This window comes from Pseudomonas sp. GXZC (assembly GCF_026967615.1).
GTDB classification, from domain to species: Bacteria; Pseudomonadota; Gammaproteobacteria; order Pseudomonadales; family Pseudomonadaceae; genus Aquipseudomonas; species Aquipseudomonas azotoformans_A.
This window is the reverse complement of the sequence record NZ_CP114115.1, coordinates 1,717,234-1,831,864: the sequence shown is the minus strand read 5'-3', so window position 1 is coordinate 1,831,864 and position 114,631 is coordinate 1,717,234. Positions and strand designations below refer to the sequence as shown.

Annotated in this window: 109 protein-coding genes (2 of these 109 running past the window's edge); 58 read left to right on the top strand and 51 right to left on the bottom strand. The window is 61.1% G+C overall.

The features are described from left to right. The 8 genes from OZ428_RS08680 to OZ428_RS08645 form a co-directional block, all read right to left on the bottom strand. Positions 1–449, bottom strand: the start of a protein-coding gene (locus OZ428_RS08680; protein ID WP_269133125.1) for a phospholipase D-like domain-containing protein. 709 nt of this gene lie to the left of the window's left edge; the window shows 449 of its 1,158 coding nt (coding positions 1–449); the start codon lies at positions 447–449; the stop codon falls past the left edge of the window. A gap of 1 nt (position 450) precedes the next feature. Then, entirely contained in the window at positions 451–1,041 is a 591-nt protein-coding gene (locus OZ428_RS08675) for a YceI family protein (RefSeq protein WP_133074362.1), read from the bottom strand. 279 nt (positions 1,042–1,320) lie between these two features. Next, on the bottom strand, positions 1,321–2,079 hold the full coding sequence (locus tag OZ428_RS08670; RefSeq protein WP_269133124.1) for an IclR family transcriptional regulator: 759 nt from the start codon (positions 2,077–2,079) through the stop codon (positions 1,321–1,323). A gap of 64 nt (positions 2,080–2,143) precedes the next feature. After that, a complete protein-coding gene (locus tag OZ428_RS08665; RefSeq protein ID WP_269133123.1) occupies positions 2,144–3,586 on the bottom strand; it encodes an amidase in 1,443 nt (480 codons plus the stop codon). Beyond that, complete coding sequence (locus OZ428_RS08660) at positions 3,583–4,893, bottom strand: citrate-proton symporter (protein WP_269133122.1); 1,311 nt, start codon at positions 4,891–4,893, stop codon at positions 3,583–3,585. The genes OZ428_RS08665 and OZ428_RS08660 overlap by 4 nt, the downstream gene beginning before the upstream one ends. A 59-nt stretch (positions 4,894–4,952) precedes the next feature. Then, complete coding sequence (locus OZ428_RS08655; RefSeq protein WP_269133121.1) at positions 4,953–6,128, bottom strand: M20 aminoacylase family protein; 1,176 nt, start codon at positions 6,126–6,128, stop codon at positions 4,953–4,955. 81 nt (positions 6,129–6,209) lie between these two features. Further along, entirely contained in the window at positions 6,210–6,551 is a 342-nt protein-coding gene (locus OZ428_RS08650; RefSeq protein WP_269133120.1) for an amidase, read from the bottom strand. Then, a complete protein-coding gene (locus OZ428_RS08645) occupies positions 6,548–7,621 on the bottom strand; it encodes a serine hydrolase domain-containing protein (RefSeq protein ID WP_269133119.1) in 1,074 nt (357 codons plus the stop codon). The genes OZ428_RS08650 and OZ428_RS08645 overlap by 4 nt, the downstream gene beginning before the upstream one ends. A 187-nt stretch (positions 7,622–7,808) precedes the next feature. Between OZ428_RS08645 and olsB the strand changes: the two genes are divergently transcribed. Then, the gene (olsB, locus tag OZ428_RS08640) at positions 7,809–8,564 is read left to right on the top strand and encodes an L-ornithine N(alpha)-acyltransferase (RefSeq protein ID WP_003172415.1); all 756 of its coding nucleotides are present in this window, start codon (positions 7,809–7,811) and stop codon (positions 8,562–8,564) included. Next, positions 8,564–9,358, top strand: a complete 795-nt coding sequence (locus OZ428_RS08635; RefSeq protein WP_269133118.1) for a lysophospholipid acyltransferase family protein — start codon at positions 8,564–8,566, stop codon at positions 9,356–9,358. Before olsB ends, OZ428_RS08635 begins: the two co-directional genes overlap by 1 nt. On the opposite strand, the gene OZ428_RS08630 is transcribed toward OZ428_RS08635, so the two are convergent. Beyond that, positions 9,355–9,927 (bottom strand): acyl carrier protein phosphodiesterase, encoded by a 573-nt coding sequence (locus tag OZ428_RS08630; protein ID WP_033902713.1) that lies wholly within the window; start codon positions 9,925–9,927, stop codon positions 9,355–9,357. The genes OZ428_RS08635 and OZ428_RS08630 overlap by 4 nt on opposite strands. A gap of 154 nt (positions 9,928–10,081) precedes the next feature. Between OZ428_RS08630 and OZ428_RS08625 the strand changes: the two genes are divergently transcribed. Genes OZ428_RS08625 through OZ428_RS08615 form a run of 3 tightly spaced genes read left to right on the top strand, consistent with a single transcriptional unit; the run spans position 10,082 to position 12,673 of the window. Beyond that, a complete protein-coding gene (locus OZ428_RS08625; protein ID WP_016975101.1) occupies positions 10,082–10,408 on the top strand; it encodes an ArsR/SmtB family transcription factor in 327 nt (108 codons plus the stop codon). Positions 10,409–10,421: 13 nt separating this feature from the next. Beyond that, positions 10,422–11,588, top strand: a complete 1,167-nt coding sequence (locus OZ428_RS08620) for an MFS transporter (protein ID WP_133074373.1) — start codon at positions 10,422–10,424, stop codon at positions 11,586–11,588. 29 nt (positions 11,589–11,617) lie between these two features. Next, the gene (locus OZ428_RS08615) at positions 11,618–12,673 is read left to right on the top strand and encodes an alkene reductase (protein WP_269133117.1); all 1,056 of its coding nucleotides are present in this window, start codon (positions 11,618–11,620) and stop codon (positions 12,671–12,673) included. A gap of 234 nt (positions 12,674–12,907) precedes the next feature. Here the strand turns inward: OZ428_RS08615 and OZ428_RS08610 are convergent, their stop codons facing one another. Beyond that, positions 12,908–13,540, bottom strand: a complete 633-nt coding sequence (locus OZ428_RS08610; RefSeq protein ID WP_033902716.1) for a TetR family transcriptional regulator — start codon at positions 13,538–13,540, stop codon at positions 12,908–12,910. A 286-nt stretch (positions 13,541–13,826) separates the two neighbouring features. Between OZ428_RS08610 and OZ428_RS08605 the strand changes: the two genes are divergently transcribed. The 6 genes from OZ428_RS08605 to OZ428_RS08580 all read left to right on the top strand — a co-directional run bounded on the left by OZ428_RS08605 (position 13,827) and on the right by OZ428_RS08580 (position 23,628). Further along, positions 13,827–14,975 (top strand): efflux RND transporter periplasmic adaptor subunit, encoded by a 1,149-nt coding sequence (locus tag OZ428_RS08605; RefSeq protein WP_033902717.1) that lies wholly within the window; start codon positions 13,827–13,829, stop codon positions 14,973–14,975. A gap of 3 nt (positions 14,976–14,978) precedes the next feature. Continuing rightward, entirely contained in the window at positions 14,979–18,140 is a 3,162-nt protein-coding gene (locus OZ428_RS08600) for an efflux RND transporter permease subunit (protein ID WP_038849800.1), read from the top strand. Continuing rightward, complete coding sequence (gene adeC, locus OZ428_RS08595; protein WP_033902719.1) at positions 18,137–19,594, top strand: AdeC/AdeK/OprM family multidrug efflux complex outer membrane factor; 1,458 nt, start codon at positions 18,137–18,139, stop codon at positions 19,592–19,594. Before OZ428_RS08600 ends, adeC begins: the two co-directional genes overlap by 4 nt. Positions 19,595–19,767: 173 nt before the next feature. Further along, a complete protein-coding gene (locus OZ428_RS08590; RefSeq protein WP_133074375.1) occupies positions 19,768–21,018 on the top strand; it encodes an OprD family porin in 1,251 nt (416 codons plus the stop codon). Between the two features lie 90 nt (positions 21,019–21,108). Next, positions 21,109–22,611, top strand: a complete 1,503-nt coding sequence (locus OZ428_RS08585; RefSeq protein ID WP_269133116.1) for a M91 family zinc metallopeptidase — start codon at positions 21,109–21,111, stop codon at positions 22,609–22,611. Between the two features lie 117 nt (positions 22,612–22,728). Further along, positions 22,729–23,628, top strand: coding sequence for a polysaccharide deacetylase family protein (locus OZ428_RS08580; protein WP_269133115.1), 900 nt, complete (start codon positions 22,729–22,731; stop codon positions 23,626–23,628). A 3-nt stretch (positions 23,629–23,631) separates the two neighbouring features. Here OZ428_RS08580 and pcaC read toward each other — a convergent pair whose 3' ends face one another. From pcaC to pcaR, 11 genes are all read right to left on the bottom strand, one after another. After that, positions 23,632–24,024, bottom strand: coding sequence for a 4-carboxymuconolactone decarboxylase (gene pcaC, locus OZ428_RS08575; RefSeq protein WP_133074378.1), 393 nt, complete (start codon positions 24,022–24,024; stop codon positions 23,632–23,634). A gap of 10 nt (positions 24,025–24,034) precedes the next feature. After that, a complete protein-coding gene (pcaD, locus tag OZ428_RS08570; protein WP_269133114.1) occupies positions 24,035–24,826 on the bottom strand; it encodes a 3-oxoadipate enol-lactonase in 792 nt (263 codons plus the stop codon). Between the two features lie 10 nt (positions 24,827–24,836). Continuing rightward, complete coding sequence (locus tag OZ428_RS08565) at positions 24,837–26,192, bottom strand: 3-carboxy-cis,cis-muconate cycloisomerase (protein WP_269133113.1); 1,356 nt, start codon at positions 26,190–26,192, stop codon at positions 24,837–24,839. Between the two features lie 10 nt (positions 26,193–26,202). Continuing rightward, the gene (locus OZ428_RS08560; RefSeq protein WP_269133112.1) at positions 26,203–27,498 is read right to left on the bottom strand and encodes an MFS family transporter; all 1,296 of its coding nucleotides are present in this window, start codon (positions 27,496–27,498) and stop codon (positions 26,203–26,205) included. Between the two features lie 107 nt (positions 27,499–27,605). Continuing rightward, positions 27,606–28,172, bottom strand: coding sequence for a protocatechuate 3,4-dioxygenase subunit alpha (pcaG, locus tag OZ428_RS08555; protein WP_269133111.1), 567 nt, complete (start codon positions 28,170–28,172; stop codon positions 27,606–27,608). Position 28,173: 1 nt separating this feature from the next. Further along, complete coding sequence (gene pcaH / locus OZ428_RS08550) at positions 28,174–28,878, bottom strand: protocatechuate 3,4-dioxygenase subunit beta (RefSeq protein WP_017137233.1); 705 nt, start codon at positions 28,876–28,878, stop codon at positions 28,174–28,176. Positions 28,879–28,895: 17 nt separating this feature from the next. Then, positions 28,896–30,098, bottom strand: coding sequence for a 3-oxoadipyl-CoA thiolase (pcaF, locus tag OZ428_RS08545; RefSeq protein WP_269134164.1), 1,203 nt, complete (start codon positions 30,096–30,098; stop codon positions 28,896–28,898). Then, positions 30,095–30,874 (bottom strand): CoA-transferase subunit beta, encoded by a 780-nt coding sequence (locus OZ428_RS08540; protein ID WP_028619270.1) that lies wholly within the window; start codon positions 30,872–30,874, stop codon positions 30,095–30,097. The genes pcaF and OZ428_RS08540 overlap by 4 nt, the downstream gene beginning before the upstream one ends. Beyond that, on the bottom strand, positions 30,874–31,731 hold the full coding sequence (locus OZ428_RS08535) for a CoA transferase subunit A (RefSeq protein WP_133074383.1): 858 nt from the start codon (positions 31,729–31,731) through the stop codon (positions 30,874–30,876). The genes OZ428_RS08540 and OZ428_RS08535 overlap by 1 nt, the downstream gene beginning before the upstream one ends. 148 nt (positions 31,732–31,879) lie before the next feature. Continuing rightward, positions 31,880–33,220: an MFS transporter gene (locus OZ428_RS08530; RefSeq protein ID WP_061435600.1), complete on the bottom strand. Its 1,341-nt coding sequence runs from the start codon at positions 33,218–33,220 to the stop codon at positions 31,880–31,882. Positions 33,221–33,365: 145 nt separating this feature from the next. Then, a complete protein-coding gene (gene pcaR, locus OZ428_RS08525) occupies positions 33,366–34,208 on the bottom strand; it encodes a pca regulon transcriptional regulator PcaR (RefSeq protein ID WP_028619267.1) in 843 nt (280 codons plus the stop codon). 556 nt (positions 34,209–34,764) lie between these two features. On the opposite strand from pcaR, the gene OZ428_RS08520 reads away from it, so the two are divergent. Together OZ428_RS08520 and OZ428_RS08515 are read left to right on the top strand one after the other, a co-directional pair. Next, complete coding sequence (locus OZ428_RS08520; RefSeq protein ID WP_003189295.1) at positions 34,765–34,965, top strand: hypothetical protein; 201 nt, start codon at positions 34,765–34,767, stop codon at positions 34,963–34,965. Positions 34,966–35,279: 314 nt separating this feature from the next. Beyond that, entirely contained in the window at positions 35,280–36,755 is a 1,476-nt protein-coding gene (locus tag OZ428_RS08515; protein ID WP_028619266.1) for an inorganic phosphate transporter, read from the top strand. A gap of 152 nt (positions 36,756–36,907) precedes the next feature. Here OZ428_RS08515 and ccoM read toward each other — a convergent pair whose 3' ends face one another. Both ccoM and OZ428_RS08510 read right to left on the bottom strand, forming a co-directional pair. Beyond that, positions 36,908–37,024 (bottom strand): cytochrome c oxidase subunit CcoM, encoded by a 117-nt coding sequence (gene ccoM / locus OZ428_RS34500; RefSeq protein WP_003172387.1) that lies wholly within the window; start codon positions 37,022–37,024, stop codon positions 36,908–36,910. Between the two features lie 143 nt (positions 37,025–37,167). Further along, complete coding sequence (locus OZ428_RS08510; protein WP_017137225.1) at positions 37,168–37,329, bottom strand: hypothetical protein; 162 nt, start codon at positions 37,327–37,329, stop codon at positions 37,168–37,170. 131 nt (positions 37,330–37,460) lie between these two features. Between OZ428_RS08510 and OZ428_RS08505 the strand changes: the two genes are divergently transcribed. From OZ428_RS08505 to OZ428_RS08495, 3 genes are all read left to right on the top strand, one after another. After that, on the top strand, positions 37,461–38,327 hold the full coding sequence (locus tag OZ428_RS08505; RefSeq protein WP_269133110.1) for a LysR substrate-binding domain-containing protein: 867 nt from the start codon (positions 37,461–37,463) through the stop codon (positions 38,325–38,327). A gap of 90 nt (positions 38,328–38,417) precedes the next feature. Next, positions 38,418–38,888 (top strand): RidA family protein, encoded by a 471-nt coding sequence (locus OZ428_RS08500; RefSeq protein WP_033902731.1) that lies wholly within the window; start codon positions 38,418–38,420, stop codon positions 38,886–38,888. After that, positions 38,885–40,066, top strand: coding sequence for an aminotransferase class V-fold PLP-dependent enzyme (locus tag OZ428_RS08495; RefSeq protein WP_269133109.1), 1,182 nt, complete (start codon positions 38,885–38,887; stop codon positions 40,064–40,066). The genes OZ428_RS08500 and OZ428_RS08495 overlap by 4 nt, the downstream gene beginning before the upstream one ends. Here the strand turns inward: OZ428_RS08495 and OZ428_RS08490 are convergent. Continuing rightward, positions 40,063–40,404 (bottom strand): aspartate-semialdehyde dehydrogenase, encoded by a 342-nt coding sequence (locus OZ428_RS08490; RefSeq protein ID WP_269133108.1) that lies wholly within the window; start codon positions 40,402–40,404, stop codon positions 40,063–40,065. The two genes, OZ428_RS08495 and OZ428_RS08490, sit on opposite strands and share 4 nt — an antisense overlap. A 219-nt stretch (positions 40,405–40,623) precedes the next feature. Here OZ428_RS08490 and rapA point away from each other — a divergent pair, with 219 nt between their 5' ends. Beyond that, positions 40,624–43,470 carry an RNA polymerase-associated protein RapA gene (gene rapA, locus OZ428_RS08485; protein ID WP_133074387.1) on the top strand — a complete coding sequence of 949 codons (2,847 nt, stop codon included), beginning with the start codon at positions 40,624–40,626 and terminating at the stop codon, positions 43,468–43,470. 191 nt (positions 43,471–43,661) lie between these two features. On the opposite strand, the gene OZ428_RS08480 is transcribed toward rapA, so the two are convergent. Further along, positions 43,662–45,008, bottom strand: a complete 1,347-nt coding sequence (locus OZ428_RS08480) for a spinster family MFS transporter (protein WP_269133107.1) — start codon at positions 45,006–45,008, stop codon at positions 43,662–43,664. A 251-nt stretch (positions 45,009–45,259) separates the two neighbouring features. On the opposite strand from OZ428_RS08480, the gene OZ428_RS08475 reads away from it, so the two are divergent. From OZ428_RS08475 to OZ428_RS08465, 3 genes are all read left to right on the top strand, one after another. After that, the gene (locus tag OZ428_RS08475) at positions 45,260–45,625 is read left to right on the top strand and encodes a YkgJ family cysteine cluster protein (RefSeq protein WP_269133106.1); all 366 of its coding nucleotides are present in this window, start codon (positions 45,260–45,262) and stop codon (positions 45,623–45,625) included. Between the two features lie 139 nt (positions 45,626–45,764). After that, positions 45,765–48,029, top strand: a complete 2,265-nt coding sequence (locus OZ428_RS08470) for a putative bifunctional diguanylate cyclase/phosphodiesterase (protein WP_269133105.1) — start codon at positions 45,765–45,767, stop codon at positions 48,027–48,029. Positions 48,030–48,233: 204 nt separating this feature from the next. Further along, entirely contained in the window at positions 48,234–50,411 is a 2,178-nt protein-coding gene (locus tag OZ428_RS08465) for a hypothetical protein (RefSeq protein WP_033902739.1), read from the top strand. A 39-nt stretch (positions 50,412–50,450) separates the two neighbouring features. Here OZ428_RS08465 and OZ428_RS08460 read toward each other — a convergent pair whose 3' ends face one another. Together OZ428_RS08460 and OZ428_RS08455 are read right to left on the bottom strand one after the other, a co-directional pair. Then, positions 50,451–51,539 (bottom strand): hypothetical protein, encoded by a 1,089-nt coding sequence (locus tag OZ428_RS08460; RefSeq protein ID WP_133074391.1) that lies wholly within the window; start codon positions 51,537–51,539, stop codon positions 50,451–50,453. 252 nt (positions 51,540–51,791) lie between these two features. After that, a complete protein-coding gene (locus tag OZ428_RS08455; RefSeq protein WP_133074392.1) occupies positions 51,792–52,103 on the bottom strand; it encodes a DUF2288 domain-containing protein in 312 nt (103 codons plus the stop codon). Between the two features lie 340 nt (positions 52,104–52,443). Between OZ428_RS08455 and OZ428_RS08450 the strand changes: the two genes are divergently transcribed. The 9 genes from OZ428_RS08450 to OZ428_RS08405 all read left to right on the top strand — a co-directional run bounded on the left by OZ428_RS08450 (position 52,444) and on the right by OZ428_RS08405 (position 60,052). Then, entirely contained in the window at positions 52,444–53,571 is a 1,128-nt protein-coding gene (locus OZ428_RS08450; protein ID WP_016975069.1) for a branched-chain amino acid ABC transporter substrate-binding protein, read from the top strand. Between the two features lie 226 nt (positions 53,572–53,797). Continuing rightward, complete coding sequence (livH, locus tag OZ428_RS08445) at positions 53,798–54,721, top strand: high-affinity branched-chain amino acid ABC transporter permease LivH (RefSeq protein WP_028619257.1); 924 nt, start codon at positions 53,798–53,800, stop codon at positions 54,719–54,721. Continuing rightward, positions 54,718–55,971, top strand: a complete 1,254-nt coding sequence (locus OZ428_RS08440; RefSeq protein ID WP_016975068.1) for a high-affinity branched-chain amino acid ABC transporter permease LivM — start codon at positions 54,718–54,720, stop codon at positions 55,969–55,971. The genes livH and OZ428_RS08440 overlap by 4 nt, the downstream gene beginning before the upstream one ends. Beyond that, positions 55,968–56,735 (top strand): high-affinity branched-chain amino acid ABC transporter ATP-binding protein LivG, encoded by a 768-nt coding sequence (livG, locus tag OZ428_RS08435; protein WP_016975067.1) that lies wholly within the window; start codon positions 55,968–55,970, stop codon positions 56,733–56,735. Before OZ428_RS08440 ends, livG begins: the two co-directional genes overlap by 4 nt. 1 nt (position 56,736) lies before the next feature. Next, positions 56,737–57,438, top strand: a complete 702-nt coding sequence (locus tag OZ428_RS08430) for an ABC transporter ATP-binding protein (RefSeq protein WP_133074393.1) — start codon at positions 56,737–56,739, stop codon at positions 57,436–57,438. 160 nt (positions 57,439–57,598) lie between these two features. Further along, on the top strand, positions 57,599–57,895 hold the full coding sequence (locus OZ428_RS08420; RefSeq protein WP_012722651.1) for a BufA1 family periplasmic bufferin-type metallophore: 297 nt from the start codon (positions 57,599–57,601) through the stop codon (positions 57,893–57,895). 23 nt (positions 57,896–57,918) lie between these two features. Then, a complete protein-coding gene (bufB, locus tag OZ428_RS08415) occupies positions 57,919–58,797 on the top strand; it encodes an MNIO family bufferin maturase (protein WP_269133104.1) in 879 nt (292 codons plus the stop codon). Continuing rightward, the gene (locus tag OZ428_RS08410) at positions 58,794–59,570 is read left to right on the top strand and encodes an HvfC/BufC N-terminal domain-containing protein (protein WP_269133103.1); all 777 of its coding nucleotides are present in this window, start codon (positions 58,794–58,796) and stop codon (positions 59,568–59,570) included. The genes bufB and OZ428_RS08410 overlap by 4 nt, the downstream gene beginning before the upstream one ends. Further along, entirely contained in the window at positions 59,567–60,052 is a 486-nt protein-coding gene (locus tag OZ428_RS08405; RefSeq protein WP_269133102.1) for a DoxX family protein, read from the top strand. The genes OZ428_RS08410 and OZ428_RS08405 overlap by 4 nt, the downstream gene beginning before the upstream one ends. Here OZ428_RS08405 and OZ428_RS08400 read toward each other — a convergent pair. Beyond that, on the bottom strand, positions 60,049–60,957 hold the full coding sequence (locus OZ428_RS08400; protein ID WP_038849741.1) for a LysR family transcriptional regulator: 909 nt from the start codon (positions 60,955–60,957) through the stop codon (positions 60,049–60,051). The genes OZ428_RS08405 and OZ428_RS08400 overlap by 4 nt on opposite strands. Positions 60,958–61,061: 104 nt before the next feature. On the opposite strand from OZ428_RS08400, the gene OZ428_RS08395 reads away from it, so the two are divergent. From OZ428_RS08395 to OZ428_RS08385, 3 genes are all read left to right on the top strand, one after another. Then, complete coding sequence (locus tag OZ428_RS08395; protein ID WP_269133101.1) at positions 61,062–61,661, top strand: short chain dehydrogenase; 600 nt, start codon at positions 61,062–61,064, stop codon at positions 61,659–61,661. Between the two features lie 96 nt (positions 61,662–61,757). Next, positions 61,758–62,429, top strand: a complete 672-nt coding sequence (locus OZ428_RS08390) for a COG3650 family protein (protein WP_033902841.1) — start codon at positions 61,758–61,760, stop codon at positions 62,427–62,429. A 106-nt stretch (positions 62,430–62,535) separates the two neighbouring features. Then, positions 62,536–64,149, top strand: coding sequence for an NAD(P)/FAD-dependent oxidoreductase (locus OZ428_RS08385; RefSeq protein ID WP_133074398.1), 1,614 nt, complete (start codon positions 62,536–62,538; stop codon positions 64,147–64,149). Positions 64,150–64,192: 43 nt separating this feature from the next. Here OZ428_RS08385 and OZ428_RS08380 read toward each other — a convergent pair whose 3' ends face one another. Continuing rightward, a complete protein-coding gene (locus OZ428_RS08380; protein WP_133074399.1) occupies positions 64,193–65,287 on the bottom strand; it encodes a PLP-dependent cysteine synthase family protein in 1,095 nt (364 codons plus the stop codon). A 216-nt stretch (positions 65,288–65,503) separates the two neighbouring features. Here OZ428_RS08380 and nhaA point away from each other — a divergent pair, with 216 nt between their 5' ends. Continuing rightward, complete coding sequence (nhaA, locus tag OZ428_RS08375; protein WP_269133100.1) at positions 65,504–66,679, top strand: Na+/H+ antiporter NhaA; 1,176 nt, start codon at positions 65,504–65,506, stop codon at positions 66,677–66,679. 418 nt (positions 66,680–67,097) lie between these two features. Here the strand turns inward: nhaA and OZ428_RS08370 are convergent, their stop codons facing one another. From OZ428_RS08370 to dinG, 6 genes are all read right to left on the bottom strand, one after another. Next, the gene (locus tag OZ428_RS08370) at positions 67,098–67,562 is read right to left on the bottom strand and encodes a glycine zipper 2TM domain-containing protein (RefSeq protein WP_003189251.1); all 465 of its coding nucleotides are present in this window, start codon (positions 67,560–67,562) and stop codon (positions 67,098–67,100) included. 269 nt (positions 67,563–67,831) lie between these two features. Beyond that, positions 67,832–68,479: a pyridoxamine 5'-phosphate oxidase gene (gene pdxH, locus OZ428_RS08365; RefSeq protein ID WP_061435584.1), complete on the bottom strand. Its 648-nt coding sequence runs from the start codon at positions 68,477–68,479 to the stop codon at positions 67,832–67,834. Between the two features lie 27 nt (positions 68,480–68,506). Then, entirely contained in the window at positions 68,507–69,658 is a 1,152-nt protein-coding gene (locus OZ428_RS08360) for an OmpA family protein (RefSeq protein ID WP_269133099.1), read from the bottom strand. Positions 69,659–69,801: 143 nt separating this feature from the next. Further along, positions 69,802–70,947 (bottom strand): serine hydrolase domain-containing protein, encoded by a 1,146-nt coding sequence (locus OZ428_RS08355; protein WP_269133098.1) that lies wholly within the window; start codon positions 70,945–70,947, stop codon positions 69,802–69,804. Between the two features lie 82 nt (positions 70,948–71,029). Continuing rightward, complete coding sequence (locus OZ428_RS08350; protein ID WP_269133097.1) at positions 71,030–73,327, bottom strand: beta-galactosidase; 2,298 nt, start codon at positions 73,325–73,327, stop codon at positions 71,030–71,032. Between the two features lie 89 nt (positions 73,328–73,416). Beyond that, positions 73,417–75,561 (bottom strand): ATP-dependent DNA helicase DinG, encoded by a 2,145-nt coding sequence (dinG, locus tag OZ428_RS08345; protein WP_038849724.1) that lies wholly within the window; start codon positions 75,559–75,561, stop codon positions 73,417–73,419. A 99-nt stretch (positions 75,562–75,660) separates the two neighbouring features. On the opposite strand from dinG, the gene OZ428_RS08340 reads away from it, so the two are divergent. Continuing rightward, on the top strand, positions 75,661–76,125 hold the full coding sequence (locus OZ428_RS08340; protein ID WP_038849723.1) for a CopD family protein: 465 nt from the start codon (positions 75,661–75,663) through the stop codon (positions 76,123–76,125). Between the two features lie 57 nt (positions 76,126–76,182). Here the strand turns inward: OZ428_RS08340 and OZ428_RS08335 are convergent, their stop codons facing one another. Beyond that, positions 76,183–76,941 (bottom strand): hypothetical protein, encoded by a 759-nt coding sequence (locus tag OZ428_RS08335; RefSeq protein ID WP_061435578.1) that lies wholly within the window; start codon positions 76,939–76,941, stop codon positions 76,183–76,185. 160 nt (positions 76,942–77,101) lie between these two features. Next, positions 77,102–77,797 carry an OmpA family protein gene (locus OZ428_RS08330; protein ID WP_033902754.1) on the bottom strand — a complete coding sequence of 232 codons (696 nt, stop codon included), beginning with the start codon at positions 77,795–77,797 and terminating at the stop codon, positions 77,102–77,104. Between the two features lie 190 nt (positions 77,798–77,987). Between OZ428_RS08330 and OZ428_RS08325 the strand changes: the two genes are divergently transcribed. The 4 genes from OZ428_RS08325 to OZ428_RS08310 are packed head-to-tail and all read left to right on the top strand — an operon-like array spanning position 77,988 to position 79,659. After that, positions 77,988–78,485, top strand: a complete 498-nt coding sequence (locus OZ428_RS08325) for a DUF6231 family protein (protein ID WP_269133095.1) — start codon at positions 77,988–77,990, stop codon at positions 78,483–78,485. A gap of 4 nt (positions 78,486–78,489) precedes the next feature. Next, entirely contained in the window at positions 78,490–78,960 is a 471-nt protein-coding gene (locus OZ428_RS08320; protein ID WP_033902756.1) for a YchJ family protein, read from the top strand. 19 nt (positions 78,961–78,979) lie between these two features. Continuing rightward, on the top strand, positions 78,980–79,462 hold the full coding sequence (locus OZ428_RS08315) for an LEA type 2 family protein (RefSeq protein WP_016975046.1): 483 nt from the start codon (positions 78,980–78,982) through the stop codon (positions 79,460–79,462). After that, positions 79,459–79,659: an SEC-C metal-binding domain-containing protein gene (locus OZ428_RS08310; RefSeq protein ID WP_003189235.1), complete on the top strand. Its 201-nt coding sequence runs from the start codon at positions 79,459–79,461 to the stop codon at positions 79,657–79,659. Before OZ428_RS08315 ends, OZ428_RS08310 begins: the two co-directional genes overlap by 4 nt. A 24-nt stretch (positions 79,660–79,683) precedes the next feature. On the opposite strand, the gene OZ428_RS08305 is transcribed toward OZ428_RS08310, so the two are convergent. Both OZ428_RS08305 and OZ428_RS08300 read right to left on the bottom strand, forming a co-directional pair. After that, entirely contained in the window at positions 79,684–81,078 is a 1,395-nt protein-coding gene (locus OZ428_RS08305; protein WP_269133094.1) for an ATP-binding protein, read from the bottom strand. Beyond that, positions 81,075–81,785, bottom strand: coding sequence for a response regulator (locus tag OZ428_RS08300; RefSeq protein ID WP_269133093.1), 711 nt, complete (start codon positions 81,783–81,785; stop codon positions 81,075–81,077). The genes OZ428_RS08305 and OZ428_RS08300 overlap by 4 nt, the downstream gene beginning before the upstream one ends. 198 nt (positions 81,786–81,983) lie before the next feature. Here OZ428_RS08300 and OZ428_RS08295 point away from each other — a divergent pair, with 198 nt between their 5' ends. The 14 genes from OZ428_RS08295 to OZ428_RS08230 all read left to right on the top strand — a co-directional run bounded on the left by OZ428_RS08295 (position 81,984) and on the right by OZ428_RS08230 (position 98,590). Beyond that, positions 81,984–84,365: a TonB-dependent receptor gene (locus tag OZ428_RS08295; RefSeq protein ID WP_269133092.1), complete on the top strand. Its 2,382-nt coding sequence runs from the start codon at positions 81,984–81,986 to the stop codon at positions 84,363–84,365. Between the two features lie 3 nt (positions 84,366–84,368). Further along, entirely contained in the window at positions 84,369–85,049 is a 681-nt protein-coding gene (locus OZ428_RS08290) for a Fe2+-dependent dioxygenase (RefSeq protein WP_269133091.1), read from the top strand. 28 nt (positions 85,050–85,077) lie between these two features. Then, positions 85,078–86,190, top strand: a complete 1,113-nt coding sequence (locus OZ428_RS08285; protein ID WP_269133090.1) for an ABC transporter substrate-binding protein — start codon at positions 85,078–85,080, stop codon at positions 86,188–86,190. Then, on the top strand, positions 86,187–87,245 hold the full coding sequence (locus OZ428_RS08280; protein WP_033902762.1) for a FecCD family ABC transporter permease: 1,059 nt from the start codon (positions 86,187–86,189) through the stop codon (positions 87,243–87,245). The genes OZ428_RS08285 and OZ428_RS08280 overlap by 4 nt, the downstream gene beginning before the upstream one ends. Then, the gene (locus OZ428_RS08275; RefSeq protein WP_269133089.1) at positions 87,242–88,027 is read left to right on the top strand and encodes an ABC transporter ATP-binding protein; all 786 of its coding nucleotides are present in this window, start codon (positions 87,242–87,244) and stop codon (positions 88,025–88,027) included. The genes OZ428_RS08280 and OZ428_RS08275 overlap by 4 nt, the downstream gene beginning before the upstream one ends. Before the next feature lie 105 nt (positions 88,028–88,132). Beyond that, a complete protein-coding gene (locus OZ428_RS08270; RefSeq protein WP_269133088.1) occupies positions 88,133–88,777 on the top strand; it encodes a glutathione S-transferase N-terminal domain-containing protein in 645 nt (214 codons plus the stop codon). A 102-nt stretch (positions 88,778–88,879) separates the two neighbouring features. After that, positions 88,880–91,321: a penicillin acylase family protein gene (locus OZ428_RS08265; RefSeq protein WP_269133087.1), complete on the top strand. Its 2,442-nt coding sequence runs from the start codon at positions 88,880–88,882 to the stop codon at positions 91,319–91,321. Positions 91,322–91,587: 266 nt separating this feature from the next. After that, positions 91,588–92,592 (top strand): ligase-associated DNA damage response exonuclease, encoded by a 1,005-nt coding sequence (locus OZ428_RS08260; RefSeq protein ID WP_269133086.1) that lies wholly within the window; start codon positions 91,588–91,590, stop codon positions 92,590–92,592. Beyond that, positions 92,589–94,223, top strand: a complete 1,635-nt coding sequence (locus OZ428_RS08255; protein WP_269133085.1) for an ATP-dependent DNA ligase — start codon at positions 92,589–92,591, stop codon at positions 94,221–94,223. Before OZ428_RS08260 ends, OZ428_RS08255 begins: the two co-directional genes overlap by 4 nt. 188 nt (positions 94,224–94,411) lie before the next feature. After that, positions 94,412–95,191, top strand: coding sequence for a transporter substrate-binding domain-containing protein (locus tag OZ428_RS08250; protein ID WP_269133084.1), 780 nt, complete (start codon positions 94,412–94,414; stop codon positions 95,189–95,191). Between the two features lie 57 nt (positions 95,192–95,248). Further along, positions 95,249–95,977: an ABC transporter permease gene (locus OZ428_RS08245; protein ID WP_010212412.1), complete on the top strand. Its 729-nt coding sequence runs from the start codon at positions 95,249–95,251 to the stop codon at positions 95,975–95,977. Next, entirely contained in the window at positions 95,974–96,684 is a 711-nt protein-coding gene (locus OZ428_RS08240) for an ABC transporter permease (protein ID WP_028619222.1), read from the top strand. Before OZ428_RS08245 ends, OZ428_RS08240 begins: the two co-directional genes overlap by 4 nt. A gap of 9 nt (positions 96,685–96,693) precedes the next feature. Continuing rightward, positions 96,694–97,812 carry a succinylglutamate desuccinylase/aspartoacylase family protein gene (locus OZ428_RS08235; protein ID WP_269133083.1) on the top strand — a complete coding sequence of 373 codons (1,119 nt, stop codon included), beginning with the start codon at positions 96,694–96,696 and terminating at the stop codon, positions 97,810–97,812. A 13-nt stretch (positions 97,813–97,825) separates the two neighbouring features. Continuing rightward, positions 97,826–98,590, top strand: coding sequence for an ABC transporter ATP-binding protein (locus OZ428_RS08230; RefSeq protein ID WP_061435558.1), 765 nt, complete (start codon positions 97,826–97,828; stop codon positions 98,588–98,590). Here the strand turns inward: OZ428_RS08230 and OZ428_RS08225 are convergent. Both OZ428_RS08225 and OZ428_RS08220 read right to left on the bottom strand, forming a co-directional pair. Continuing rightward, positions 98,583–99,785, bottom strand: coding sequence for a sensor histidine kinase (locus tag OZ428_RS08225; protein ID WP_269133082.1), 1,203 nt, complete (start codon positions 99,783–99,785; stop codon positions 98,583–98,585). The genes OZ428_RS08230 and OZ428_RS08225 overlap by 8 nt on opposite strands. After that, on the bottom strand, positions 99,769–100,446 hold the full coding sequence (locus OZ428_RS08220) for a response regulator transcription factor (RefSeq protein WP_269133081.1): 678 nt from the start codon (positions 100,444–100,446) through the stop codon (positions 99,769–99,771). Before OZ428_RS08220 ends, OZ428_RS08225 begins: the two co-directional genes overlap by 17 nt. 125 nt (positions 100,447–100,571) lie before the next feature. Here OZ428_RS08220 and OZ428_RS34615 point away from each other — a divergent pair, with 125 nt between their 5' ends. The 5 genes from OZ428_RS34615 (at position 100,572) to pdeM (ending at position 106,479) form a co-directional block, all read left to right on the top strand. After that, a complete protein-coding gene (locus OZ428_RS34615) occupies positions 100,572–100,958 on the top strand; it encodes a GtrA family protein (RefSeq protein ID WP_442964818.1) in 387 nt (128 codons plus the stop codon). After that, entirely contained in the window at positions 100,930–101,865 is a 936-nt protein-coding gene (locus tag OZ428_RS08215; RefSeq protein ID WP_269133080.1) for a glycosyltransferase family 2 protein, read from the top strand. The genes OZ428_RS34615 and OZ428_RS08215 overlap by 29 nt, the downstream gene beginning before the upstream one ends. Positions 101,866–101,888: 23 nt before the next feature. Next, positions 101,889–103,283, top strand: coding sequence for an ArnT family glycosyltransferase (locus tag OZ428_RS08210; protein WP_133074421.1), 1,395 nt, complete (start codon positions 101,889–101,891; stop codon positions 103,281–103,283). A gap of 65 nt (positions 103,284–103,348) precedes the next feature. Continuing rightward, positions 103,349–105,829 (top strand): ligase-associated DNA damage response DEXH box helicase, encoded by a 2,481-nt coding sequence (locus OZ428_RS08205; protein ID WP_269133079.1) that lies wholly within the window; start codon positions 103,349–103,351, stop codon positions 105,827–105,829. Next, positions 105,829–106,479 carry a ligase-associated DNA damage response endonuclease PdeM gene (gene pdeM / locus OZ428_RS08200; RefSeq protein WP_269133078.1) on the top strand — a complete coding sequence of 217 codons (651 nt, stop codon included), beginning with the start codon at positions 105,829–105,831 and terminating at the stop codon, positions 106,477–106,479. The genes OZ428_RS08205 and pdeM overlap by 1 nt, the downstream gene beginning before the upstream one ends. Before the next feature lie 3 nt (positions 106,480–106,482). Here the strand turns inward: pdeM and OZ428_RS08195 are convergent, their stop codons facing one another. Then, positions 106,483–106,680 (bottom strand): hypothetical protein, encoded by a 198-nt coding sequence (locus OZ428_RS08195; RefSeq protein ID WP_016976883.1) that lies wholly within the window; start codon positions 106,678–106,680, stop codon positions 106,483–106,485. 108 nt (positions 106,681–106,788) lie between these two features. Beyond that, positions 106,789–107,355 (bottom strand): dCTP deaminase, encoded by a 567-nt coding sequence (dcd, locus tag OZ428_RS08190; protein WP_010212421.1) that lies wholly within the window; start codon positions 107,353–107,355, stop codon positions 106,789–106,791. A gap of 389 nt (positions 107,356–107,744) precedes the next feature. Here dcd and OZ428_RS08185 point away from each other — a divergent pair, with 389 nt between their 5' ends. Then, on the top strand, positions 107,745–107,954 hold the full coding sequence (locus OZ428_RS08185; protein ID WP_002554837.1) for a cold-shock protein: 210 nt from the start codon (positions 107,745–107,747) through the stop codon (positions 107,952–107,954). A 203-nt stretch (positions 107,955–108,157) separates the two neighbouring features. Here the strand turns inward: OZ428_RS08185 and rpoS are convergent, their stop codons facing one another. The 8 genes from rpoS to OZ428_RS08145 all read right to left on the bottom strand — a co-directional run. Beyond that, the gene (gene rpoS, locus OZ428_RS08180; protein ID WP_016976882.1) at positions 108,158–109,162 is read right to left on the bottom strand and encodes an RNA polymerase sigma factor RpoS; all 1,005 of its coding nucleotides are present in this window, start codon (positions 109,160–109,162) and stop codon (positions 108,158–108,160) included. A gap of 106 nt (positions 109,163–109,268) precedes the next feature. Beyond that, positions 109,269–110,105 carry a peptidoglycan DD-metalloendopeptidase family protein gene (locus OZ428_RS08175; RefSeq protein ID WP_133074425.1) on the bottom strand — a complete coding sequence of 279 codons (837 nt, stop codon included), beginning with the start codon at positions 110,103–110,105 and terminating at the stop codon, positions 109,269–109,271. A gap of 209 nt (positions 110,106–110,314) precedes the next feature. Continuing rightward, a complete protein-coding gene (locus tag OZ428_RS08170) occupies positions 110,315–110,950 on the bottom strand; it encodes a protein-L-isoaspartate(D-aspartate) O-methyltransferase (protein WP_010212427.1) in 636 nt (211 codons plus the stop codon). Between the two features lie 41 nt (positions 110,951–110,991). Beyond that, complete coding sequence (surE, locus tag OZ428_RS08165) at positions 110,992–111,741, bottom strand: 5'/3'-nucleotidase SurE (protein WP_061435552.1); 750 nt, start codon at positions 111,739–111,741, stop codon at positions 110,992–110,994. Continuing rightward, complete coding sequence (truD, locus tag OZ428_RS08160; protein ID WP_033902777.1) at positions 111,729–112,787, bottom strand: tRNA pseudouridine(13) synthase TruD; 1,059 nt, start codon at positions 112,785–112,787, stop codon at positions 111,729–111,731. Before truD ends, surE begins: the two co-directional genes overlap by 13 nt. Then, positions 112,784–113,257: a 2-C-methyl-D-erythritol 2,4-cyclodiphosphate synthase gene (gene ispF, locus OZ428_RS08155; protein ID WP_012722614.1), complete on the bottom strand. Its 474-nt coding sequence runs from the start codon at positions 113,255–113,257 to the stop codon at positions 112,784–112,786. Before ispF ends, truD begins: the two co-directional genes overlap by 4 nt. A gap of 54 nt (positions 113,258–113,311) precedes the next feature. After that, positions 113,312–114,157: an S-formylglutathione hydrolase gene (gene fghA, locus OZ428_RS08150; RefSeq protein ID WP_133074426.1), complete on the bottom strand. Its 846-nt coding sequence runs from the start codon at positions 114,155–114,157 to the stop codon at positions 113,312–113,314. Between the two features lie 8 nt (positions 114,158–114,165). Then, a protein-coding gene (locus tag OZ428_RS08145; protein WP_010212435.1) for an S-(hydroxymethyl)glutathione dehydrogenase/class III alcohol dehydrogenase crosses the window boundary here: on the bottom strand, positions 114,166–114,631 show its end. It continues 647 nt past the right edge of the window; the window shows 466 of its 1,113 coding nt (coding positions 648–1,113); its start codon lies off the right edge, out of view; the stop codon is at positions 114,166–114,168.

The following is a 114,631-nucleotide window of genomic DNA, read 5'->3' as shown; positions in this document are numbered from 1 at the left end:
ATGACTTCATGCCAGTCGGCGCTGTCACTGCCCGGCGTCCAGAACTCGTCGGTCACGCCGGTGCCGCCGACAAAGGCGATGCTCTGGTCGATCAATAACAGTTTGCGATGATCGCGGTACAGATTGCGCATCCAACGGCGCCAGCTCAGGCGATTGTAAAAACGCAGTTCTACACCCGCGTCGGTCAAGCGTTTACGCAGCCCGAGGGTAAACGCCAGGCTACCGTAATCATCGAACAGGCAGCGCACCTGCACGCCGCGTTCGGCGGCGAGCACCAACGCCTGCACCATGGCTTCGGCGCAGGCGCCGGCTTCCACCAGGTACAACTCCAGCTCGACTTGCTGCTCGGCGCGGGCAATGTCCACCAGCATCTGCGGGAAGAAATTCGGCCCGTCGATCAGCAATTCGAAACGGTTGGCGCTGCGCCAGGGGAACACCGCGCCGCTCATGTCAGCGCGCCGTGAAGATCAGCACCGCACCCACCGGCACCGACAGACTGATCGACTTGAGCCCCGCCGCCTTGCGCAACGCCGCCACACCCGGCGCCAGGTCAAAGTCCTCGGCATGCATCACCAGCGGTTCCAGGGTCACCACCTGGAAGCGTCGGTCGTCCAAGCGCGTGGCCAACAGCTCGGCGTTGTAGGTTTGGGTCTTGCCGTGCAGGGTCACGGACAACGGCAGGCGCAATTCCAATTGCGCGCCCGGGGCCAAATCGTTGATCGGCTGCAGGTTGATCTGCGCGTTGATCAACGCATCGGGAAAGGTCTTGATCTCGAACAACTGGTTGCGCATGCGCTCGTCGCGCAGCGGGATGCCGCTGTTGACCGACTCCAGCTCCACCTCCAGCTGCGCCGCGCCCTTGCTGTCGACCTTGCCGTGCAACACCAGGAAGCGCTGCACTTCAGCGATTTCGGTGTTCTTGGTGGTGACGAAGGACAGACGCGAGGACTCGTTATCCAGGTACCAGTCGGCATGGGCAGGCACAGCGGCGGCGGCCAACAGGGCGAAGGCCAGGGGTTTGATCACAGAAGCGTTGAACATTGAAGACTCATGGGGCGAAAAACCTGAACGAACCTTAACCGTCCGTTGGAGAGGAAGCAAAGTCTGCAGTTAACAGCTTGTTAAGCTGAACAGGCTTTCTGTAGTGAACCGGTCTCCTGTGGTGAGCGGGCTTTTCTGTGGTGAGCGGGCTTGCCCCGCGCTGGGGCGCGGAGCGGCCCCAAACCCAGGCGCCGCATTTTGTCTGAAAAATGCGGCGGTTTTATTGGGGTGGCTGCGCCACCCAGCGCGGGGCAAGCCCGCTCACCACAACATACCCGCTCACCACAGAAGCCTCTGCACTTCGCGCACCGTCTCTTCCAGGCTGGCCATGTGCAGGTTCAGCACCCGCTCCACCGGCGCCTGATGCATCGGCCAATGCAACGCCATGCTGCCGACCAGGCGACCGTTGGCGCGCACCGGCAGGGCCACGGCGCGAATCAGAAACGGCAGGCGCACCGGATACTCCCAATACCCCTCGGTGCGCTGGCCGAAGCCCTGGTGCTGGGTTTGCTCGCAGGCCTGGTATTGCTCGTCCGCCGCCACCTGGTCGCGACCGGCCAACCGTTGCACCTCTTCGGCCGGCAATTGGGTCAGGCAGGCTTTGCCCATCGCCGAATGAAACAGGCTGGCGTGCTGGCCGACGATCTGGCAATTGTTGGGGTATAGCTTGCGCAACACGCTGGGGATCGCGCTTTCCATGACTTCCAGGCGCTCGCCATCAAAACAGGACAAATCCACCACCAGCCCGGTGCGCTCGCTGAGTTCCAGCAGCCACGGCGCCGCGCTCTCTACCACCTGGCGTTTGAAGCGTTGCTGGGTGTCACCAAACAGGCGTTGGGCGCGCAGGCGGTAACGGCGATCACTCAGGCCACGATAGACCCAGCCCTGCTCCTGCAACGTCAGCAACATGCGCGACACCGTGGCCTTGGGCAGACGTGTGAGGTAGTGCAACTCCTCCAGCCCCAGGGCCTGGTGCTCGCCCAGCAACTCGACGATTGCCAGTGCGCGCTCGACCGAGCGTACGGTGCCTGTCTCCATGTTCGATCTCCCTGTTGCCGATGGATGATCATTGTTCACAGCAAGATACAGGCCCGGTCGCGGATCAATCCGTCGACGCCAGGCACGTCGGCGGCCGACGCTGCACCCATTGCGTCAGTTGCTCATAAGCATAGGCCAATTGCAGTACCGCGCGATCCGCCTGGGCCGGGCCGATGATCTGCACGCCCATGGGCAGGCCCTGGGGGTTGAACCCCACCGGCACGCTCATGCTCGGTAGCCCGGCCAGGGTCGGGCCGATCACCACCTCCATCCAGCGGTGATAGGTGTCCATTTCACGCCCGCCAACAAGGCGCGGCCAGGGCTGTTGTGCATCGAAAGGGAACACTTGGGCAGTCGGCAACAGCAGGAAATCGTAACGCTCGAACAGCTGGGCGAGCGCGCGATACCACTCGCTGCGATCCACCGACGCCTGGTACACCTGCTGGGCCGTCAAACCCAGGCCACCCTCCACTTCCCATTGCGCTTCGGGCTTGAGCAGTGCGCGTTTCTGCGGGTTGGCGTAGGCCGCGCCGAGGTTGCCGTGCACCAGCCAGTGGCGATGCACCAACCAGCTGCGCCACAGCCGCGCCATGGAAAAGTCCGGCTGGCAGCTTTCCACCGTGCAGCCCAACGCAGTGAAATCGCCGAGGGCCGATTCGCACAGGCTCAGCACGCCGTCGTCCATCGGCAGATAGCCGTTGTAATCCCCCAGCCAGCCCAAGCGTGCGCCCTTGAAATCACGCTGCAAGGGCTGACCGAACACTGCCGGGTCCTCCTTGGACGACAACGGCACCCGTGGGTCGTAACCCGCCTGGATACTCAACAATCGCGCCACATCCGTGACGCTGCGGCCCATCGGGCCTTCGGTGCCCAATTGCTGCACGAACAGTTCCGGTGTCGGTCCGTAAGGCACTCGGCCTTGGGACGGACGCAAGCCAAACACGTTGTTGAACGCCGCCGGGTTGCGCAGCGAGCCCATCATGTCGCTGCCGTCGGCCACCGGCAGCATACGCAAGGCCAGGGCCACCGCCGCCCCGCCGCTGCTGCCGCCCGCGACAAGACTGGGGTCGTAGGCATTGCCGGTGGTGCCAAACAGCGTGTTGTAGGTCTGCGAACCTAGGCCGAACTCCGGCACGTTGGTCTTGCCGATGATGATCGCGCCACTGCCCCGCACGCGCGCCACGCTGATGGCGTCTTCGCTGGGCACGTGCTCGGCGAACAGCGGTGAACCCAAGGTGGTGCGCAAGCCTTGGGTCGCCGCGAGGTCCTTGATCGCCTGGGGCATACCGTGCATCCAGCCGCGTGACTGGCCTTGGTCCAACTCGCGATCACGTACCCGCGCCTCGGCCAACACGTCATCGGCATCGCGCAGCGACACCAGCGCATTCACGCTCGGGTTGAAGCGCTGGATCTGCGCCAGGTACGCCTGCATCACCTCTTCGCACGACACCTGCCGCGCATGGATCGCCCGCGACAGTTCAGTGGCATCCCAATCAACAATACTCAAGGCTTCACCTCTTTGGAAAACGGCTGCGGTTGCTTGGCCCGCGGCGCCTCATGCATGCAGTAAGTGCCCAGCAGCGTCAGCACGCAAGCGAACAATACATAGAAGGAGGGCGCGACGGGCGTGCCCAGCACTTGGGTCAGCCAAGTGACAATCAACGGCGCGAAACCGCCGAACACCATGACCGCCACGTTATAGGCGACCGATACACCGGTCGAGCGAACTTCGATGGGAAACTGCTCAGCCAATGCCGTCGGTGCCGGCCCGAAAAAGCCGCCGATGGCGGTGCACAGCAGCACCTGCATCACCAGCAGCCGCTCGATGGACGGTGCAGCAGCGACCCACACATACAGCGGATAGACCATCACAAAAAACGCCAAGGTGAACGCCATCAACACCGGCCGCCGCCCCAGGCGATCCGAAAGCAGCCCTGACAGTGGAATCACTACGGTCATCAGTGCCACCGCAAACATCTGCACCATCAGCACTTGATCCAGCGGCAGACCGAGGCTTTTGTGGGCAAAGGTCGGCATGTTCACCAGCACCACATAGAACGACACCGTCGCGCCACAGGCCAGGCCCATGGACACGAGGATGCTGCGCCGATGCTCGCGCACCACCTGCATCAGGCTCGGCGCCGGGCCGGTTGCCTGTTTGCGTGCCTCGATGAATTCTTCCGGGTCTTCCATGTGCCGGCGAATCCACAGGCCCACCGGACCAATCAGCAAACCGAACACGAACGGCAAGCGCCAGCCCCACAGGTCGAGGGTTTGCGGCGAAAAGAAATGCGTGACCGCCGCCACCATCGCCGCGCCACCGAACACGGCCAGGCATTGCCCCACCAATTGCCAGGAGCCATATAAGCCCTTGCGATGGGCCGGCGCGCTTTCCACCAGGAACGCCGTGGCACTCGCGTATTCACCGCCGGTGGCAAACCCTTGAAGCATGCGCGCCACCACGATCAACAACGGCGCGCCCATGCCGATGGCGGCGTAGTTGGGCGCGAAGGCGATCAGCGCGATGGACACGGTCATCAGCCGGATAATCAACTGCATCGCGGCCTTGCGGCCTTTGCGGTCGGAATAGATCCCCAGCAGAATGCCCCCCACCGGGCGCATGAAAAAGCCCACGCCGAAAGTGGCCAAGGCCATCAACAGCGAGGCGTACTCGTCATCTGAAGGAAAAAACTGCCGGGCGATAATGCTCGCCAGAAAGCCGTAAACGATGAAGTCATACCATTCCAGCGCATTGCCGATCACGGCCGCCACCACTTGGCGGGTGCGGGACACACCTGGTTTTGCAGTCTGCATGAGGAACACTCCATTCAACCGATCGAGGGAAAGGGTCCAGCGGCAGAAAAAGAAGGTCGTCAGGCAGGCTTGAGCCAGCTCTCGGCCAGCGCGCCCCAATAGGCGGCGCCAGTCAGCAGGATGTCGTCGTTGAAGTCATAGGCGGGGTTATGCACCATCGGCCGCGACACGCCGTTGCCGATGAACAGGTAGCTGCCGGGGCAGCGTTGCAGCATCCAGGCGAAGTCTTCGCTGCCCATCAGCGTGCGGGTGTTACCGTCCACCGCGTCGGCGCCGAGCAAGGCGACGCCGACCTGGCGGGCGAATTCGGTTTCTTCGGCGTGATTGACCAACACCGGATAGGCCGGGCGGTGTTCGATCTGCACCGTGCAGCCAAAGCTGGCGGCCTGGGTCTGGATGATGGCGAACACGCGCTCCAGCATCTGCTCACGCACCTTGGGATTGAGCGCGCGCAGGCTTAGACGCAACAGCGCCTGTTGGGGAATCACATTGGCTGCCTGGCCCGCTTGCAGCGCGCCGACCGTGACCACGGCGGCTTCCTGGGTGTCGATATTGCGCGCCACCACCGTCTGCAACGCCATGACCATGCTCGCTGCCGCCACCAGCGGGTCCACCGTCAAATGCGGCATGGAGCCGTGGCCGCCAACGCCTTCGAGGGTCACGGTGAGCAAGTCCTGCGAGGCCATCATCGGCCCGACGCGCAAGCCCAGATGCCCCGCCGGCAGCCCCGGCATGTTGTGCATGCCAAACAAGCCATCGCAGGGAAAACGCCCCAGCAAACCGTCGGCCAGCATGGCTTCGGCGCCGCCCTGGCCTTCTTCGGCGGGTTGGAAAATCAGGTTCAAAGTGCCATCAAATTTCCGCGTCGCCGCCAGGTAGCGCGCGGCGCCGAGCAGCATGGTGGTGTGGCCGTCATGCCCGCAGGCGTGCATGCAACCGGCGTGTTGGCTGGTGTAGGACGCGCCGGTGTTTTCGATGATGGGTAACGCATCCATGTCGGCACGAATGCCCAGGGTGCGGGGGCTGCTGCCATTGCGCAGCACGCCCACCACGCCGGTCTTGCCGATGCCGGTGTGCACTTCGTAGCCCCAGTCCTGCAGCGATTTGGCAACGAGCGCACTGGTGCGATTCTCTTCAAAGCCGAGTTCAGGATGGGCGTGGATGTCTTGGCGCACGGCGTGCAAATCGCCGGCAACGTCGCTGAGCCAATCCAGGATGTGCTGGTGTGGGCGCATGGTGATTCTCCTCACAGGCGGGTGTTCCCGTTCTTGTTTGCTGCACATCGCCAGCTAACCGCGATGTGGGCGCAAGGACAATCAAAGGTGGTTCCACCCTGTGGAACCTTGGGGTAATAGGCGACACCCCTGTCGCTCGCCCAACCACCTCGCCGTGTGCGTACGCCCCAAACCGCTGGCCGTCACCTCACTGCGCTCCGGGTTATCCCCGAACGCACTCGTCGGCACGTACTGCTTCACGTACCCCCGGCAATACTCCGCCGGGTTGTTCGCCACATAGCGGCACGAGCAGTACTCCTTCGCGGTGTAGGCCGCGATGATGTCGGGGAAGGCTTGCAGGTTGACGCGCTCGTGCCAGAACCAACCCAATAAGGCGAGCAATAACAGCAAAAACACACTGGTAAACGGCCGACGGCGGATCATGGTTGCACCGCCGCGAGCACGCGTTTGAGCAGTTCGTTATGCCGGTAGCTGCCGTCGCGGTCGTCGCCGTAGCGCACGATGACCAGGTGTTCGTCAGGCATCACGTACAGCGCCTGGCCCCAGTGACCGAGGGCGGCGAAGGTGTCGGCGGGGGCGTCGGGCCAAGGTCTTGACGCGCCTTTATTGAGCCACCAATGACCACCGGGGACGGCTTCGTCCTGACCGGCTTTGTACTTGTCGAAGGGCTGTCGATTAAAGGCGACCCAGTCTTTCGGCAGGAGTTGTTGATCGCCCCAGCGACCCTCCCGCGCCATCAGCAGGCCAACACGCGCCAGGTCGCGAGCGGTGAGGTAGGCATAAGAGGACGCGACGAAGGTTTCATCGGCGTCGGTTTCCCAGGTGGCATTACGAATGCCCAAGGGTTTGAACAGTGCATCCCACGGGTAACTCATATAAGCCTTGTGCCCGAGCATGCCTTTAAGGGTGGCGGACAGGATATTGGTGTCGCCGCTGGAATAACGGAACACCTGGCCCGGTGCAGTGGCAGCCTCGGTGTCGGCAGCAAAGTCGGCCATATCGCCGCGGCCACGGGTGTAGAGCATCGCCACCACCGAGGATTTCAGCGGCGCGTATTCGTAGTCTTCCTGCCAGTCGAGGCCCGAGGCCCAGTGCAGCAGGTCGGCCATGGTCACGGTTGGGTGCTGTTTCATCGGCGGGTAGAAACGCGCGGCGGGGTCGGTCAGTTTGAAGCGGTTTTCGCCGTAGGCCACGCCCAATACGGTCGCCATGATGCTTTTGCTGACAGACCAGGTGAGGTGCGGGGTGCTGGCGGTGGTCGGCGCGGCGTAACGCTCATAGACAACAACTCCATCGCGGATTACCAACAGCGCGTCGGTGCGAATGCCTTGGCGGGTGGTGTCGTCCCGCGCCGGGAAGGCGTAGGCCTCCAGGGCATCAACAGCGGGACCAGAAAGCGGTGTGCCCTTGGCCCAGTCTTTATCGGGCCAGGTTTCAGCGTGAGCGGCAACGGTGACGAACAGCAGGGCAACACACAACAGGCCTCTGACCATGGACGCAAACTCAAGGGGGGCATTCAAGCCCGCGAGCCTAGCCGAGGCTGATGACAGATTTGCGACACAGAGGGCTGTCATCCAAGCGTCACCATAACTTCATGGAGATGACACCGGGCCTCCATAGCCTGAGTTTGGACAACAAAGTCGACCGGCCGAAATCGTGGCCGGCACTCGGAGACTCGCCATGACTCAGATCGCCCGCATCAGCGACACCGGCAATGAACGCCGTCTGCAAGCCGAACGCCTGGTTGGCGCGCAGGCGTTGCAGGAAGCCCAGGCCCTGCGGTTCAACGTGTTCAGCGGCGAGTTCAACGCCAAGCTGAAAGGCGCGGAACTGGGCCTGGACATGGATGACTATGATGTTCACTGCAGCCACATCGGCGTGCGGGACTTGAACAGCGGTCGACTCGTCGCCACTACCCGCCTGCTGGACCACCAGGCCGCCAGCACCCTGGGTCGGTTCTACAGTGAAGAAGAATTCAGCCTGCATGGCTTGCTCCATCTGCAAGGCCCGATCCTGGAAATCGGCCGCACCTGCGTCGACCCGGCCTATCGCAACGGCGGCACCATCGCCGTGTTGTGGGGCGAGTTGGCCGAGGTGCTCAACCAGGGCGGCTACAGCTACCTGATGGGGTGCGCGAGCATCCCGATGCACGACGGCGGCATCCAGGCCCACGCGATCATGCAGCGCCTGCGCGAACGCTACCTGTGCAACGAACACCTGCGTGCCGAACCGAAAAAACCACTGCCGGCGCTGGACCTGCCGTCCAACGTGATCGCCGAGATGCCGCCATTGCTCAAGGCGTACATGCGCCTGGGTGCGAAGATCTGCGGCGAGCCGTGCTGGGATGAAGATTTCCAGGTGGCCGACGTGTTCATCCTGCTCAAACGCGATGAGCTGTGCCCGCGTTACGCCCGCCACTTCAAGGCTGCAATGTGATGAGCCGCCTGCGGGTTTACGGGCGCATTGCCCGCGTGCTGGTGGTGGTGGCGTTGGGCTTGAGCATGGCCAGTGTGTTTGGGCTGTTCGAGCGTTTGGGCATCGCAAACTCGATGATACGGCGCCAGCGTTGGTCGCGGTTTTTCATGGCGCGGCTGACCAACGCCCTGCCCTTTCGCGTGACGGTGCACGGCGAATTGCCAACGCAGCCGATGCTGTGGGTGAGCAATCATGTGTCCTGGACCGATATTCCGCTGCTGGGTGCCGTGGCGCCGATGTCATTCCTGTCCAAGGCCGAAGTGCGCACCTGGCCGGTAGCGGGCTGGTTGGCGGCCAAGGCTGGCAGCTTGTTTATCCGCCGCGGTTCGGGCGACAGCCAATTGATCCGCAAGCAGATGACGCGCCACCTGGAGCAACAGCACCCGCTGTTGATGTTCCCGGAAGGCACCACCACCGACGGGCGCAGCCTGCGCACCTTCCACGGGCGCTTGCTGGCCAGTGCGATCGATGCGGATGTGTCGCTGCAACCGGTGGCGATCCGTTACCTGCGTGACGGCCAAGTCGACCCGCTGGCGCCTTTTATTGGCGATGATGATTTGTTGTCGCACCTGATGCGTTTGTTTGCCAACGACCAGGGCGATGTGGAAATCCACGTGCTCAAGCCGATAGCCTGCGCCGGACAGGAACGCGCGGCGCTGGCGTATCAGGCGCAGCAGGCGGTGCAGAAGGCGTTGTTTGGTGAAGTGGTGCAGCCGGCCGAGCCGCGTCGCGCTGGAGAGTTGGTCGCTGCTTAACGATGTTCGGCGGCGAATGCCTGCAATTGGGGGTAGAACCGCCGGAAATCTTCACTCAAAGGCTCGTACAACGTCCGCAACTCCTGCATGGCATGGCCCAGTTCCTCGGGCTGTGTCAGGCGCCGGGAGATCCCGCGCAACACCTGCTCCATCACCGCAAACTCGCGGTACGAGCCCAACCAATCATCCGCCGCCATGTACGGCGCAATCTGCGCCAGCCGCCCCGGCAATTGCGGCTCGGCCGCCAGCACGCGGTACACCTGCGACGTGAAACGCTCCAGGGGCTGGTCGGCATACAAGGTCCAGTCCCGCGCCAGGCAGTGGTCGAAAAACACATCGAGAACGATCCCGGCATAGCGCCTGCGGGTCAGGCTGAAGCGTGACAACGCCTCCCCCACCAGCGGGTGGCTGTCGGTAAAGCGGTCGATGGAACGATGCAGCTGGATCGCCGATTCGATTTGCGGGCTGAACTGGCCCTGCAGGCGGCCTTTGACGAAGTCGCCATAGAGGCTGCCCAGCAGTTGCGCAGGAAGTTGGCCGCCCAGGTGCAGATGTGCGAGATAATTCATGGCGTGCAGTCTACCACTGCCCTCAACGTATCGTTATAACCCGATATACCGAATGAGCCTAGGCTCAGACCAAAATCATATTGGTCTATCGGGATAGACCGATATAAAGTTCGCCTCATCGCGATATAACGCTGTACGACACCGAGCACCTGCCATGTCCATTGACCTCGACGAAATAATAAAAGCCCTGGCACACCCAGTACGACGAGACATCCTCACCTGGCTGAAAGACCCGAAAGTGCAATTCCCCGAACAACTGCACAACCACGAATACGGCATCTGCGCCGGGCAGATCGACCAGCGCTGCGGCTTGTCCCAGTCGACCGTGTCAGCCCACCTAGCCACCCTGCAACGCGCCGGGTTGATCAGCAGCCAGAAAGCCGGCCAGTGGCACTTTTTCAAACGCAACGAGGACACCATCCAGGCCTTCCTCGCCGCGCTCACCACCGAACTCAGCGCGCACGACAGCGCCGCGTTGTAACAAGGAAACGCTAATGCCCCTCTCGCTACTCATACTGGCCCTCAGCGCCTTCGCCATCGGCACCACCGAGTTCGTCATCATGGGCTTGCTGCCCGATGTGGCGGCGGACCTGGGTGTGTCGATTCCTGGCGCCGGCTGGCTGGTGACCGGCTACGCCCTGGGCGTGGCCATCGGTGCGCCGTTCATGGCACTGGCCACCGCCAAGCTGCCACGCAAGGCGGCACTGGTAGCGTTGATGGGTATCTTCATTATCGGCAACCTGCTCTGCGCCCTGGCCAGTGACTACAACGTGCTGATGTTTGCCCGTGTCGTCACCGCGCTGTGCCACGGAGCATTCTTTGGGATTGGTTCAGTCGTAGCCGCCAACCTGGTGCCGGCCAACAAGCGGGCTTCGGCCGTGGCCTTGATGTTCACCGGCCTGACCCTCGCCAATGTGCTGGGCGTGCCGTTGGGCACGGCTCTCGGCCAGGAAGCCGGCTGGCGTTCGACCTTTTGGGCGGTGACGGCGATTGGGGTGGTGGCGTTGATCGGCCTGATCCGCTTCCTGCCGGCCAAGCGCGATGAAGAGAAACTCGACATGCGCGCCGAACTGGCCGCCCTCAAAGGCGCCGGCATCTGGCTGTCGTTGAGCATGACCGCGCTGTTTGCCGCGTCCATGTTCACCCTCTTCACCTATGTCGCACCGTTGCTGGGCGATGTCACCGGCGTGTCGCCCAAAGGCGTGACCTGGACGCTGTTGCTGATCGGCCTGGGCCTCACCGTGGGCAACATCATCGGCGGCAAGCTGGCCGACAAGCGTCTGGCGGCCACCCTGATCGGCGTGTTCATCAGCATGGCGGTGGTCTCCACCGCACTGACCTGGACCAGCGTCGCCGTGATCCCGACCGAAATCACCCTGTTCCTGTGGGCCACCGCGTCGTTCGCCGCCGTGCCTGCGTTGCAGATCAACGTGGTGACCTTCGGCAAGGCCGCACCGAACTTGGTGTCCACCCTAAACATCGGTGCTTTCAACATCGGCAATGCCCTCGGCGCCTGGGTCGGCGGCAGCGTGATTGCGCACGGTTTCGGCCTGACCAGCGTGCCCTTGGCCGCAGCGGCCCTGGCGATCCTCGCGCTGTTGGTGACCCTGATTACTTTCCGTCAGACCGGCGATGCCGACCTGGCCCCTGCGACTAACTGATCCACTTCAAAGACAAAGGTGCTTTCCCCATGACGACTATTTTCGATCCGATCAAACTGGGCGACCTGGAACTGTCGAACCGCATCATCATGGCGCCGCTGACCCGCTGCCGTGCCGACGCCGGTCGCGTGCCCAACGCGCTGATGGCCGAGTACTACGTGCAACGCGCCTCCGCCGGGCTGATCCTCAGCGAAGCCACGTCCGTGACGCCACTGGGCGTGGGCTACCCGGACACGCCGGGTATCTGGTCCAACGACCAGGTGCGCGGCTGGGCCAACGTCACCAAGGCCATCCATGGCGCAGGCGGCAAGATCTTCCTGCAACTGTGGCACGTGGGGCGTATTTCCCATGAGTCGTACCTCAACGGCGAAAGCCCGGTGGCCCCGAGCGCCATCCAGCCTAAAGGCCACGTCAGCCTGGTGCGCCCACTGGCCGACTACCCAACGCCACGCGCCCTGGAAACCGCAGAAATCGCTGACATCGTCGACGCCTACCGCACCGGTGCCGAGAACGCCAAGGCCGCTGGTTTCGACGGCGTGGAAATCCACGGTGCCAATGGCTACCTGCTTGACCAGTTCCTGCAGAGCAGCACCAATAAACGCACTGACCAGTACGGCGGCTCCCTGGAAAACCGTGCACGCCTGCTGCTGGAAGTGACTGACGCAGCCATCGAAGTCTGGGGCGCTGGCCGTGTGGGGGTGCACCTGGCACCACGCGCCGACTCTCACGACATGGGCGACGACAACCTGGCGGAAACCTTCACCTACGTCGCCAGCGAACTGGGCAAACGTGGCATTGCCTTCATCTGCTCCCGTGAAAAAGAAGCCGGCGACAGCCTCGGCCCACAACTGAAGAAAGCGTTCGGCGGCGTGTACATCGCCAACGAACGCTTCACCAAGGACAGCGCCAACGCCTGGCTGGCCGATGGTAAAGCCGACGCCGTGGCCTGGGGTGTGCCGTTCATTGCCAACCCGGACCTGCCGGCTCGCTTGAAAGCCGACGCACCATTGAACGAAGCACGCCCAGATACTTTCTACAGCAAGGGCCCGGTGGGTTACATCGACTACCCGACACTGGCGATCTGACGTAACAAGCTGAAACGAAAAAGCCCCGGTTCGCAGGAACCGGGGCTTTTTCATGGAGGCCAGGAAACATTCCTTCACAGCCCTGCAACAAAATCGCTACAAAATACTTAGGCGGCTACCTATCAACTGCCCGCCAGCCCGTATATAAAGTCACCCCACCGATCAGGCGGAAGGACGATTGACTGTCCTTGGGCTTTACTGTTGACACAACCTGATGCAATTACGCATTTTGTCTTAATTGCGCAGGCTGGGGCTCCAGCGCAGCATGTCCAACCCGGCATCCACCCAGCGCTCGGCGTCCTGATGCAGTTGGAAGCTGTCGGGAACCAGCAGCCACTGGCCGATCAGCCCGTTGATGTAGGCGTGGATGCACACCGCGCCACGGGTGGTATCGAGGTTTTCCGGCAGTTGCCCGCGATGGACCGCGTTACGCAAGGTCAGGCCGATGCGCAGGTTGCATTCCAGGCTGTGGGTCTGACGCTGGCGACGCATGTCGCACATTTCATCGGTGAATTCGCACTTATGGAACAAGATCTCGTTGATGCGCCGGGTTTTCGGGTCCAGGGCCACTTGATGAAACAAATGAATCAGCAGCTTGCGCATACAGCCCAGCGGGTCGAGTTCATCCTCACTTTCACTCGCCCTGGCCAACTCGTCCAGCGGCTCATGCAGCGTGTCGAGCAGCGCCTGCAGCAAATCGGATTTATTACTGAAATGCCAATAGATGGCACCCCGCGTCACACCGGCCAGCGCGGCGATGTCCGCCAGCGTGGTCCGCGCGACGCCGCGCTCATAGAAGGCTTGCTCGGCGGCTTGAAGAATCTGGCTGCGCGTTTCCTGAGCTTCCTCTTTGGTGCGACGAACCATGGCAGTACAACCTCAATCAGGGCACTTGAGACTATCGTTAACGCAGAATTAACCGTCGGTAACGATCATCCGAATATTTGTGGGACGACACCGTCATGGGTGGCGAACGTAATGAAATCGAGGCTTTGGGCGTTGCTTTGTCAACATTCCGCGCAGCCTGTCAAGAGTTTACAAACAACCATGAACGTAAGTATATTGCGTAGCAAGCTACTTATCCAGTCAGCGCTTGTTTTTTACCCTTCCACACTTCTTGTGCGCACCCTGCGCGCCTGACCCGAGGATCTTCATGCAACTTAAGCCAGCTGTTACCGCTCTGGTCACTGCCGTCGCCCTGGCATCGCTGCTCAGCGGATGTAAAAAGGAAGAAGCGGCTCCGCCCGCTCAAACCCCTCAGGTCGGCGTGGTCACCATTCAACCGCAAGCCTATACCCTGACGTCCGAGCTGCCAGGCCGCACCACCGCCTACCGCATCGCGGAAGTTCGCCCACAGGTCAACGGCATCATTCTCAAGCGCCTGTTCAAGGAAGGCGGCGACGTGAAGGAAGGGCAACAGCTCTACCAGATCGACCCGTCGGTGTATGACGCCACCCTGAAAAGCGCACAAGCCAGCCTGACCCAGACCAAGTCCATCTCCGACCGCTACAAGCAGTTGGTCGATGAACAAGCCGTCAGCCGCCAGGAATACGACACCGCCGTCGCCAACCGCATGACTGCGGAAGCAAACGTTCAAACGGCCCAGATCAACGTGCGCTACACCAAAGTATTCGCACCGATCTCCGGGCGTATCGGCCGTTCTTCGGTGACCGAAGGCGCGCTGGTCAGCAATGGCCAGACCGATGCCATGGCCGTGATCCAGCAACTGGACCCGATCTACGTCGACGTCACGCAGTCTTCGGCTGAAATGCTGAAACTGCGCCGCGACCTGGAAAGCGGCCAGCTGGAAAAAGCCGGCGCCAACGCCGCCAAGGTCAAGCTGACCCTGGAAGACGGTAGCGCCTATGGCCAGGACGGCAAACTGGAATTCTCCGAAGTGTCGGTTGACCAGACCACCGGTTCCGTGACCCTGCGCGCCGTGTTCCCCAACCCTGACCACACCCTGCTGCCGGGCATGTTCGTACACGCCCAGTTACAAGCTGGCGTGAACAGCAAAGCCATCCTGGCACCACAACAAGGCGTGACCCGCGATATCAAAGGTATCCCGACTGCCATGGTGGTGAACAAGGACAACAAGGTAGAACAGCGTCAACTGGTGGCCAACCGCACTGCCGGCGCCTACTGGCTGGTGGAAAAAGGCCTGAACGCCGGTGACCGTGTGATCACCGAAGGCCTGCAATTCATCAAGCCGGGCATCGAAGTCAAGGTCAAGGACGCCGACAACGCCAAGCCTGCCGGTTCTGCTCCAGCTCCTGCTGCCGCTGCTGGCCAGGGGGAGTAACCCATGTCGAAATTTTTTATCGACCGTCCCATTTTCGCCTGGGTAATTGCCCTGGTGATCATGCTGGTCGGGGCACTGTCGATCCTGAAGTTGCCCATCAACCAATACCCGGCCATCGCGCCCACCGCCATCGACATCCAGGTGACCTACCCAGGCGCGTCCGCACAAACCGTGCAGGACACCGTGGTGCAGGTCATCGAGCAACAGCTCAACGGTATCGACAACCTGCGTTATGTCGCCTCGGACAGTAACTCCGACGGCAGCATGACCATCACCGCGACGTTCAACCAGGGTACCAACCCGGACATCGCCCAGGTCCAGGTGCAGAACAAGCTGAACCTGGCGACCCCATTGCTGCCGCAAGAAGTGCAGCAGCAGGGTATCCGCGTGACCAAGTCGGTGAAGAACTTCCTGATGGTGATCGGTCTGGTGTCGGAAGACGGCAGCATGACCAAGGACGACCTGTCCAACTACATCGTGTCCAACATCCAGGACCCGATCTCGCGTACCGCGGGTGTAGGTGACTTCCAGGTGTTCGGTTCGCAGTACGCCATGCGGATCTGGCTCGACCCGGCCAAGCTGAACAACTACCAGTTGACCCCGGTCGACGTCAGCACCGCCATCGCGGCCCAGAACGTCCAGGTGGCCACCGGCCAATTGGGCGGCCTGCCTGCCCTGCCCGGCACCCAACTGAACGCGACCATCATCGGCAAGACCCGCCTGCAGACTGCCGAGCAGTTCGGCAAGATCCTGATGAAGGTGAACGCCGACGGCTCGCAGGTTCGCCTGCGTGACATCGCACGTATCGAACTGGGCGGCCAGAACTACAGCATCAGTGCGCAGTTCAACGGCAAGCCAGCTTCCGGTATGGCGATCAAGCTCGCATCGGGCGCCAACGCCCTGGACACCGCCAAGGCCATCCGCGCCACCGTGGCGTCGCTGGAACCGTTCTTCCCGCCTGGCATGAAGGCAGTGGTGCCGTATGACACCACGCCGGTGGTGACCGAATCGATCTCCGGCGTGGTGCATACCCTGGTCGAAGCGATCGTGCTGGTGTTCCTCGTAATGTTCCTGTTCCTGCAGAACTTCCGCGCCACCATCATCACCACCATGACGGTGCCGGTGGTATTGCTGGGTACCTTCGGGATCCTGGCCGCGTTCGGCTTCACCATCAACACCCTGACCATGTTCGGCATGATCCTGGCCATCGGCTTGCTGGTGGACGATGCCATCGTGGTGGTAGAAAACGTCGAGCGGGTGATGGCCGAGGAACACCTGTCGCCTAAAGAAGCGACGGTGAAATCCATGGGCCAGATCCAGGGCGCCCTGGTCGGTATTGCCCTGGTACTGTCGGCGGTACTGTTGCCGATGGCGTTCTTCGGTGGCTCCACCGGTGTGATCTACAAACAGTTCTCCATCACCATCGTTTCGGCCATGGCGTTGTCGGTACTGGTTGCCCTCATCTTTACCCCGGCCTTGTGCGCCACCATGCTCAAGCCGATCGACCCTGAGAAACACGGCCAACCCAAGCGTGGTTTCTTCGGCTGGTTCAACCGCACCTTCGACCGTGGCGTACTGAGCTACGAGCGCGGCGTGGGCAACATGATCAAGCACAAGTTTCCAGCATTCTTCGTGTACCTGATCATCTTCGTCGGCATGATCTGGCTGTTCACCCGCATCCCGAGCGCGTTCCTGCCGGAAGAAGACCAGGGCGTGATCTTTGCCCAGGTGCAGACCCCGGTCGGTTCTTCGGCTGAGCGTACGCAAAAAGTCATCGACGACATGCGTGCCTTCCTGCTGAACGACAAGGAAGGCGAGCCGGGCGAAGGCAAGGCCGTGAAATCGGTGTTTACCGTAAACGGCTTCAACTTCGCTGGCCGTGGCCAGAGTTCGGGCCTGGCGTTCGTGATGCTCAAGCCATGGGATGAACGCGATTCGTCCATGTCGGTATTCGAAGTGGCCAAGCGTGCCCAGGGTTACTTCTTCGGCGCCTTCAAGGACGCCATGGTATTTGCCATCGTGCCGCCTTCGGTGCTGGAGTTGGGTAACGCCACCGGTTTCGACGTGTTCCTGCAAGACCAGGGCGGTGTCGGCCACGAAAAACTGATGGAAGCGCGCAACCAATTCCTGGGTGCCGCCGCACAAAGCAAGATCCTGGCGGGTGTGCGCCCTAACGGCGTGAACGATGAGCCGCAGTACGAGCTCACCGTCGACGACGAGAAGGCCAGCGCCCAGGGCATCACCTTGTCGAGCATCAACCAGACCCTGGCGATTGCCCTGGGTGGCAGCTACGTCAACGACTTCATCGACCGTGGTCGAGTGAAGAAGGTGTACGTGCAAGGCGAAGCCGCTGGCCGGATGTCCCCGGAAGACCTGGACAAGTGGTACGTGCGCAGTGACTCCGGGAAGATGGTGCCGATGTCGGCCATTTCCTCGGGCAAGTGGATCTACGGTTCGCCGAAGCTCTCGCGGTACAACGGTGTAGCGGCGATGGAAATCCTCGGTACTCCGGCACCGGGCTACAGTACCGGTGATGCGATGGCCGAAGTCGAGCGTATCGCCAAGCAATTGCCGGCGGGCGTGGGCTATGCCTGGACGGGCCTGTCGTACGAAGAACGCTTGTCCGGCTCCCAGGCGCCGGCGCTGTACGCCCTGTCGCTGCTGGTGGTGTTCCTGTGCCTCGCGGCCCTGTACGAAAGCTGGTCGATCCCGATCGCGGTGGTACTCGTAGTGCCGCTGGGTGTGGTGGGTGCGTTGATCGCCACCAGCATGCGCGGGCTGTCCAACGACGTGTTCTTCCAGGTGGGCTTGTTGGTGACGGTGGGTCTGGCGGCGAAGAACGCCATCCTGATCGTGGAGTTCGCCAAAGAGCTTCACGAACAGGGCAAAGGCATCGTCGAGGCGGCCATTGAGGCGTCCCGCATGCGTCTGCGCCCGATCATCATGACCTCCATGGCGTTCATCCTCGGCGTACTGCCGCTGGCGATTTCCTCGGGCGCAGGCTCAGGTAGCCAGCACGCCATCGGTACCGGTGTAATTGGCGGTATGATCACGGCCACTGTGCTGGCGATCTTCTGGGTGCCGTTGTTCTTCGCAACCGTATCCGCCGCTGGCGAACGTAAAAAGACTGACACAACTGAAACCCCTAAAGAGGCTGGCCAATGAGCAAGTCGCTACTTTCCCTAGCGGTCACGGCATTCGTGCTCAGTGGCTGCTCGCTGATACCTGACTATCAGCGCCCCGAAGCGCCGGTGGCCGCACAGTTCCCGCAGGGGCCGGCGTATTCGTCGGCCCAGGCGCCGAGCCAGGCCGCTGCCGAGCAGGGCTGGAAGCAGTTTTTCCATGACCCTGCCCTGCAACAGCTGATCCAGACCGCGCTGGTGAACAACCGCGACCTGCGTGTCGCGGCCCTGAACATCGACGCCTACGCCGCGCAGTACCAGATCCAGCGCGCCGACCTGTTCCCGGCCGTGTCGGCCACGGGCAGCGGCAGCCGTTCGCGTACCCCGGCCCGCCTGTCGCAGACCGGCGAATCGACCATCAGCAGCCAATACTCGGCCGGTCTCGGGATCAGTTCCTATGAACTGGACCTGTTCGGTCGCGTACGCAGCCTGAGTGAAGAAGCCCTGCAAAAGTACTTCGCCACTGAAGAAGCACGGCGCAGTACCCAGATCAGCCTGGTGGCCAGTGTGGCCAATGCCTACCTGACCTGGCAGGCCGACAAGGAACTGCTCAAGCTGACCAAGGACACCTTGGGTGCTTTCGAAGAAAGCTACCGATTGACCTCGCGCAGCAACGAAGTCGGCGTGGCCTCGGCCCTCGACCTGAGCCAGTCGCGCACCTCGGTGGAAAACGCCCGGGTCGCCCTGGCGCGTTATACCCGCCAGGTGGCCCAGGACGAAAACAGCCTGACCCTGCTGCTGGGCACCGGCCTGCCGGCGAATATCGCCAGCAAGCCGCTGTCGGATGACCTGCTCAGCGAAGTGCCGGCCGGCTTGCCGTCCGACCTGCTGCAACGTCGTCCCGATATCGTCCAGGCCGAGTACAACCTCAAGGCCGCCAACGCCAACATCGGCGCAGCCCGTGCTGCGTTCTTCCCGAGCATCACCCTGACCGCCAGCGCCGGCACCGCGAGCCCGAACCTGGGCGGCTTGTTCAAGGGTGGTTCGGGCACCTGGTCGTTCGCTCCGCAGATCAACATCCCGATCTTCAACGCCGGCAGTCTGCGCGCCAGCCTGGACTACTCGAAGATCCAGAAAGAGATCAACGTGGCGAACTACGAGAAGGCCATTCAGACCGGCTTCCAGGAAGTCTCCGACGGCCTCGCCGCACGTGAGACCTACAAGCAGCAACTGGATGCCCAACGTGGCTTCGTCGCGGCCAACCAGGATTACTACCGCCTGGCCGAGCGTCGCTACCGCATTGGTGTCGACAGCAACCTGACGTTCCTCGATGCCCAGCGCCAACTGTTCAGTGCCCAGCAATCGCTGATCACCGACCGCCTGGCGCAGCTGACCAGCGAGGTCAACCTGTACAAGGCCCTCGGCGGCGGTTGGAACGAGCAGACCGCGAAGAACGAGCCGTTGAAAGAAGAAGCACCGGCGCTGAAGTTGTTCTGATAGCACCTGCATCAACAAAGCCCACCTCTTGGTGGGCTTTGTGTTTTCTGGGGCTGAGCAACTTGCGTTCGATCATCGCCCACAACCCGCTCTCCCCCACTTTCATCGCCCCCGCACCGCCCCGCACCATGGCCGCCACCTGCATAAACCCAATAACAACAGGTCCTTTCGCCATGAGCACTTTCCACCCGCGCCGGCTTTTGCTGGCAACCGCTGTCGCCAGTCTTGCGTTGCCCGTCGTCGCTGAAGAACACGGTTTTCTCGAAGACGCCAGCGCCAACCTGAACCTGCGCAACTTCTTCTTCAACCGCAACTACACCAACCCCACCAAGGCCCAGGGCGGCGCGCAGGAGTGGACGCAGAGCTTCATCCTCGACGCCAAGTCCGGCTTTACCCAGGGCACCGTGGGTTTCGGCGTGGATGTGTTGGGGCTGTATTCGTTGAAGCTGGATGGCGGTCGCGGCACCGGGGGCACCCAACTGTTGCCGTTGGATCACGATGGCCGCCCTGCGGATGAATTCGGGCGTCTCGGGGTGGCGTTCAAGGCGCGTATTTCCAAGACCGAAGTGAAGGTCGGCGAGTGGATGCCGGTGCTGCCGATCCTGCGCTCAGATGACGGCCGCTCCCTGCCGCAAACCCTGCGCGGCGGGCAGATCACCTCGAAAGAAATCGACGGCCTGACCCTCTACGGCGGCCAGTTCCGCGCCAACAGCCCGCGTGACGACAGCAGCATGACTGACATGTCCATGTTCGGTAAAACCGCGTTCACCTCGGACCGCTTCAACTTCCAGGGCGCCGAATACGCGTTCAACGACAAGCGCACCCAGATCGGCCTGTGGAATGCGCAACTCAAGGACATCTATAGCCAGCAGTTCGTCAATTTGATCCACAGCCAGCCCATCGGCGACTGGACCCTGGGCGCCAACCTCGGTTTTTTCTACGGTAAGGACGATGGCAGCGCCCGCGCCGGCGACCTGGACAACAAGACCTGGTCCGGCCTGTTCTCCGCCAAGTACGGCGGCAACACCTTCTACGTCGGCCTGCAAAAACTCACCGGCAACAGCGCCTGGATGCGCGTCAACGGCACCAGCGGCGGCACTTTGGCTAACGATAGTTACAACTCAAGCTACGACAACGCCCAGGAGAAATCCTGGCAGGTACGCCACGACTACAACTTCGCCGCCCTCGGCGTGCCCGGCCTGACCCTGATGAACCGCTACATCAGCGGCAGCAATGTGCACACCGGCACGATTACCGACGGCAAGGAATGGGGTCGCGAAAGCGAACTGGGCTACACCGTGCAAAGCGGCAGCCTGAAAAACCTCACGGTGCGCCTGCGCAACTCCAGCATGCGCCGCGACTACAGCAACAATGAGTTCGATGAGAACCGGTTGATCGTCAGTTACCCGATCAGTTTGCTGTAAGACCTCATTACAACATCGCAGGAACGTTTTGCCACAGGCGGACACTTCCAGAAGGTAGGCATACCGCCCGACTCTTCGAAAGGATCTCAAATGGAAGTGTCCAAAAGTCTTGAAAACGAGCACCGCCCTCCTCTTAAAGGCGAGCACCACTCGCCGCAAGCCCCGGTAGTCTCGGTTGAGAACAATCGCTACGTACCCGTCGTCGCCCCTCAACTGCAGTTCACACCGGAGAATCAGATCCAGGTCTACGTACAACCGGTCCTGGATGACGGCACCTTGAAAGCCAGCTGCCAATCGGTCTGGGAAGAAGATGTGACTTACAGTCTGAAGAACACCCTGGTCCTCGAAACCGGTGACAAGGCCGACCAGATTCACGTCAGCCAGACACGCGCAGGACAGTTGGATGTTCGGGTCAACGGTCAGTTGTATCGTTTCGACAGTGAGGATAAAGACGGCAAGCCCCTGACCTTTCACTTCAAAACCCATGACGGCGAGGACAACATCCGCATCGACGCCAATGTGACTCAGCCTGTCGTCGTGGAGGCCGGCGACGGCAATGACCGCGTGCAGGCCGGCGGCGGTTACACCCGTGTGTTCGGCGGCAAAGGCGATGATGTGCTGCGTCTCGGCAGTGGCCTGGGCTATGCCGAGGGCGGCGACGGTAACGACACACTCATGGGCGGTACTGGCGACAACATCCTGTATGGCAACAATGGCGATGACCGTCTCTACGCGGGCGCTGGCCCCAAGCACAAAACCAGCTACCTGGATGGCGGCAATGGCAATGATCGACTCTACGCAGGTAACGGGCATACGGTCCTGCACGGCGGTGCCGGGGACGATCGCTTGATCGGCCACGACCGCACCACCTTTTACACCGGCGACGGCCGCGACACGGTGATCGCCAATCGCCCTGGCGACCTGATCTACGGTAAACCCGACGATACAATCAGCCACCTCAACGGTTCGACGTTTACCGCCGTGTCGGCCGCCTCCGAACCTCAAACAGGATTTGTGATCAAGGGTTCGGCCGAGTTTATCCAACGGGTCGAGGACGACCTGGCCCTGCTGCGCCGGTCTCCCATCGGACAACAGATGCTGGCCGCGATGAGCGCCATCGCCCAGCGCAACGGCGCACCAGTGACCATCGTCGAAGACTTGGTCGACCTTGGCAGCGGCTATGTGTATGGCAGCCAGGAGCTCAAGGCCTTGTTTGGCTTTGAACGCGCACCTATTGTCGGTGACGATCCCAAATGGGGCTTCATGGTCGACGGTGTGCCGGGGTCGCAGGCTGACCGGGCTGAAATCAGCTATAACCGCTCCTCAGTGGACACCGTCGCTGGCGTGACCTACGCCTCCATCACGACGCTTTACCACGAAATGGTGCATGCCTATAACGCAGGTAATGGCACCGCTTTGACCGGCTCGACCACTGAAACATTTGAGGGCGAGCAACACGATGTCCCCAACAGCGAACGTCAGGCCGTAGGGCTGCCCACTACGCCCGCGACCCCACCCAACCCCAAACCCCTGACTGAAAACGCCTTGAATGAAGAAATGGGCAAGCCGCTGCGTCCCCAATACGTCGGCTGACCCTTGGCGACGTTCGTTTGTCAGCCTGTAACCTCACACAGCCGATCTTGCTGTATGGTGCGCGCCTGCCGCTGCTGATCCACTCAGCAGCGGCCTTTATTCGAGCCTGCGCCCACCATGAAATCCTTCGCCATCGTATCCGCCGTATTTGCCCTGGCCTTGAGCCTCAGCGGCTGCATTGGCTCGCCCATCGCTCTCACGCCAGAGACCGAACAGCGCCTGCAAACCCAGGCGCCGATCCGCTTCCTGCTGACCTTCGATGACGGTCCCAGCGCGTCGGGCTACAACAACCCGAGCCGTTCGGTGGTGGCCGACCTGGCGCAGAACCCGGTGCTGCCGGGGATCAAAGCGGTGTTTTTTCTGCAGACCGAAGCCGCTCGATCGGGCGGCAGCTCACGGGGTCGCAAGACCATGGAACGCGAATACGCGGCCGGTCACGTCCTGGCCTTCCATACGGCCACGGGGTTTCACACCAACCACCGCTGGCTGAACGATACCGAACTGGAAAGCACCCTCACCCAAGGCGCCGCCGACATCGCCGCGATCACAGGTGCGCCACCGGTGCTGGTGCGCCCGCCGTTCTGGAATTACGACCGACGCACCTTCGCCGCCTACCAGCGCCACGGCATGCACGTGTTGCTGACGGACCTGAGCGCCAATGACGGCAAGATCTGGGGCTTCAACGGCAGCCCGCGCCGCCGAGCCAACCTGTACCGGCAACTGTCGGTGGTGCGCGAACGCATTGCCTTGGGTGAATTGCCGACGGTGGACGGCGTGATACCGGTGGTGGTGACCTTCCACGACATCAATCGCTACACCGCGCGGCATCTGCAGGAGTACCTGCAGATCCTGCTGGACAGCGCCCGGATCAACGGCGTGAAGACCGCCGCCGAACCTTTCTACACCGACACGGCCCAGCTAAACCGCGCAGCGCTGGCGCGTACGGTCAGGGATGTGAATGAAGCCGTGCATTTGCCGGGCGTATGGAATTGGGTGTGGGATGCCGACTCCCACTAACCCCTATTCCCGTGACTCAACCCCCAGTTCATCCCATACCGACTCCGCCAGGTGGAACGTGGCATTCGCCGCCGGGATCCCGCAGTAGATCGCGCTCTGCATCAGCACTTCCTTGATCTCGGCGCGGGTCACGCCATTGCTCGCCGCGGCGCGCAGGTGCAGCTTGAGTTCTTCACTGCGGTTCATGCCGATCAGCATGGCAATGGTGATCAGGCTGCGGGTGTGCCGGGGCAGACCGGGGCGGGTCCAGATGTCACCCCAGGCGTGGCGGGTGATCATTTCCTGGAACTCGCTGTTGAATTCGGTCAGGGCATTGAGGCTGCGGTCGACATGGGCATCGCCCAGCACTTCGCGGCGCACGTGCAGGCCTTCGGCATAACGTTGTTTCTCGTCCACAAAAAGCTCCTCAGCGGGCCAACAAAAAATCAATGACGCAGTCGCTGAACGCAGCGCCGGCCTGCACATTGGACAGGTGCGCCGCATAGAACTCGGCGTACTCGGCGCCCTGCACATGGTTCTGGATAAAGTGGCCACCCGACGGCGGTGTGACGGCGTCTTCGGTGCCGGCAATGACCAGGGTTGGCACTTTGATTGAAGCCAGTTGCTCACGGAAATCCGCATCACGCACCGCCGCACAGTTGGCGGCATAACCTTCGGGCGATGTGGCCGCCAGCATGTCGGTAATCTGCTTGGCCTGGTGTGGGTTGGCCGCCGCAAAGTCTGCGGTGAACCAGCGTGCAATCGACGCATCGCGCAACGCCACCATCGCCGCTGCGCCATCGCGCAGCACCCTCTCGATGCGCGGGTCCCACACCTCGGGTGTGCCGATCTTGGCGGCGGTGTTGCACACCACCAGGCGCTGCAGACGTTGGCCTGCATGGATGCCCAGCCATTGGCCGATCAAGCCGCCCATGGACAGCCCGCAGAAATGCGCGCGTTGGATATCCAGTGCATCCAGCAATGCGATCACATCCTGACCGAGTTGCCCGATGCTGTAGGGGCCAGGAGTCACCAGGGACTTGCCATGGCCACGGGTATCGAAACGCAGCACGCGAAAATGTTGGGTGAAGGCCGGGATCTGGATGTCCCACATGTGCAGGTCGGTGCCCAGCGAATTGGAGAGCACCAGCACGGGTGCATGTTCAGGCCCGTCCAATTGATAATGCAGTTCGCCCTCGGCGAGTTGTACAAAGGCCACAGTGGTCTCCTCAAGCAAAGTGTTCGGCTACGGCGCGGGTGACCCAGGTGTGGGCCTGGCCCAGGTAGTGGGCGGGATCGAGCAAACGGTCCAATTCAGTTGCGGACAGTTCGGCGGTGACCTGGGGTTCGTCCGCCAATACCGCACGCAGGTGACGCCCCTCAGCAACGGCACGCTTGCAGCACTGCTCCAGCAGATGATGTGCGGTTTCGCGGCCCAGGCGCTGGGCAAGCACGATACTGACGGCTTCGGCCAATACCAGGCCTTGGGTCAGATCAAGGTTGTGCGCCATGCGCTGCGGGTCGACTTCCAAGCCTTCGCTCACCAACAACGCCTGTTGCAACGCACCGGAGACCAAACGGCAGATCTCCGGCAGGGTTTCCCATTCGGCATGCCACAGGCCCAGGCTGCGTTCATGCTCCTGGGGCATGGCGCTGAGCATCGTCGAGACCAGGCCCGGCACGCGGGTGGCGGCGCTGATCAGCACCGCCGCGCCTACTGGGTTGCGTTTGTGCGGCATGGTGGAGGAACCACCCTTGCCCGGTGCGGATGGCTCAAACACCTCGGCGGCTTCGGTCTGCATCAGCAAGCTGATATCACGCCCCAATTTACCCAGACTGCCAGCGATCAAACCGAGGGCGCTGGCGAACTCCACCAAACGATCCCGTTGGGTGTGCCAGGGTTGTTCGGGCAAGGTCAATTGCAACTCAGCCGCCAGCGCTTCGGCCACCGGCATGGCCTGTTCGCCCAGCGCTGCGAGGGTTCCCGAGGCGCCACCGAATTGCAGCACCAGCAAACGCGGTTTCAGTTCAGCAAGACGCTGCCGATTGCGCGTCACCGCGCCCAGCCAACCGGCGATTTTCATCCCCAGGGTGACCGGTGTTGCATGCTGCAACCAGGTACGCCCGGCCAATGGCACGCCGGCGTAGCGCTGGGCCTGGGCGGCAAGTATGTCGCCCAGGCGCATCAGGTCTGACTCGATCAATTCCACCGCCCGCCGCAGTTGCAGCACCAGGCCGGAGTCCATCACGTCCTGGCTGGTCGCGCCCAGATGCACGTAGCGCTCGGCCCCGGCATCTTCACTGGCAATCAACTTGCCCAGTGCCTTCACCAGCGGAATCGCCGAATTCCCTGCCGTGGCAATTGCCACGCCGAGGGCGTCCACGTCGTACAACGAGGCCAGGCAGGCCTGGGCAATCGGTGCGACGGCGGCCTGGGGAATCAAGCCGACCTGGGCCTGGGCCCGGGCCAAGCCCGCTTCAAAATCCAGCATGCCCTGCAAGCGTCCCCTGTCGCAGAACACCTCGGCCATGCTGCCCGCCGTGAAGTAAGCGTCGAACAATTGACTGCTCGTGCGCAGCGTCATAACGCGTCCCTTATAGATCGTGGTGCAAGTACTCTGCCTGTTTCGGCAGGCGCAAGCTGAACAGGAAGGCCACCGCCATCATGCCGGTGACGTACCAGTAGAAGGTGTTTTCCATGCCCATGGATTTGAGGCCCAGGGCCACGTATTCCGCCGAACCGCCGAAGATCGCGTTGGCCACCGCATAGGCCAGGCCGACACCCAGGGCACGCACGTGCGGCGGGAACATTTCCGCTTTCACCAGGCCGCTGATCGAGGTGTAGAAGCTGACAATGGCCAGCGCCAGGGAGATCAGCACAAAGGCCAGGAACGGGTTTGTCACGGTTTTCAGGGTCAGCAGGATCGGCACGGTGCACAGGGTGCCAAGGGCGCCGAACCAGAGCATCGAATTACGACGGCCGATCTTGTCCGAGAGCATGCCGAACAGCGGCTGCATGCACATGTACACGAACAGCGCGCCGGTCATGATGTAGCTGGCGGTCTTGGCGTGCATCCCGGCGGTGTTCACCAGGTATTTCTGCATGTAAGTGGTAAAGGTGTAGAAGATCAGCGAGCCGCCGGCGGTGTAGCCGAGCACGGTGATGAAGGCCGCCTTGTGGTTGCGGAACAACGCGGCCACGCTGCCGGCGTCCTTGTCCTGGCGCATTTCCTTGCTGGTGGTTTCCTTGAGGGTGCGACGCAGCAGCAGGGAGATCACCGCCGCAATGGCGCCGATCACGAACGGAATCCGCCAGCCCCAGGCGCGCAATTCTTCTTCGGTGAGGAGCTGTTGCAGGATCACCACCACCAGCACCGCCAGCAGTTGCCCGCCGATCAGGGTCACGTACTGGAACGAGGCGAAGAAACCGCGCTGGCCCTTGAGCGCAACTTCACTCATGTAGGTCGCGGTGGTGCCGTATTCGCCCCCCACCGACAAGCCCTGAAACAGCCGCGCCACCAACAGCAACGCCGGAGCCCAGGCGCCGATGTCTTTGTAGGTGGGCAAGAAAGCGATGACCAGGGAACCGGCGCACATCATCAGCACCGAGATCATCATCGAGTTCTTGCGCCCGTGCTTATCGGCCACCCGGCCAAACAGCCAGCCACCGATAGGTCGCATCAGGAAGCCGGCAGCGAACACACCGGCAGTGTTGAGCAGTTGGACCGTGGGGTCGTCCGACGGGAAAAACGCCGGCGCAAAGTAAATGGCGCAGAAGGCGTAGACGTAGAAGTCAAACCATTCGACGAGGTTGCCGGAGGATGCCCCGACGATCGCAAAAATCCGTTTGCTGCGTTCTTCTCCGGTGTAGTGACCCGTTGTTGTTGTCATGTTTTTTCACTCAGTGGGAACGGTTATAGCCTAGACATACTTTGCAACAACCATGTTCCGCAAGCAGACTTTTGGGTAGATAGTGCCGGCGATGGATCTCAAACCAATCAATAATCAAAGAACACTGTTTCCCGGTCTGTGCCCTGCAACACCACATTCCACTGATGCACACCCTCTGCATCCTGCTTGGCAATCAAGGTTTCACGCCGATCTGCCGGCACACACGCCAGCAACGGGTCATCCCCATTCAGCGCCTCGCCTTCGAAATAAATCCGCGTCAGCAAGTGCTTCACCAAGCCACGGGCAAACACCAGCACCACCAGGTGCGGCGCCTGGGTCGTGCCTTTCAGGCCCGGCACCGCACCCGGCTTGATGGTGGTAAAGCGAAACCGCCCTTCAGCATCCACCGGCACCCGGCCGAAGCCTTCGAAATTCGGGTCGACGGCTTTGTCTTGCTCGTCTTCCGGGTGGTCATATTTACCGGCGGCATTGGCCTGCCAGACTTCGAGCATGGCATCGTTGACGACATCGCCATTGCCATCCACCACTTGCCCGCTGATCGCTACACGTTCGCCGAGGGTGGCGCTCACGGTCAGGTCTTCGCGGTTCAGCCAGGTCAGGCCGATGTGGTAATACGGCCCGACGGTGTGGGACGTGGTCGCGTTGAGTGTCATCTCATTTCTCCATCGGCGTGGCGTCGCGGCCGCGCAGGACGATGTCCCAGCGGTAGCCGAGGGCATAGGAAGGAATGGTTTTTTCCAGGTCGAAGCGGGCGATCAAACGTTGCTTGGCCGAAGTGTCCGGCACGCAGTTGTAGATCGGGTCGTATTCCAGCAGCGGGTCGCCGGGGAAGTACATCTGCGTGACCAGCCGCGTCAGCACGCTCGGGCCGAACAGCGAAAAGTGGATATGCGCCGGGCGCCACGCGTTGTGGTGGTTGCCCCACGGATAGGCGCCGGGCTTGATGGTCTGGAATTGGTACCAACCATCGGCGTCGGTGACGGTGCGGCCGGTACCAGTGAAGTTCGGGTCCAGCGGCGCGTCGTGCAGGTCGCGCTTGTGGTTGTAGCGACCGGCGGCGTTGGCCTGCCAGATCTCCACCAGAATGCCCGGTACCGGCAAACCGTTTTCGTCGAGCACACGGCCATGAATGATGATGCGTTCACCTTGGGGCTCGCCTTCATGCTGGGCCGTGAGGTCGTTGTCCTTCTCATTGATGCGTTCGGCGCCGATGGTCGGGCCGGTGATTTCCGACAAGGAATGGGGCAGGAACACCAACGGCTGGGACGGCGAACGCAGGTTCGTCGACTGGTAGGCCGGGTGCAGGTAATCAGGTTGAGTGCCCGCTTGCGGGCGCCGGTATCCAGGCTTGTCACTCATGGTGCAGTCCTCTCTTATTAGATGCGTTCAATCGCCAGGGCCAAGCCTTGGCCGACGCCCACGCACATGGTCGCCAGGCCTTTGCTGCCGCCGGTCTTTTCGAGTTGGTGCAGGGCCGTCAGCACCAGCCGCGCGCCGCTCATGCCCAGCGGGTGGCCGAGGGCGATGGCGCCGCCGTTGGGGTTGACCTGCGGCGCGTCGTCGGCGATGCCCAGTTCACGCAGCACGGCCAGGCCTTGGCTGGCGAAGGCTTCGTTGAGTTCGATCACATCAAAGTCAGTGACCGCCAAGCCAAGACGCTCGACCAGTTTGCGCACGGCTGGAACCGGGCCGATGCCCATCACGCGTGGTGCGACACCGGCGCTGGCCATGCCCAAGACTCGGGCGCGGGCGGTCAGGCCATGTTTCTTGACCGCTTCGGCGGAGGCCAGGATCAGCGCCGCCGCACCGTCGTTCACGCCCGAGGCGTTGCCAGCGGTGACGGTTTTGTCCGGGCCGTTCACGGGCTTGAGCTTGGCCAGGGCGTCCAGGGTGGTGTCCCGTGGGTGCTCATCGTGCTCCACCAGCGTTTCGCCTTTTTTATGGGCGACGCGTACGGGTACGATTTCTTCAGCGAAATACCCAGCGGCTTGGGCAGCAGCGGTACGTTGCTGGCTGCGCAGGGCAAAAGCGTCCTGGTCGGCGCGAGACACCTGGTAATCGTCGGCCACATTGTCGGCCGTCTGCGGCATCGCATCCACGCCGTACTGGGCCTTCATCAGCGGGTTGATAAAGCGCCAGCCGATGGTGGTGTCCTCCAGCTTCATGTTGCGCGAGAACGCCGCGTCGGCCTTGCCCATCACGAACGGCGCACGGGACATCGACTCGACGCCACCGGCAATCGCCAGCTCCATTTCACCGCTGGCAATCGCGCGGAAGGCGGTGCCGATCGCATCCATGCCCGAGGCGCATAAGCGGTTGAGGGTCACGCCCGGAATGCTGTCCGGCAGGCCGGCCAGCAGCAACGCCATGCGCGCCACGTTGCGGTTGTCTTCACCGGCCTGGTTGGCGCAGCCGAGGAACACTTCATCGACGGCCGTCCAATCCACCGAAGGGTTGCGCTCGATCAGCGCCTTGATCGGCAGCGCTGCCAGGTCATCGGCACGCACGGTGGACAAGCCACCGCCGAAACGGCCAATGGGGGTACGGATGGCATCACAGATAAATACATCGCGCATCAGGCTTCTCCAGGCGCTTGGCCATGGGCGGCCGCAGTGCGTGCTTCAAGGTCACGCAGGGCGGTCAGCTCTACGTCAGTCGGTTCGGCAGTGGTGTCGACCTGGTCGGCAAAACGAATCGCCCAACCGGTCGCGGCCACTACCTGTTCACGGGTCACCCCAGGGTGCAGCGCGGTGACCACGAATTCATGGGTGCCCTCCTCCGGCTCCATGATGCACAGGTCGGTAATGATCCCTACAGGACCGGCGCCCGGCAGGCCCAGGCGTTTACGCGAGTCGCCGCCTTCGCCATGGCCGACTGAGGTGATGAAGTCGAGTTTGTCGACAAACGAACGTGCCGATTGCTTGAGGATGATCAACACGCTCTTGGCCGAACCGGCGATCTCGGGCGCGCCACCGGCTCCCGGCAGTCGCACTTTAGGCTGGTGGTAGTCACCGACCACCGTGGTGTTGATGTTGCCGAAACGGTCGACCTGGGCCGCGCCGAGAAAGCCCACATCGATGCGCCCGCCTTGCAGCCAATAGCGAAAGATCTCACCGGTCGGTACGACGGTGTCGGCGGTTTCTGCCAGTTCGCCATCACCGATGGACAGCGGCAGTACCGACGGTTTGGCGCCAATCGGACCGGACTCGTAGATCAGCACCACATCTGGCGACGAGGTCAGGCGCGCCAGGTTGGCCGCCTTGGACGGCAAGCCGATGCCGACAAAGCACACGGAGCCGTTCTTGAGGCGGCGCGCAGCGGCGACGGTCATCATTTCATTGGTCGAGTAAGCCATTACTTGGCCTCCTGCGCGGTGGCCAGCTTGGCCTGGAATTCGCTGAAGTCGGCGGTGCCGTGGATGTATTCATCGATCCAGGCGGTGAAGGTCCCACGGTCGCGGGCGATCGGGTCCCACGCCTGGTAGAAGCGGTTATCACGCTCGTTGTAGCCATGTGCGTAGGACGGATGCGCGCCACCCGGCACATGACAGACCGCCGTCAGCGCCCAGGTCGGCAGTACGCAGCTGTTCATCGGCGCATTCAGGTCATCGACGATTTCTTCGACGGTGACGATGCAACGCTTGGCCGCCAGGGCCGCCTCTTTCTGCACACCGAGGATGCCCCACAACAGCACGTTGCCCTTGCGGTCAGCCTTTTGCGCATGAATCACGGTGACGTCCGGACGCACCGACGGCACCGCTGCCAGCACTTCGCCAGTGAAGGGGCAGGTCACGGTCTTGATCAGCGGGTTGACCTTGGGCAGGTCAGAACCGGCGTAGGCACGCAGCACCGCGAAGGGCAGGCCGGAGGCGCCGGCGACGTAGGCATTGGCCAGGTCGGCGTGGCTGTGTTCTTCGATTTCCAGCGGTTGCGGCCATTGCTTCTCGACCGCATCACGCAGGCGATGCAAGGAGCCCACGCCCGGGTTGCCGCCCCAGGAGAAAATCAGCTTGCGGGCGCAGCCGGCACCGATCAACTGGTCGTAGATCAGGTCAGGCGTCATACGCACCAGCGTCAGGTCTTTCTTGCCCTGACGAATGATTTCATGACCCGCTGCCGTTGGGATCAGGTGGGTGAAGCCTTCCAGCGCGACGGTGTCGCCGTCGTTCACAAATTGCTTCACCGCGTCACGCAGCGCGAGGATTTCAGCCATGGGGTTCGGGCTCCCGGTATGGATCGAAAAAGGCGCTGAGGTGGCGCCGAAGTGCTTGAAGATTAAGCCGGGGAAATGGGCCAAACAATCCGATAATCGACTCAGTGTTCGATTATCGAACGGATTGTTGGCAAGCTATCGATCAGCCTCAGGTCGCATCCGCATGGCTAACCATGCCCTTGATCACCACCGCAGCGGTGGCCAATGCAGCCGGGATCACCAGAGCGGTGAGCACCTGTTCGAAGTTCCAGCCCAGGCCCAGCAAGGTTGCGCCCATCCAGGCGCCAAGGATCGCGCCGAAACGACCGATGCCGAGCATCCACGACACGCCGGTCGCGCGGCCTTGGGTCGGGTAGAAACGCGCGGCCAGAGACGGCATTGCCGACTGCGCACCGTTGACGCACATCCCGGCAACCAGCACCAGGGTTGCCAGCAGGGTGATATTGCCCAGGCTCTGCCCTACCGCGTAGGCAAACACCCCGGCCAGCAGGTAGAAGATGCCGATAACCTTGTGCGGATTGAACCGGTCCATCGCCCAGCCCACGCCCACCGCACTCAATACGCCACCGAACTGGAACAACGCACCGATAAACGCGGCCTGTTCCAGGCTGGCACCGCTGTCGCGCATCAGGGTCGGTAACCAACTGGTGAGCAGGTAGACGATCACCAGGCCCATGAAGTAGGTGAGCCAGAGCAGCAACGTACCGGCGCTATAGGTGCCGGAGAAGATCACCGCAAACACGTTGCGCGCCTTGACGGTTTTTTGCTCGGGCACGCTGAAGCTGCTGGCTTGGGCGACGATGCTGGGTTCGATGGGCGAGAGGGTTTTGCGCACCTTGTCGGTGCCTCGGTTGCGCACCACCAGGTAGCGGGCCGACTCCGGCAGCCAGAGCATCAGCACCACCACCAGGATCAACGGCAGGATGCCGCCGATCAGCAGCAAGGCATGCCAGCCGAACGCCGGGATCAGCTTGGCCGAGATAAACCCGCCACCGGCCATGCCCAGGTTGAAGCCACAGAACATGCTGGTCACCAGCAATGACTTGTGGCGTTCCGGGGTGTATTCGGACAGCAGCGTCGTGGCATTCGGCATGCCGGCGCCCAGGCCCAGCCCGGTGAGAAAACGCAGCACCAGCAACTGATCGACGTTGCTGCTGTAAGCGGAGGCCAGACTGAATGCGCCGAACACCAGCACCGCGCCCACCAGCACCACTTTACGGCCAAAGCGGTCGGCCAACGGGCCGGAACCGAGGGCACCAAACACCATGCCGATCAACGCAGCGCTCATCACCGGGCCGAGGCTGGCGCGATCAATGCCCCAGTCCTGGGACAGTGCCGGTGCGATAAAGCCCATGGCGGCAGTGTCGAGGCCGTCGAGGAAAACGATCAGGAAACACAGGATCACCACGCGCCACTGATAACGTGACAGGGGCTGGGCATTGATGAAGGACTGGACGTCCAACGTGGAACCGACAGAAGGCTGATTCATTGTTTTTATTTCCACACCGATGGCGGGCTGACGACCTGGGGTCGTCGTTATTATTGGGGCGCTTCAACAGCGCTGCCGCACAGTAATAAGTCGGGGGAAACACCGTCAATTGAGCAAACCGGGATCTGTGCGGTGACCGAACAGCTTAAGCAAACAGTTGCGCGCTCAACTCACGGCTGGCGCTGAGCATGCTCGGCAGGAAGCGCTGCTCCAGCTCACTGCGGCTGACCCGCCCGGCGTGGGTACTGACGTTCAGCGCGGCCAGCACCTGGCCCGAGGCGTCATACACCGGCACCGCGATGGAACGCAGGCCCTGCTCCAGCTCCTGGTCGACGATGCACCAGCCCTGCTGACGCACTTGTTGCAGGCATTCGAACAGCGCTGCGGGGGTGGTCAGGGTGCGGCTGGTCTTGGTTTGCAGGTCGGCATGGTCGAGGTAATCCTGCAGCGAGGCGTCGTCCAGCGCGGCAAGCAGGATGCGTCCCATGGAGGTGCAATAGGCCGGCAAGCGCCCGCCCACCGACAGGTCCACGGAAATCAGGCGCTGGGTGGTGGCCGAACGGGCGATGTAGAGAATGTCGTCGCCTTCGAGGGTCGCCATGTTGCAGGCTTCGTGGAGCTGCTCGCTCATGCGGTCCAGGTAAGGCTGGGCCGACACGGCCAGCGGTGTGGACGACAAATAGGCATGGCCCAGGGTCAACACTTTGGGCAACAGCGAATAGGTGCGCCCGTCAGTGGTGGCGTAGCCGAGCTTGATCAAGGTGTGCAGGCAACGGCGCACGGCGGCGCGGGGGATTTCCGTGCGGTGGCTGATCTGGGCGATGGTGAGGTGGCGCTTGCGTTCCTGGAACGCCTGCACCACGGCCAGGCCGCGAGCCAGGGACGTCATGAAGTCGGGATCACCGGTAAACGCCTGGATACGCTTGGCCGGAGAGGCAACGATCGGCGGCGCCACTGACGCGAAAGAGTTGCGCAATTGATCGTTCATGTCGGGATCCTTTCTCTTATTGTCGAACGCAGAGGGGTTCGGCTGTTATTACAAGCCGTGTCAGCCGGGATGCACAAGGCAGCGCCGACAACATTGTGCGATTATCGGACGATCATTCGATTATCGCAATTTGCGAGCGACCTGGGCCGAGCCGACCCGAAGCGCTGAGTAAAATTAAGTCACGCTTAATAATGTCTGAAGTTGGGTTGATTTTATGGCGCCAGAATTTGTGCAATTACCGCCACGCCTGTGTAACAAAACGCTCACACAAAGTTGACGGTTTTTAACTTTATGCTGATAGTGTTATTCAAATGCACGGCTATAATGCACTCTATGCGCAGGTCCGCCCGGCTCAATCAGCGGGACTGGAACTCGCCAGATGATGCACCTACCGTGCATTGTCGATCGCAACTATCCGCCTCGAATGCACCACTAACAAGTGGCCGCCCGTGCCTATTCCAACTTGAACGTTCTGCGCTTCAACTTGGAACACGTCGAGGGCGCATTCCGGCATAACGCTGCAACGTATTTACACTCAACTCAATTAGGTAACGATGTGACGAAAGATGAACTGCGCGCGGAACTTGAGCGCCAGGAGCAACGTTACAAGGACGTTTACGGCGGAGAAGTCACCACTTACGCCGCCCAGCCTGAACCTGAACGCAAACCATGGCGCAAGCGAGCCAGCCTGCTCGACCAGGCATTTGCCCAGGAAATCCAAAAGATTGAACAAGAGCTCAAAACCGAAGAGCCATAAGCGATCCGGTCTGAGCCCCAAGGTTTTTGCCTCGGTTGCTGGCACATAGCTAGCAGCCGGCAACCTTGAATCCCACCATCCCCGGTAAAATTTCATACAAATGTTTCAGGCGTGACGTTTTTGTGACAAAACCCCGCCATGGGGGCCCTCTGCTTTATAAATCAAAGACTTGCCAAAGCCCCGAAAACCCTGGGATGCGTGCCTTTCCGGGTGTTTTTTTCGGTGAAGATTGTTACCGATGAGCAGCTAGTGCATCGATTACTGAGGTTTTCTGGCATAATCGCGCCCCCTTACGACCGGGTCAGAAAACCTTCATGATCGATTTATTCAGCGGACTGGATGCTTGGGTTCTCGTGAGCCTGTTGCTCGCCCTGGCCTTTGTCCTCGCCTTCGAGTTCATCAATGGCTTTCATGACACCGCTAACGCGGTGGCCACAGTCATCTATACCAAAGCCATGCCGCCGCACCTGGCCGTGTTCTTCTCCGGGGTGTTCAACTTCCTCGGCGTGTTGCTCGGTGGTGTCGGTGTCGCCTACGCCATCGTCCACTTGCTGCCGGTGGAGTTGCTGATCAATGTGAACACCGGCCATGGCTTGGCAATGGTCTTCTCTTTATTGGCAGCGGCGATCACCTGGAACCTGGGCACCTGGTACTTCGGTATCCCGGCTTCCAGTTCCCACACCTTGATCGGCTCGATCCTCGGTGTCGGCCTGGCCAATGCCCTGATCAACGACATTCCCCTGGCTGACGGTGTGAACTGGCAGAAGGCGATCGATATCGGCGCCTCCCTGGTGTTTTCGCCCATGGCCGGCTTCCTCGTCGCAGCTCTGGTGCTGATTGGCCTGAAGTGGTGGCGGCCGCTGTCGAAGATGCACAAGACCCCGGACCAACGCCGCAAGCTCGACGACAAGAAACACCCGCCGTTCTGGAACCGCCTGGTGCTGGTGATTTCCGCCATGGCCGTGAGTTTCGTGCACGGTTCCAACGACGGCCAGAAAGGCATCGGCCTGATCATGCTGGTGCTGATCGGTATCGTGCCCGCGCAGTTCGTGCTCGACCTGGGGAGCACCACTTACCAGATCGAACGTACCCGCGATGCAACCGTGCACTTGAGCCAGTTCTACCAGCGCAACAACGCCACGCTCGGTGAGTTCCTGGCACTGGGCAAAAGCGTGAAGAACGATCTGCCGGGCAAGTTCCAGTGCAACCCGCAACAGACCGAGCCGACCATCAACGCACTGGTCGACACCTTGAAAGGCGTGTCCGACTATCACTCGCTGACTTCTGACCAGCGCATTGAAGTGCGTCGCTACTTGCTCTGCCTGGATGACACCGCAAAGAAAGTCGGCAAGCTGCCGGGCCTGGATGCGCGTGAGAAGTCCGACCTCGACAAGCTGCGCAAAGACCTCACCGCCACCACCGAGTACGCCCCGTTCTGGGTGATCCTCGCCGTTGCACTGGCCTTGGGCCTGGGCACCATGGTGGGCTGGAAGCGTGTGGTACTGACCATCGGCGAGAAGATCGGCAAGCAAGGCATGACCTATGCCCAGGGCATGTCGGCGCAGATCACCACCGCGACCATGATTGGCTTTGCCAACATCTTCGCGCTGCCGGTGTCGACCACCCACGTGCTGTCTTCCGGCGTGGCCGGCACCATGGTCGCGAACAAAAGCGGCCTGCAAGGCGGCACCGTGAAGACCATCCTGATGGCCTGGGTGCTGACCCTGCCGGCGACGGTAGGTTTGTCGGCCGGGTTGTTCTGGTTGGCGTCGAAGGCGCTGGGCAGCTGATAACCCCGCCGCAATAAAAAAGGTGCGATCCGCGAGGGTCGCACCTTTTTTTATGTTCGTTTTTCTGTAGAAGCCGACTCAAATAACAGGCAAAAAAAAAGGGCGACCGAAGTCGCCCAAAATGCCTTGCGTGCTCATGCAACCTGGAAAAACTAAGGTTTTTTACGCTTGTTCGCGTCTTTCCAGATAAAAATTCCAAACCCTACAAAAAACAGCACCATGAGGCTTACAGTCAGCACTCCGGCAAACACCACATTATCGATAAACATGACCGGCCTCCTGTGCTTGCCCTGTTGCGATAGGGCTAAGTTAATGGAGAAGGCGGATTGGAAAATTGACGGGGATCAATGTCGCCCGCGACGGGGCGTAAAGAAGGGCAATAACTGACCTGCATCAAGGGATGCAGGCTGTTTCAACGCTTTTTCGGTTTGTTCTTCGGCTTTTTCTTCACTTTGCCGAGCGGCATCGCTTGTTCAAATGCCTGGCGCACTTCATTCAGGCGCTTGTCATTGAGGTCATGCACGCGCTTGGCACGTTCGGCATTCAGGTCGATCAGCTTGTCGTCTTCACTCATGGCTTGGCTTACGTCGTGGAGGGAATGACTCAATAATGCGGGCTCAAGCGGCCAACGGCAAATCAGCGGGCGACAAAAGGCAAGGCTTCGCACAAAATCGAGGCCTTACCCGAACCCGGAGACGCCCTCAGGTGGCACTGCACAAGGACCTTCCACCGTTGCTGGCCTTGCGCGCTTTCGAAGCGGTGGCGCGGCATTTGAGTTTTATCAAAGCGGCGAGTGAGTTGTCGGTGACCCAGAGCGCCCTCAGTCATCAGGTGCAGAAACTTGAGCAGCATCTGGGCAAACCGCTGTTTATCCGACGCACCCGCGCGATCGATCTGACCGCCGACGGCCAACAGTACTACGACGAAATCCGCCCTGCCCTCGATGCTATCGCCGCCGCCACGCGTGCCCAGCGGGTCGCCCCGAGCGCCACCGTGTTGCGCATCGGTTTACTGGCATCGTTCGCCACGCTGTGGCTGGCGCCGCGTTTGGCGGGCTTTCTCAACCGCTACCCGCATATCCAGGTGGAGTTGTTACCGGCGATTCAACTGGCGGATGTCGCTGCCGCCGAGGTAGACCTGGCCATCCGTTACGGCAAGGGTGACTGGCCCGATGTCCAGGCCACGCGGCTTATGCCCGAGATCATCTCTCCGGTGTGCAGCCCGTCTTTCAAAGCGCGCCAGAACGGCCCACTGCTGATGGCCACTTCGCACCGCCCCTTTGAATGGACCGACTGGTCCGCGCACTACCAGGTCGACCTCACCCACCATCCCCGCGTAATGCTGCACGACTACAACATCGTGGTCGAAGCCGCCGTGGCCGGCCAAGGTATCGCCATGGGTCGCCATCGCCTGATAGAACGTCGACTACAGGACGGCAGCCTGGTGGAAGCGTTCGACTGGCCGCCCTATCACAGCGATATCGGCTACTGGCTCATCGCGCCCGAAGGCCCCGCCACTGAAGCCGCCGCCTGTTTCAGCCAATGGCTGAAGGAAGCCTGCGCCGACGCGTGAGTTATTTCGATACGTCGCGTGAGATCTATCCGTTTGTCGCCCCTTGATGCAGCCAACATGCTGAAACCTCCAAAACCCAGAGAATTCATCATGAGCGACTCCATCCGCCAACGCGTGCAAGCCCTTGGCCTCACGCTGCCCACCCCAAGCCAGCCAATTGCCAACTACATCAACCATGTCATCAGCCAAAACCAGTTATTCGTTTCCGGACAAATTCCCCTGGTAGACGGCAAGCCCGCCTACATCGGTCGCCTGGGCGAATCCCTCAGTGATGAAGAAGGTGCACAGGCGGCGGAATTGGCGGCCCTGGGCCTGCTGGGGCAACTGAGTAACGCCCTTGGCGACGACTTGTCGCGGCTGGTGCGCACCGTGCGCCTGGGTGTATTCATCGCCAGCAGCGGTGATTTCAAACAGCAAAGCGTGGTCGCCAATGGTGCGTCCAACCTGCTGGTGAACGCCCTTGGTGAAAAAGGCCGGCACGTGCGCACCGCCGTAGGTGTATCCAGCCTGCCGGCCGGTGTGGCCGTGGAGGTGGATGCCATTTTCGAGCTACGCCCGTGAGCCCGCTTGAAGTCCAGCACCTGCGGGACGACACTCCGGGCTGCCAATCCGGCATCGTGCACTTCAACCCCGCCGGTGCGTCCCTGCCCAGCCAGGCGACCCTTGATGCAATCATCGAACAACTGCAACGCGAGGCCCGCGACGGCCCGATGGAAGCCGGCGAACAGGGCGCAGTGCTGGTGGAAAAAGCCCGCCGCGCCGCCGCGCTACTGCTCAATGCCCCCGTCGCTTCGATTGCCTTTGCCAGCAGCGGTTCGACCGCCTGGAGCCTGGCGTTCCAAGCCTTGGGGCCCTGGCAACCGGGCGACCGTATTCTGGTGGGCCGTCACGAATGGGGCGGCAACCTGGCCAGCATGGACCTGGCAGTGCAGGCCGGCGCCCGAGTGGAAGTCATCCCCTGTGATGAAACCGGCGCGGTCTGCCCGCTGGCGTTGGAATCGATGGTCGATGCACACGTCAAGCTGATCGACCTCACCTGGCTCCCCGCCAATGGCGGCCTGATCAACCCCGCCCAGGCCATCGGTGAAGTAGCACGGCGGCATGCAATCCCCTACTTCATCGACGCCGGCCAAGCCGTCGGCCAGGTGCCGGTGGATGTACAGGCGTTGCAGTGCGACGTGCTCAAGTCGGCCGGCCGCAAACATCTGCGCGGCCCACGGGGCACCGCGCTGTTGTATGTGCGACCGGGCTTTCTTGAGCGGTTGAACCCGGCCCAGCGCGATGTATTTTCAGCACCCTGGACCGCCCAGGGTTTTGACCTGCGCAACGACGCACGGCGCTTCGAAACCAGCGAAACTTCTTTCGCCTTGCTGGCAGGCCTGGGCAATGCGTTGCAAGAGATGAATCGTCTGGGCATCGAGCGCGTCTGGGAAAGAGTGTCGCAAACCGCCGAGCGAATCCGCGAGGCGCTGCGTGGGATGTCAGGCATTACCCTGCATGAACTGGGCACGCAGCAGTCAGGCTTGATCGCGTTCAACCTGGCGGGCTGGGATGCATTCGAACTGAAGCGGCGGCTGGGCCTGAAGCGCATCAATATCGGCGCCAATGGCGTGGCCTACACACCGCTGGATATGCAGGCGCGGGGCCTGGAGAGCGTGGCGCGGATCTCGGTCAGCCCGCTGAATACCGAGCAGGATATCGAGGTATTGTTGGCCGCCCTGCGCGAATTGCGCGACTAAACCTCGACGTCCACCCACAAGCCCTGGCGCGGGGCATCTTCGATCAGCGGCACCACCGGCACGGTGTTATCGGCGTTGAGTATGTCGCCCGGAATGGCCAAATGCTGCTCCGGGTCTTCATCGGCTTCACGCCGGCGTTTCTGTTGTTCCTGCTGGCGGCGTTGTTCTTCGCGCAGCAAAAAGGTCGACGTCTCGGCGTCACCCTTTTTCAGGTCGATGGTGCTCTCGTTGGAGCCCGGTTGAACTGGCACCACGGGCGGGATATCCGGCTTCTGGCGCACCGGATCGAGTTGTGACGTCACCGGCACAACGCTGACGGGCAGCATGGGTGGCAGCATAGTGATTATTCTCCTGATCAACAGGCTGTCGGCGGGTGGCAGGGCGACTTGAGCGCAGGCTCGCCAAGCTGTGACCCAGTCGACACTCCCAAGTGCCCGCCACCCGTCGATTCGGCTTCCGGCCCCCCACGCAAACGGAGTAGTTTTTGTCAGAGTCCTTGGGCGTGGGGGCTTGTTCCGTTAAGATAGTCGGCTTTTTCACGGCGGGAGTCAGGCAGCATGGCGCAGCAGTATCAACCGGGGCAACGCTGGATTAGTGACAGCGAAGCAGAGCTGGGGTTAGGCACCGTTCTGGCACAGGACGGCCGCTTGTTGACCGTGCTCTATCCGGCCACTGGCGACACTCGCCAGTATGCGCTACGGAATGCGCCCCTCACGCGTGTGAGGTTTTCGCCGGGTGACAGCATCACCCACTTCGAAGGCTGGAAAATGACCGTACAGGAAGTCGACGACGTCGACGGCCTGCTGGTGTACCACGGCCTCAATGGGCAGAACGAGCAGGTCACCCTGCCGGAAACCCAACTGTCCAACTTCATCCAGTTCCGCCTGGCCAGCGACCGTCTGTTCGCCGGGCAGATCGACCCGCTAGCCTGGTTCTCGCTGCGCTACCACACCCTGGAACACACCAGCCGCCAATTGCAGTCTTCCTTGTGGGGCCTGGGTGGCGTGCGTGCGCAACCTATTGCTCACCAACTGCACATCGCCCGTGAAGTCGCTGACCGTATCGCGCCACGGGTGTTGCTGGCCGACGAAGTGGGCCTGGGCAAGACCATCGAAGCCGGTCTGGTGATCCATCGCCAGCTGCTGTCGGGCCGTGCCAACCGCGTGTTGATCCTGGTCCCGGAAAACCTGCAGCACCAATGGCTGGTGGAAATGCGCCGCCGCTTCAACCTGCAGGTTGCGCTGTTCGACGAAGAACGCTTTATCGAAAGCGATGCCACCAACCCGTTCGAAGACACCCAACTCGCCCTGGTCGCGCTGGAATGGCTGGTGGACGACGAGAAGGCCCAGGACGCACTGTTCGCCGCCGGCTGGGACCTGCTGGTCGTCGACGAAGCCCACCACTTGGTGTGGCACGAAGAAAAGGCCAGCCCCGAATACGCACTGGTCGAGCAATTGGCCGAAGTGATTCCGGGCGTGCTGCTGCTGACCGCCACCCCGGAGCAATTGGGCCAGGACAGCCACTTCGCACGCCTGCGCCTGCTCGACCCGAACCGTTTCCACGACCTCGCCGCCTTCCGCGCCGAAAGCGAGAACTATCGCCCGGTCGCCGAAGCCGTGCAGGAGCTGCTGGACAAGGGTCGCCTCTCCCCTGTCGCACACAAGACCATCCAGGGTTTCCTCGGTGACGAAGGCGAAGCCCTGCTGACCGCCGTCAACGATGGCGACACCGAAGCCAGCGCACGCCTGGTGCGCGAGCTGCTCGACCGTCACGGCACCGGCCGCGTTCTGTTTCGCAACACCCGCGCCGCCGTGCAAGGTTTCCCCGAGCGCAAGCTGCACGCTTACCCGCTGCCAAACCCGGACGAATACCTGGAGTTGCCGCTGGGCGAACACGCCGAGCTGTACCCGGAAGTCAGCTTCCAGTCGCAACCGGACATCGAAGAAGAAAACCGCTGGTGGCGCTTCGACCCCCGCGTCGAGTGGCTGATCGACCAGCTCAAAATGCTCAAGCGCACCAAGGTCCTGGTGATCTGCGCCCACGCCGAAACCGCGATGGACCTGGAAGACGCGCTGCGCGTGCGCTCCGGTATTCCGGCCACGGTGTTCCACGAGGGTATGAACATCCTCGAACGTGACCGCGCCGCCGCCTACTTCGCCGATGAAGAGTTTGGCGCCCAGGTATTGATCTGCTCGGAAATCGGCAGTGAAGGCCGCAACTTCCAATTCTCCCATCACCTGGTGCTGTTCGACCTGCCGTCCCACCCCGATTTGCTGGAACAGCGCATCGGCCGTCTGGACCGGATCGGTCAGAAACACGTGATCGAACTGCACGTGCCGTACCTGGAAACCAGCCCACAAGAGCGCTTGTTCCAGTGGTACCACGAAGCGCTCAACGCCTTCCTCAACACCTGCCCGACCGGCAACGCCTTGCAGCATCAGTTCGGCCCACGCCTGCTGCCGCTGCTGGAAAACGCCGACGACGGCGAGTGGCAAGCCCTGATCGACGAGGCCCGTGCCGAGCGCGAGCGTCTTGAAGAAGAGCTGCACACTGGTCGCGACCGCCTGCTGGAACTCAACTCCGGCGGCGCGGGTGAAGGTGATGCGCTGGTCGAGGACATTCTGGAGCAAGACGACCAGTTCGCCCTGCCGATCTACATGGAAACCCTGTTCGACGCGTTCGGCATCGACAGCGAAGACCATTCTGAAAACGCGCTGATCCTCAAGCCCAGCGAAAAAATGCTCGACGCCAGCTTCCCCCTGGGCGACGACGAAGGCGTGACCATCACCTACGACCGCAACCAGGCGCTGTCGCGCGAAGACATGCAGTTCATCACCTGGGAACACCCGATGGTGCAAGGCGGCATGGACCTGGTGCTGTCCGGTTCCATGGGCAACACCGCCGTGGCGCTGATCAAGAACAAGGCGCTGAAGCCGGGCACCGTGTTGTTGGAACTGCTCTACGTCAGCGAAGTGGTCGCCCCGCGCTCGCTGCAACTGGGCCGCTACCTGCCGCCGGCCGCCCTGCGCTGCCTGCTGGATGCCAACGGCAACGACCTGTCGAGCCGTGTGTCGTTCGTGACCCTCAACGACCAGCTGGAAAGCGTGCCACGGGCCAGCGCCAACAAGTTCATCCAGGCCCAGCGCGACCAGCTGACGCCACGGATCAATGCCGGTGAAGAGAAGATCACCCCGCAACATGCCGAGCGCGTGGCCGAGGCCAAGCGTCGCCTGGCAGCAGACACCGACGAAGAACTGGCACGCCTGACCGCGTTGCAAGCGGTCAACCCGACCGTGCGTGACAGTGAGTTGGTGGCCTTGCGTGCCCAACGTGAGCAAGGTTTGGCGATGCTGGATAAGGCGGCGCTGCGACTGGAAGCGATTCGGGTGCTAGTGGCGGGCTGATATCCCCCCTACCCTGCTAAAAAGGGAAAGCCTGTGGCGAGCGGGCTTGCCCCGCGTTGGGCTGCGCAGCGGCCCTAATAAGATCACCGCGTTTTATTCAGACAAAACGTGGAGCCGGATTTAGGGCCGCTTCGCAGCCCAACGCGGGGCAAGCCCGCTCGCCACAACAAGCCCGCTCGCCACGGGTAATCTCAAGCTGTCGCCGCCGCAGCCGGCAACTCCACCCCGCTCAACCCCTCCTTCATCTTCTTGGCATCGCGCACAAAACTGCGCGACGCCTGGAACAGAAACAGCATGGTCAAGAACAGCGCCACCGGGATCAGGTACATGGCGTCATGCAACCCCACCGCTTTATACGCTTCAGTCATCTGTTCCGCCCCGGCCGCATACATCGCTGAATGGGCGAAATGATCGGAGAGCCCGCCCACCACGATCGGCCCCATCCCACCGCCCAGCAAGTACAACCCGGCAAAAAACAGCGCCATGGCCGTGGCGCGCAGGCGCGGTTCGACCACGTCCTGGATCGCCGTGTACACGCAGGTGTAGAAGTTATAGGCGAACAACCAACCCACGCTGAACAGCGCCACAAACACACCAATCTCGATACGCCCGGCGTGCAACGCCCAGGCGGTGGTCACGGTGGAGATGATCAGGCTGAACGCGGCGAACAACAGGCGACCATTGGCAACCCGCTGGTGGATCTTGTCAGCGACCCAGCCGCCTAACGTCAGGCCTACCAGGCCGGTCAACCCGACGATGACGCCCGTGGCGACGGCCGCTTCCTGCAACGGCATCAGGAAATAACGCTGCAGCATCGGCACCAGGAACGAGTTGCAGGCGTAGGTCGCAAAGTTGAAGCACAGCCCGGCCAGCACCAGCCACAGGAAGGTCGGCACCGCCAGTACGCGGCGGATCGGGCGGTCGACGCGCTCCTGGGAAACCTGCACGGTTTCGGCGGCGCCGCGCTTGGGCTCCTTGATATAGAACATGAACACCGCCAGGATCATCCCCGGTACCGCCGCGATAAAGAACGGTGCGCGCCAGCTGTCGAACGCCTTGACCATCCAGCCGATGGTGAAGAACGCCAGCAACAGCCCCAAGGGCAGGCCCAGCATGAAAATGCCCATGGCCCGCGCGCGACGGTGCGCCGGGAACAGGTCGCCAATCAGCGAGTTGGCCGCCGGCGCATAGCTGGCTTCGCCAATGCCGATGCCCATGCGCACCAGCAAAAACGTCCAGAAACTGCCGACCATGCCATTGACCGCCGTCAGCCCGCTCCAGGCGAACAGGCCCCAACCCATCAGTTTGCTGCGCGAGCCGGTATCGGCCAGGCGCCCCAGGGGCAGGCCGGCAATGGCGTAGACGATGGTGAAGGCGGTGCCGATGATGCCGAGCTGGAAGTCGCTCAAGTGCCATTCCATGCGGATTGGCTCGATGATAATCGCCGGAATCGTGCGATCAAAAAAATTGAACAGATTAGCGAGGAACAGCAGGAACAGAATGCGCCAGGCATTCGCCGCTTGGGTCGAGTTCTGCATGGGTCCGTCTCTTTTATTGTTATGAGAGCTGCGATGCCCGATGCATCCTGCCCGGTACCTGCAACATAGTCAGCCAGCCCCCGGTTGTCTGTAATGATTCGTAAAGCTGATAGGGCATGATTTCACCCGGCAGCACGGGACTTGGCCTACAAAAATATAAGTGCCTGCCCCCCTTCCCAACGGCCATGGCCCGGATAGAATGGCGAGCCTTCCGTAACACCCCACCCCTACTTTTCTTATCGATGACGCCCATGTCCGAAGCCAGTCCGTGTCTGAATTGCGGTGCCTGCTGTTCACACTTTCGCGTGTCTTTCTTCTGGGGCGAGTGCGCCTCATCGGGGGGGACGGTGCCCGACGATCTGGTGGTGCAGATCAACCCCACCCGCGTGGCGATGATCGGCACCGACCAGAAACCGGCGCGCTGCTGCAGCCTTGAAGGGGAAGTGGGCCAAGGCACCCGCTGCACGATCTACGATCAGCGCTCCAGTGTGTGCCGCGAATTCGAGTCCTCCTGGTATGAAGGCGTGCACAACGCCGATTGCGATGCAGCCCGCGCGGCATTTGGCCTGGCGCCATTGGAAGCACCGTTCGAACTGGAGCTGCCCATCAGCGCTTAGCATCAAACGCTATGGATGGAATGCCAAAATCGTAGAGAAGCAAAGTGCCATTACACCTTGCGAATTTTCCTACGCGTCTACACTGGTCCTCATAGGTCATCGCCGTAGGCAGTGACGTGACGCTATGACGGGACATGCTATGGAATGGCTGGGTCTGCATTTTTTTACCGAGCTTCCAGAGAGCGGGCACTTATTACTCAACTGCAGTCATAACCCCTTTTTGGTGCTTCTGGCCTACCTGGTCGCCTGCGCGGCAGGTTTCGGCACGCTGGACATGGCCGAACGCGTCGGCCATGTCGAAGACCCCACCGCGCGTCGCCACTGGCGCTGGCTCGGTGCCGGGTGCCTGGCGGGCGGGATCTGGTCCACCCATTTCATCAGCATGCTGGCCTTCCAGGCCCCGATTGCCATCCATTACGAACTGCTTATGACGTTCGCGTCCTTGCTGATCGCGTTGATCGCGTCGCTGATCGCCATGCAAACCCTGAGTCACTCCCACCTGCGCTTCCACCAGTATTTGCTGGCGTCGGTGTGGATGGGCATCGGCATCGCCTTGATGCATTACGTCGGCATGTCGGCCATGCGCTCCCAGGCACAGGTGTATTTCGAAACGAAACTGTTCATGGCCTCGATCGGCATTGCCATCGGCGCAAGCCTGGCGGCCTTGCTGCTGTCGAGTTACCTGCGCAACGGTGCCGGGGTGTTCCACCAGTTGCTTAAATATGCCGCCAGTCTGGTGCTCGGCGCGGGCATCCTGAGCATGCACTTCACCGGCATGGCCGCTATGCGCCTGATGGTGCCGACGGGGGCGGACTTGTCGCTGCCACTGGACAACAATCCGATTCAACTGGGCTTGTCGGTCGCCGTCATCACCCTGCTGGTGATCGGCAGCAGCATCAGCGCGGCCCTGGCTGACAAGAAACTGCAACATAAGGAACGCGATCTACGTCGGGTCAATGCCCTGCTCAGCGAACTGGACCAGGCCCGCGCCTCGCTGCAACAGGTGGCCCACTACGACGCCTTGACCAGCCTGCTCAACCGAAGAGGCTTCAACCAGATCTTCGCGGAAAAGCTCGCCGAAAAAACCGCCTCCCACGGCATGATGGCGGTGATCTTTCTTGATATCGATCACTTCAAACGCATCAACGACAGCCTCGGGCATGACGCCGGCGACCAGTTGCTCACCGTGCTGGCCGGGCACATCAAGGGCTCGGTACGCAGCCACGCCGATGTGGTGGCGCGGTTTGGCGGCGATGAGTTCTGCATCTTGATCAGCATCCACCACCGCGACGAAGCCCGGCACCTGGCCCAACGCATCATGCAGCAGATGAAAGAACCCATCGAACTGGCCGGCCGGCGCATGGTGATGACCACCAGCATCGGTATCAGCCTGTTTCCCGATGACGGCCTGACGTGCGAAGAGCTGTTGAAAACCGCCGACCTGGCGCTGTATCAGTCCAAGGATGCCGGGCGCAACAGCCTGAACTTCTTCAGCTCCAACCTGAAAACCCGCGCGTTCCTTGAACTGCAACTGGAAGAGGAACTGCGCGGCGCCCTGCGCACCCGTAACCAACTGGTGCTGTTCTATCAACCGATCTTCGACATGAAACTGGGCAAGGTCACGCGACTGGAAGCCTTGGTACGCTGGCAACACCCACAGCACGGTCTACTGGCTCCGGACCGCTTTATCGGCATCGCCGAAAGCAACGGCCTGATTGCCGAACTGGACCACTGGGTACTGCGCCAAGCCTGTCATGACCTGAGCCTGCTGTCGGAACGGGGTTATACCGACCTGACCATGGCGGTGAACTGCTCGGCCCTGAACCTGGCCCGCGATGAGCTGGCGGATGAAATCGAAGACGCGTTGCGCTTCAGCGGGATCGGCGCCAACCGCCTGGAACTGGAAGTCACCGAAAACGCCCTGATGGGCAACATCAGCAGTACTTTGGCGTTGCTGCGGCAAATCCGCGCGCTGGGTGTGTCACTGGCCATCGATGACTTTGGCACCGGCTACTCATCCCTCGCTTACCTCAAGCGCTTGCCCCTCAACACCCTGAAGATCGACCGCTCGTTTATCCAGGATATTCCCAAATCCACCGCCGATATCGAGATCGTCCAGGCGGTGATCGGCATGGCCCACACCCTGCACTTGCAGGTGGTGACCGAAGGCGTGGAAACCCAGGCCCAGTTCGAGCTGCTGCACCAGCATGGCTGTGATTTCGTCCAGGGTTACCTGCTGAGTCCGGCGGTGCCAGCCAGTGACATCATCGGTGTAATGCAAGGCATCAACATGCGCAATCCGCTCCACTCACCAAGCGGGGTGAGTACCACGGACAGCCGTACGCCGAAAGAGCCCTCGCCAAGCCGTGGCGGCTCCACGTCCATCGTCAGGCCAATTCGCTGACGCCGAATCTTTGGCATTTCGCCATCATTTGCCTAAAGAACGCCGACGAACGGCCGATTCATCAGAGTCCGGCCAGGTTTTCCCCGAAAACACTAGGGTTCTAGCCCCCTCGCCCAGGACAAGGACGCACTGTAAAGTCGCGAACTCCCATTCCGTGATGGCCCTTTGATACTTTCAGCCATCCGCCCAGGCACATGGCGCACAATGACTTCTAAAAATAACTCTGCCACCGTGGTATCCGACGTGTTGCTCCCAGCTCCTGCGGACACACCCTCAGGTTCAAAGTCATTGAGCACCGCCCGCCCGCTGGCCACTCAGCAATACTTGTACTTCACCGAAACCAATACCGACCGCATCCTCGACAACCTCGATGGCCTGCGCGACATGGTGTTCCCGCGCGCCCCCCATCTGGAAGGCGACAACGATCCGCGCAACGAGCAGGAATTTCCCTCGGTGTGCCTGATCGGCCTGGGCCGCTGTGGTTCCAACATCGCGCTCGATGTGGCGGAACTGGTGTACAACGCGCGCAAGTTCTACCTCAACGAATTCAGCAACGAAGACAAGTCGCAGGACAAGGGTTACAGCCCGGCCCAATGGATCCGCAACAACCTGCGCCTGGGCAGCGGCAAGGCCAGCAAACCGGTGTTCCTGGTGGAACCGCTGGTAATGCTTGGCGACCTGGACAAGGACATCGCCGGGCGTATCCGTTTCTCGCGCAAGGGCGAAAAAAGCGGCTTTTTGCGCGACTACAGCAAGATGAAAATCATGGACCTGTCCGAAGTCCATGCCGGTGGTGCCGGTAACGCGCCGATCCTCGGCCAGTACCTGGCCAAGATCATCCTCAATAAAGACACCCAGCGTTTTTCCAGCCCTGACTGGAAGATGATCCACTCGTACCTGATCGACTCGTGCGGCATCAAGGCCAACCAGTCGCGCCTGTACTTCTCGATCTTCAGCGCCGGCGGTGGCACCGGCTCGGGCATGGCCTCGGAATTCGGCCTGGCCCAGCAACACTCGTACATGAACAAGACGTTCGACACCAAGCCCGCCGACGAGCACGACAGCAAAAGCGGCCATGCCTTTGTGTTCGAGCCTATCTTCACCAGCGGCATTTGCGTGCTGCCGAACATTTCCGACCACCGCAGCGAAATGTCCGAGGCGCTGCACATCAACGCCGGGCGCCTGCTGTGCAAATACCTGTCGGAAGAATGGGATTTCTCGTACAACTTCGCCAATGAAGACAGCAGCGAAGCCAGCGTGAAGGGGCGCATCCGGCCGTGGAACGCGATGATGCTGATCTCCAACGACATCATGCGTTATGCCGAAGAGAGCGATGACGGCAACATCCAGAACATTGACGTCAATGCCATGGAAAAACACGCCAACCAGTACATTTCCCAGCAGATTTTCAACATCCTCACTGCACAGGCCGTGACCACCGACTACGACCAGAACTACTTCCGGCGCGCCGGGATCGACATCGGCGAAACCATCCGCCTGGATGCCAACGACCTGTTCATGAGCCTGGCCGGCCCGGTGGCGATTGCCTACGCCGAGTCCGTCGTCCCGGAAACCCCGGCGCCGTCGAGCGACAAGTTCAAGGTATTCGAGAAAGAGCCGCAACGCCTGAACATCGATGACCTGTTCTTCCGCTCCATCGACCTGCCGCACTTCAACAAAGTCACCCAGGCCATCGAAGGCATCAGCCTGCTGCCGATCGAATCCAAGCGCTACAAGGCGTCGCTGGAGCAGTACAAGAATTCGGGCTACGACGCAGCCGCGTTGCATGACCTGCACTTCTTCAAGAACTGCTCGTCGGTGGTGTCGATTGTTTCGTTACCCAAGGACTACAAACTGTCCTACATGGACCTGAACCGGCTCAAGACCCACCTCAACAGCCTGTTCCCCAACACCACCCTCAAGCGCTATGCCCTGGTAATCGGCGCCTCGGCCAACCTGTCGCTGACTACCCTGATCGCGAAAAGCCCGTGCCTCTCGGATGACTTCCTTACCTTGATCGTGGCGTTTATCAAGCGCTGCTTTGCGCGCAACCCGTACCGGTTCGATGACACCCTGGATAACTCGATCCTGGATTTCATCATCCACGAGGACTTCGACGAAGACCGTATCGACGAGCTGCTCAACGAGTTCGAAAACCCGGCGAAGATCCTCGATACCAACTGGTACGCGATCAAGCCGATGTATGAGAAGAAGTACCGCGAGCTGATCAACGACAAAGAGAAATTCGTGTCGATCAATGACATTCGCCTGTCACGGGATTGCGTGAAGAAGGCGATCAAATACCTGCGTGAGATCTACCGTCACCGCATCGGCAAGACCAAGGTTATTTCGTTGAATAACCACACCGGCAAGACCGCCTGACGCCTGGCGACGGCGCTGTTTGGCGCCGTCGCAGTGTCTTCAGGCTCTTCGTTGATGCAGGTAATCGACGATGGCTTGTTCGTCTGCAGACTTCATCGGCCGGGGCAGTTGCTGGGGCCAGCCAGCCAGGTTCGGGCCGAAGAACTTGTTCTGTTCAGCCTCATCCCAACCGCGGATTTCACGCGAGGCCGACTCCCACCAGCCCTGGCGGCACACGGCGTAATAGGGATTCTCAGGCGCCGCGCTGCCGTAGAGCAGGTCGCGCCCGACCCTTTTCAGGTGTTTGCGCTGATTGCGCAGCTTCCATTTGATAAGCAATCGTTGCCAGGCCGATGGCACGGGCTTGACCTGCGGCACCTCCAGGCAACGCGCCACCAACTCAGGACTGAAGGTTTCGCCATGCAGGCTGAAAAAATGCGCCTGCATGGCGTGGAAGAAGCGCTTCTCGGCGTAATAGTGATGAACGAACTTCCTGGCCTCGCGCACCTTCTTGCCACGCATCGCGAAGGAAATCGCGACTTGCTCGATGGTGTGGATGTCGAATGAACCCTGGGTCCACTCGTCGATCAGGCCAATCGCGGTTTTGAGCAGCGCTGAATCGCTGGCGCGCAAGCCGCACAGGCCACTGTTGTAGAGCTTGAAACTGTTGCTGGCAGAAATGCCGTGGGCGTGCAGGTGCTGGCCCAGCTTGAGGTAGTCCGGGCGTTTGCAGACATAGCTCCAGTCGTACTCGAATTCGTCCATCACATACTGGCCCGAGCCGATGAGTTCGAAGACGCGATGGGGCGACTTGAGGAACAGCGTGTCGGTGTCGACGAACAGCGTGGTGTCCGCCAGCGTCAAGCCTCGGGCGATCGCACAGGCCTTGCGCCGGTGCAGGTAACCGTTGTCGCCCTGCCATTGGGTCAGAGTCTGCTCGTCCAGCTCGATGGTTTCCACCGGCCAGCCGATAAAATCCTGCGGACGATCGGTCATGACCCGGATACACAGCGACTCACCCGGCTTGAGCCGTGCCAAGGCAGTGAGCATGCTGAATTTGGCTTCACGCCGGTAAACGTCTTGTTTACCGTAGATAAGGTAGAGCAGCTGGTGCGAGGGTTTCGCTGAGGGGGGCAGCGTAGACGGCATGATGGGCTCCGGGTGACAGGCTGCGCACTTTACCGGAATTCCATGTCTTCCTACCGCCAAGATCCGACAATCGCCAGGCTTTTTAAACACTGAGAAACAATTCTTCCCCGCTGTCAGCCGTGGAAAAACTGTTCCCATGACGTGCGCGTCACCCTGGGCTGTGACCTTTCTCCACGGCAAGATGCCATCACGGCGTCAGCGGTTACCCCGCTACACACTTTCAAACCTGAAATTCACGCACCGTTTCAGTGCCTACTGGGAAGTCGCTGCCCTTTCCTGGATCAGGATCCACGGCGAAACCACCACCGCCCACAGGCTGGGATCGCGCTCCACCAGGTCCAGCGCCCGCGTCGCAGACACTTCGCCCAGGCTGCCAGAGGCCAGCCAGGCAGCGACTTTGTCGCGGTTGTCCTCGGCCATTCCCTCGGCGGCTTCGATCAAATCCAGGCCTGCGTCGACCCACAATAGGGCACCCTTGGCGAAGAACGGCTCAAGCTCCTTCCAGGATATTTCGGCGGTTTCACCAAGCAGCTTGGCATAGAGGGTGCTAGGTTCTTGCGTCATGGGAATTCACCTGAGTAAAAAACGGCGCAATCATAACGTCGTGGCCCCGGTAGAAAAACCCAGTTGCAAATGAGTCACCGAGAGAAAGTGTCAGGAAAGCCAAGGATTGCCCGAAACTCTGGCATCACCCCGCCGCAATTCTGTCTTTTTCTTTCATTTAAGCGACATACCCGGGTTTTGCCCCCAGCAGCCAGCTTTTCAAGCGATCAACCGGCGCTCTACACTGTACCGGTACAGTTGCCAGGGCACTGCCGGGGGGATATCCGAGATATCTGATCCGGTTCTGCAGCTCACAAGGCCGCTAGAACTATAAAAAATACAACAGTAAGAGTGGAGCACTATGAATAAGGCTACTAAGCAGATTTCCAAACTGTTTGCCGCTATGGTCCTGGCTGGGGTTGCCGGCCATTCGTTCGCAGCCGACACCATCAAGATCGGTATCGCAGGGCCTAAGACCGGTCCAGTGACGCAATACGGCGACATGCAATTCATGGGTGCCAAGCAAGCCATCGCCGACATCAACGCCAAGGGCGGCGTCGACGGCAAAATGCTTGAGGCCAAGGAATACGACGACGCTTGCGATCCTAAACAAGCCGTTGCCGTCGCCAACAAAGTGGTCAACGACGGCGTCAAGTTCGTGGTCGGTCACCTCTGCTCCAGCTCCACTCAACCTGCCTCCGACATCTATGAAGACGAAGGCGTGATCATGATTACCCCGGCTGCCACCAGCCCGGAAATCACCGCCCGTGGCTACAAGCTGATCTTCCGCACCATCGGCCTGGACAGCGCCCAAGGCCCAGCCGCCGGCAACTACATTGCCGACCACGTGAAGCCGAAGATCGTTGCCGTCCTGCACGACAAGCAGCAATACGGTGAAGGCATCGCCACCGCCGTTAAACAGACCCTCGAGAAAAAAGGCACCAAGGTTGCCGTCTTCGAAGGCCTGAACGCCGGCGACAAAGACTTCTCCTCGATCATCCAGAAACTCAAGCAAGCCAACGTCGACTTCGTGTACTACGGCGGCTACCACCCTGAGCTGGGCCTGATCCTGCGCCAAGCCAAGGAAAAAGGCCTGAACGCCAAGTTCATGGGCCCGGAAGGCGTCGGCAACGACTCCATCTCGCAAATCGCCCAAGGCGCTTCCGAAGGCCTGCTGGTGACCCTGCCTAAATCCTTCGACACCGACCCGGCCAACAAAGCCATCGTTGAAGAGTTCGCCAAGAACAAGCAGGACCCAACCGGTCCGTTCGTGTTCCCGGCCTACTCGGCCATCGAAGTGATCGCCGGCGGTATCGCCGCAGCGAAGAGCGAAGACACCGCCAAAGTGGCAGCCGCCATCCACGCGGGCACCTTCAAGACCCCTACCGGCGACCTGAGCTTCGACGCCAAGGGCGACCTGAAGGACTTCAAATTCGTGGTCTACGAATGGCACTTCGGTAAACCAAAAACCGAAGTTTCCCCTCAGTAAGCCAGGCGTTACTGGTCCAACAAGCCCACTGTGAGAGCAGTGGGCTTTGTTTTACGAGGTTTATGGGCCTGTCACCCGCGATCCGGGCGCTGGCTCACCTGAAAATCTTAAAACCGTCACCAGCGGTTCGCTGGCAAACGCTTTGTGCAACCTGGTCACAGAACAGGGCACAAGCCGGAAATGACTCCACCAGTGAAATGCGTATCGGGTTTTTAGGAGCGCTGTAATGCCTGAGATCTATCATTTTTTCCAACAGCTGGTTAATGGCCTGACCATTGGCAGCACCTATGCCTTGATAGCCATTGGCTACACAATGGTTTACGGCATCATTGGAATGATCAACTTCGCCCATGGCGAGGTGTACATGATTGGTTCCTACGTGGCCTTTATCGCCCTTGCCGGGTTGGCCATGATGGGTATCCACTCCCTGCCGCTGTTGATGACCGCCGCGTTCCTGGCGTCGATCGTCGTGACCAGTGCCTATGGCTACAGTATCGAGCGCGTTGCCTACCGTCCCTTGCGTGGCAGCAACCGTCTGATCCCGCTGATTTCCGCCATCGGCATGTCGATTTTCCTGCAGAACACCGTATTGCTGTCCCAGGACTCCAAGGACAAGTCCATTCCCAACCTGATCCCGGGGAGCATCTCCTTCGGCCCAGGTGGCGCACAAGAAGTGCTGATTTCGTACATGCAGATCCTGGTCTTTGTCGTCACCCTGGTGGCGATGCTGGGCCTGACCCTGTTCATCTCTCGCTCCCGTCTGGGGCGTGCCTGCCGGGCTTGCGCCGAAGACATCAAGATGGCCAACCTGCTGGGTATCAACACCAACAACATCATCGCCCTGACCTTCGTGATCGGTGCCGCACTGGCTGCCGTTGCGGCGGTGCTGCTGAGCATGCAGTACGGCGTGATCAACCCCAACGCCGGTTTCCTCGTAGGCCTCAAGGCCTTTACTGCGGCGGTATTGGGCGGCATCGGCAGTATCCCGGGCGCGATGCTCGGTGGCCTGGTGCTGGGTGTGGCCGAAGCCTTTGGCGCCGATATCTTCGGCGACCAGTACAAGGACGTCGTGGCGTTCGGCCTGTTGGTTCTGGTGCTGTTGTTCCGTCCGACCGGCATCCTGGGCCGTCCGGAGGTTGAGAAAGTATGAGCAGATATCTTAAATCGGCGTTTTTCAGCGCCTTGCTGGTATGGGCCGTGGCCTTTCCGGTACTCGGCCTCAAGCTGAGCATTGTCGGCATCAACCTGGAAGTGCATGGCACCGGTCCCGTGACCCTGACCATCATCGCCTTGTGTTCGGTGCTGATGTTCCTGCGCGTGCTGTTCACCCAGCAGGTCGGCGCCCTGTTCAAGGGTAACCGTGGCCCGTTGGTATCGCCCAAGGTCAGCCAATTCCTGACCCTGCCGCGTACCCAGCGCTACATCATCATCGGCCTGATCGTGGCCGCGTTGATCTGGCCGTTCTTTGGCTCGCGCGGTGCGGTCGACATCGCCACCCTGATCCTGATCTACGTGTTGCTGGGCCTTGGCCTGAACATCGTGGTGGGCCTGGCCGGCCTGCTCGACCTGGGTTACGTGGGCTTCTACGCCGTGGGTGCCTACACCTACGCGCTGCTCTCGCACTACCTGGGCTGGGGCTTCTGGATTTGTCTGCCCTTGGCGGGCATGGCGGCGGCTACGTTCGGCTTCCTGCTCGGCTTCCCGGTGTTGCGTCTGCGCGGTGACTACCTGGCGATCGTGACCCTGGGCTTCGGTGAAATCATCCGTCTGTTCCTGCGTAACCTCACCGACATCACCGGCGGGCCCAATGGCATCAGCAGCATCCCCAAGCCCACCTTCTTCGGGCTGACGTTCGACCGTAGCGCTGCAGAAGGCATGCAGACCTTCCACGAGTACTTCGGGATCGACTACAACCCGGTGAGCAAAGTGGTGTTCCTGTACCTGGTGGCGCTGCTGCTGGCACTGGCTGCACTGTTCGTGATCAACCGCCTGCTGCGCATGCCGATCGGCCGTGCGTGGGAAGCGCTGCGCGAAGATGAAATCGCCTGCCGTGCACTGGGCATGAACCCGACAGTCATCAAGCTTTCGGCCTTCACCCTCGGGGCAACGTTTGCTGGTTTCGCCGGCAGCTTCTTCGCCGCTCGCCAAGGCCTGGTGACGCCGGAGTCGTTCACCTTCATTGAGTCGGCGATCATCCTCGCCATCGTGGTACTGGGTGGCATGGGCTCGCAACTGGGCGTGATCCTGGCGGCGATCGTGATGATCCTGCTGCCTGAAATGATGCGTGAGTTCAGCGAATACCGCATGTTGATGTTCGGCGCCATGATGGTGCTGATGATGATCTGGCGTCCTCAAGGCCTGCTGCCCATGCAACGTCCACACATGGAGCTGCGCAAATGAGCCGCGAGATCCTGAAAGTCGAAAATCTGAGCATGCGCTTCGGCGGCTTGCTGGCGGTCAACGGCGTGGCCCTGACCGTCAAAGAGAAACAAGTGGTTGCGCTGATCGGCCCCAACGGCGCCGGCAAGACTACGGTGTTCAACTGCCTCACCGGTTTCTACAAGCCGAGCGGTGGCAGCATCCTGCTGGACGGCCAGCCGATCCAGGGCCTGGCCGGTCACGAAATCGCCCGCAAAGGTGTGGTGCGGACCTTCCAGAACGTGCGGTTGTTCAAGGACATGACGGCGGTCGAGAACCTGCTGATCGCCCAGCACCGTCACTTGAACACCAACTTCTTCGCAGGCCTGTTCAAGACCCCGGCGTTCCGCAAGAGCGAGCGCGAGGCCATGGAGTACGCCGAGTACTGGCTGGACAAGGTCAACCTCACCGAGTTTGCCAACCGCCCGGCCGGCACCCTGGCCTACGGTCAGCAACGTCGCCTGGAAATCGCCCGCTGCATGATGACCCGCCCGCGGATCCTCATGCTCGACGAACCCGCGGCCGGCCTGAACCCCAAGGAAACCGAAGACCTCAAGGCGCTGATCAGCGTGTTGCGTGAGGAAAACAACGCCACCGTGCTGTTGATCGAACACGACATGAAACTGGTCATGAGCATTTCCGACCACATCGTGGTGATCAACCAGGGCACGCCTTTGGCCGACGGGACGCCGGAGCAGATCCGCGATAATCCTGAAGTGATCAAAGCCTATTTGGGGGAAGCGTAAAATGCTGCAATTCGAAAACGTTTCCACTTTCTACGGCAAGATCCAGGCCCTGCACAGCGTCAATGTGGAAGTGCGCCAGGGTGAGATCGTCACGCTGATCGGCGCCAACGGTGCCGGCAAATCGACCCTGTTGATGACCCTGTGCGGTTCACCCCAGGCCCACAGTGGCAGCATCCGCTACATGGGTGAGGAACTGGTGGGTCAGCACTCCTCGCAGATCATGCGTAAGAGCATTGCGGTGGTGCCGGAAGGCCGTCGTGTGTTCTCGCGCCTGACCGTGGAAGAGAACCTGGCCATGGGCGGGTTCTTCACCGACAAGGGCGACTACCAGGAGCAGATGGACAAGGTGCTGCACCTGTTCCCTCGGCTCAAGGAACGTTTCATCCAGCGCGGCGGCACCATGTCCGGCGGCGAGCAGCAGATGCTCGCCATCGGACGGGCGCTGATGAGCAAACCCAAGCTGTTGCTGTTGGACGAACCTTCACTGGGCCTGGCACCGATCATCATCCAGCAGATCTTCGACATCATCGAACAGCTGCGCAAGGACGGTGTGACGGTGTTCCTGGTGGAGCAGAACGCCAACCAGGCGCTGAAAATCGCTGACCGTGCCTATGTGCTGGAAAACGGCCGGGTGGTGATGCAGGGCACTGGCGAGCAGTTGCTGACCGATCCGAAGGTGCGCGAGGCCTACCTGGGCGGCTGAGAAAGCCCATGGATGCTGGACACAAGGGGAGCCGGGAAACCGGCTCCCCTTTTTATTTAAAGTTTTTTCAGATGACCTGTAACGAAATCCTACTCACCCGCTCTAGAGCTACAAGCAAGCATTCAAGCCTGCCACCTCAACCCACTGCTGGAGATACACCATGACGACCAAACTGTCCGCCGCCACCCTCGTTCTGGCCCTCGGTTCCGCCCTGAGCCTGTCCGCCCTGACCACCACCGCCCATGCCGCCGACGACATGCAGAAATGCTTCGGCGTCGCTGAAGCCGGCAAGAACGATTGCGCCGCGGGTGCAGGCACTTCCTGCGCTGGCACCTCGAAAACCAAGGATCAAGCCAACGCCTGGAAACTGGTCCCCGCCGGCACCTGCCTCAAGACCCCAAGCTCCACCTCGCCGACCGGTTTCGGCCAGGAAGCCGCCTTCACCGCCAAGTCCTGAAACCTCGTAAAACCTGAGTACTGATGATGACCCTTTCATCCCTGCAAGCCGTCTCCCAGGCTCAGGCGCCCGGCCTTCCCCGCCGGGCCGGGCTGGGGCTCAAGCATGAGCATTTCATGGAAGTGCTGGAGACCTCGCCCGACATCGGTTTTTTTGAAGTGCACGCCGAAAACTACATGGTGGCCGGCGGCCCGTTTCATCATTATCTGGGGTTGATCCGCGAGCAGTACCCGCTGTCCTTGCACGGCGTGGGCCTGTCCATCGGCGGCGAAGGCCCGCTGGACCGTGAGCACCTGGCACGGTTGGCCGCGCTGATCGAACGCTATCAACCCCACTCTTTTTCCGAACACCTGGCCTGGTCAAGTCACGGCCCGGTGTTTCTCAATGACCTGCTGCCCCTGGCCTACGACAGCACGACCCTGCAACGGGTCTGCGAACACGTTGACCAGGTGCAGAGCACCCTCAAGCGCCCGATGCTGCTGGAAAACCCGTCGACCTACCTGCAATTCCAACGCTCAACCCTGGACGAGACCGACTTCATCAGCGAAGTCATCCGCCGCACCGGCTGTGGTTTGCTGCTGGATGTAAACAACGTCTATGTGTCGTGCATCAACCATCGGCGCGATCCACTTGCCTACCTCGACGCGTTGCCATTGCACGCGGTGGGCGAGATTCATCTGGCCGGTTTTGCCGAAGACACGGACAGCCTCGGCGATCGATTGCTGATCGATGATCACGGCGCACCTATCGACAACGCCGTGTGGCAGCTGTACGAAAAGGTACTTAAACACGTCGGCTCGGTGGCAACCTTGATCGAGCGGGATAACCAGGTGCCGGCGTTCGGCGTATTACTGGCCGAGGCCCAGCAGGCCGAATGGCATCTGTCGCAGGTGACCCCATGAGCCTGCATGACGACTTCACCGAAGCATTACTAGCGCCGGACCAAGCCTGTCCCGATGGCCTGTTCAGCACCAATGGTGCCGACCCCGCCAGCCGCTTCGTGGTGTATCGCAACAATGTGCACAGCTCATTGATCAACGCACTGGCGACGGCATATCCCGTGACATTGCAACTGGTAGGCGAAGAGTTCTTCCGAGCGATGGCCGGCCTGTTTGTACAGGCTTGCCCACCCGCCAGCCCGTTGATCAGCGAGTATGGCAGTGCGTTCGCGGCGTTTATCCAGGATTTCGAGCCTGCCGCGAGCGTGCCCTACCTGGCGGATGTCGCGCGCCTGGAACGTTTGCGTGTGCGTGCCTATCACGCCGCGGATACCCCGCCGCTGGACCAGCAGACGGTTCTCCTGGCACTGCAAGGCCAGGCAGGTCTGGGGAAATTGCGCCTGCAACTGCATCCCTCCCTGGCCACCTTGAATTCAGCCTATGCGGTGGTGGCCGTGTGGGCCGCGCACCAGACCGAAGGTGGCCTGGCCACTTTGAATCCCTGGCACGCCCAGGGTGCGCTGGTCATGCGTCAGGGCCTGGAGGTCGAGGTCTTTGCTATCGACCACGGCTCAGTCGCGTTTATCGACAGCCTGGCCCATGGCACGCCCTTGGAAAAAGCCGTGGAGCAGGCGGTTGAAACTTCAGCCGAGTTCGATTTGCACCAATGCCTGACGCTGCTGGTCAGCCACAACGCCATCACTCATTTGCATCCAGAACAAAAGGTATCGCCATGAATACTCGTCCATCGTGCCTGATCAATCGGGTTATCGCGCTTTTCGAACAGATTCCCTACAGCCTGATCGCCTTTCTCGCACGCTTCTCCATTGCAGCCGTGTTCTGGAAATCCGGGCAAACCAAAGTCGAAGGCTTCGCGATTGATTTGATCAGCGGCACCTTCCAACTAGGCGCACCGAAACTGGCGGCTTCGACATTGCCGCTGTTTCGCAGCGAATACCACGTGCCTCTGTTATCGCCGGAAATCGCAGCGCCTATGGCTGCATTTGCCGAGCATTTTTTCCCGGTGCTGATCCTGGTGGGCTTCGCCACGCGCTTCTCGGCCTTGGCCCTGATCGGTATGACTCTGGTGATTCAGCTGTTCGTCTACCCGGACGCCTACCCGACCCATGGCACCTGGATTGCGCTGCTGTTGCTGCTGGTGGCCAAAGGGCCGGGGCGTCTGTCCATCGATCACCTGATCGCTCGTCGCTACGCTTAAAGCCGATCCAGCGCTTCGCCGCTGCGCTTGAACCAGTCGACCAGATAATCGGCCAACACTTGGGTGCGGCGTGGCAGGCCGCCCTGATAAGGATGCACCAGGTACATCGGCAGGCTCCGCGTCTGATACTCGCGCAGGAGCCAACGCAAGCGGCCGTCAGCCAATTCTGCAGGCAGCACATAGGACGGCAGCCGCGCGATACCGGCGCCCACCAGTGCGGCCTTTTTCAACAGGTTGTAGTGGTTGGAGGCAAAGGTGCCGCTGACCCGCACCCGCAGCAATTCGTGCTGCTGGTGGTACAGCCACTCTTCCCGCCCGCTGTAATGGCTGTTGAGCAGGCAGGTGTGGGTTGCCAGGTCGGCCGGGGTCTGTGGCTCGCCATGCTGCTCGAGGTACGCCGGACTGGCGCAGGTCATTTCATGCCAGGCCAGCAATGGCTTGGCCACCAGGCGCTCGTTCTCGATGGCACCTGAACGCACGCCTAGGTCAAAGCCGTCCCGCGCCAGGTCCCGGTAGCTGTTGTTGAGCTCCAGCTCGATCTGCACTTGCGGGTACTCTTTGGAAAATTCCAGCAACAAGCCGTCAAAAAATGTTTCCCCCAACGACACCGGCACTGTCATGCGCACCGGTCCGGCCAGGTCATCCTTAAGCCGAGCCAATGCCTGCCGGGCCCGATCCACCTGCACCACCAATGCCTGGGCCTGGGGCAGCAACGCTGCGCCGGCGGCTGTCAGGCTGAGCTTGCGCGTGGTGCGGTGCAGCAGCACCACGGAAAACCGCGCTTCCAACTGGCTGATCCGCTTGGACAACTGCCCTTTGCTGCAGCCCAGTTGCTCGGCGGCCACGGTAAAACTGCCGGCTTCGATCAGCACCGCAAACGCGGCCAGGTCATCCATCTCGCTCATGGATTGTTTCCATTTGAAAACCAAAGGTTGCCTATTAGCGCGTTTATCCGCCCAAAAAGCCACACTAGACTGAACCCTCACTTACCCCCTGGAGGAACAGCACGATGAAAATCCTATTGATTGGTGCCAGCGGCACGGTTGGCTCAGCGGTCAAGGCGGAACTGGCGCAGCGTCACGACGTGATCAGCATCGGCCGCAACAGCGGCGACTTCCAAGTGGATATCAGCGACAGCGCGTCGATCCGCAAGCTGTTCGAACAGACCGGCAAGTTCGATGCCCTGGTCTGTGCGGCAGGCAGCGTGAACTTTGTGGCGCTGGGTGAGATGAGCGAAAGCGATTTCGACCTGGGCTTGCGTGACAAGCTGATGGGCCAGGTCAACCTACTGCTGATCGGCCGCGAGTACGCCAATGATGGCGCCTCGTTCACCTTCACCAGCGGCATTCTGAACCGCGATCCGATCCGCACCGGCGCCTCGGCTGCGCTGGTCAATGGTGCGCTGGACGCCTTCGTGAAAGCGGCGGCAATCGAGTTGCCACGCGGCTTGCGCATCAACTCGGTGAGCCCGACGGTCTTGCTGGAAGCCATGGACAGCTACGCGCCGTATTTCCGTGGCTACAAACCGGCGTCGGGTGCCGACGTGGCGTTGGCCTACGCAAAAAGCGTGGAAGGCCTGCAAACCGGTCAGACCTTTATCGTGGGGTGATCAGGCTGCCTGTCAGAATTGCCTGAACCTCGCGGGCGGGGTTGTGGTGCGACGCAGGCCTGCGTAACGTGGCGGCACTTGTCTGGAGACTCGATGATGCGTGCCGCCCATACCCTTGCTCTACTTGCCTTGTTTCCCCTGTTTGGCGCCTGCCAGATGTTCGATAACGATCCGGCCAAGCCCTCTATTGCCGGGCTGACCCGCATGCAGGGCGAACTCACGGCAGTCGGCGGCAAACTGCTGTTCCAGCCGTGTGGCGACAAACGCAACTATGTGGTCAACGACACCGGCGGCACCAGCATCCTGCAGGAAGCGGCTTCTCTGGCCGGCGAGCAAGGCGCGTTGTTTGCCGACCTGCGCGGCAAATTCTCCGGGGTCGCCAGCGGCACCCAGGGCAGCGTCGACCTGCAACAACTCTACCGCGTCGAGCGCTCGACCTCGGCCTGCAACGACCCCGACTTCAAACGCATGATCCTGCGCGCCAACGGCCACAAACCGACCTGGGTGATGAACGTCACCGCCAAGGGCCTGGTGCTGGAACGCGAAGGCCAGCCGCCACTGGCGGTGCCCTATGTGGAAGAACAAATCGGTGACGGCCGATTCAACCTGATGACCGAGGCCAACAATCAACACGTGGAATTGTGGGTAGCCCCGCAACGTTGCGTCGACCCGGTCAGCGGCAGCCTGCAACACATGAGCGCCGAACTGCGCGTCAACGGCCAGGTGCAGCGCGGTTGTGCGTCGTTCGGCGGTTCGCGCGACGACTGACGCCACGCCGTGCTGTTTTAACATGACGGGAAACCGCCATTGGGGCTTATAATCGCCGGTTTGCAAAACAGCCGGCCTCCGAGCCCGCCGCCTACCGGATCCTGTCATGTTACGAATCACCGAACTCAAGCTGCCCATCGACCATCCCGAAGAAGACCTGCGGCCCGCCATCGTGCAGCGCCTGGGCATCGCCAGTGATGACTTGCTCGATTTCACCCTGTTCAAGCGTAGCTACGACGCCCGCAAGAAATCCTCGGAGCTGTGCTTCATCTACACCATCGACTTGAACGTGAAGGGTGAAGCCGCCCTGCTGCTCAAGTTCGCCGATGACCGCAACGTCAACCCGGCGCCGGATGTCAGCTACAACGTCGTGGGCCAGGCGCCGGAAGGCCTCACGGAGCGTCCAATCGTGGTCGGTTTTGGCCCATGCGGTATCTTCGCCGGCTTGTTGTTGGCGCAGATGGGCTTCAAGCCGATCATCCTTGAGCGCGGTAAGGAAGTGCGCCAGCGCACCAAGGACACCTGGGGCCTGTGGCGCAAAAGCGTGCTGAACCCAGAGTCCAACGTGCAGTTCGGTGAAGGGGGCGCCGGGACCTTTTCCGACGGCAAGCTGTACAGCCAGATCAAGGACCCGAAGTTCCACGGCCGCAAAGTCCTGCACGAGTTCGTCAAGGCCGGTGCGCCGGAAGAGATCCTCTACGTCAGCAAGCCGCACATCGGTACGTTTCGCCTGACCGGCGTGGTAGAGAACATGCGCGAGCAGATCATCGCCCTCGGCGGTGAAGTGCGCTTCGAACAGCGCGTGACCGACGTGCTGATCGAAGACGGCCAGTTGAACGGCGTCGTCGTCGATGGCGGCGAACAGATCCTGTCCAAGCACGTGATCCTGGCGCTGGGCCACAGCGCCCGCGACACCTTCCGCATGCTTCATGGCCGTGGTGTGTACATGGAAGCCAAGCCGTTCTCGGTGGGTTTCCGTATCGAACACCCGCAATCCTTGATCGACGCCGCGCGACTGGGCAAATACGCCGGCCACCCGAAACTGGGCGCAGCCGACTACAAGCTGGTGCACCACGCCAAGAACGGCCGTTCGGTCTACAGCTTCTGCATGTGCCCAGGCGGCACCGTGGTCGCAGCGACTTCCGAGCCGGGCCGTGTGGTCACCAACGGCATGAGCCAATACTCGCGTAACGAGCGCAATGCCAACTCCGGCATCGTGGTCGGCATCACCCCTGAGGTGGATTATCCGGGTGGCCCGTTGGCGGGTATCGAGCTGCAGGAACGCCTGGAATCCCACGCCTACGTCCTCGGCGGCAGCAACTACGAGGCGCCAGCACAACTGGTAGGTGACTTCATCGCCGGCAAGCCGTCGACGGCGATTGGCAGTGTGGAACCGTCCTACAAACCAGGTGTGTCCCTGGGCGATTTGGCGCTGGCCTTGCCGGACTTCGCCATCGAAGCGATCCGTGAAGCCTTGCCAGCGTTCGAAAAGCAGATCAAGGGTTACTCGCTGCACGACGCGGTGTTGACCGGCATTGAGACACGCACTTCATCGCCGCTGCGGATCACCCGTAACGAATCGATGCAGAGCCTGAACGTGAAAGGCCTGTTCCCGGCCGGGGAAGGCGCCGGTTATGCCGGTGGGATTCTGTCGGCAGGCGTGGATGGGATTCGGATTGCCGAGGCGTTGGCGCGGGATATGTTGGGCATCGAGGCCTGACACATTTTCGCGTAGGAGCCCGGTTCGCCGGGCTCCTACACGATTAAATGTTGGCGCGCAGGATGCTGTCCGGCAACGGCTCGCCGCGCTCGACACTGGCTGCAACAGCCGCAATCAACCCGGCCAATTCATAGCCCTGGGCGTTGAGCCAGGCCTGATCGTAGTAAGTCGTGGCATACCGCTCCCCGCCATCACACAAGATCGCCACAATCGAACCCGACTCCCCCGCCGCTTTCATTTGCTGCGCCGCCACCAGAGCGCCGACCAGGTTAGTCCCGCTGGAACCACCGACCCGCCGCCCCAACCGCTCAGCCAGGTAATGCATGGCCGCCAGCGACAGCGCATCCGGCACCTTGACCATCGCATCAATCACCTTGGGCAGAAACGACGCCTCGACCCGTGGCCGGCCAATGCCTTCGATGCGTGAACCACAGTCCAGGCGCAAGCTGGCGTCGCCACTCTGATAGAAATCAAAGAACACTGAACGCTCGGCATCGGCGCACAACACGCGTGTGCAGTGCTGGCGATAACGCACATAACGACCAAGGGTCGCGGTGGTGCCGCCAGTGCCGGGGCTGGAGATCAACCAGCTCGGTTCCGGATGCTGCTCGAAGCGCATCTGCTGGAAGATCGACTCAGCGATATTGTTGTTCGCCCGCCAGTCGGTGGCGCGTTCGGCGTAAGTGAACTGGTCCATGAAGTGACCGCCACTTTCCCGCGCCAGGCGTTCGGATTCGGCGTAGATTTGCGTGGGATCCTGTACCAGATGGCTCTTGCCGCCGTAGAAGGCAATCTGCGCGATTTTTTCCTGGGAGGTGGTGGCTGGCATCACCGCAATAAACGGCAAACCGAGCAAACGCGCGAAGTAGGCTTCGGAAATTGCCGTCGAACCGCTGGAGGCCTCGATCACCGGCGCGCCGGGCTTGAGCCAACCGTTACACAGCGCGTAGAGAAACAGTGAGCGGGCAAGTCGGTGTTTGAGACTGCCAGTGGGGTGGCTGGACTCGTCCTTGAAGTACAACTCGATACCCGGCAACCCCGGCAGCGGCAACGGGATCAGGTGCGTGTCGGCACTGCGCTGGAAGTCGGCTTCAATAATGCGAATGGCTTCGCGGGCCCAGGGACGGTGGTCGCTCATGGAGGGTTTCTCTGAAGGTGTAAGCCCTGATTTTAGGGGGTTTCCTACGTGTCACACAGATACAGTACCGACTCAATCGGACACACAATTGCTAGGCTTAGGCGCAACGTCACGCCAAACAGCTGCTTATAACAAATAAGAATATAACTTTTGTTTTAACAACTAACGGTACGGGTTAGGGTACCCACCTATTGAATCTGGATTGGAGAGCATCCCTTGCCTCTGCGTAGCACTTTTACCCGTTTCTTCCAGCTGGAAGCCGCCAGCGGTCTGTTGTTGATCGCGGCTGCCGCCTTGGCGTTGATCATCAACAATTCACCTTTGTCGCACTTGTACGAGGCGTTTCTCGACGTACCGGTGGTGGCACAGATCGGCGCGTTGAAGATCGCCAAGCCGGCCTTGCTGTGGATCAACGACGGCCTGATGGCCCTGTTCTTCCTGCTGATCGGCCTGGAGGTCAAGCGTGAACTGCTCGACGGCCACCTGTCCAAGCCCTCGCAAGTGGTGCTGCCCGGCGCGGCGGCAATTGGCGGCATGGTCGTGCCGGCGCTGATCTACTGGGCGATCAACAAGGATTACCCCGCCGCACTCTCCGGCTGGGCGATCCCCATGGCCACCGACATTGCCTTCGCCCTCGGCGTGCTGGCCTTGCTCGGCAAGCGCGTGCCGGTGTCGCTGAAGCTGTTCCTGATGACCCTGGCGATCATTGACGACCTGGGCGCGATCATTGTGATTGCGGTGTTCTACTCCGCCGACCTGTCCGGCGCTGCCCTTGCAGGCGCGGGTGCGTGCTTGGTTGCCTTGATTGCGATGAACCGCCTGGGCGTCATCAAGCTTGGGCCTTACCTGATCATCGGACTGATCCTGTGGGTCTGCGTGCTCAAGAGCGGCGTGCATGCAACGCTGGCCGGCGTGACATTGGCCTTCTGCATCCCGATGCGTACCAAGAACGCCGAGCCCTCGCCGCTGCTCACGCTGGAACACGCCCTGCACCCGTGGGTGGCCTACGGCATCTTGCCGCTGTTTGCCTTCGCCAACGCCGGCGTATCCCTGACCGGCGTCAGCCTGGAAAGCTTCACCCACCACGTGCCCATGGGCATCGCCGCCGGTTTGTTGATCGGCAAGACCGTGGGTGTGTTTGGCCTCACCTGGCTGGCCATCAAGACCGGCCTCGCCGCCCTGCCCAGCGGCGCGAACTGGGGGCAGGTGTTTGGTGTGGCGATCCTCTGTGGGATCGGCTTTACCATGAGCCTGTTTGTTGGTTCGCTCGCGTTTGTGCCGGGTGCCAGTGAGTTTGCAGGTGAGGACCGAATGGGGATTTTGACCGGATCGATTCTGGCAGCGTGTATTGGTTATGCGGTGACGGCGATGGCGAGTCGTAAGAAGGCCTGACTCGCCACAATCACTGTGGCGAGGGAGCTTGCTCCCGTTGGGGCGCGAAGCGGCCCCTCTCAGGGCAACGACTCCACTTCATGATCTGGGCAAGCGATTTGGGGCCGCTGCGCAGCCCAACGGGAGCAAGCTCCCTCGCCACAGGTCGTGCAAACTTCGACATACTCGGCCCCCTTACGTTGGGCCTACCTCCAGCACACTTACCGGAACACATGGCCTTTGGATGCAGGTCAATGCATCTTTGAGTCACATCCCCAGCCGTTAGTTGGGTATGCAATAAAAAACCGCCCTACTAAGGCGGTTTTTTATTGCCTGCGTTTTTGCATTTAACCCGGCCGCCACCTAAAAATGCCCGCCCAGAAAACCAAAAACCCCAACCAGTCACCCGGTTGGGGTTTTGTGTTTTTACAACCCGCGCTTAGCGAGTAACACGGCTGGTGCCATCAACGGTCATGATGCGCACGCGGTCACCAATGCGGAAGATTTCATTCTCCTGCACAGCCTGCACGTAGGCGCGCATGCTGCCGTCGTCTTCGCGAACGGTGATTTCCACACCTTGAGTGCGGGTCAGCCCTTCTTCGGTGGCCGAACCCAACAGGCCGCCAGCAACAGCACCGATCACGGCAGTCACGATGCTGCCGCGGCCACCGCCGATGGCGCTGCCGCCAACACCGCCGATGACTGCGCCGGCAGCGCCGCCGATTGGGGTCTTGGTGCCTTCGATCTTCACAGGACGCAGGGATTCGATGGTGCCCATGCGCACGGTCTGTACACGACGCGCTTCGTCACGGGAGTACGAGTCGCCGGTCAGACTCGAGGCGCAGCCACCCAGCAGCAACGACAGGGTGGTAAAGCAGGCAACCAGTAAAACGGACTTACGCATAGCATCAACTCCAAAGGACAGGTGGTCATTAAACGCTGCAGCTTGCCGCCTGTCACGGCAAGCACCACAGAAAATTGCTTTCATTCAGCCTGAGTACAGACTGACCGCACCAGAAAAATCGACGAACGGTAGCGTACCCTTCAAGGACTACTTTGATTGTAGTCGCGACAGTCGCCAGGAACACCACACAGCACTACACGCCCGAAGCCTCTGGTATAGAGACTTCAGGGTGACGGGCAACATTCAGGTGAAGTGACGAAAGGTGCAGCTCAGGGCGCCAAGCGCTCGCGGGTCCAATCGGCCCCTTGCAGGCGATAGTTCAGGCGGTCGTGCAAGCGGCTGGCACGACCTTGCCAGAACTCGATGCGCTCCGGCAGCAAGCGATAGCCACCCCAATGCTCGGGGCAGTCGGGCTGGGTGTCGCTGAAACGCTGTTCGGTGGCCTTGAGCAGGTCGTGCAGTTCCTCGCGGTCACGAATGACCTGGCTCTGCGGAGACGCCCAGGCGCCCAGGCGGCTGCCCAGCGGGCGGACCTGATAATAAGCGTCCGACTCTTGAGCCGTGACCTTGACCACCCGCCCCTCGATGCGCACTTGCCGCTCCAGGGTCGGCCAGAAGAAGGTCATGGCCGCGAACGGCCGCGCCGCAAGCTGCTGGCCCTTGGCACTCTGATAGTTGGTGAAGAAGGTAAAGCCCTGCGCGTCCAGGCCCTTGAGCAACAGGATGCGGCAGTGCGGGCGACCGTCCTGGTCGACCGTGGCCAAGGTCATGGCATTGGCTTCCACCGGTGGCTGCTCGGTTTTCACCGCGTCGGCAAACCACTGGTGGAACAAGGCAAACGGCTCGCTCGGGGCCTGGGCCTCGCTCAAACCATCCCGTGTGTAGTCACGGCGCATATCGGCCAATGCCTGGGTCATGCGGCTTTATCCTTCTGGTTCAGCGGATCAGTTTTTCGCCTGGTCGTTGGCAGCCGGTGCAGCTTTTTTGGCAGCAGGCTTGGCTGGCGCTTTTTTAGCGGCGGGCTTGGCGGCGGCTTTCTTGGCGGCCGGGGCTTTTTTCGCTGCGGTTTTCTTCGCAGCAGGTGCTGCTACTGGCGCTGGAGCGGCCTGCACAGCAACCATTTCAGCGACAGGCGGGGTTTTGCCCGATTGATACTTGCTCAGCAGCGCCAACATGGTGGTGCGCTGGGTGAACATGATCTCCATGCGACGGTTCAGCGCACGGCCCTGAGTGCTGTCGTTGGCGGCACGTGGCATCAGGTCGCCCATGCCACGCAGCATCAGGCGGTCTTGTTTCAGACCGCTGAGGCTGAAGATCGACGCGATGGATTGTGCGCGTTCCTTGGACAACGCCTGGCTGGCCGGGGCGGTGCCGGTGGCATCAACGTGGCCCAGCACCAGTACGGCGGTCTTCGGATCGGCTTCAACGGCCTTGGCAACACGGGTAAACGGACCGAGAGTGACCGGCAGCAACATGGCTGGGCGTTTCGGGTTGTAGGAACCGTCTACCGGGGCGATCACGACGAGCACATTGTCGCGACGTTCCAGTTGCAGGTTGCTGTCCTTGATGGCGGCGCGCAGGCGCGGCTCATAGTCATCCAGCCAGGCCTGGGTGATTTTTGGATCCGGCATCGGCACGTTGGTCACGTCGACCTTGGCCAATGGCTTGGGTTTGCTTTCGAACGGCCACCACCATTTGGTTTCGGTGTCGTTCTTGGCGACAGCTGGGGCGGCGTCAGGGGCTGGCTCGGCGGCCTTGAGGTCGCCTTTCAGGTCGGCCTTGGCATCGGCGGCCTTTTCGTCGGCGCTCTTGGACGAGAACGGCCACCAGCTGGAGCCGGTGTCAGCCTTGGCAGCTGGAGCGGGAGCGGCAGCAGCAGCAGCAGCTACCGGGGCGGCAGGCTTGGCGCCGGCAGCGGGCTTGGCGTCCGGTTTAGCGTCCGGCTTGGCATCGGTTTGGGTCACTGCATCCTTGGTCGCAGCCTTATCAGATCCAAATGACCACCAATGCCCGCCCTCGGCATCATTTTGTGGAGTTTGTGCGCAGCCGGTAATAGTGAGGCATAGCGCCAGTGCCAAGGACTTGTTCGATAACATGAGATATCCACAAAATGAGAAAAGAAACGGGGGTCTGGATGACCCGTTAAACAGACGCTTACAGAACATTAAAGTTACATCGTTTCGTTCAGCGCCTTCTTATAGTTGCCTTTGTAACAAAAAAACGTGAAACAGCAAGGGGTTTACAGACAACCGGCCAATATTCCGACCAACTTCTGTGCCCGCGGGTCCATAAGTACATAAGGCCCCAATGTATTAGTCACAAAACCAAACGCTACATCATGCTCTGGGTCGGCAAACCCGACCGAGCCGCCCGCCCCAGGATGCCCGAATGCACGCGGGCCAAGGCCGAAGGTGGCGTTGGGCAGCTGCGGCTGGTCCAACATGCAGCCCAGGCCAAAACGGGTTTGTGTCAATAATGTTTTATCCGGCCCGATACTGTGTTCGCGAGTCAATTGTTCGAGCATGTCGGCTTCGAGCAAACTACCGTCCAATAAGCCGCTATAAAAGCCCGCCAGGCTGCGTGCATTACCGTGACCATTTGCCGCCGGCTGCTGCATACGGCGCCATTCAGGTTTGTTAGTGCTGGTCAGAATAGACGGTGGATTAGCAAATGCACGGGTCGTCATGGCCGTGGGTTCACGCATCATTACTTGCAGTAAACGTTGTGCGGCTTCATCGCCCATATTGCCTTTGCTACGCGCTATATGTGCCACGCGATAAAACTCTTCATCCGCCAGGCCCACATGGAAGTCCAGCCCCAGTGGCCGCGCAACCCGCGCCACGATGGATTCTCCCGGCCCACGTCCATCGGCACGACGCAGCAACTCACCCACCAGCCAGCCGTAGGTGATCGCCTCGTAGCCGTGGCCTTGGCCAGGTGTCCACCACGGGGCTTCGGCCGCGAGGGTATCGACCATCAGTTGCCAGTCGTACAAAGCCTCGGTCGGCAGCATTTCGCGGATTGCCGGCAACCCGGCCTGGTGGCAGAGCAACTGGCGCAGGGTGATGGATTCTTTGCCCGCTGCCGCAAATTCAGGCCAATAGTTGGCGACCGGTGCGTCCAGTTGCAACTTGCCTTCGGCCACCAATTGCAGGGCCGTCACGGCGGTGAAGGTCTTGGTGCAGGAGAACAGGTTGACGATGGTGTCACTGTGCCAGGCCTCGGCACCGTCCTTGTCGGCGGTGCCGGCCCACAGGTCGACGACGGTTTCGCCGCCTATCTGGATACACAGCCCGGCACCACGCTCCTGCGGGTCATCGAACAACGCGGCAAAGGCTTCCCGTACCGCTTCGAACTGGAGTTCGTAATGACCCTGGATCTGCACCTGAACACCCTCGGACAACACAGCAAAAAGTGGCCGACATTGTTCCAGTACTGGTGGGTTTTGTGAACCCGTCAGCCCTCAATCAATGACCATTCCCTGAGTGCCCGCCCGCATGCCCGGCGCCCTGCCCCGGGCCTTTGCCTTCGTGCCCGGCCCTGCCGCCTTCGCTTTCACGCACGGCGCCCGCCGCCTTGGCCTTTTCCGCTTCCTTGCCCAGTTGATCGACCGCCGCCAGGTTGCTTTTGCGCACGCTGTCGACAAAGCCCTGGAACGGCACATCGGTGATGCCCACCAGGCCAAAGTGGCCATTTTCGCCGTCCAGCAGACGCCCGGTTGCCGGCTGATCCAGGTATTGGAACCAGTGCACGCCGACAATCGACGGTTCAGCCATGGCCTGCTTGAGGAAGTTGCCGTACGCCACACCGCGATCCTCTTCCTTGGCCAACTGTGTCACGCCGCCCCAGAACGGGCCACGGTCAGCCGAGCCGAAGTTGAATTCGGTGATCAGCACTGGCTTGTCCAGCGCACGCAGGGCAGCGAAGTCATAACCGTCCTGCGGCTTGAGGGTGTACATGTTGAAGCTCAGCACATCGCAATACTGGGCGCAGGACGCCACGGCTTCCGGCGTGCTCACCGCGAAACGACCGCCCAGCAGCAGTTGGTTGGGCGCATGCCATTTCAGCGAGTCGGAAATGGTCTTGAAGTAAGCATCGGCGAAGGTCTTCTGGAAGTATTTGAAGTCCGCTTCGATTTCCGGGTGCTCAGGGTTGGGCATCGGCGGTTCGAAGCCTGGGTCTTCCATCAGCTCCCAGCCTTTCAATTCGATGCCCCAGGCTTTCGACAGGCCTTCTTCGTTGCGGTACTTGTCGCGCAGTTGCTTGAGGAACGCGCGCTTGGCCGGAACGTCAGTGGTCATGCGCAAGGTGCCGTAGGCCAAGGCATAGCGAGATTTCGGATCATCACCAGGGCCGGCCCAGGCCAACTCGTTGTCGGCAAAGAAACCGATCAACCATGGGTCATCACGGTGATCGCGAGCGGCGATAGCGACGGCGCGCTCGGTGGCCATGGCGAAACGCGGGTCGAACGGGTCGGGCATGCCGCCCCACCAGTCGGTGCCGGTGCTGATGCTGGTGTAGTCGCCGACGATCGACAGCGGCAAGGTGTAGGGCACGCGATCGGCACGGGCCAGGTCGTCGTCGCTCCAGTTGCCCACGGTGTTGAAACCCCAGGCTTGCAGGCGGTCGAGGGTGTGAGTGGTCCAGCGCTTCTGGTCAAACCCGTCACCGCCGTAGGTGCGTTGCAGGTTGGCGCCGTAGAAATCGTACCAGCGCCCGGCGCCAAAGCTGCGGCCTTCACCCGCACCGTTGCCGGTGCGGTTGTCGCCGCTGCCGTAATACTTGTCGAACGGTTCGCCAGCCTTGGGCAGTGCTGCGAACATCCATTCACGGCCGGACACGTAGGTCTGGTTGTTGTCCGGGGCCACGGTATTAACGCCCAGCGAATAGAACGGATGCCCCTCCGGCGTCACCAGGTACCAACGCCCGTCGCGCTTCTCGGTGCGGAAAAAGCCGCTGGCGTCGAAGGCCGGGCCTTTGTTCCAGCCGCCGTATTGGTCCAGCGCGGACTTATCCCGCGTGGCCAGCCAGCCCTGGAGCTGTTGTTGCTCCTTGGCGGCGGCAGCCTTGAGCTGTTCGTCGCTGCTGACCTTTTCCGGCCAGCGGGCACGGGTGGATTGACCATAGGCATCCACCAATTCGCTGTAGGCGGCCTTCAACACCGGCTCGCTGTCCTGCACGCCAAAGCGCTCCAGCAGGATGCTTTGGGCGGCGTTGGGCTTGATCATCGACAGCGTCACCGAGACCACCTGGCTACGGTCGATCTCGCCCGCGCTGCTGGCCAGCAAGACGCGCTGGCCGTCTACGGTGATCGGCATCGGCGGGCCGGCCTTCATGCCCTGGCTCAGCGGCGAGTTGGCCTGCAACGGGACCAGCAGGGTCTGGGCCGGGCCCGCCGGCAGGTCGATGCGACTGACCAGGGTACGGCCATCACTGCTCTGCACTTTCACGTAGAGCGTCAGCGCCCAATCCATCGCACTCTGGATGCGCAGGCTCATGGCCCCCGACTGAGACCAGTCCCAGGCGCCCGTCTGCGGGCTGAGCACCAGGCTGGGTTCGGCAGCCGGGTTGAAGGTGATGCGGCGCAGCACTTCACCTTCCGGGGTTTGTTCGGCGTTGTACTGCGGCAGGCTGGCGTCCTGGGTCGCCACCTTGACCACATCGGCAGGCCGGACGAAATTGAACAGGGTCTGTTGCCCGGCGGGCGCGGCCAGCAAGGGCGCGGCGAACAGCAGGGCAAAAAGGGCGGGCAGCGTGCGAATCATACGAGCAAGGTTCTCCCAGACGGCCGATGGATGGCCTGATGAAATACAGTGAGATAGACCACGAAGTGGGCGAATTCGCCCACGGTGGCTTAAGAAATTTCGCGCCTGAACGGCGGCAATGCATTAAGGATAGCCTTGCCATAGCGCTGGGTGACCAATCGGCGGTCGAGCAAGGTGATGGTGCCTCGGTCTTCTTCGGTACGCAGCAAGCGACCGCAGGCCTGGACCAGCTTCAAGGAAGCATCCGGCACCGAGATTTCCATGAACGGGTTACCACCCCGTGCTTCGATCCATTCGGCCAAGGCCGCCTCGACCGGATCATCCGGCACCGAGAACGGGATCTTGGCGATCACCACGTGCTCGCAGTAGGCGCCGGGCAGGTCGACACCTTCGGCGAAACTCGCCAGGCCGAACAATACGCTGGAATCCCCGCCATCCACCCGCGCCTTGTGCTTGTTCAGGGTTTCCTGCTTGGACAGGTTGCCCTGGATAAACACCTGCTTGCGCCAGTCGCGGTCGAGGCCGTCGAACACGTCCTGCATCTGTTTGCGCGACGAGAACAGCACCAGCGTTCCGCGTGAACCTTCTACCAGCTCCGGCAGGTCACGGATGATCGCAGCCGTGTGGGCGGCCGCATCCCGTGGGTCGGCCTTGAGGTCCGGCACTCGCAACACACCGGCGTCGGCGTGATGGAACGGACTCGGCACTACCGCAGTGACAGCCTTTTTCGGCAGGCCGGCACGCATGCGGAAGCGGTCGAAGGTGCCCAGGGCGGTCAGCGTGGCCGAGGTGACCAGGCAGCCGTAGGCCACGTTCCACAGGTTGCGGCGCAGCATTTCGGCGGCCAGGATCGGGCTGGCGTTGACCTCGATATCGAACAACGCACCGCTTTCCGACAGGGTCAGCCAGCGCGCCATGGGCGGGTTGTCTTCCGGGTCTTCCACGGTGAAGGCCGTCCACAACTCCCAGTTGCCCTGGGAACGGGACAACAGGCTGCCGAACAGCGGGTACCATTCCTCGGCCTGGTTGCTGGCGATGCCGATGTTGACCTCGCCGTCCATGCCCTCTTTGAGCAGGTCGGTGAGGCGAGTGAACAGATCGGTCAGGCGTGAGAATCCCTTCTTCAGCTCAATGCCCATTTCGCGCATGTGTTCGGGAATCAGACCGCCAACGAACCGATGGCGCGGCCGCTCACGGCCCTCGACGTCTTCGCCGGGTTTGAAATCCGCCACCTGCTCGCAGGCGCTGAACATGAATTGCTGCTGGGTCTTGATCTCCCGCGCCAGCTCCGGCACCTGTTCGATCAGCTTGCCCAGGTCGCCGGGCAGCGGGTGCTGGGCCAGCAACTTGGTGAGGTTCTTCGCGGTGGTTTCCAGCCAGTCGGCAGTGGAACGCAGGCGCGTGTAGTGGGCGAAATGGCCGATGGCCTTGTCGGGAAGGTGATGGCCTTCGTCGAAAACGTAGAGGGTGTCACGCGGGTCGGGCAGCACGGCGCCGCCGCCCAGGGCCAGGTCGGCCAGGACCATGTCGTGGTTGGTGACGATCACATCAACCTTGCCCATGCCTTCGCGGGCCTTGTAGAAAGCGCACTGACCGAAGTTGGGGCAATGGCGGTTGGTGCACTGGCTGTGGTCGGTGGTCAGGCGTGCCCAGTCGGCATCCTCCAGGGCAGTGGGCCAACTGTCGCGGTCGCCGTCCCATTTATTACCGGCGAGTTTCTCGATCATGCTGGTGAACAGCTTCTGGCTGACTTCATCCACCTCGATCTTGAAGCCTTCTTCTTCGAACAGTGACGCGGTGGCGGTTTGCGCGTGGCCTTCCTGTAGTAGTACGTCGAGCTTGGACAGGCACATGTAGCGCCCACGGCCCTTGGCCAGGGCGAAGGTAAAATTCAGGCCACTGTTGCGCATCAGGTCGGGCAGGTCTTTGTAGACGATCTGCTCTTGCAGGGCGACGGTGGCGGTGGCAATCACCAGGCGCTTGCCGGCGGCCTTGGCGGTGGGGATCGCAGCCAGGCTGTAGGCCACGGTCTTGCCGGTACCGGTGCCGGCCTCGACGGCCACGACCGCGGGCTCACCCTCGCGGCGACCTTCGTCGTCGGTGTCGATATCCCCGAGGACCTTGGCCACTTCGGCGATCATCAGGCGTTGGCCGTAGCGCGGTTTCAAGCTCTTGGCTTCGAGAAAACGCGAATAGGCGCCCTGGATCGTGGTTTTGAGTTCAGTGCTGATCATGGATAGTCGGGCGCAAAAAACGCTGGATAAATTTTCAGTGGTTCGGATCGGCGGCTATCATACCCCGCTAATGAATCCCGCGCAGAACGGAGTACCACAATGACCGCGTTTAGCCTCGCTTACACCCTGCATGTATTGGCCGCCCTGGTATGGGTCGGCGGTATGTTTTTCGCCTGGATGATCCTGCGCCCCGCCGCTGTGGCGGCACTTGAGGGTCCTGCCCGCCTCAGGTTGTGGGCGAATGTGTTTCAACGTTTTTTCGTGTGGGTGTGGGTCGCGGTGGCGATTTTGCCGATCAGCGGCATAGGCCTGCTGCAGTTGCGCTTCAACGGCTTTGAGACAGCACCGCGTTATGTGCAGGTGATGATGGGGTTGTATCTGGTGATGACGGCGTTGTTTATCCGTATCCAGGCGTTGAAATTCCCGGAATTGCGCACGGCGGTGGCGGCTGAGGATTGGCCGGCGGGGGCTGCGGTGCTGGGGCAGATTCGGCGGTTGGTGGGGATTAACTTGATCGTGGGGTTGGTGGTGGTGGCGATTGCTTCGGCTCGACCCATGTTCTAAGGGTGTTCTTTAGGGCCTCTTCGCGGGCAAGCCCGCGAAGACGTCAGCCCAAACGATTCACAGCCGCTGAATAGTCACAGTACCCGCAGGCCCAGCCGGCCCCGGCTGCCCTTCCAGCCCTGGGCGGCCCTTTTCGCCGCCATCAGCGCGATACACCAGGCAGCCTTTGGACTGGCCACCCTTGCCCGGCTTACCCGCCGTGCCGGCCAAACCGCCGGGACCACCGTCCACCCAGACCTTGATCTGCTGCGCCGGGAAGTCCTGCGGCAACTCGACCCGCACCTGCGCGCCGGACGCGCCAGGCAAGCCATCACCGCCGTTGTCACCATTGGCACCGCGACCGGCCGAACCCCAGGTGCAACCTGGGTCCACGCCATTGGCACCGTCCAGCCCGGCATAGCCTTGGGCACCGGCGCCGCCACGGGCGTCGACTGAAAGTTCTTCCGCTGACAGGGAGTTAATGCGCAAGGTCAGGTCACGCCCGGCCTTGGCCGGTTTTTCATGGGTGCCAGGCGCGCCGCGCGAGGTGATCTGGCTGCCGTGGTCCAACTGCGCATGGCGCACCTGCAATTGCAGCGCGGTGTTGCCGGGCACGATGGCGATGCGCGCGTCGCGACCCAGGTGCAGTTCATCCACCGTAACCTGACTGATGGTGGCAGGGATCAGCAAGGTGCCGTAATCCGCCACTTCCAAGCGTTCCAGTTGCAACACGCTGGTGCTGCTGGGCAGGCGCATCAACGAGTTGGTTTCCACACTGACGCTTTGAGCCAGGGCAACAGGGCTGACCAACAGGGCCAGCAGTAAAACCTTACGCATCGTGGAGCTCCCCTGAATTCTTTTAAAAAATATTTCTAGTTTTTCTTTGGACGCACAGTAACGACTTCCACAGGCGCTTTGCCAGTGAAGGATCAAAAAAGTTAATAAAGGGGGAGGATTGGCAGCGATGCCCCTGTGGATCCCACAGGGGCAAGGGCCGTCAGCGGTTGATCTGGATTTCCGTGCGACGGTTCAGGGCGCGGCCTTCAGCGGTTTTGTTGTCGGCTACCGGATGGCTTTCGCCCGCGCCGGTCACCGAGACAAAGTTACTGCGCGGTACACCCGCACCGATCAGGTACTCCGTGACCGAATGGGCGCGTTTTTCCGAAAGTTTCTGGTTGTAGGCGTCTTTGCCGACGCTGTCGGTGTGGCCACTGACCCGCAACTGGGCGCTCGGGGCTTCCTGTTTCAAGCGCGTGGCAATGGTATCGAGCTTGGTTTTGTCCGCCGCCGTCAGCTTGGCCGAGTCGAACTGGAAGTGCACATCGCGGATCACGATGGTTTCTTCCTTGACCACGACCACTTCTTCAACCACGGCCGGTGGCGGTGTCGGTGGGCAACCATTGGCATCCACCTGCACACCTTTTGGCGTGCCTGGGCACTTGTCACGGCTGTCCGGCACACCATCGCCGTCTTCGTCGCCATCGCCGTGCACCCAGCAATACGCACCCGCCATGCCGCCGATCAGCAGCGCACCTGCGCCGGCATAGGCCGAACTTTCCGTAGCACCGATCGCCGCACCGGTCACACCGCCAAGGGCGGCGCAGGTGGGCCAATCGGTTTTTTGCAAACCTGCGCAACCTGTCAATACTCCGGTTAGCAGAACCAAGGGTAGAGCTGTCCGCATGATGCTCATCTGATTTCTCCTGAGGGGATCGGCGGGGGCCGATGGGTGGAGTAAAGACCGCTCTTTTCATCTGCGCCACTGCGCCGCGCCCCTGTATTCATTGAGGATCGCCGCATTCATGGGACTTTTCTCGGCCGCCCGCTCTAGGCCCGCACGCTCAGCCGCGCTAGTCTCTAGGGTCCTGATGTGAGGATCTCTGATGATCGCCGGTATTTCTGCCCGTCCCCCCCAGCAAGCCTTGGCCGCCTTGCTCGACCTGCACCAGCCCAAACGCCTGTTGCTGTTGGGCGCCAGCCAGTTCCCGGCGCTGGAGGCTTTTCAACAAGCCCACCCGGATACCCAAGTGTCCGTCGCGCAGCCCGGCGCGTTGCCCACGGAGCTTGCCGCACAGCGGTTTGACCTGGCACTGGTGGTGGACTGCCTGGAGCACCTGTCAAAACCGCAAGGCCTGACCCTGCTCGGCGGCATCCGCAACCTGAATGCCAGCCGCATTGCGGTGCTGGTGGACCTGGCCGCCTGCGACTGGAAGGACACCGACTTCTTCTCCCTGGCCCTGCAGGCTGGCGAGCGCTTCCAGCGCGACGAGCAGGTTCTGACGCTGTTTACCTATGATCTGCTTGACTATAAACAGGTGCCGGACTGGCTCAACGCCCGCTTCTGGGCCAACCCGGAAAACTTCGGAAAGTATTGGTGGTAACCCGATGAGTACATCCATTTGCCCCTGCGGCAGTGGCAACCTGCTGGATGCCTGCTGCGGCCATTATCACGCTGGCCATCCGGCACCCTGCGCCACTGCGTTGATGCGCTCGCGCTACAGCGCCTATGTGCTAGGCCTGGTGGACTACCTGGTCGCCACCACCCTGCCCGCGCAACAGGCCGGTCTGGACCGTAACGCCATCGCCGCCTGGAGTGCCCAAAGCACCTGGCTTGGCCTTGAGGTGGAAAGCTCCGAGGTGTTCGGCGGCCAGCCGGAACATGCTTTCGTGACCTTCACCGCGCGCTGGCACGACAGCACCGGCGAACATAGCCACCGCGAGCAGTCTTCTTTCGTACAGAATGACGGGCGCTGGTACTTCATCGACCCGACAGTGGAAGTGAAGGCCGGGCGTAACGATGCCTGCCTGTGCGGCAGCGGGCAGAAATTCAAGAAGTGCTGTTCCAGCTACCTCTAAACCTCAAAGGATTAACGCCATGCTCCGGATGTACAGCTTGCTGCTGGCGTTGACCCTTGGCCTGACCGGCTGCGCGTCATGGTTCGAAGATGATTCCCCGCCGCCCCACGTGTCCCTGGTGAAAGTCGAAGTGGTGCGCGCCAAGTTGCTGGAGCAGAAATTCAAGCTGTACTTTCGCGTGGACAACCGCGATGACGCCGACCTGACCGTGCGCGGCCTGATCTACAAGGTCACCCTGGATGATTTTGTGCTGACCGAAGGCGAGTCCAATGAATGGCTCACCGTACCGCCGCGCAGTCATAAGTTTTTCCGGGTGTCGGTGCGCACCAACCTCTGGCCGCAGATCCGCGATGTGGTGCAGATGCTGAAAAATCCTGACCGGCCAGTGCCGTATCGCCTGGAAGGTGAGCTGAAAACCGGATTATTCATCGGTTATGACGTGCAGGTGAACCACAATGGCGAGATAATCCCCGGCGATTTTATTCCGGAGCGACATCGATGACTCAGCAACCCCATGTCCATGGTCCTGACTGCAACCACGATCACGATCACCATGATCACGACCACGGCCATGTCCACGGCCCGAACTGCGGCCACGCTCACCAGGAGCCAGTGCGCAACGCCTTGAAGGACGTGGGTCGCAATGATCCTTGCCCGTGCGGCAGCGAGAAGAAATTCAAGAAGTGCCACGGGGCGTAAGGCCCTGACCCCGGAGGAGCCCACTTACTGTGGTGAGCGGGCTCTCCACAAAAGCAACTCCACCTCAAGCCCCCCACCTTCGCGATTACGCAAACTCAACCGCCCGTCATGCGCCTTGGCGATGGTGTGAGCGATGCTCAACCCCAAGCCATACCCGCCGGTCTCGGCATTGCGTGAACCTTCCACGCGATAAAACGGCTCCATCACCTGGTCCAGCTGTTCTTGGGGAATCCCCGGCCCCCGGTCACTGATGACGATCTTCAAGCTCTCCACCTGGTCCTCGACCCGCACCACCACCTCACGGCCATAGCGCACCGCGTTTTCCAGCAGGTTCTGCACACACCGCTTGAGGCTACGGGCGTAACCCGGCAGTGGCTGTTTGGCCCGGCCTTCGATCACCACGTTTTCGCCCACATCTTGCAGATCGGCCTGCAAGCTTTGCAGCAAAGCGTTGATATCGATGTTCTGCCGTGCCTCGTTGATTTCGCCACTGCTGACAAAATCCAGGGTGCTGGAGACCATGTGCTCCATTTCTTCCAGATCGCTACGAAAACGCTCCTTGGTGCGGTTGTCTTCCAGCATTTCGGTGCGCAGGCGCAGGCGTGTGATCGGAGAACGCAGGTCGTGGGAAATAGCCGCAAGAAACCGCGTGCGCTCGGCGATATTGGCGATCAGCCGCTGTTGCATGGCATTGAACGCCTGGGCAGCACGGCGTACTTCGGTGGGGCCGTCCACCGATAACGGCGGACGCTGGATATCCCGCCCCAGGGCTTCGGCCGCCTTGGCCAACGCGTTGAGCGGGCGGATCGCCAGGCGCACCGCCACCAGCGCGATCAACACCAGCACCAGCACCCGCAGCAAATAAATGCGCATGACGTAATCGAACAGCAAGTCCAGCGGTGACGTGCTGGTCCAACCCTGTTCTTCGCTGGCATCCACCTGCAACCAGCGGCCGTCAGGCAGGCGCAGGTCAATCAGAAACTGCCCCACCACCGGTTTGGAACCGAGCAGGGTCGACAGCCCGGCGGTTTGCCCCTCGCCATCCACCAACGACAGGCGCAACAGGATCAGGGTCTGGGCGTAACCGGTTTTTTCCGACAATACCTTCTTGATCAACCGTTCGGTGGGCCGGTCGCTGTCGTGAAGCGTGCTGGGCGTATTACTGGCCTGGTCGCTGAGGGTCAGGCGGAAGGTCGGCGTGTCGAGCATCTTGATCAGCAGGTCCGCCTGTCGCGGGTCGCTGTGCACCAGGCGCACCACGTCCGCCAGGCGCGTGGCGATCAAGCGCGCCGGGATTTCCAGTACCTGCCCATGACGTCGGTCGTACCAGATGCTGCTGGTCAGCGCCTGCGCCGCGAGCATGCCACTGACCAAAATCAGCACCAGCCGCCCGAACAACGAACGCGGCAGCAGTCTCACGACTCCAGCGCCACGTCATCGGCGGTGAGCATGTAGCCTTCGTTGCGCACGGTCTTGATCAAATGGGCCGGCAGTTGCGAGCGCAGACGGCTGACGCACACGTCGATGGAGCGGTCGAACGGCGTGCTGTCCTTATCGAACACGTGGTTGAGCAAAAAGTCGCGGCTCAACGGGCGATTGGGGTGCTGCAACAACAGGCGCAACACGCGGTAATCCGAGTTACCCAGGCTGACCACCACCCCCTCCGGCGACAGTAACTGCCGCGCCCGCGTGTCGAGCTGCCAGCCGGCGAAACGGATGCTCGGCGCTTCATCCAGGCGCGCGCGGTCGGGAAAGCTCTGTACCCGGCGCAGCACCACCTTGATCCGCACCAGCAGTTCGCGTGGGTCGAACGGTTTGGGCAGGTAATCGTCGGCGCCGATTTCCAGGCCGACGATGCGATCGATCAACGAGCCTTTGGCCGTGAGCATCACCACCGGGATGTTGGAGTTCACCCGCAGTTCGCGGCACAGGCTCAGGCCGTCTTCGCCGGGCAGCATCAGGTCGAGGACGATCAAATCGATGACATTCAGCGCCAGACGACGGCGCATTTCCTTGCCGTCGGCGGCGGTGGACACCTGGAAGCCAGCGTCGCTCAAGTAGTCGCAGAGCAACTGGCGGATTTGCGGGTCGTCATCAACGATCAGCAGGTGGTCTTGCTTGGCCATGGGCAGTCAATCCGAAAAACAATGAAACGCAGCAAATAGCCGAAAGTTCAGCCAGCCGTGCAGGCAAATGTAATGGAATGTTGTAGGAAACCATAATCACGCATCAGCGATACAAACCTGGGGTATGGCAGGGGAAATCGCTCTTTAGACTACCGAACCTAAATGAGAGTAATTGTAATTTAGACTCGGAAGCCACTCATGTCATTGCCCACACCTCGCAGCCACACGCTGCACACTACTCTGGCGCCGATGTTCGGCCTGCTGGCTGCCGGCAGCGTCGTACCGGTTGCCTTGGCTGACGCGCCAACGGCCACGTCCAATGACTCGGTGCTGAGCCTGCCGGAAATCAAGGTCGATGGCGAAGCCACCTCCACCTTCAAGGTGGACCGGGTGACCTCGGCAAAAATCAGCCAACCGCTGCTGGACGCCCCGCAAAGCGTGACCATCGTGCCGCAGCAGGTGCTCAAGGAGCAGAACGCGCAGACCCTGCAGGAAGTGTTGCGCAACGTGCCGGGCATTACCTTCATGTCCGGCGAGGGCAACCTGGGCTGGGGCGACCTGTTTTCGATTCGCGGGTTTTCTTCCGAGCAGAGCCTGACCGTCGACGGCGTGCGCGATGCGGGCATGTCCACCCGTACCGACACCTTCAACCTGCAACAGGCGGAAGTGTTCAAGGGCACCGGCTCCATCGAATCCGGCGTGTCCGCCGTGGGTGGCAGCGTCAACCTGGTGAGTAAAGAAGCGCACCTGGGTGATGCGAACCGCGTCTCCGCCGGTATCGGCACCGATGCCTACCGCCGTCTCACCGCCGACCTGAATAAACAGATCAACGACACCACCGCCGTACGTATCAACCTGATGAAGCACTACAACCAGGTGGCCGAACGTGACGACGTGGACTACGACCGCTGGGGCATTGCCACCTCATTTGGCTTCGGCCTGGGTACTGACACGCGCTTCTTCATCGACACTTTCTATCAGAAAGACACCAACACCCCGGACGGCGGCGTGCCGATCCAGCGTGGGACGAATGGCGATCGCATGCCCGGCGTGAAGCGCTCCAACTGGTACGGCGACTCCAGCCTCTACACCCAAGAGAACAAAACCACTTCGCTCACCGCACGCTTCGAGCATGACTTCGACTGGAATGACGCCAACCTGCGCAACCAGACCCGTTGGGAACGCAGCGACAATTTTGCCGTGCTCTCCCCGGCGCGCTTCTTCGCCGCCAATGCCAACGGCCAGAAGACCTGCACCGGCACCCGCTGTGCGACCTTGGGCTACACCGGTGTAGGACCGATCAGCCAAGTGCAGGGCAGCACGGTGAATGCCTACACCGATTATGTAAATAACAGTAATACCGCCTACGGCATCCTGCGCGGCAGTGACTTCGGTTTGTCCAAGCGCTACACCATCCTCGACAACCAGACCGACTTCAATTTCAACCTCACCACCGGCAGCCTGCAACACGCCGTGGTCAGCGGCCTGGAGTTCTATCATGAGACCTACGGCGGCCTGAAACGCAACGCCAAGGTGCCGGCCGGCGACATGCTGTTCGACATGAACGACCCCAGCCACAGCTTCGCCAGCACTTACGTGACCAAAGGCGAAGGTGACCCGCGTTCGGTGATCGACAACGCCGGGATCTATTTGGGCGACACCATCACCCTCAACGATCAGTGGCAAGTGCTGGGCTCGTTGCGCTATGACAACTGGCGCGCACAAACCAGCCAGCGTGGCCAGGCCAGCATCAGCAGCACTGACGGTGCCGTCAGCGGTCGGGTTGGCGCGGTGTTCAAACCGCTGCCCAACGGCAGTATCTATGTGTCCTACAGCGAAGCGGCGCAGCCGTCGGCACTGGGCGCATCGACCAACAACCAGATCTACGGCGCGGCCAGCACCAGCAACTACAGCCCGGCCAAGTCCAAGACCTATGAACTGGGCACCAAGTGGGACATTGCCCACGACAGGCTCAACGTCACGGCGGCGATCTTCCGTACCGAACTGGACAATGCCTGGGAATACCAGGACGGCGAATCCGCCCCGGTACGTGCCTTGCCAGCCAAGCGTGTAGACGGCATCGAACTGGGCCTGCAAGGCAATATCACCCCGCGCTGGACCGCCTACAGCGGGTTCTCGGCACTCAAGAGCACCCAGACCAAAGGCATCAACAAAGGCGCCGAAGCCAAGAACGTCCCCGACCTGACCGCCAACCTGTGGACCACCTACGCCGTCACCGACGCCCTGAGCCTCAGCTACGGCGAGCAATACGTGGGCCGACGCCGCTACACCGACAACAAATACGTCGGCGGCTTGAACAACAACAGCAGCTACGCCAATGGCCCGTCCGGCGTGTACGCGATCTACACCCGCGACCACGAAAAAGCCCCCGGCTACTGGCTGAGCAACCTGGCCGCGCAATACAAGGTGAACAAGGACACCACGGTCAACCTCAACCTCAACAACGTGTTCAACAAGTTTTACTACAGCCAGGTCGGCGCGTCCCTCGACGGCTTCCAGCTCTACGGCATTCCAGGTGCCGGGCGCACCCTCACCGCCAGCGTCGACTATGAGTTCTGAACCGTGCTGATCGAAATCCCGGCGCTGCTCAGTGCCAGCGAAGTCGAAAACACCGTGGCCACCTTGCTCAATCAGCCTTGGGTTGACGGCAAGGCGACCGCCGGACAGCGCTCGGCCATGGCGAAAAACAACCGACAGTTATCGGAAGATTCGCCTGTGGCCCTGCGCATCGGTGAGCAGATTCTGGCGCGGCTGTCGGACAACGCGCTGTTCATGTCGGCCGCCCTGCCCAAGCGCATCTACCCGCCGCTGTTCAACCGCTACAGCGGCGGTGAAGCGTTCGACTGGCATATCGACAACGCCATTCGCGGCATCAAGGGCGTGCGCGAGCGGGTGCGCACCGACATCTCCGCCACGCTGTTCCTGGCCGAACCGGCCAGCTACGACGGCGGTGAACTGGTGATCCGCGACACCTTCGGCGAGCACGCAGTGAAGCTGCCCGCCGGCCACCTGCTGATCTACCCCGGCAGCAGCCTGCACAAGATCAACCCGGTGACCCGTGGTGAACGTATCGCGAGTTTCTTCTGGATCGAAAGCCTGGTGCGCGAAGACAGCCAGCGCCAGTTGCTCTTGGACATGGATGTGGCCATCCAGACCCTCACCGTCCAAGACGCCGACCACCACGCGCTGCTGCAACTGAGCGGCGCCTATCACAACCTGTTGCGGCGCTGGAGCGATGTCTGATGCGCCGCCTTCACCTGGAGTCCCTGCCATGTTGAAATCCCGTCACCTGCTCAAGCTGGGTGTGCTGTTCGGCGCCCTGGTCCTCGGCCACGCTGAAACCGCTGCCGCCCATGAAGTCACCGACGTGCTGGGCCGCAAGGTCGAAGTGGCTGACAACGTAAAACGCGTGGTCCTCGGTGAAGGCCGGTTGATTTCGGCGTTTGCCCTGCTGGACCGCGACGCGCCGTTCCAACGCATCGTCGGCTGGCAGAACGATTTGAAGCTGCTGGACCAGCACACCTATAACGCCTACGTGGCGAAATTTCCCACGGTGAAAGACATCCCATTGATCGGCCAAGCGTCGGAGCAAAGCGTCAGCGCCGAGGAAATCCTCTCGCTGAAACCTGACCTGGCGGTGTTCAGCATTTCCGGCCACGGTCCGACCGAACACAGTCCGGTCGCCGATGTGCTGGCCAAGGCGGGCATTCCGGTGCTGTTCGTCGACTTCCGTATCAATCCGGTGCAGGGCACTCACACCAGCATGACCGCGCTGGGCCAAGCATTGGGGCGTGAAGCCCAGGCCAAAGCGTTCCTGGGTTTCTATGACCAGCACATCAAGGTGATCACCGATGCGGTCGCCACCTTGCCGGCGGGGCCGCGCCCGAGTGTGTTCCTCGAACTGCTGGCCGGGGCCTGGCAAGCGCCGGGGCACACCACCGGCAAAAGCGGCATGGGTGAAGTGATCAAGCTGGTGGGCGGGCGCAACATCGCCGCCGACGTGGTGCCGGGGGCGCTGGGGGATATCAGTGTCGAATACGCGCTGAAAGCGGATCCGGATATTTATGTCGCCACCGGCAACCACAAGCCTGGGCTGATCCTGGGGGCTGGCGTCAGCAACGACGAGGCGCGTGAAGCCTTCGACCACGTGCTGGCGCGCCCGGAATTCGCCAACCTTCGCGCCATCCGCGAAGGCAATGCCCACGGCCTGTGGCATGACTTCTACAACTCGCCGTACAACCTGCTCGCGATTGAGTCGTTGGCCAAATGGGTGCACCCAGAACTGTTCGCCAAGCTGGATCCGCAGGCGACCATGGAGCAGATCAACGCGCAGTTCCTGGGAATGCCGTTGCAGGGTGCGTACTGGATCGATACCCCTAAATGACCACCCAGACCCTCGACCTCGCCAGCGCCACCCACGGCTACCGCCGCCTGCTGGCGCGGCGTACCTGGCTGCTAGGCCTGCTCGGTACCGCACTGGTTTGCGCCATTCTGGTGGACCTGGCCAGCGGCCCGTCGGGCATGGGCCTGCTAGCCTTGCTCGACGGTATCCTGCACCCGTCGCACCTGAGCGCCACCGACCAGGTGATCATCTGGAACGTGCGCCTGCCCTACGCACTGATGGCGGTGTTGGTGGGCTGCGCGTTGTCGCTGGCCGGGGCCGAGATGCAGGCGATCCTGAACAACCCGCTGGCCAGCCCGTTCACCCTGGGCGTGTCGTCGGCGGCAGCGTTGGGCGCGTCGCTGGTGATTGTGTTTCCGGTGACGACGCTGTGGGTGTCGGCCAACACGGCGATTTCCATCTCGGCCTTCATCTTCGCCGCTGCCTCGGTGTTTTTGCTGCAAGCCATGTCGCGCCTGCGGGGCGCCGGAGTGGAAAGCCTGGTGCTGTTCGGCATCGCCCTAGTGTTCAGCTGCAACGCGGTGGTGGCCTTGCTGCAACTGGTTGCCACCGAAGATGTGCTGCAACAACTGGTGTTCTGGACCCTGGGCAGCGTGACCCGGGCCAACTGGGACAAGCTCGGCATCCTGGCCCTGGTGGTGGCTGTCGTCATGCCGTTTTCCTTTGCCGCCGCACCGCGCCTGACCCTGTTGCGCATGGGTGAGGACCGCGCGCAAAGCTTTGGCGTGGATGTGAAGCGGCTGCGGTTTTTCTCACTGCTGCGCATCAGCCTGCTGTCGGCCACCGCCGTGGCCTTTGTAGGCACCATCGGATTTATCGGCCTGGTCGGTCCGCATATCGCGCGGATCCTGGTGGGCGAAGATCAACGTTTCCTATTGCCGGCCAGCGCTTTGACCGGCGCGTTGCTGCTGGCGCTGTCGTCGATTGCCAGCAAGTTGATCATGCCTGGTGTGATCGTGCCGGTGGGCATCGTCACCGCGTTGGTGGGCGTGCCGATTTTTGTGGTGCTGGTGTTCAAGCGCGGGAGGCAGTTATGAGTGAAGGGTTGAGCGTACACAACGCCCAGGTGAGTTACGGGCGCCGGCAGATCGTGCACGACCTGAGCCTACCCACCCTGCCCCATGGCAGTTTGACCGCGCTGATCGGCCCCAATGGCGCCGGCAAGTCCACCCTGTTGCGTGCCGTGGCCGGGCTGGAAAAGATGCAAGGCGTTGTACGATTGGGTGACCTCGACCTGTCGGCCATGTCCGTCGCCGAACGTGCGCGACGCGTGACCTACATGCCGCAGAACCTGCCGCCGGGCTTGAGCCTCAGTGTGATGGAAAGTGTGATCGCCGCCCTGCGCGTGGCGAATGTCGAGGGCATTCCCCTGTCCAGCGACGCCTGCCTGCGTGAAGCCTTCGACGCCTTGCAGCGCATTGGCATCGCGCATCTGGCCGATCAACTGTTAAGCACACTCTCCGGAGGCCAACGCCAACTGGTCAGCCTCGCGCAGCTCATCGCCCGTCGCCCCCAGGTGATGCTGCTGGACGAACCCACCAGCGCCCTCGATCTCAATTACCAGTTGAAGGTGATGGACTGCGTGCGCGGGCTGGTGCGCGAACACAACTTGATCGCCGTGGTGGTACTGCACGACATCAACCTGGCTGCGCGCTTCGCCGACCATATCGCCGTGCTGCGCCAGGGACGTTTGTACGCCAGCGGTGCGGCGGATGAGGTGCTCAACCCTTTGTTGTTTGCCGAGGTGTATCGCGTGCGGGCGCGCATCGAGCGCTGTTCGCAGCAGTCGTTGCAGGTGTTGGTGGAGAGCGCTTTTTGATTTGCTTCTAAGGGTATGCGCAAATGTTTCATTGAATTTTCGCACACCCAACATTACCTACACCTACAGGCATCCGCTCAAGCATCACCACTTTTGGAGAGCTTCATGATCGACCTGTATTACTGGACTACCCCTAACGGTCACAAAGTATCGCTGTTCCTGGAAGAAGCCGGCCTGCCCTACAAGGTGCATCCGATCAACATCGGCCAGGGCGACCAGTTCAAGCCTGACTTCCTGAAGATTGCTCCCAACAACCGCATTCCGGCCATCGTCGACCAGAACCCGACCGACGGCGGCGCGCCGATTTCGCTGTTTGAATCCGGCGCGATACTGCTGTACCTCGCGGAAAAAACCGGCCAGTTCCTTCCAAAAGACCTGCGCGGTCGCCAGGAGGCGCTGCAATGGCTGTTCTGGCAAATGGGCGGCCTGGGCCCGATGGCGGGTCAGAATCACCACTTCAGCCAGTTCGCACCGGAAAAAATCCCCTACGCGATCAAGCGTTATGTGGACGAAACCGCCCGCCTGTACGGCGTGCTGGACCGACGTTTGGCGGACCGTGCATTCGTGGCGGGTGAGGCCTACAGCATTGCCGACATGGCGATCTACCCATGGATTGTTTCCCACAAGTGGCAGAGCCAACGGCTGGAAGATTTCCCACATCTGCATCGCTGGTTCAACAGCATCAAGGAACGGCCGGCAACAGTGCGCGCGTATGAGTTGGTTCAGAAGGTGAACCCGCCCAAGTCTTGATACGCAATTCCTGAAAATAAGGCATAGCTCCTGCTTGCGCCGTTTCGCCGCGCTCACTAACGTAGCGCCTTTACTGACGCTACCCCCCGCAGGAGCTTTGCCATGGCCTCGCCAGCCCTCTCACATTTTCTTCCCCGGTTCGGCGTTGCCGCGGCAGTGGCCAGTGCGTTAAGCCTGGCCGGTTGCCAGCTCCAGAGCACCCAGGACACCCTGCCACCGGTCGCCGGCGTGCAGCCGATCAAAGGCCTGGCACAGAATGTTTCCGTGCGCCGCAATGCCCAGGGCATGCCGCTGATCGAAAGCAACACTTTCCATGACGCGCTGTTCAGCCTCGGTTATGTGCACGCCAGTGATCGCATCACGCAGATGGTCACCCTGCGCCTGCTGGCCCAGGGCCGCCTGGCAGAAATGTCCGGCCCCGAGGTGCTGGATGTCGACAGGTTCATGCGCGCGGTCAACCTGAAGAAAAGCGCCGGCGAGCTGTACAACGCCTCAAGCCCGCGCCTCAAGCGTTTCTTCGAAGTGTATGCGCGTGGCGTCAACGCCTACCTGTTCCGCTACCGCGACAAGCTGCCGCCGGACCTCGCTCAGACCGGCTACAAGCCCGAGTACTGGAAGCCGGAAGATTCGGCACTGCTGTTCTGCCTGCTGAATTTCAGCGAGTCGGCCAACCTGCAGGAAGAAATTGCCTCGCTGGTGCTGGCGCAGAAAGTCGGCGTCGACAAACTCGCGTGGCTCACGCCTAGCGCGCCGGACGAAGCGATCCCGTTGGCCGAGGCCGAGAAGCTCAAGGGCGTGAACCTGAGCCAGATCACCGGTCTGGCCGGGCTGGACGCGGTCAGCCAGCAACTGAGCAGCCTCAATTCGCTGGCAGTGACCACTTCAAGCAACTGGGCCATCGGCCCGCAACGCAGCCGCAGCGGTAAAAGCCTGCTGGCCGGCGACCTCGCCGCCCAGCCGCAAGCGCCGTCGCCGTGGAGCTACGTGCAGATCCGTGCGCCAAAATACCAGGCCGTGGGCGCTTCCATTGCCGGCCTGCCGACGCTGTTGTCCGGCTTCAACGGCAACGTCGCGTGGAGCATGAGCACGGTCAAGGGCGACACCCAGGACCTGTTCCTGGAAAAGGTCAAACGCCAGGGCAGCGCGTTGTACTACGAGAACAACGGCAAATGGTTACCCGCCCAGGTGCGTAACGAAACCTTCTTCGTCAAAGGCCAACGCTCGATTCGCGAAGTGGTGTACGAAACCCGCCACGGCGCCCTGCTCAACAGCAGCCAGGCGCTGACCACCGGCCTGGGCCTGGCGCTGCAAACCGCCGACTTCAAGGACGACAAGAGCCTGGATGCGTTCTTCGACCTGTCCCGTGCGAAAAACGCCGGCAAGGCCTCGGACGCTACCCGCGAAATTCGCGCGATTGCGCTGAACATGATCTTCGCCGACGCCAGCAACATTGGCTGGCAAGTCACCGGACGCTTCCCCAACCGTCGCGAAGGCGAAGGCCTGCTGCCGTCGCCGGGCTGGGACACGCGGTTTGACTGGGACGGCTACGCCGACGCAATGCTGCACCCGTATGACCAGGACCCGGCCCAAGGCTGGATCGGCACCGCCAACCAACGCACCGCGCCCCGCGGTTATGGCATGCAGCTGTCCAACTCCTGGGATGCACCGGAGCGCAGCGAGCGCCTGGCGCAACTGGCCAATGCGGGCAAGCATGACAGCCGCAGCATGATCGCCATGCAGTACGACCAGACCACCACCTTCGCCGCCAAGCTCAAGACCATGTTCCAGGCGCCAGGCATGGCCCAGCCGCTGAAACAGGCGATTGACTCGCTGCCAGCCGCTGAGCAGGCCAAGGCACGTGAAGCACTGGGCCGCCTGATGGCTTTTGACGGCCGCTTGGTATCCACCTCCGCCGACGCGGCGATCTATGAACTGTTCCTGCAGGAAAGCACCAAACAGATCTTCCTCGACGAACTCGGCCCGGAAAACAGTGCCAGCTGGAAGGCGTTTGTCAGCAATGCCAACCTGTCCTACGCCGCCCAGGCCGACCACTTGCTGGGTCGCGAAGACAGCCCATTCTGGGATGACGTGCGCACCCCGCAGAAAGAAGACAAACCGGCGATTCTCGCCCGCAGCCTGGCCGCCGCGATCAGCGCGGGTGAGAGTCAATTGGGTGCCGATCACAAGGCCTGGCAGTGGGGCAAATTGCACACCACCACCTGGAGAAACACCAACGGCCAGGTGATTCGCGGTCCGCTGGCCGCCGGTGGTGACCACAACACCTTGAATCCGGCGCCGTACAGCTGGGGCCAGGACTTCCGCACCACCCAGGTGCCGGCGCTGCGCATGATCGTCGACTTCGGCCAGGTAGAACCAATGATGGGCCAGGGTGGCATCGGCCAGTCCGGCAACCCCGCCAGCCCGAACTATGCCAATGGCATCGACCCGTCGCTCAAGGCGCAATACCTGAGCTTCCCGATGCAGCCGCAGAACTTCGAGAAGGTGTATGGGAAAACCCGGTTGACCCTGACGCCGGGCAAGTAACCGGAAAGGTGTGGGGCTGGCTTTTACTGTGGTGAGCGGGCTTGCCCCGCGCTGGGGCGCGAAGCGGCCCCAACCCAGTCAACACATGTTTCCAGCCAAAAACAGGTCGCCTGGTTTTAGGGCGGCTTCGCCACCCAGCGCGGGGCAAGCCCGCTCACCACAACAAGCTTGATCACCACAACAAGCCCGCTCACTACAATAGTTAATCGAACTTCTGCTCGCCCGCCCGCCTCCTACCTGATAAGCCCATTGCCCCCGGCACGCCCATGGACCTTGTCATCGCCCGCCCCGAAGGCCTCTACTGCCCCGCCGGAGATTTCTACATCGACCCCTGGCGCCCGGTGGGGCGCTCGGTCATCACCCATGCCCATGGCGACCACGCCCGCACCGGCAACCAGCATTATTTGGCCGCCGCCCCTGGCGAAGGCATCCTGCGCTCGCGGCTCGGTCAGGACATCAACCTGCAAACCCTGGCTTACGGTGAGCAACTGGTCCACCACGGCGTCACCCTGAGTTTTCACCCGGCCGGGCATGTCTTGGGCTCGGCTCAAGTGCGCCTGGAATACAAGGGCGAAGTCTGGGTCGCGTCCGGCGACTACAAAGTCGAACCCGACGGCACCTGCGCGCCCTTCGAACCGGTGCGCTGCCACACCTTTATCACTGAATCCACCTTCGGCCTGCCGATCTACCGCTGGCAGCCCCAGGCGCAGATCTTCGCCGGGATCAACGATTGGTGGCAGGCGAATATCGCCGTCGGCAAGGCCAGCGTGTTGTTCTGTTATTCCTTCGGCAAGGCCCAGCGCATCCTGCATGGCATCGACGCCAGCATCGGCCCGATCCTCAGCCATGGCGCGGTCGAACCGTTGAACCGGGTGTACCGCGAGGCCGGCATCTACATCCCCGAAACCCTTTACGCCGGTGACTTCAAGAAAACCGACCCGCTGCTGCGCCAGGCCTTGATCATCGCCCCACCTTCGGCCGGCGGCAGCAGTTGGATCAAGCGCTTCGGCGACTACAGCGACGCCTTCGCCAGCGGTTGGATGCGCCTGCGCGGCACCCGACGCAGGCGCGGCGTAGACCGGGGTTTTGTATTGTCGGATCACGCCGACTGGCCCGGCCTGTTGTGGGCCATCGAGCAAACCGGCGCCGAGCGGGTGATGGTTACCCACGGGTCTGTCGGCGTATTGGTGCGCCATCTGCGGGAAAAAGGCCTGGATGCCCAGGGCTTCACCACTGAATACGGTGATGACGAAGAAGAGGCCAGCGCATGAAGGCCTTTGCCGAGTTGTACGCCAACCTCGACGCCACCACCTCCAGCAACGCCAAACTGGCGGCGTTGCAAGCCTACTTTCGCGATGCTGCGCCGGAAGATGCGGCCTGGGCCGTGTATTTCCTGTCCGGCGGACGCCCTCGGCAACTGGTGCCGACGCGCCTGTTGCGCGACATGGCCACCGAAGCATCCGGCATCGAGCCGTGGTTGTTTGAAGAAAGCTATCAATCGGTGGGTGACTTGGCGGAAACCATTTCCCTGCTGCTGCCGGAATCCACCTACACCTCGCAGGACGGCCTGGCAGTGTGGCTGGAGGAAAAACTCCTGCCGTTGCGTGGCCTGCCGCCGTTGGAATTGGCCGAGCGCCTGCCGGCGTTATGGGCGCAACTGGATCAGCCCAGCCTGATGGTGTGCATCAAGTTGATCACCGGCAGCTTCCGCGTGGGCGTGTCCAAGCTGCTGGTCACCCGCGCTCTCGCCGCGATGGCCGACCTGGACAGCAAGCGCGTGGCGCAGCGACTGGTGGGCTACACCGATCTGTCCAACCGTCCTACGGCCCAAGGCTATCTAAAGCTGATCGCCGCTGAATCGCCTGACGAACATGCCCAACGTGGCGGGCAGCCTTATCCGTTTTTTCTGGCCCATGGCTTGGCGCAACCGGTGGAACAATTCAACGATTTGCTGGGCTCCCCCGCCGACTGGCAAGTGGAATGGAAGTGGGATGGCATCCGCGCGCAGCTCGTAAAACGCGACGGCCGCCTGTGGATCTGGTCCCGTGGCGAAGAATTGGTGACCGAGCGTTTCCCCGAATTGCACAGCCTGGTAAGCGGATTGCCCGATGGCACAGTGATCGACGGCGAAATCGTGGTGTGGAAAGACGCGGTGCAACCCTTCGCCCTGCTGCAACAGCGGATTGGGCGCAAGACCCTGAGCAAAAAAGTGCTGGAGGACGCTCCCGTTGCGGTGCTGGCCTATGACCTGCTGGAACATCAGGGTGACGATTGGCGCAACCACACCCAGGCTGAGCGGCGTACGCAGCTTGAACAGGTGATCGCCCAGTGCAACCAGCCGCTATTACGGGCGTCGCCGCTGTTGACCGGGGCGACCTGGGAAGACCTGGCCGAACAACGCGACGCCTCGCGCAGCCTCGGCGTGGAAGGCATGATGCTCAAGGTACGCGATGGCCTGTACGGCGTCGGCCGTACCAAGGACATGGGTGTGTGGTGGAAGTGGAAGGTCGACCCGTTCAGCGTCGATGCTGTGTTGATCTACGCCCAGCGCGGCCATGGCCGACGCGCCAGCCTGTATAGCGACTACACCTTCGCCGTGTGGGACGGCCCGACTGGCAGCGAACGCACGCTGGTGCCATTTGCCAAGGCCTACTCCGGCCTGACCGACGAAGAAATGCGCAAGGTCGACGCGATTGTGCGCAAGACCACCGTGGAAAAGTTCGGCCCGGTCAGCAGTGTGACGCCAAGCATGGTGTTTGAACTGGGGTTCGAGGGCATTGCCCTGTCCAAGCGGCACAAGAGTGGGATTGCGGTACGGTTTCCACGGATGTTGCGCTGGCGGCAGGACAAAAAAGTCGAGGACGCCGACAACCTCGCCACCCTGCAAGACCTTCTGACCTGAAACAGTGCACTCATTTTTCGATGCCCATTTTCGGGCATCTCCTACACTCAGATCTCCCTTCCCGCACCTTTTAAAACGACCATTCGGAACTATGGTGCAGAAATTGCTACTTGTGATCCGTCTGACACCGTTCAGTAACAGTCCTAAACGCGCCACAAGCGCTTATCTTGGTTTCCAGGGATTACATAATGAAAAAAGCATTGCTGACCCTTTCTGCACTGGCCCTGTGCATGGCCGCAGGTGTAGCCACGGCCAAGGAATACAAGGAATTGCGATTTGGTGTCGATCCGTCCTACGCGCCGTTCGAATCCAAGGCCGCCGACGGCAGCCTGGTCGGCTTCGATATCGACCTGGGCAATGCGATCTGCGCCGAGCTGAAAGTGAAGTGCAAGTGGGTTGAAAGTGACTTCGACGGCATGATTCCAGGCCTCAAAGCCAACAAGTTCGACGGCGTGATTTCATCCATGACCGTGACCCCGGTGCGCGAAAAGGCCATCGACTTCTCCAGCGAACTGTTCTCCGGCCCGACTTCGCTGGTGTTCAAAAAAGGCGCGGGCTACTCGACGCCAGAGTCCCTCAAGGGCAAGTCCGTGGGCTACGAGCAAGGCACCATCCAGGAAGCCTACGCCAAGGCCGTACTGGATAAAGCCGGTGTGACCACCAAGGCCTACGCCAACCAGGACCAGGTGTACGCCGACCTGACCTCTGGCCGTCTCGACGCCTCCGTGCAGGACATGCTGCAAGCCGAACTGGGCTTCCTGAAGTCGCCGGCCGGTGCCGGTTATGAAGTCAGCGAGGCCATTGACGACCCGTTGCTGCCGTCGAAAACCGCCGTCGGTATCAAAAAAGGTAACACTGAACTGAAGGCGCTTTTGGATAAAGGTATCAAAGCGTTACACGATGATGGCACCTACGCCACCATCCAGAAGAAACACTTTGGCGATCTGAACCTGTACAGCGGCAAATAATGCCTGGAGCGCCCTTCCTTTGGAGGGGCGCTTTTTTATCGCCATAGGTCCTGATTTATGTTCGAAGAATTATTGCAAACCCTCGGGTTGAGCGCGCTCAGCCTGAAGGGTTTCGGCCCGCTGTTGCTGCAAGGCACCTGGATGACCATCAAGTTGTCGGTGCTGTCCCTGGCCGTCAGCGTGTTGCTGGGCCTGCTCGGCGCCAGCGCCAAACTCTCCAGCCTGCCCTTCCTGCGCATTCCCGCCCAGCTCTACACCACGTTGATTCGCGGTGTGCCCGACCTGGTGCTGATGCTGCTGATTTTCTACAGCCTGCAAACCTGGCTGACCGGTTTGACCGATTTCATGGAGTGGGAATACATCGAGATCGACCCCTTCAGCGCCGGGGTGATTACCCTCGGTTTTATCTACGGTGCGTACTTCACCGAGACGTTTCGCGGCGCGATCCTCGCGGTGCCCCGTGGCCAACTGGAAGCCGCCACAGCCTACGGGCTCAAGCGTGGCCAGCGGTTTCGCTACGTGACCTTCCCGCAGATGATGCGCTTTGCCCTGCCGGGGATCGGCAATAACTGGATGGTGATGCTCAAGGCCACGGCCCTGGTGTCGATCATCGGCCTGGCCGACTTGGTCAAAGCCGCCCAGGATGCTGGCAAGAGCACCTACCAGCTGTTTTACTTTTTGGTACTCGCGGCGTTGATCTACCTGTTGATCACCAGCGCGTCCAACTTCGTCCTGCGCCGCCTTGAACGTCGCTACTCCGCTGGTGCCCGGGAGGCCGTACGATGATCGAACTCTTGCAGGAATACTGGCGCCCCTTCCTTTATAGCGACGGCCAGCACATCACCGGCCTGGCGATGACGATGTGGTTGCTCACGGCCGCGCTGGTCATCGGCTTTCTGGTGTCGATCCCGTTGTCCATCGCCCGAGTGTCGCGCAAGCGCCTGGTGCGTTGGCCGGTGCAGTTCTACACCTACCTGTTCCGGGGCACGCCGCTCTATATCCAGCTGCTGATCTGCTACACCGGCATCTACAGCCTCGCCGCCGTGCGCGAACAACCGCTGCTGGATGCGTTCTTTCGCGACGCGATGAACTGCACCATCCTGGCCTTCGCCCTCAACACCTGCGCCTACACCACGGAGATTTTCGCCGGGGCGATCCGCAGCATGGCCCACGGCGAAGTCGAAGCAGCCAAGGCCTACGGCTTGAGTGGCTGGAAGCTGTACGCCTACGTGATCATGCCGTCGGCGTTACGTCGCTCGTTGCCGTACTACAGCAATGAAGTGATCCTGATGTTGCATTCGACCACGGTGGCCTTCACCGCGACGATCCCCGACATCCTCAAAGTGGCGCGGGATGCCAACTCGGCTACCTTCATGACTTTTCAATCATTCGGAATCGCTGCGCTGATCTACCTGACCGTGACCTTCGCCCTGGTCGGTCTGTTCCGGTTGGCGGAGCGTCGTTGGCTGGCCTTCCTCGGGCCGAGCCATTAAGGAGCTTTCATGCGTCATCAGGTCCATGAACTGATCGCGCCGGTGCCAGGCACGGCACGGCAGATTCACAGTTTTCACTTCGGCCCGGAGCAGGCTGAAGGCAAGATCTACATCCAGTCGTCGCTGCATGCCGATGAGCTGCCGGGCATGCTGGTGGCTTGGCACCTGAAGGTGCGGCTGGCTGAACTGGCGGCGGCCGGTCGACTGCGCAGTGAGATTGTGCTGGTGCCCATCGCCAACCCGGTGGGCCTGGAACAGGTGCTGATGGATATCCCGCTGGGTCGCTACGAGCTGGAAAGCGGGCAGAACTTCAATCGCCTGTTTGTCGACCTCAGTGAAACCGTGGGCAATCAAGTCGAGGAGCTGCTTGGGGTCGATCCCCAGCACAACGTCGAGTTGATCCGCGCCGCGCTGTCCACCGCCCTCGCTGCGCAAAGCGCTGAGACCCAACTGCAATCCCAGCGCTTGGTGCTGCAACGCCTGGCGTGTGACGCCGACATGGTGTTGGACCTGCATTGCGACTTCGAAGCCGTGGCGCACCTGTACACCACGCCCGAGGCCTGGCCGCAGGTTGAGCCGTTGGCGCGTTATATCGGCTCGGAGGCCAATCTGCTGGCGACCGACTCCGGCGGGCAATCCTTCGATGAGTGTTTCACCCTGGTGTGGTGGCAGTTGCAGCAACGCTTCGGCGAGCGCTTCCCGATCCCCATGGGCAGCTTTTCGGTGACCGTCGAACTGCGCGGCCAGGGCGACGTCAACCACGGCCTGGCCGCCCTCGACTGCCAGGCGATCATCGATTACCTGATTCACTTCGGCGCCATCGCCGGGGAAGCCGCACCACTGCCCGAGCTGCCCTACCCGGCCACGCCACTGGCGGGCGTTGAACCGGTGGCTACCCCCATGGGCGGCCTGTTGGTGTTCAGCGCCCTTCCAGGTGAGTACCTGGAAGCCGGACAACTGATCGCTGAAATCATCGACCCCATTTCCGACCGCGTAACGCCTGTGCATTGCCGCAATGCCGGCCTGCTTTACGCCCGTTCGCTGCGCCGCATGGCCACTGCCGGGATGGTCATCGCCCATGTCGCAGGCCTTGATGCCTACCGCAGCGGCTATCTACTTTCGCCTTGAGGATGCACGCCCCATGTACAAATTGACCGTTGAAGGCCTGCATAAAAGCTATGGCGACAATGAGGTGCTCAAAGGTGTTTCGCTCAAGGCCAAGACCGGTGACGTGATCAGCCTGATCGGCGCCAGCGGCTCGGGCAAGAGCACCTTTTTGCGCTGCATCAACTTCCTGGAAACCCCCAACGACGGCGCCATGACCCTCGACGGCCAGCCGATCCGCATGGTCAGTGACCGCCACGGCATGCGCGTGGCCGATGATGCCGAACTGCAGCGCCTGCGCACGCGCCTGGCGATGGTGTTCCAACACTTCAACCTGTGGAGCCACATGAGCGTGCTGGAGAACATCACCATGGCCCCGCGCCGGGTGCTGGGCTGCAGCAAGAAGGACGCCGAGGACCGTGCCCGTCGTTACTTGGACAAGGTGGGCTTACCGGCACGCGTGGCGGATCAGTACCCGGCGTTCCTCTCCGGCGGCCAGCAGCAACGCGTCGCCATCGCGCGCGCCTTGGCCATGGAGCCAGAGGTGATGCTGTTCGACGAACCCACCTCGGCCCTCGACCCGGAGCTGGTGGGCGAAGTGTTGAAGGTGATCCAGGGGTTGGCCGAGGAAGGCCGCACCATGATCATGGTGACGCACGAAATGAGCTTTGCACGCAAAGTGTCGAGCCAGGTGTTGTTCCTGCACCAGGGCCTGGTGGAGGAACAAGGCGTGCCGGAAGAGGTGCTGGGCAATCCGAAGAGCGAACGGTTACAGCAGTTCCTCAGCGGCAATCTCAAGTAAACCTGACGTGAGCCCGGAAGGTATGCAGCGTGCGCCGGGTTTCAAGGTGCCAGCCGGCATGGGTGCAGGCGCGCGAGACGATTTCCAGGCCAAAGCCGAAGCCTGGTGACGCGAGCTGGTCCACCCGGTTATTCAGGATGACTAGATGCTGCTCCGTGAGGACCACGCGGATTTTCCCGGCACCGTGCTGAACAGCGTTACCCAGCAGGTTCTGCACCACGCTGCGGGCGATCGCCTCGTTGGCCTGGGTGATCGTCGGTGCAGCGGCAAACAGCCGCGCACCTGCGGCATGGGGGTAAAGCAGCTGGTATTTCTCGATCTGCTCGGCGACGACCACGGCCAGGTCAATCGCGTCATGGGGCAATTGCCGCGGTTCACGGGCCAGGGACAAAAACAGCTCGATCGTCATTTTCATCCCGGCCAGGGCAGCTTCCATGCGCAACAGGCTACGCGCTGATTTTTCCGCGTTGCAGCCTGGCAGGCGCAGGATCGCCAGGCAGTTGTTCAAGATACTCAGGGGCGTGCGCAACTCATGGCTGACGTGCCGGGTGAATGCCTTTTCCCGCTGCAACGTGCTGTGTTGCTGGGTTACAAGTGAAGACAGCGTGCGGCTCAAGGTGCCGATCTCATCCTGGCGGTCAAAGCCGCTGAACCGGGCCGGCCCAGGCACGGCATCCGCGACTTCCGCCGCCAACTGGCTCACTGGCTGGGCGATGGCCCGGGCAATGGCGATGGCCAGGATGGCGCCAAGGATCAGGATCAAGCCTGCGACTGCACACAACAGTCCGAAAATCTGCGTGCGGTAGCCTTCAGTCTGGCTGAGCTTGGATTCATCCAGTAACAAGACCAGCAACGCGGACTCGCCGCCAACGGCACTCACCAATACGTGCACATCCCCTTTCGCAAGTTCGTGGTGCCCCGGCGGCAGGTTCAGGGCAACCAAAGGCAATGTGGGGTCCGTCGACCAATAGCCTTTCAGGTAGATCGCGTTGGGCATTGGCGCGGCACGTCCCACCTGGGCGTGTTTACCCTGAAACGCCTCGGCCTCCAGCTTCAGATAGCTCTCGACGATGTAATCCTCGGTGACGGCGACTGCGAGCCAGATCAGCAGGCTATAGAACCCGGTGATCAATGCCATGAACGGCAGCAGGGTGTAGAGGATTCGCGTGAAGAATGAGTCAGTGGGGAATAGCAAGGCGGTACCCTTTCCCGTGGACAGTCCGGATCAGATCATTACCGTAGGGTTTGCCCAGGGTTTGCCTCAGCCGGTAAATGTAGGTGCGTAGCGCATCGCTGTCCGGCGGGTCGCCGTCGGGCCACAGTGCGGCTTCAAGCTTGTGTCGGCTGACCGGCTCCGGCGCCACATCGGCCAACAGGTTCAACAGGCTGAACTGAAGGGCGGGCAATACCTTGACGGCACCGTTGTGGCGCAACGATTGAGAGGCCGGGTCAATGATCAGGTCGCCCAACTGCCGGGGACTTCGCGGTTTGCGCGGCGCCCCACGGCGCATCAGCGCACGGATGCGCCAGATCAACTCCTGGGGCTCGAACGGCTTGATCAAGTAATCGTCACCGCCGGCTTCATAACCCTCCTCCTTATCAGGGAGCGCATCGCGGGCGGTCAGGAACAGGACCGGCGTTTCATTCTGCTCCCGGCGCAATTGGCGACAGGTGTCAAAACCGCTCATGCGGGGCATGGCGACGTCCATCACAATCAGGTCGTATTCATGCTGGCGGACCCGTTCCAGGCAACTTCGCCCATCACTCGCGAAGTCCAATTCGTAACCAAACTCGCCGAGATAATCTCCCAACGAACCTGCCAATGCGTGATCATCTTCCACCAGTAATATTTCCATAAAGACAAACTCCGAATTCGCACAAACAGTTAAGACATTTCCTTCAGCAAACAATTAAAAACCCACAACAAATACCATTTCACAACGTGACATTTGATTCACACTTCATCTTATACATTCTGGCAATGCAAAGAATACTGAGTTTATTCATCCGCTACTTGAGTGCAGGCGCCATCGCAACGTTGGTTCATTACGCGGTGTTTGTTTGTTTATTAACGTGGTTCGCTCCCACGCCATCGACGTTTCTTGCTGCGTCTGCAGGGGCTCTGGTCGCCTATTGCCTGTCCAGGCGTTGGGTATTTGCACAACGCTCCTGTAACAGATTGCGTTTTTTTATGACGGCCACTGGCCAGGTTTTAACCAATACCCTAATGGTCAACTTACTGACCTCCTGGGGGGCTCCTCCACTGCTTGCACAAGTACTGGCAACCGCCGCCGTTACCTTTCAGGGCTTTACGATCAACCACTTCTGGGTATTCAAACATGACCTCCATCGCAAGCCTTTCCAGTGACCCCATACCGGATACAAAACTTACAATACTGATCCCTTGCTTTAACGAACAATGCGTAATAGCCGAACTTCACTCACGACTGATGGCAATCGTCGACGGATTGAGAGTGCCCACTGAAGTGCTTTACATCAATGACGGCAGCCAAGACCGGACAGCGGCGATCATCGATCATTTTTCCCTGGACCCACGGGTCAAGAGCCTGCACCTGAGTCGTAACTTCGGCAAGGAAGCCGCCATGCGCGCGGGCATCAATGCCGTGGAAAGCGGCGCGGTGATCATCATGGACAGCGACCTACAGGACCCGCCCGAGTTGATCCCGCTGATGGTGCAGGAATGGCTCAAAGGCTACGAGATCGTGAACATGCAACGCCGCTCGCGGCGGTGTGACTCCTGGGCGAAACGCACCGCTGCGCGACTTTACTACGCGACCATGGATCAACTGATCGACGACTTCGAGATACCCCAGCAAGTCAGCGACTTCAGGTTGATCGGGCCCCATGCACGGGCAGCCATACGCGCCATGGACGACAACGCCGGCGTGTTGAAACTGCTGGTCAGCTGGCTCGGCTACCCGAGTACCGAAGTGAATTACGACCGCACAGCGCGCCAGGCCGGCAGGACCAAATGGAACACGCTGTCATTGCTGGACCTGTGTGCCGACTCGATTCTGGCCTTCTCCACACGTCCACTGCGGATGTACAGCTACTTGAGTGTCACCAGCTTTCTGATTGGCTCGCTGTGGATCGTCGCGGCGGCGACCTTTGGCGAACTCACCCACGAACATCTGCTGGTGCAATCGATCCTGTTGCTGTGCCTGGGCACCGCCGTGATCGGCGAGTACGTCGGCCGGGTGCTGAAGGTGGTGAGCCCCAGGCCCAACGCTCTGCATAAACGCAAGCACCCTTGAATCCCTTCGAAAAGGTTGTCGTCATGAACCGTTCCGCCTCCATCCGTCTGCTCTGGGGCATCCTGATGACCGTGCTGCTGGTGCGCCTGGTCACACTGGGGCTGTATCCGCTCATGGACACGTCGGAAGCCCGCTACGCAGAAATTGCCCGCAAGATGCTGGCCTCCAATGACTGGATCACCCCGATGTTCGACCACGGTGTGCCATTCTGGGGCAAACCACCGCTGTCATTCTGGCTACAGGCGTTGAGCATGCAGGTGTTCGGCATCAACGAGTTCGCCAGTCGTTTCTCCAGCTGGTTGATGCATGTCGCCAGTTGCCTGCTCATCGTGCATTTCGCCAGCCGGGAACGCAGCCTTCAGGTCGGGTTGACCGCGGCGATTATCTATTCGACATGCGCCCTCGGGTTCTTTGCCAGCGGCGCGGTCTTGACTGACAGCGCACTGGCCTTCGCCCTTCTGCTCGCCCACCTGGGGTTGTGGCGCGGGCTGGTACACGCGGACCGAGGCTGGGCGCTGGTCGGTTTTTTTGGGCTGGGCCTCGGCCTGCTCGCGAAGGGCCCATTGGCGCTGGTTCTGATTACGCTGCCAGCAGCCCTGTGGCTGGCCCTCACTGGCCACTGGCGCCGGCTGCTCAGCCTGCCGTGGTTGCCAGGCATCGCGTTGATGCTTGCCGTAGCGCTGCCTTGGTATTGGCTGGCAGAACAAAAGACACCGGGGTTCCTGGAATATTTCATCGTCGGCGAACACTTCAGCCGCTACGTCATCAGTAACTGGCAGGGCGACCTCTACGGCAGCGCACATGCCCAACCCTTGGCGATGATCTGGCTGCATCTGCTGGGCGGGCTTTTACCTTGGGCATTGTTCCTGCCATTGCTGGTGAAGTGGCGCTCCTCAGTGCATGGCCAGCGCGAATACTTCATCTTTGTACTGGCATGGGCGCTTTCAACACCGCTGTTCTTCACCCTCTCCACCAACATTCTCTGGACCTACGTACTACCTGCACTGCCGGCCTGGGCGCTACTGCTGGCCGATGTCATCTGCCAGAAGACACGCGCAACCGTCATCGCCGCCGTGGCACTGGCACTGCCGATCACCGGCTGCCTGATGATCATCAGCGGCCAGCTGTCCGATCGTCCACAGAACCAGAAAGACATGGTTGCCTTGTGGAAGGCGCAACAACCCGCCGCCCCCGGCGACCTGATCTATCTGGGGACGCGCTCCTATTCGGCGGAGTTTTACAGTGCTGGCTGGGCCCGCCACACCCAACAGCTGCAACAGCTGCCACTGTCCCAGGACTTTTATCTGGTTCGACGCCAGGCCAGCATACCGCTGGACATGCCGCCGTCCGTCACTTGCGCAAGGGTGGGGCAGGCCAACGCTTCCGGTTTGTATTATTGCGGCGTCAGGTCGCAATAACCGGTTAAACCTTTGCCATGCCTGGAGGGTCTGTGAAATAGGCCCTCCAGAGCATCAGCCGCTGTATGGCAACTTCCCACAACTTCGCCAAGACATGGTTTGCCGCCAAGGGCTGGAAGCCGTTCACCTTTCAAAAAGACGTATGGGCGGCGGTTAAAGCAGGCCACTCGGGATTGCTGCATGCCAGCACCGGCGCCGGGAAAACCTACGCGCTATGGTTTGCTGCTCTCAATCGTTTCGCCATCGCCCGCGCCCCAACTACCGGCAAACGCAAACCGCCTGCCGAACCGTTGACGGTGCTGTGGATCACGCCGATGCGCGCCCTCGCCGCCGACACCGCGCGCGCCCTTGAAGCGCCACTTGAAGCGCTACAGATTCCGTGGAGCGTCGGCCTGCGCACGGGCGACACCAGCAACAGCGAACGCGCGCGGCAGACCCGTCGCCAGCCCACCGCGCTGGTCACCACCCCGGAAAGTCTGACGCTGATGCTCGCCCGCGCCGACAGCGAGGCCAGCCTGGGGCACCTGCGCATGGTGGTCGTGGATGAATGGCACGAACTGATCGGTAATAAACGCGGCGTGCAACTGCAACTGGCGCTGGCACGGTTGCGGCGCTGGCACCCAGATTTGATGGTGTGGGGTATTTCGGCGACCTTGGGTAATCAGGCTCACGCGCTGGAGGTCTTGGTCCCACAGGGCGACGGGATCAATGTGCAGGGGCAAACGGCTAAACAGTTGGTGATCGACACCTTATTGCCCCCCGTGACCGAGCGCTTTCCGTGGGCCGGTCATATCGGTTTGAAAATGTTGCCCCAGGTGGTGGCCGAGGTAGACGCCAGTAATAGTTGCCTGGTGTTTACCAACACGCGGGCGCAATCGGAGATCTGGTTCCAGGCATTGCTGGACGCCCGCCCCGATTGGGCTGGGGTGATTGCGCTGCACCATGGCTCTTTATCCAGAGAAACCCGTGACTGGGTGGAACGGGCCTTGAAAGACGGCCAACTCAAGGCGGTGGTGTGCACCTCAAGCCTGGACCTGGGAGTGGATTTCCTGCCAGTGGAGCGTGTATTGCAGATCGGCTCGGCCAAAGGTGTGGCGCGGCTGATGCAACGCGCCGGGCGCTCGGGGCATGCGCCGGGGCGGCCGTCGCGGGTGACGCTGGTGCCGACCCACAGTCTGGAGCTGGTGGAGGCTGCCGCCGCTCAGGATGCGATTGCGCTACGGCGTATCGAAGCGCGGGAATCGCCTTACAAGCCTTTGGATGTGCTCGTACAACATGTGGTGAGCATGGCGCTGGGCGGCGGCTTTACGCCGGATGCGTTGCTGGCGGAAGTGCGCAGTGCCTGGGCCTACCATCACCTGACGGCTGAAGACTGGGCCTGGGCCCTGGGTTTTGTGCGGCACGGGGGGCTGTCGCTGACGGCCTACCCGGACTACCGACGCGTGGAGCCGGACGAGCACGGCATCTGGCGCGTCCCGGATGCACGACTGGCGCGGCGCCATCGGATGAGCGTGGGCACTATCGTCAGTGACGCCAGCATCATTCTGAAATTCTGGAGCAAGGGCGGTGGCGGCAAGAACCTGGGCAGTGTCGAGGAAGGGTTTATTGCACGGCTCAAACCGGGCGATGGCTTCCTGTTTGCCGGGCGCCTGCTGGAATTGGTCCGTGTGGAAAACATGACCGCTTATGTACGTCGCAGCAGCGCCAAGAAAGCCGCTGTGCCGCGCTGGAATGGCGGGCGCATGCCGCTTTCCAATGAACTGGCGCAAGCGGTGGTGGAGCGATTTGATGCTGCGGCCCACGGGCACTTTGACGGGCCGGAGATGCAAGCGGTGCAACCCTTGTTGCAGACACAGTTGCGCTGGTCGGGCTTGCCGACGCGCAAGCATTTGTTGGCTGAGGCGCTTAAGTCACGCGAGGGGTGGCACCTGTTTCTCTATCCCTTCGCCGGGCGTCAGGTGCACCTGGGGCTGGCGAGTCTGTTGGCGTGGCGCGTGAGCCAAGGGCAGGCCGTTACCTTCTCGATCGCGGTCAACGATTATGGGCTGGAACTGTTGAGTGCCACCGAAGTGGATTGGCCGACGGTATTGAACGGAGCACTGTTGAGTCCGCAGAACCTCCTGGAAGATGTAGCGGCCAGCCTGAATGCCGGGGAACTGGCCCTGCGCCGTTTTCGTGAAATCGCGCGCATTGCCGGGTTGGTATTCGCCGGCTACCCCGGCGCGCCGAAAAGTACCCGGCAGGTGCAGGCTTCCAGCGGGTTGTTCTTTGAGGTGTTCAAGCAGTACGACCCACAGAACTTGTTGCTGACACAGGCAGGCGAAGAAGTCCTACGCGATGAGCTAGACATTCGTCGGTTGGAAGAGACACTGCGTCACCTTTGCGCGCTGAAACTGGACTTGCATCGGATCGTACGCCCTACGCCCTTGGCATTCCCGCTGCTGGTTGAACGGATGCGCGAAAGCATGAGTTCGGAAAAACTCTCGGAGCGCATCGCACGGATGGTCAAGGATCTGGAAAAAGTCGCGGATAACGGGAAACGCTGATGGTGTGCACGGTGATGCTGGAGGGTGAGGAATTGTGGTTGCTGGCAGACAAGGCGGTCTACTGGCCTGCGCGCCAATGCCTGATGATCGCCGATGCGCATTTCGGCAAGGCCTCGGCGTATCGCAGCCTCGGGCAGCCGGTGCCACAAGGCACCACCACCGAGAACCTGCAGCGCCTGGACCGGTTGCTCTCGGCGCTAGCCTGCACTCAGGTGATCTTTCTCGGCGACTTCCTACACGGTCCGGGATCACACGCCAGTGGCACGCTGGGCGCATTGAGACGCTGGCGGGCCCTTAATCCTGACCTGCCCCTGACCTTGATTCGGGGCAATCACGATAAACGCGCGGGGGACCCGCCCGAGGACTTGAGGATAGACGTGGTAACGGAGCCGCTGCTGGTGGGCCCTTTTGCCTTGCAGCACGAACCTGACGCCCATCCCAGCCACCACGTGTTGGCGGGGCATATACATCCGGTGTATCGGTTGCGCGGCAAGGGTCGGCAGCGTTTGCGGCTGCCGTGCTTTGTGATCGGCGCCCGAGTCAGCCTGCTGCCGGCGTTCGGTGCATTTACCGGCGGGCATGGGGTGGAGCAGGACAATGACCGCCGAATCTATGTGATTGGCGATCATGAAGTCTGGCCGGTGAGCTAGTAATCAGGCGACAGGCGCGGGTGGTGGCTCGTCCGGCAAGGTCGGCTCGCCTGGTTCGGTGGGCTGTGGATAGTCCGGCTCAGGCTGGCCGGGGATGCCGCCGGCATAAGCAGGATCGGCCATCAGGGACCAGGCCAGAACGCCAATCTGATTGGGTTCAAGCCGGGCAAGTTCTGCGCTTATTCGCGGGTCGAGCTTCATAAGGTACTCCTCAAGCGTGGCCCGGCGCGTTTTACACACGCCGGGGCAGTACACCTAGATAGAGTCACTTTCTGCAGACTAATTCCCTTTACGCGTAGGAGCTTTCGATCAAGCGCGTGGGAGGGTGACGCCTCGCTGGCCTTGGTACTTGCCTGCGCGGTCTTTATAGGACACTTCACAGGCCTCGTCGGACTGCAGGAACAGCATCTGTGCCACACCTTCGTTGGCGTAGATTTTCGCCGGCAGCGTGGTGGTGTTGGAGAACTCCAGGGTCACGTGCCCTTCCCACTCCGGCTCAAGCGGAGTCACATTGACGATGATACCGCAACGCGCGTAGGTGCTTTTACCCAGGCAGATGGTTAGCACGTCACGGGGAATACGGAAGAATTCCACGGTGCGCGCCAGGGCGAAGGAGTTCGGCGGAATGATGCACACGTCACTCTTGACGTCGACGAAGCTCTTTTCATCGAAATTCTTTGGATCGACGATCGCCGAGTTGATGTTGGTAAACACCTTGAATTCATCGGCGCAGCGCACGTCGTAGCCGTAGCTGGAAACGCCGTAGGAAATCACCGGCGCATCGCCCTGGCCACGGATCTGGCGCTCGACGAACGGTTCGATCATGCCGTGTTCCTGCGCCATGCGGCGAATCCACTTGTCCGATTTGATGCTCATGGCGGGTGTCCTGAATAGCGAGGTGGAAAAATTCTGTGGGGCATCTTACCGGGGCCGGCGTTGGGGTTCAAAGGTCACAAGGCTTTTCTTGACGAATGCGCCTCCTGCTATAAGCCGCAGCCAGCGGGGCCGGGACCTGTATTGGCGTGCCCAGTGAGCGGAAATACCACCGCCAGTCACGAAATTGGAGAAACCTTCGGAAATATCATTGGCACGTCCCGGAAAAAGGGTTAAGGTGGCGCCACTGTGCTGCTTGTGTCACTGAGAATCTCTACACGATATGTTGAATTTCGATCCAACCATCTCCAAGAATTTTTCCTGCTCTTTGCACTCAGTCTCGGCCAGGGCTTTTCCTGAGTCGCAGTTAACTTTGTCCAAGGAGATACACCATGTCTAATCGCCAAACTGGTACCGTTAAGTGGTTCAACGATGAAAAAGGCTTCGGCTTCATCACTCCACAATCCGGTGACGACCTGTTCGTTCACTTCAAAGCTATCCAATCCGACGGCTTCAAAAGCCTGAAAGAAGGCCAACAGGTTTCTTTCATCGCTACCCGCGGTCAGAAAGGCATGCAAGCTGAAGAAGTTCAAGTTATCTAACTTGTACTGACTTAGTCGAAAAGACCCCGCCCTTAAAAGCGGGGTTTTTTTATGCCTGGGATTTGGCTCTAACACCCATGCAATGCCGAGCACAAAAAATGTGGGAGCGGGCTTGCTCGCGAAAGCGGTGAATCAGTCGGTACTTTCGTTGACTGACACTCCGCTTTCGCGAGCAAGCCCTCTCCCACATTTCGTCCTGCGTATTACTGGAACAACGACTCACTCGACAAGCCATTCTTCTCCAGGATCTCACGCAAGCGCTTGAGCCCTTCCACCTGGATCTGCCGCACCCGCTCACGGGTCAGGCCGATCTCCAGACCTACGTCCTCCAGGGTGCTGCTCTCATGGCCACGCAGGCCGAAGCGACGAATCACCACCTCACGCTGCTTGTCCGTGAGCTCCGACAGCCACTGGTCAATGCTTTGGGAAAGATCATCGTCCTGCAACAGCTCGCAAGGATCGGTAGGACGATCATCCGTCAGGGTGTCCAGCAGGGTTTTATCCGAATCCGGACCCAGCGAGACATCGACCGAAGACACGCGCTCATTAAGACCCAGCATGCGCTTGACCTCTCCTACCGGTTTTTCCAGCAGGTTGGCGATTTCTTCAGGCGAAGGTTCATGATCGAGTTTTTGGGTAAGCTCACGCGCTGCCCGCAGGTAGACGTTGAGCTCCTTGACCACATGGATCGGCAACCGGATCGTGCGGGTCTGATTCATGATCGCCCGTTCGATGGTCTGACGAATCCACCAGGTGGCGTAGGTCGAAAAGCGGAAGCCCCGCTCAGGGTCGAACTTCTCCACAGCCCGGATCAAGCCCAGGTTGCCCTCCTCGATCAGGTCCAACAGGGACAGCCCACGATTGACATAGCGTCGGGCGATTTTCACCACCAGGCGCAGGTTGCTTTCAATCATGCGCTTGCGCCCAGCCGGATCGCCCTTTTGCGACAAGCGCGCAAAATGGACTTCTTCTTCGGGGGTCAGCAGAGGGGAAAAGCCGATTTCATTGAGGTACAGCTGGGTCGCATCGAGCGCCCGCGTGTAGTCAATGTACTTGTGTTGCTTTAACGCGGTGGAGTTCTTGGATTTGGTGCGAACTGAAGGTACAGCAGGTCCCTCATTCGACATCGATTCCGTATCGATACCGGTCTCCATAAGGAGAACCTCATCGTCGATGTCAAACTCCGGCGCTTCTTTACTGAGAGCCATTGTTATAGTCCTTTGGTGAGTTCGACCTCAAGCTCAAGCGGCGCCTTTATCCTTGGCAACGCTGGAGCCTGTTCCTTCTACGTGAGGGAACAGGCTGTGCAACACATCAACGACGGGGTAGGAATTGCAGTGGGTCTACAGGCTTCCCTTGGCGGCGAATCTCAAAGTGCAGTTTCACCCGGTCTGTACCAGTTGACCCCATTTCGGCAATTGTCTGTCCGACTTTGACCTGCTGCCCCTCCCGAACCAACAGCCTACGGTTATGACCGTAAGCACTGACGTAGGTATCGCTGTGTTTGATGATGACCAGCTCGCCGTAGCCCCGTAAACCACTCCCGGCGTACACCACTGTCCCATCAGACGCAGCTAAAACAGGCTGTCCCAAATCACCGGCGATATCAATGCCTTTATTCAAACTACCGTTTGAAGAGAATTTTCCAATTAACACTCCGTTTGAGGGCCATCCCCAACCGGTCGGCGCAGGCCCGGCAGGTGGCAACGGCGCGGGTGCCGGCTTGGTCGCAGGGGCCGGTGTGGCGGTGCCTGCAGGCCGGGTGATGATGGTGGTTTTGCTCGAAGACGACGGCGAAGATCCGGTGTTTGTCACAACTGCCGTAGGCGTTGAACCGGTGCGCCCATCGAAGCGAATCGTCTGACCCGGATGTATCGTGTATGGCACAGGAATATTGTTACGTGCTGCAAGTGCCTTGTAATCCCAACCATAACGGAAGGCGATCGAGAACATCGTATCGCCCTTGCGCACCACATATTGTCCGGTGGTCACCGTCGGTTTCTGCGGGACGGCATTATTACGGTCAACCACCCGTGCGCCGCTGCTTGGCGAGCTGGAACACCCGACCAACACGGAACTGAAGACGAGGCCAAGCACCAGTCGATGAAAGCTTGTTTTACTCATACGCTGCGCAAGACCTGTGAGACTCACCCGCCGCTCCCTTTGTGGTGGCTGAACATGAATGCCTGTATCAGGCTTGAAATATGACGCAAGTATAACTGGGCATTGGCTTTTTACCGGCACACGACTGAAACGAAAAATTCATCGTGTTTAATGCCGACGCCCGATCATGTTGACTCGATAGACCCCGCCGTAAGACACATCCCCACCAACAGAATTCACTGCCGGCGAACAAATGATCAGGCCAGCGGGCCATTGAGCAATGGCACGAAGCGCACGGCGCCGAGTACATGCCGGGAAAAGCCTTCTTCCTCACGGATAATGAGCATCAATTGTTGCACTTCGCCGGAGCCAACCGGGATGACCAGACGTCCGCCTGGAGCGAGTTGATCAAGCAACGCCTGGGGCACATCGGTGGCTACGGCGGTGACGATGATGCCGTTGTAAGGCGCCAGCGCCGGCCAGCCTTCCCAGCCATCGCCCCAGCGAAACACCACGTTGCGCAGGTTCAACTCCACCAGGCGCTCCTTGGCGCGGTCTTGCAGCACCTTGATGCGCTCGACCGAAAACACCCGCTCCACCAGTTGCGCCAGTACGGCGGTCTGGTAGCCGGAGCCGGTGCCGATTTCCAGCACCTTGTCCAAAGGCCCCGCCGCCAGCAGCAGCTCGCTCATGCGCGCCACCATGTATGGCTGGGAGATGGTCTGGTTGTGGCCGATGGGCAGCGCCGTGTCTTCATAGGCACGGTGGGCCAGGGCTTCATCGACAAACAGGTGCCGAGGCGTACGCCGGATCACTTCCAGCACCTGAGCGTTGGACAAACCCTCTTCGTACAAGCGTTGGATCAAGCGTTCGCGGGTACGCTGGGACGTCATGCCGATGCCCCGGCGCAGCAAGTCGTCTTGTTCACGGCCCATCAGCGCAGCCCCTCCAGCCAGCCATCGAGACCACTGAAGGCATCACTGAAGGTGCGATCGAATTGCAACGGGGTAATCGATACATAACCTTGCATCACGGCATGAAAGTCCGTGCCTTCACCGCCATCTTCCGCATCACCCGCCGCGGCAATCCAATAGCCTTCCTTGCCACGCGGGTCGACCACCTTCAACGGCGCCGCCGCGCGGGCGCGATGGCCCAGGCGCGTCAGCTGGATGCCGCGAATATGGTCGAGGGGCAAGTTGGGAATATTGACGTTGAGCACCGTGCGCGGTGGCAGGTTCAGGGAGCCATGGGCCTCCACCAGCTTGCGCGCAAAATACGCAGCGGTCGGCAGGTTATCCAGTTGGCGCGAAGCAAACGAAAAGGCGAACGCCGTACGCCCCAGGAAGCGACCTTCAAGCGCCGCCGCCACGGTGCCGGAATACAGCACGTCATCGCCTAGGTTGGCACCGAGGTTGATACCCGACACCACCAGGTCCGGCTCCTGATCCAGCAGGCTGTTGATCGCCAAATGGACGCAGTCGGTGGGGGTGCCGTTCACGCTGATAAAGCCATTGGCCAGGACGTGCGGGTGCAGCGGACGGTCGAGCGTCAGCGAACTGCTGGCGCCGCTCTTGTCCTGGTCGGGGGCGACCACCACGCACTCGGCGTAATCTTCCAGCGCAGCATAGAGCGCGGCAAGACCGGGTGCGGTGGCACCGTCATCGTTTGATATCAGAATACGCATGGGTTGTCCGTCTGCCCCACCGGCACCAGATCAACAAGCTCGCGCACCAAGACAGTGGCGAAGCATCCGGCCGGCAGGACGAATTCCAATTGCAGAATGTCCAGCGAGGGATAATGCCACGTCAAACCGCCAATGGGCAGTCGCAGAATGCGACGTTCCTGGCTCATGCCGGCATTCACCAGCCAATCACGCAGGTCGGCTTCATCGGCAGCAACAGCCTGTTCGAGTTCAAAGGTTGCACCCGTGGCAGGCGAATCGCCTTCGCCCCACTGCGGGCCGGTCGGGTGCAGGTCCAGGATCGCCAGGCGCGGGTCGCTGCATTCAGCCTCCCCTGCCGGGAAAAAACTGCGGCTGTCGGTAAACGCCAGCAAGTCGCCGACCTGGGCACGTTGCCACGAACCATCGGCCACACGCGCTGCCAACACTTTGTTGAACAGGAAGCTGCGCGCCGTGGACAGCAACCGCGATCGCACGTTGCGCTGTTCCGGCAAGGCCTTGCGCGCGGCCCACTCACGGGCGTCGACCACGTTGCCGCCGTTGTGGCCAAAACGCTGGGCGCCGAAATAGTTGGGAATGCCGTGTTGTGCAATCAGTTGCAACCGCGCGTCGATAGCGGCGGTATCACCGGCCAACTGGGTCAGGCGCAAGGTGAAACCATTGGCCGAGTGCGCACCGCGTTGCAGCTTGCGCTTGTGGCGGGCGGTCTTGAGGATCTTGAGGGTGTCGTTTTCCGCCGCGCTCATGTCCGGGTCGGCCTTGCCGGGCAGTTGCACGCTGAACCACTGGCGGGTCAACGCCTGGCGATCCTTGAGCCCGGCATAGCTGACCGTGCGCAACGGCACGCCCGCTGCCTTGGCGATCCGCCGCGCGGCTTCCTCGGTGTTGAGCCCGCGTTTTTCCACCCACAACCACAGGTGCTCACCTTCTCCGGTTAGCGGGATGTCCAGCACTTCATCAACTTGGAAGTCTTCGGCCGTCGCCTTCAGTACCGCGCTGCCCAAGGCCTCGCCATAGGCCCTTGGACCCAACAGTTGCAGGTCATTCATGCGCGCAGCAACAAGGCAACAGAGTGCACCGCAATGCCCTCTTCCCGACCGGTGAAGCCGAGCTTTTCGGTGGTGGTGGCTTTCACGTTCACTTGATCCAGTTCTATTTGCAGATCCGCGGCAATCAGCGCGCGCATCGACTCGATATGGGGGGCCATCTTCGGCGCCTGGGCCACGATGGTGTTATCGACGTTGCCGACCTTCCAGCCTTTGGCATGGATCAAGCCGACCACATGACGCAGCAGTACACGGCTGTCCGCGCCCTTGAAGGTCGGGTCGGTGTCCGGAAAGTGCTTGCCGATATCGCCCAACGCCGCTGCGCCGAGCAAGGCATCGCTCAAGGCATGCAACACAACGTCGCCGTCGGAATGAGCCAGCAACCCATGGTGGTGCGCAATGCGCACGCCGCCCAGGGTGATGAAATCGCCTTCAGCGAAACGGTGCACATCGTAGCCGTGGCCAATACGCATAAAAAAACGCCCCGATTTAATTCAGGGCGTGATTCTACCTACTTTTGCCTCACATTAACCGAGCAAAGCACGGCCATGGTGTCGCAAATGGTCTTCGATGAAGCTGGCGATAAAGAAGTAGCTGTGGTCGTAGCCAGGCTGCAGGCGCAGTTCCAGCGGATGGTTGGCCGCCTTGGCCGCTTGCTGCAGGGCTTCAGGCTTGAGTTGCACGGCGAGGAAATCGTCGCGGTCGCCCTGGTCCACCAGCAGCGGCAGCTTTTCCGAGGCTTCGCTGATCAGCACGCAGGCGTCCCACTCGCGCCATTTAGAGCGCTCTTCGCCCAAATAACGCGAGAAGGCTTTCTGGCCCCACGGGCAATCCATCGGGTTGTTGATCGGCGAAAACGCCGACACCGACAAGTAGCGCCCAGGGTTGCGCAACGCACACACCAGCGCGCCGTGGCCGCCCATGGAGTGACCACTGATGCCGCGCTTGCCCGAGGCCGGGAAATGCGCTTCAACCAAGGCCGGCAATTCCTGCACCACGTAGTCATGCATCCGATAGTGCTTGGCCCAGGGTTCCTGGGTGGCATTCAGGTAGAAGCCGGCACCGAGGCCGAAATCCCAGGCGTTATCCGGGTCACCCGGAACACCCGGCCCACGTGGGCTGGTGTCCGGCGCAACGATGATCAACCCCAGCTCGGCAGCCATGCGCTGGGCGCCGGCCTTCTGCATGAAGTTCTCGTCGGTGCAGGTCAGGCCGGAGAGCCAGTACAGCACCGGCAACTTGCCGCCCTCCTCCGCTTGCGGCGGCAGGTAGACGGCGAAAGTCATGTCGCAACCGAGCACATCGGAATGATGCTTGTAGCGTTTATGCCAGCCGCCGAAGCTTTTCTGGCACGACAGGTTTTCCAGACTCATGGCCGACCTCAGAAGTGGATGACGGTACGAATGCTCTTGCCTTCATGCATCAGGTCAAACGCTTTGTTGATGTCTTCCAGGCCCATGGTGTGGGTGATGAAGGTGTCCAGCGGGATCTCGCCGGTCTGGGCCATCTCCACGTAGCTTGGCAATTCGCTGCGGCCGCGCACGCCGCCGAAGGCCGAACCGCGCCAGACGCGACCGGTCACCAGTTGGAATGGACGGGTAGCGATTTCCTGACCGGCACCGGCCACACCGATGATCACCGACTCGCCCCAACCCTTATGGCAGCACTCAAGCGCGGCGCGCATCAGCTGTACGTTGCCGATGCATTCGAAGGAGAAGTCCACGCCGCCGTCGGTGAGGTCGACGATCACGTCCTGGATCGGGCGATCGTAGTCTTTCGGGTTGATGCAGTCGGTGGCGCCCAGTTGCTTGGCGATTTCGAACTTGGCCGGGTTGATGTCAATGGCA

Coding starts and splice junctions, on each gene's coding strand:
- OZ428_RS08515 (WP_028619266.1), top strand. CDS start 35,280: ATGATCGATTTATTCAGCGGACTGGATGCTTGGGTTCTCGTGAGCCTG.
- livH (WP_028619257.1), top strand. CDS start 53,798: ATGCCTGAGATCTATCATTTTTTCCAACAGCTGGTTAATGGCCTGACC.
- OZ428_RS08300 (WP_269133093.1), bottom strand. CDS start 81,785: ATGGCCAAGCAAGACCACCTGCTGATCGTTGATGACGACCCGCAAATC.
- OZ428_RS08465 (WP_033902739.1), top strand. CDS start 48,234: ATGACTTCTAAAAATAACTCTGCCACCGTGGTATCCGACGTGTTGCTC.
- OZ428_RS08610 (WP_033902716.1), bottom strand. CDS start 13,540: ATGGTTCGTCGCACCAAAGAGGAAGCTCAGGAAACGCGCAGCCAGATT.
- OZ428_RS08605 (WP_033902717.1), top strand. CDS start 13,827: ATGCAACTTAAGCCAGCTGTTACCGCTCTGGTCACTGCCGTCGCCCTG.
- OZ428_RS08235 (WP_269133083.1), top strand. CDS start 96,694: ATGCGTCATCAGGTCCATGAACTGATCGCGCCGGTGCCAGGCACGGCA.
- OZ428_RS08490 (WP_269133108.1), bottom strand. CDS start 40,404: ATGCTGCCACCCATGCTGCCCGTCAGCGTTGTGCCGGTGACGTCACAA.
- ccoM (WP_003172387.1), bottom strand. CDS start 37,024: ATGTTTATCGATAATGTGGTGTTTGCCGGAGTGCTGACTGTAAGCCTC.
- dcd (WP_010212421.1), bottom strand. CDS start 107,355: ATGAGCATCAAATCGGACAAGTGGATTCGCCGCATGGCGCAGGAACAC.
- OZ428_RS08370 (WP_003189251.1), bottom strand. CDS start 67,562: ATGCGTAAGTCCGTTTTACTGGTTGCCTGCTTTACCACCCTGTCGTTG.
- OZ428_RS08260 (WP_269133086.1), top strand. CDS start 91,588: ATGGACCTTGTCATCGCCCGCCCCGAAGGCCTCTACTGCCCCGCCGGA.
- livG (WP_016975067.1), top strand. CDS start 55,968: ATGAGCCGCGAGATCCTGAAAGTCGAAAATCTGAGCATGCGCTTCGGC.
- OZ428_RS08240 (WP_028619222.1), top strand. CDS start 95,974: ATGATCGAACTCTTGCAGGAATACTGGCGCCCCTTCCTTTATAGCGAC.
- OZ428_RS08530 (WP_061435600.1), bottom strand. CDS start 33,220: ATGAATCAGCCTTCTGTCGGTTCCACGTTGGACGTCCAGTCCTTCATC.
- OZ428_RS08315 (WP_016975046.1), top strand. CDS start 78,980: ATGCTCCGGATGTACAGCTTGCTGCTGGCGTTGACCCTTGGCCTGACC.
- OZ428_RS08170 (WP_010212427.1), bottom strand. CDS start 110,950: ATGACGTCCCAGCGTACCCGCGAACGCTTGATCCAACGCTTGTACGAA.
- OZ428_RS08285 (WP_269133090.1), top strand. CDS start 85,078: ATGTTGAAATCCCGTCACCTGCTCAAGCTGGGTGTGCTGTTCGGCGCC.
- OZ428_RS08380 (WP_133074399.1), bottom strand. CDS start 65,287: ATGAGCGACCACCGTCCCTGGGCCCGCGAAGCCATTCGCATTATTGAA.
- OZ428_RS08430 (WP_133074393.1), top strand. CDS start 56,737: ATGCTGCAATTCGAAAACGTTTCCACTTTCTACGGCAAGATCCAGGCC.
- OZ428_RS08310 (WP_003189235.1), top strand. CDS start 79,459: ATGACTCAGCAACCCCATGTCCATGGTCCTGACTGCAACCACGATCAC.
- OZ428_RS08450 (WP_016975069.1), top strand. CDS start 52,444: ATGAATAAGGCTACTAAGCAGATTTCCAAACTGTTTGCCGCTATGGTC.
- OZ428_RS08580 (WP_269133115.1), top strand. CDS start 22,729: ATGAAATCCTTCGCCATCGTATCCGCCGTATTTGCCCTGGCCTTGAGC.
- OZ428_RS08440 (WP_016975068.1), top strand. CDS start 54,718: ATGAGCAGATATCTTAAATCGGCGTTTTTCAGCGCCTTGCTGGTATGG.
- OZ428_RS08360 (WP_269133099.1), bottom strand. CDS start 69,658: ATGTTATCGAACAAGTCCTTGGCACTGGCGCTATGCCTCACTATTACC.
- OZ428_RS08420 (WP_012722651.1), top strand. CDS start 57,599: ATGACGACCAAACTGTCCGCCGCCACCCTCGTTCTGGCCCTCGGTTCC.
- pcaG (WP_269133111.1), bottom strand. CDS start 28,172: ATGACACTCAACGCGACCACGTCCCACACCGTCGGGCCGTATTACCAC.
- OZ428_RS08295 (WP_269133092.1), top strand. CDS start 81,984: ATGTCATTGCCCACACCTCGCAGCCACACGCTGCACACTACTCTGGCG.
- OZ428_RS08480 (WP_269133107.1), bottom strand. CDS start 45,008: ATGCAGAACTCGACCCAAGCGGCGAATGCCTGGCGCATTCTGTTCCTG.
- OZ428_RS08660 (WP_269133122.1), bottom strand. CDS start 4,893: ATGCAGACTGCAAAACCAGGTGTGTCCCGCACCCGCCAAGTGGTGGCG.
- OZ428_RS08250 (WP_269133084.1), top strand. CDS start 94,412: ATGAAAAAAGCATTGCTGACCCTTTCTGCACTGGCCCTGTGCATGGCC.
- OZ428_RS08280 (WP_033902762.1), top strand. CDS start 86,187: ATGACCACCCAGACCCTCGACCTCGCCAGCGCCACCCACGGCTACCGC.
- fghA (WP_133074426.1), bottom strand. CDS start 114,157: ATGAGTCTGGAAAACCTGTCGTGCCAGAAAAGCTTCGGCGGCTGGCAT.
- OZ428_RS08410 (WP_269133103.1), top strand. CDS start 58,794: ATGAGCCTGCATGACGACTTCACCGAAGCATTACTAGCGCCGGACCAA.
- OZ428_RS08335 (WP_061435578.1), bottom strand. CDS start 76,941: ATGCGTAAGGTTTTACTGCTGGCCCTGTTGGTCAGCCCTGTTGCCCTG.
- pdeM (WP_269133078.1), top strand. CDS start 105,829: ATGGTGTGCACGGTGATGCTGGAGGGTGAGGAATTGTGGTTGCTGGCA.
- OZ428_RS08205 (WP_269133079.1), top strand. CDS start 103,349: ATGGCAACTTCCCACAACTTCGCCAAGACATGGTTTGCCGCCAAGGGC.
- OZ428_RS08215 (WP_269133080.1), top strand. CDS start 100,930: ATGACCTCCATCGCAAGCCTTTCCAGTGACCCCATACCGGATACAAAA.
- OZ428_RS08385 (WP_133074398.1), top strand. CDS start 62,536: ATGTTACGAATCACCGAACTCAAGCTGCCCATCGACCATCCCGAAGAA.
- OZ428_RS08405 (WP_269133102.1), top strand. CDS start 59,567: ATGAATACTCGTCCATCGTGCCTGATCAATCGGGTTATCGCGCTTTTC.
- OZ428_RS08245 (WP_010212412.1), top strand. CDS start 95,249: ATGTTCGAAGAATTATTGCAAACCCTCGGGTTGAGCGCGCTCAGCCTG.
- OZ428_RS08630 (WP_033902713.1), bottom strand. CDS start 9,927: ATGAATTATCTCGCACATCTGCACCTGGGCGGCCAACTTCCTGCGCAA.
- OZ428_RS08560 (WP_269133112.1), bottom strand. CDS start 27,498: ATGACAACAACAACGGGTCACTACACCGGAGAAGAACGCAGCAAACGG.
- OZ428_RS08460 (WP_133074391.1), bottom strand. CDS start 51,539: ATGCCGTCTACGCTGCCCCCCTCAGCGAAACCCTCGCACCAGCTGCTC.
- OZ428_RS08255 (WP_269133085.1), top strand. CDS start 92,589: ATGAAGGCCTTTGCCGAGTTGTACGCCAACCTCGACGCCACCACCTCC.
- OZ428_RS08615 (WP_269133117.1), top strand. CDS start 11,618: ATGACGACTATTTTCGATCCGATCAAACTGGGCGACCTGGAACTGTCG.
- OZ428_RS08265 (WP_269133087.1), top strand. CDS start 88,880: ATGGCCTCGCCAGCCCTCTCACATTTTCTTCCCCGGTTCGGCGTTGCC.
- OZ428_RS08670 (WP_269133124.1), bottom strand. CDS start 2,079: ATGGAGACAGGCACCGTACGCTCGGTCGAGCGCGCACTGGCAATCGTC.
- bufB (WP_269133104.1), top strand. CDS start 57,919: ATGATGACCCTTTCATCCCTGCAAGCCGTCTCCCAGGCTCAGGCGCCC.
- OZ428_RS08455 (WP_133074392.1), bottom strand. CDS start 52,103: ATGACGCAAGAACCTAGCACCCTCTATGCCAAGCTGCTTGGTGAAACC.
- OZ428_RS08340 (WP_038849723.1), top strand. CDS start 75,661: ATGACCGCGTTTAGCCTCGCTTACACCCTGCATGTATTGGCCGCCCTG.
- pcaR (WP_028619267.1), bottom strand. CDS start 34,208: ATGAACGATCAATTGCGCAACTCTTTCGCGTCAGTGGCGCCGCCGATC.
- OZ428_RS08650 (WP_269133120.1), bottom strand. CDS start 6,551: ATGATCCGCCGTCGGCCGTTTACCAGTGTGTTTTTGCTGTTATTGCTC.
- OZ428_RS08655 (WP_269133121.1), bottom strand. CDS start 6,128: ATGCGCCCACACCAGCACATCCTGGATTGGCTCAGCGACGTTGCCGGC.
- OZ428_RS08500 (WP_033902731.1), top strand. CDS start 38,418: ATGAGCGACTCCATCCGCCAACGCGTGCAAGCCCTTGGCCTCACGCTG.
- OZ428_RS08210 (WP_133074421.1), top strand. CDS start 101,889: ATGAACCGTTCCGCCTCCATCCGTCTGCTCTGGGGCATCCTGATGACC.
- truD (WP_033902777.1), bottom strand. CDS start 112,787: ATGAATGACCTGCAACTGTTGGGTCCAAGGGCCTATGGCGAGGCCTTG.
- OZ428_RS08675 (WP_133074362.1), bottom strand. CDS start 1,041: ATGTTCAACGCTTCTGTGATCAAACCCCTGGCCTTCGCCCTGTTGGCC.
- dinG (WP_038849724.1), bottom strand. CDS start 75,561: ATGATCAGCACTGAACTCAAAACCACGATCCAGGGCGCCTATTCGCGT.
- ispF (WP_012722614.1), bottom strand. CDS start 113,257: ATGCGTATTGGCCACGGCTACGATGTGCACCGTTTCGCTGAAGGCGAT.
- OZ428_RS08475 (WP_269133106.1), top strand. CDS start 45,260: ATGTCCGAAGCCAGTCCGTGTCTGAATTGCGGTGCCTGCTGTTCACAC.
- OZ428_RS08400 (WP_038849741.1), bottom strand. CDS start 60,957: ATGAGCGAGATGGATGACCTGGCCGCGTTTGCGGTGCTGATCGAAGCC.
- OZ428_RS08535 (WP_133074383.1), bottom strand. CDS start 31,731: ATGGCTGAAATCCTCGCGCTGCGTGACGCGGTGAAGCAATTTGTGAAC.
- OZ428_RS08330 (WP_033902754.1), bottom strand. CDS start 77,797: ATGAGCATCATGCGGACAGCTCTACCCTTGGTTCTGCTAACCGGAGTA.
- OZ428_RS08590 (WP_133074375.1), top strand. CDS start 19,768: ATGAGCACTTTCCACCCGCGCCGGCTTTTGCTGGCAACCGCTGTCGCC.
- OZ428_RS08645 (WP_269133119.1), bottom strand. CDS start 7,621: ATGGTCAGAGGCCTGTTGTGTGTTGCCCTGCTGTTCGTCACCGTTGCC.
- OZ428_RS08220 (WP_269133081.1), bottom strand. CDS start 100,446: ATGGAAATATTACTGGTGGAAGATGATCACGCATTGGCAGGTTCGTTG.
- rapA (WP_133074387.1), top strand. CDS start 40,624: ATGGCGCAGCAGTATCAACCGGGGCAACGCTGGATTAGTGACAGCGAA.
- surE (WP_061435552.1), bottom strand. CDS start 111,741: ATGCGTATTCTGATATCAAACGATGACGGTGCCACCGCACCCGGTCTT.
- OZ428_RS34615 (WP_442964818.1), top strand. CDS start 100,572: ATGCAAAGAATACTGAGTTTATTCATCCGCTACTTGAGTGCAGGCGCC.
- OZ428_RS08275 (WP_269133089.1), top strand. CDS start 87,242: ATGAGTGAAGGGTTGAGCGTACACAACGCCCAGGTGAGTTACGGGCGC.
- OZ428_RS08195 (WP_016976883.1), bottom strand. CDS start 106,680: ATGAAGCTCGACCCGCGAATAAGCGCAGAACTTGCCCGGCTTGAACCC.
- OZ428_RS08395 (WP_269133101.1), top strand. CDS start 61,062: ATGAAAATCCTATTGATTGGTGCCAGCGGCACGGTTGGCTCAGCGGTC.
- OZ428_RS08585 (WP_269133116.1), top strand. CDS start 21,109: ATGGAAGTGTCCAAAAGTCTTGAAAACGAGCACCGCCCTCCTCTTAAA.
- OZ428_RS08625 (WP_016975101.1), top strand. CDS start 10,082: ATGTCCATTGACCTCGACGAAATAATAAAAGCCCTGGCACACCCAGTA.
- pcaH (WP_017137233.1), bottom strand. CDS start 28,878: ATGAGTGACAAGCCTGGATACCGGCGCCCGCAAGCGGGCACTCAACCT.
- OZ428_RS08600 (WP_038849800.1), top strand. CDS start 14,979: ATGTCGAAATTTTTTATCGACCGTCCCATTTTCGCCTGGGTAATTGCC.
- OZ428_RS08635 (WP_269133118.1), top strand. CDS start 8,564: ATGAGCCGCCTGCGGGTTTACGGGCGCATTGCCCGCGTGCTGGTGGTG.
- OZ428_RS08390 (WP_033902841.1), top strand. CDS start 61,758: ATGCGTGCCGCCCATACCCTTGCTCTACTTGCCTTGTTTCCCCTGTTT.
- rpoS (WP_016976882.1), bottom strand. CDS start 109,162: ATGGCTCTCAGTAAAGAAGCGCCGGAGTTTGACATCGACGATGAGGTT.
- OZ428_RS08350 (WP_269133097.1), bottom strand. CDS start 73,327: ATGATTCGCACGCTGCCCGCCCTTTTTGCCCTGCTGTTCGCCGCGCCC.
- olsB (WP_003172415.1), top strand. CDS start 7,809: ATGACTCAGATCGCCCGCATCAGCGACACCGGCAATGAACGCCGTCTG.
- pdxH (WP_061435584.1), bottom strand. CDS start 68,479: ATGACCCAGGCATTGGCCGATATGCGCCGTGACTACACACGGGATGGT.
- OZ428_RS08510 (WP_017137225.1), bottom strand. CDS start 37,329: ATGAGTGAAGACGACAAGCTGATCGACCTGAATGCCGAACGTGCCAAG.
- OZ428_RS08565 (WP_269133113.1), bottom strand. CDS start 26,192: ATGACGCTGCGCACGAGCAGTCAATTGTTCGACGCTTACTTCACGGCG.
- adeC (WP_033902719.1), top strand. CDS start 18,137: ATGAGCAAGTCGCTACTTTCCCTAGCGGTCACGGCATTCGTGCTCAGT.
- OZ428_RS08230 (WP_061435558.1), top strand. CDS start 97,826: ATGTACAAATTGACCGTTGAAGGCCTGCATAAAAGCTATGGCGACAAT.
- OZ428_RS08470 (WP_269133105.1), top strand. CDS start 45,765: ATGGAATGGCTGGGTCTGCATTTTTTTACCGAGCTTCCAGAGAGCGGG.
- OZ428_RS08185 (WP_002554837.1), top strand. CDS start 107,745: ATGTCTAATCGCCAAACTGGTACCGTTAAGTGGTTCAACGATGAAAAA.
- OZ428_RS08270 (WP_269133088.1), top strand. CDS start 88,133: ATGATCGACCTGTATTACTGGACTACCCCTAACGGTCACAAAGTATCG.
- OZ428_RS08325 (WP_269133095.1), top strand. CDS start 77,988: ATGATCGCCGGTATTTCTGCCCGTCCCCCCCAGCAAGCCTTGGCCGCC.
- OZ428_RS08620 (WP_133074373.1), top strand. CDS start 10,422: ATGCCCCTCTCGCTACTCATACTGGCCCTCAGCGCCTTCGCCATCGGC.
- OZ428_RS08540 (WP_028619270.1), bottom strand. CDS start 30,874: ATGGCTTACTCGACCAATGAAATGATGACCGTCGCCGCTGCGCGCCGC.
- OZ428_RS08320 (WP_033902756.1), top strand. CDS start 78,490: ATGAGTACATCCATTTGCCCCTGCGGCAGTGGCAACCTGCTGGATGCC.